Source organism: Delftia sp. 60 (genome assembly GCF_002754395.1).
Classification (GTDB): domain Bacteria; phylum Pseudomonadota; class Gammaproteobacteria; order Burkholderiales; family Burkholderiaceae_C; genus Comamonas; species Comamonas acidovorans.
In genome coordinates this window covers 2,107,343-2,220,864 of sequence record NZ_PEFD01000001.1, presented here as the reverse complement: position 1 = coordinate 2,220,864, position 113,522 = coordinate 2,107,343, and the positions used below count along the sequence as shown (strand labels likewise).

At 67.8% G+C, this 113,522-nt stretch carries 98 protein-coding genes, 1 tRNA gene and 3 pseudogenes (2 of these 102 running past the window's edge); 65 read left to right on the top strand and 37 right to left on the bottom strand.

What is annotated here, in order from left to right:
- Both CLV01_RS10050 and CLV01_RS10045 read right to left on the bottom strand, forming a co-directional pair.
- On the bottom strand, positions 1–484 hold the start of the coding sequence (locus CLV01_RS10050) for a sensor domain-containing diguanylate cyclase (protein WP_099734396.1). The gene continues 1,793 nt to the left of window position 1, outside the view; the window shows 484 of its 2,277 coding nt (coding positions 1–484); its start codon is at positions 482–484; its stop codon lies beyond the left edge, outside the window.
- Positions 485–604: 120 nt separating this feature from the next.
- A complete protein-coding gene (locus CLV01_RS10045; protein WP_013803698.1) occupies positions 605–1,240 on the bottom strand; it encodes a Crp/Fnr family transcriptional regulator in 636 nt (211 codons plus the stop codon).
- Between the two features lie 140 nt (positions 1,241–1,380).
- On the opposite strand from CLV01_RS10045, the gene CLV01_RS10040 reads away from it, so the two are divergent.
- Positions 1,381–3,264, top strand: a complete 1,884-nt coding sequence (locus tag CLV01_RS10040; RefSeq protein WP_099734397.1) for an EAL domain-containing protein — start codon at positions 1,381–1,383, stop codon at positions 3,262–3,264.
- Between the two features lie 96 nt (positions 3,265–3,360).
- Here the strand turns inward: CLV01_RS10040 and CLV01_RS10035 are convergent, their stop codons facing one another.
- Positions 3,361–4,710 (bottom strand): urate hydroxylase PuuD, encoded by a 1,350-nt coding sequence (locus tag CLV01_RS10035; protein ID WP_099734398.1) that lies wholly within the window; start codon positions 4,708–4,710, stop codon positions 3,361–3,363.
- Between the two features lie 186 nt (positions 4,711–4,896).
- Positions 4,897–5,781, bottom strand: a complete 885-nt coding sequence (gene xdhC, locus CLV01_RS10030) for a xanthine dehydrogenase accessory protein XdhC (protein ID WP_099734399.1) — start codon at positions 5,779–5,781, stop codon at positions 4,897–4,899.
- 130 nt (positions 5,782–5,911) lie between these two features.
- Between xdhC and CLV01_RS10025 the strand changes: the two genes are divergently transcribed.
- On the top strand, positions 5,912–6,400 hold the full coding sequence (locus CLV01_RS10025; protein ID WP_065346741.1) for a hypothetical protein: 489 nt from the start codon (positions 5,912–5,914) through the stop codon (positions 6,398–6,400).
- A 43-nt stretch (positions 6,401–6,443) separates the two neighbouring features.
- Here the strand turns inward: CLV01_RS10025 and CLV01_RS10020 are convergent, their stop codons facing one another.
- Entirely contained in the window at positions 6,444–6,833 is a 390-nt protein-coding gene (locus CLV01_RS10020) for a hypothetical protein (RefSeq protein ID WP_099734400.1), read from the bottom strand.
- Positions 6,834–6,926: 93 nt separating this feature from the next.
- On the opposite strand from CLV01_RS10020, the gene CLV01_RS10015 reads away from it, so the two are divergent.
- Positions 6,927–7,256, top strand: coding sequence for an Arc family DNA-binding protein (locus tag CLV01_RS10015; protein ID WP_065346743.1), 330 nt, complete (start codon positions 6,927–6,929; stop codon positions 7,254–7,256).
- A 65-nt stretch (positions 7,257–7,321) separates the two neighbouring features.
- On the opposite strand, the gene CLV01_RS10010 is transcribed toward CLV01_RS10015, so the two are convergent.
- Complete coding sequence (locus CLV01_RS10010; protein ID WP_013803704.1) at positions 7,322–7,906, bottom strand: BPSL1445 family SYLF domain-containing lipoprotein; 585 nt, start codon at positions 7,904–7,906, stop codon at positions 7,322–7,324.
- Between the two features lie 318 nt (positions 7,907–8,224).
- Between CLV01_RS10010 and CLV01_RS10005 the strand changes: the two genes are divergently transcribed.
- On the top strand, positions 8,225–8,614 hold the full coding sequence (locus CLV01_RS10005; RefSeq protein ID WP_034391114.1) for a DoxX family protein: 390 nt from the start codon (positions 8,225–8,227) through the stop codon (positions 8,612–8,614).
- Between the two features lie 111 nt (positions 8,615–8,725).
- On the opposite strand, the gene uraH is transcribed toward CLV01_RS10005, so the two are convergent.
- Positions 8,726–9,076, bottom strand: coding sequence for a hydroxyisourate hydrolase (gene uraH, locus CLV01_RS10000; RefSeq protein WP_012204044.1), 351 nt, complete (start codon positions 9,074–9,076; stop codon positions 8,726–8,728).
- Between the two features lie 347 nt (positions 9,077–9,423).
- Between uraH and ggt the strand changes: the two genes are divergently transcribed.
- Positions 9,424–11,244: a gamma-glutamyltransferase gene (ggt, locus tag CLV01_RS09995; protein WP_099734401.1), complete on the top strand. Its 1,821-nt coding sequence runs from the start codon at positions 9,424–9,426 to the stop codon at positions 11,242–11,244.
- 96 nt (positions 11,245–11,340) lie between these two features.
- Here the strand turns inward: ggt and glxR are convergent, their stop codons facing one another.
- From glxR to gcl, 3 genes are all read right to left on the bottom strand, one after another.
- Entirely contained in the window at positions 11,341–12,255 is a 915-nt protein-coding gene (gene glxR / locus CLV01_RS09990) for a 2-hydroxy-3-oxopropionate reductase (protein ID WP_012204042.1), read from the bottom strand.
- 51 nt (positions 12,256–12,306) lie between these two features.
- A complete protein-coding gene (hyi, locus tag CLV01_RS09985; RefSeq protein ID WP_012204041.1) occupies positions 12,307–13,107 on the bottom strand; it encodes a hydroxypyruvate isomerase in 801 nt (266 codons plus the stop codon).
- Between the two features lie 241 nt (positions 13,108–13,348).
- Entirely contained in the window at positions 13,349–15,139 is a 1,791-nt protein-coding gene (gene gcl, locus CLV01_RS09980) for a glyoxylate carboligase (RefSeq protein WP_099734402.1), read from the bottom strand.
- Between the two features lie 121 nt (positions 15,140–15,260).
- On the opposite strand from gcl, the gene CLV01_RS09975 reads away from it, so the two are divergent.
- Positions 15,261–16,178, top strand: a complete 918-nt coding sequence (locus tag CLV01_RS09975; protein WP_099734403.1) for a LysR family transcriptional regulator — start codon at positions 15,261–15,263, stop codon at positions 16,176–16,178.
- A gap of 83 nt (positions 16,179–16,261) precedes the next feature.
- On the opposite strand, the pseudogene CLV01_RS09970 reads toward CLV01_RS09975, so the two are convergent.
- From CLV01_RS09970 to CLV01_RS09960, 3 genes and pseudogenes are all read right to left on the bottom strand, one after another.
- Positions 16,262–17,583: pseudogene (locus CLV01_RS09970) on the bottom strand (glycerate kinase type-2 family protein).
- 104 nt (positions 17,584–17,687) lie between these two features.
- Positions 17,688–18,668, bottom strand: coding sequence for a tripartite tricarboxylate transporter substrate binding protein (locus CLV01_RS09965; protein ID WP_063326936.1), 981 nt, complete (start codon positions 18,666–18,668; stop codon positions 17,688–17,690).
- Between the two features lie 52 nt (positions 18,669–18,720).
- Entirely contained in the window at positions 18,721–19,827 is a 1,107-nt protein-coding gene (locus CLV01_RS09960; RefSeq protein WP_034391100.1) for a tartrate dehydrogenase, read from the bottom strand.
- A 124-nt stretch (positions 19,828–19,951) separates the two neighbouring features.
- On the opposite strand from CLV01_RS09960, the gene CLV01_RS09955 reads away from it, so the two are divergent.
- The 8 genes and pseudogenes from CLV01_RS09955 (at position 19,952) to CLV01_RS09920 (ending at position 30,203) form a co-directional block, all read left to right on the top strand.
- Positions 19,952–20,875, top strand: a complete 924-nt coding sequence (locus CLV01_RS09955) for a LysR family transcriptional regulator (protein WP_012204035.1) — start codon at positions 19,952–19,954, stop codon at positions 20,873–20,875.
- 86 nt (positions 20,876–20,961) lie between these two features.
- Positions 20,962–21,639, top strand: a complete 678-nt coding sequence (locus CLV01_RS09950) for a GntR family transcriptional regulator (RefSeq protein ID WP_012204034.1) — start codon at positions 20,962–20,964, stop codon at positions 21,637–21,639.
- Positions 21,636–22,590: pseudogene (puuE, locus tag CLV01_RS09945) on the top strand (allantoinase PuuE). Before CLV01_RS09950 ends, puuE begins: the two are co-directional and overlap by 4 nt.
- A gap of 6 nt (positions 22,591–22,596) precedes the next feature.
- Positions 22,597–24,372, top strand: a complete 1,776-nt coding sequence (gene uraD, locus CLV01_RS09940; protein WP_099734406.1) for a 2-oxo-4-hydroxy-4-carboxy-5-ureidoimidazoline decarboxylase — start codon at positions 22,597–22,599, stop codon at positions 24,370–24,372.
- Positions 24,369–25,661: a M20 family metallopeptidase gene (locus CLV01_RS09935; RefSeq protein WP_012204031.1), complete on the top strand. Its 1,293-nt coding sequence runs from the start codon at positions 24,369–24,371 to the stop codon at positions 25,659–25,661. The genes uraD and CLV01_RS09935 overlap by 4 nt, the downstream gene beginning before the upstream one ends.
- 382 nt (positions 25,662–26,043) lie before the next feature.
- Entirely contained in the window at positions 26,044–27,531 is a 1,488-nt protein-coding gene (locus CLV01_RS09930; RefSeq protein ID WP_013803717.1) for a nucleobase:cation symporter-2 family protein, read from the top strand.
- A gap of 185 nt (positions 27,532–27,716) precedes the next feature.
- Positions 27,717–30,014, top strand: a complete 2,298-nt coding sequence (locus CLV01_RS09925; RefSeq protein ID WP_012204029.1) for an NADP-dependent malic enzyme — start codon at positions 27,717–27,719, stop codon at positions 30,012–30,014.
- A gap of 101 nt (positions 30,015–30,115) precedes the next feature.
- Positions 30,116–30,203, top strand: a tRNA-Ser gene (locus CLV01_RS09920).
- A gap of 128 nt (positions 30,204–30,331) precedes the next feature.
- Here the strand turns inward: CLV01_RS09920 and CLV01_RS09915 are convergent.
- The 5 genes from CLV01_RS09915 to CLV01_RS09895 form a co-directional block, all read right to left on the bottom strand.
- On the bottom strand, positions 30,332–31,297 hold the full coding sequence (locus CLV01_RS09915; RefSeq protein ID WP_099734407.1) for a VOC family protein: 966 nt from the start codon (positions 31,295–31,297) through the stop codon (positions 30,332–30,334).
- A 76-nt stretch (positions 31,298–31,373) separates the two neighbouring features.
- The gene (locus CLV01_RS09910; protein ID WP_043823948.1) at positions 31,374–32,210 is read right to left on the bottom strand and encodes a fumarylacetoacetate hydrolase family protein; all 837 of its coding nucleotides are present in this window, start codon (positions 32,208–32,210) and stop codon (positions 31,374–31,376) included.
- Positions 32,211–32,300: 90 nt separating this feature from the next.
- On the bottom strand, positions 32,301–33,425 hold the full coding sequence (locus CLV01_RS09905) for a porin (RefSeq protein WP_099734408.1): 1,125 nt from the start codon (positions 33,423–33,425) through the stop codon (positions 32,301–32,303).
- Between the two features lie 145 nt (positions 33,426–33,570).
- Complete coding sequence (locus CLV01_RS09900) at positions 33,571–35,241, bottom strand: FAD-dependent monooxygenase (RefSeq protein ID WP_099734409.1); 1,671 nt, start codon at positions 35,239–35,241, stop codon at positions 33,571–33,573.
- 16 nt (positions 35,242–35,257) lie between these two features.
- A complete protein-coding gene (locus CLV01_RS09895) occupies positions 35,258–36,226 on the bottom strand; it encodes a Bug family tripartite tricarboxylate transporter substrate binding protein (RefSeq protein ID WP_099734410.1) in 969 nt (322 codons plus the stop codon).
- Between the two features lie 227 nt (positions 36,227–36,453).
- Here CLV01_RS09895 and CLV01_RS09890 point away from each other — a divergent pair, with 227 nt between their 5' ends.
- The 3 genes from CLV01_RS09890 to CLV01_RS29495 all read left to right on the top strand — a co-directional run bounded on the left by CLV01_RS09890 (position 36,454) and on the right by CLV01_RS29495 (position 39,094).
- Positions 36,454–37,371: a LysR substrate-binding domain-containing protein gene (locus CLV01_RS09890; protein WP_016449796.1), complete on the top strand. Its 918-nt coding sequence runs from the start codon at positions 36,454–36,456 to the stop codon at positions 37,369–37,371.
- A gap of 251 nt (positions 37,372–37,622) precedes the next feature.
- A complete protein-coding gene (locus tag CLV01_RS29500; protein ID WP_257221254.1) occupies positions 37,623–38,501 on the top strand; it encodes a glycosyltransferase family 39 protein in 879 nt (292 codons plus the stop codon).
- Complete coding sequence (locus CLV01_RS29495; protein ID WP_257221253.1) at positions 38,447–39,094, top strand: hypothetical protein; 648 nt, start codon at positions 38,447–38,449, stop codon at positions 39,092–39,094. The genes CLV01_RS29500 and CLV01_RS29495 overlap by 55 nt, the downstream gene beginning before the upstream one ends.
- 24 nt (positions 39,095–39,118) lie before the next feature.
- Here the strand turns inward: CLV01_RS29495 and CLV01_RS09880 are convergent, their stop codons facing one another.
- Positions 39,119–39,646, bottom strand: a complete 528-nt coding sequence (locus CLV01_RS09880; RefSeq protein ID WP_099734412.1) for a hypothetical protein — start codon at positions 39,644–39,646, stop codon at positions 39,119–39,121.
- A gap of 21 nt (positions 39,647–39,667) precedes the next feature.
- Complete coding sequence (locus CLV01_RS09875) at positions 39,668–40,012, bottom strand: hypothetical protein (protein WP_099734413.1); 345 nt, start codon at positions 40,010–40,012, stop codon at positions 39,668–39,670.
- 158 nt (positions 40,013–40,170) lie between these two features.
- Between CLV01_RS09875 and CLV01_RS09870 the strand changes: the two genes are divergently transcribed.
- On the top strand, positions 40,171–40,719 hold the full coding sequence (locus CLV01_RS09870) for a hypothetical protein (RefSeq protein WP_099734414.1): 549 nt from the start codon (positions 40,171–40,173) through the stop codon (positions 40,717–40,719).
- A 31-nt stretch (positions 40,720–40,750) separates the two neighbouring features.
- On the opposite strand, the gene CLV01_RS09865 is transcribed toward CLV01_RS09870, so the two are convergent.
- Positions 40,751–41,410 carry a TetR/AcrR family transcriptional regulator gene (locus CLV01_RS09865; RefSeq protein ID WP_013803729.1) on the bottom strand — a complete coding sequence of 220 codons (660 nt, stop codon included), beginning with the start codon at positions 41,408–41,410 and terminating at the stop codon, positions 40,751–40,753.
- Between the two features lie 60 nt (positions 41,411–41,470).
- Here CLV01_RS09865 and CLV01_RS09860 point away from each other — a divergent pair, with 60 nt between their 5' ends.
- The 12 genes from CLV01_RS09860 (at position 41,471) to CLV01_RS09805 (ending at position 53,422) form a co-directional block, all read left to right on the top strand.
- Entirely contained in the window at positions 41,471–42,679 is a 1,209-nt protein-coding gene (locus tag CLV01_RS09860; RefSeq protein WP_099735192.1) for an arabinose transporter, read from the top strand.
- The gene (locus CLV01_RS09855; RefSeq protein ID WP_065346758.1) at positions 42,672–43,445 is read left to right on the top strand and encodes a siderophore-interacting protein; all 774 of its coding nucleotides are present in this window, start codon (positions 42,672–42,674) and stop codon (positions 43,443–43,445) included. Before CLV01_RS09860 ends, CLV01_RS09855 begins: the two co-directional genes overlap by 8 nt.
- A gap of 132 nt (positions 43,446–43,577) precedes the next feature.
- Entirely contained in the window at positions 43,578–45,011 is a 1,434-nt protein-coding gene (locus CLV01_RS09850) for an amidase (RefSeq protein WP_099734415.1), read from the top strand.
- A 1-nt stretch (position 45,012) separates the two neighbouring features.
- A complete protein-coding gene (locus CLV01_RS09845; RefSeq protein ID WP_013803733.1) occupies positions 45,013–45,888 on the top strand; it encodes a polysaccharide deacetylase family protein in 876 nt (291 codons plus the stop codon).
- Positions 45,889–45,916: 28 nt separating this feature from the next.
- Positions 45,917–47,362 (top strand): MFS transporter, encoded by a 1,446-nt coding sequence (locus tag CLV01_RS09840; RefSeq protein ID WP_043823934.1) that lies wholly within the window; start codon positions 45,917–45,919, stop codon positions 47,360–47,362.
- A 7-nt stretch (positions 47,363–47,369) separates the two neighbouring features.
- Positions 47,370–48,146: an SDR family NAD(P)-dependent oxidoreductase gene (locus tag CLV01_RS09835; RefSeq protein WP_096915530.1), complete on the top strand. Its 777-nt coding sequence runs from the start codon at positions 47,370–47,372 to the stop codon at positions 48,144–48,146.
- Positions 48,147–48,157: 11 nt separating this feature from the next.
- Positions 48,158–48,916, top strand: a complete 759-nt coding sequence (locus CLV01_RS09830) for an SDR family NAD(P)-dependent oxidoreductase (protein WP_099734416.1) — start codon at positions 48,158–48,160, stop codon at positions 48,914–48,916.
- 191 nt (positions 48,917–49,107) lie between these two features.
- Positions 49,108–49,440, top strand: coding sequence for a hypothetical protein (locus CLV01_RS09825; protein ID WP_228676805.1), 333 nt, complete (start codon positions 49,108–49,110; stop codon positions 49,438–49,440).
- On the top strand, positions 49,437–50,543 hold the full coding sequence (locus CLV01_RS09820) for a CobW family GTP-binding protein (protein ID WP_099734417.1): 1,107 nt from the start codon (positions 49,437–49,439) through the stop codon (positions 50,541–50,543). Before CLV01_RS09825 ends, CLV01_RS09820 begins: the two co-directional genes overlap by 4 nt.
- 23 nt (positions 50,544–50,566) lie before the next feature.
- Complete coding sequence (locus tag CLV01_RS09815) at positions 50,567–51,757, top strand: ABC transporter substrate-binding protein (RefSeq protein ID WP_013803739.1); 1,191 nt, start codon at positions 50,567–50,569, stop codon at positions 51,755–51,757.
- A gap of 70 nt (positions 51,758–51,827) precedes the next feature.
- A complete protein-coding gene (locus CLV01_RS09810) occupies positions 51,828–52,904 on the top strand; it encodes a GntR family transcriptional regulator (RefSeq protein ID WP_099734418.1) in 1,077 nt (358 codons plus the stop codon).
- Between the two features lie 128 nt (positions 52,905–53,032).
- Positions 53,033–53,422, top strand: coding sequence for a hypothetical protein (locus CLV01_RS09805; RefSeq protein WP_013803741.1), 390 nt, complete (start codon positions 53,033–53,035; stop codon positions 53,420–53,422).
- An 81-nt stretch (positions 53,423–53,503) separates the two neighbouring features.
- Here the strand turns inward: CLV01_RS09805 and CLV01_RS09800 are convergent, their stop codons facing one another.
- Together CLV01_RS09800 and CLV01_RS09795 are read right to left on the bottom strand one after the other, a co-directional pair.
- Positions 53,504–55,018 (bottom strand): L,D-transpeptidase family protein, encoded by a 1,515-nt coding sequence (locus CLV01_RS09800; protein WP_099734419.1) that lies wholly within the window; start codon positions 55,016–55,018, stop codon positions 53,504–53,506.
- Positions 55,018–56,292: a L,D-transpeptidase Cds6 family protein gene (locus CLV01_RS09795; protein ID WP_373681044.1), complete on the bottom strand. Its 1,275-nt coding sequence runs from the start codon at positions 56,290–56,292 to the stop codon at positions 55,018–55,020. The genes CLV01_RS09800 and CLV01_RS09795 overlap by 1 nt, the downstream gene beginning before the upstream one ends.
- 547 nt (positions 56,293–56,839) lie before the next feature.
- Here CLV01_RS09795 and CLV01_RS09790 point away from each other — a divergent pair.
- The 18 genes and pseudogenes from CLV01_RS09790 to CLV01_RS29490 all read left to right on the top strand — a co-directional run.
- Positions 56,840–61,045, top strand: coding sequence for a hypothetical protein (locus tag CLV01_RS09790; protein ID WP_257221252.1), 4,206 nt, complete (start codon positions 56,840–56,842; stop codon positions 61,043–61,045).
- A 114-nt stretch (positions 61,046–61,159) separates the two neighbouring features.
- The gene (locus CLV01_RS09785) at positions 61,160–61,684 is read left to right on the top strand and encodes an OmpA family protein (RefSeq protein ID WP_012204004.1); all 525 of its coding nucleotides are present in this window, start codon (positions 61,160–61,162) and stop codon (positions 61,682–61,684) included.
- 112 nt (positions 61,685–61,796) lie between these two features.
- The gene (locus CLV01_RS09780) at positions 61,797–65,006 is read left to right on the top strand and encodes a Mur ligase (RefSeq protein ID WP_257221251.1); all 3,210 of its coding nucleotides are present in this window, start codon (positions 61,797–61,799) and stop codon (positions 65,004–65,006) included.
- A 99-nt stretch (positions 65,007–65,105) separates the two neighbouring features.
- Complete coding sequence (locus CLV01_RS09775; protein WP_099734422.1) at positions 65,106–66,977, top strand: peptidase domain-containing ABC transporter; 1,872 nt, start codon at positions 65,106–65,108, stop codon at positions 66,975–66,977.
- Positions 66,974–68,350 (top strand): HlyD family type I secretion periplasmic adaptor subunit, encoded by a 1,377-nt coding sequence (locus tag CLV01_RS09770; protein ID WP_099734423.1) that lies wholly within the window; start codon positions 66,974–66,976, stop codon positions 68,348–68,350. Before CLV01_RS09775 ends, CLV01_RS09770 begins: the two co-directional genes overlap by 4 nt.
- Positions 68,350–70,098 carry a TolC family protein gene (locus tag CLV01_RS09765; protein ID WP_099734424.1) on the top strand — a complete coding sequence of 583 codons (1,749 nt, stop codon included), beginning with the start codon at positions 68,350–68,352 and terminating at the stop codon, positions 70,096–70,098. The genes CLV01_RS09770 and CLV01_RS09765 overlap by 1 nt, the downstream gene beginning before the upstream one ends.
- 105 nt (positions 70,099–70,203) lie before the next feature.
- Positions 70,204–70,380 carry a Flp family type IVb pilin gene (locus CLV01_RS09760; RefSeq protein ID WP_013803749.1) on the top strand — a complete coding sequence of 59 codons (177 nt, stop codon included), beginning with the start codon at positions 70,204–70,206 and terminating at the stop codon, positions 70,378–70,380.
- Between the two features lie 91 nt (positions 70,381–70,471).
- Positions 70,472–70,648: a Flp family type IVb pilin gene (locus CLV01_RS09755; RefSeq protein WP_012203998.1), complete on the top strand. Its 177-nt coding sequence runs from the start codon at positions 70,472–70,474 to the stop codon at positions 70,646–70,648.
- Positions 70,649–70,650: 2 nt separating this feature from the next.
- On the top strand, positions 70,651–71,220 hold the full coding sequence (locus CLV01_RS09750) for an A24 family peptidase (protein ID WP_099734425.1): 570 nt from the start codon (positions 70,651–70,653) through the stop codon (positions 71,218–71,220).
- A gap of 192 nt (positions 71,221–71,412) precedes the next feature.
- Complete coding sequence (gene cpaB, locus CLV01_RS09745; RefSeq protein WP_099734426.1) at positions 71,413–72,459, top strand: Flp pilus assembly protein CpaB; 1,047 nt, start codon at positions 71,413–71,415, stop codon at positions 72,457–72,459.
- Positions 72,460–72,484: 25 nt separating this feature from the next.
- A complete protein-coding gene (locus CLV01_RS09740) occupies positions 72,485–73,984 on the top strand; it encodes a type II and III secretion system protein family protein (protein WP_043823921.1) in 1,500 nt (499 codons plus the stop codon).
- Positions 73,985–73,988: 4 nt separating this feature from the next.
- Positions 73,989–75,473, top strand: a complete 1,485-nt coding sequence (locus CLV01_RS09735; protein WP_013803754.1) for an AAA family ATPase — start codon at positions 73,989–73,991, stop codon at positions 75,471–75,473.
- A gap of 7 nt (positions 75,474–75,480) precedes the next feature.
- A complete protein-coding gene (locus CLV01_RS09730) occupies positions 75,481–76,803 on the top strand; it encodes a CpaF family protein (protein WP_012203993.1) in 1,323 nt (440 codons plus the stop codon).
- On the top strand, positions 76,800–77,762 hold the full coding sequence (locus CLV01_RS09725; RefSeq protein WP_034391047.1) for a type II secretion system F family protein: 963 nt from the start codon (positions 76,800–76,802) through the stop codon (positions 77,760–77,762). Before CLV01_RS09730 ends, CLV01_RS09725 begins: the two co-directional genes overlap by 4 nt.
- 54 nt (positions 77,763–77,816) lie before the next feature.
- Complete coding sequence (locus tag CLV01_RS09720; protein ID WP_099735290.1) at positions 77,817–78,821, top strand: type II secretion system F family protein; 1,005 nt, start codon at positions 77,817–77,819, stop codon at positions 78,819–78,821.
- Between the two features lie 2 nt (positions 78,822–78,823).
- A complete protein-coding gene (locus tag CLV01_RS09715) occupies positions 78,824–79,873 on the top strand; it encodes a tetratricopeptide repeat protein (RefSeq protein WP_099734427.1) in 1,050 nt (349 codons plus the stop codon).
- 138 nt (positions 79,874–80,011) lie between these two features.
- Entirely contained in the window at positions 80,012–80,323 is a 312-nt protein-coding gene (locus CLV01_RS09710) for a DUF3613 domain-containing protein (protein ID WP_257221249.1), read from the top strand.
- 33 nt (positions 80,324–80,356) lie between these two features.
- Positions 80,357–80,533 (top strand): annotated as a pseudogene (locus tag CLV01_RS29490) (TadE/TadG family type IV pilus assembly protein); the annotation flags it as partial.
- A gap of 23 nt (positions 80,534–80,556) precedes the next feature.
- Here CLV01_RS29490 and CLV01_RS29485 read toward each other — a convergent pair.
- A complete protein-coding gene (locus tag CLV01_RS29485) occupies positions 80,557–80,742 on the bottom strand; it encodes a hypothetical protein (RefSeq protein ID WP_252980345.1) in 186 nt (61 codons plus the stop codon).
- Between the two features lie 125 nt (positions 80,743–80,867).
- Between CLV01_RS29485 and CLV01_RS09700 the strand changes: the two genes are divergently transcribed.
- Genes CLV01_RS09700 through CLV01_RS09685 form a run of 4 tightly spaced genes read left to right on the top strand, consistent with a single transcriptional unit; the run spans position 80,868 to position 86,457 of the window.
- Positions 80,868–81,410 (top strand): TadE/TadG family type IV pilus assembly protein, encoded by a 543-nt coding sequence (locus CLV01_RS09700; protein ID WP_013803760.1) that lies wholly within the window; start codon positions 80,868–80,870, stop codon positions 81,408–81,410.
- Positions 81,411–81,426: 16 nt separating this feature from the next.
- The gene (locus CLV01_RS09695) at positions 81,427–83,703 is read left to right on the top strand and encodes a TadG family pilus assembly protein (protein WP_099734429.1); all 2,277 of its coding nucleotides are present in this window, start codon (positions 81,427–81,429) and stop codon (positions 83,701–83,703) included.
- Positions 83,704–83,753: 50 nt separating this feature from the next.
- Entirely contained in the window at positions 83,754–85,148 is a 1,395-nt protein-coding gene (locus tag CLV01_RS09690; protein ID WP_013803762.1) for a sigma 54-interacting transcriptional regulator, read from the top strand.
- Positions 85,149–85,182: 34 nt separating this feature from the next.
- Entirely contained in the window at positions 85,183–86,457 is a 1,275-nt protein-coding gene (locus CLV01_RS09685; RefSeq protein WP_175403303.1) for a glycosyltransferase, read from the top strand.
- A gap of 86 nt (positions 86,458–86,543) precedes the next feature.
- Here the strand turns inward: CLV01_RS09685 and CLV01_RS09680 are convergent, their stop codons facing one another.
- Both CLV01_RS09680 and CLV01_RS09675 read right to left on the bottom strand, forming a co-directional pair.
- Positions 86,544–87,983 (bottom strand): EAL domain-containing protein, encoded by a 1,440-nt coding sequence (locus CLV01_RS09680; RefSeq protein ID WP_071957061.1) that lies wholly within the window; start codon positions 87,981–87,983, stop codon positions 86,544–86,546.
- Between the two features lie 15 nt (positions 87,984–87,998).
- A complete protein-coding gene (locus tag CLV01_RS09675; protein WP_099734430.1) occupies positions 87,999–88,556 on the bottom strand; it encodes a hypothetical protein in 558 nt (185 codons plus the stop codon).
- Positions 88,557–88,924: 368 nt separating this feature from the next.
- Between CLV01_RS09675 and CLV01_RS09670 the strand changes: the two genes are divergently transcribed.
- The 6 genes from CLV01_RS09670 to CLV01_RS09645 all read left to right on the top strand — a co-directional run bounded on the left by CLV01_RS09670 (position 88,925) and on the right by CLV01_RS09645 (position 95,237).
- Positions 88,925–90,280, top strand: a complete 1,356-nt coding sequence (locus CLV01_RS09670) for a sensor histidine kinase (RefSeq protein ID WP_099734431.1) — start codon at positions 88,925–88,927, stop codon at positions 90,278–90,280.
- Positions 90,265–91,611 carry a sigma-54-dependent transcriptional regulator gene (locus CLV01_RS09665; RefSeq protein WP_099734432.1) on the top strand — a complete coding sequence of 449 codons (1,347 nt, stop codon included), beginning with the start codon at positions 90,265–90,267 and terminating at the stop codon, positions 91,609–91,611. Before CLV01_RS09670 ends, CLV01_RS09665 begins: the two co-directional genes overlap by 16 nt.
- Before the next feature lie 191 nt (positions 91,612–91,802).
- Positions 91,803–92,471 (top strand): hypothetical protein, encoded by a 669-nt coding sequence (locus CLV01_RS09660; protein WP_099734433.1) that lies wholly within the window; start codon positions 91,803–91,805, stop codon positions 92,469–92,471.
- 89 nt (positions 92,472–92,560) lie between these two features.
- The gene (locus tag CLV01_RS09655; protein ID WP_012203978.1) at positions 92,561–92,908 is read left to right on the top strand and encodes a DMT family protein; all 348 of its coding nucleotides are present in this window, start codon (positions 92,561–92,563) and stop codon (positions 92,906–92,908) included.
- Between the two features lie 11 nt (positions 92,909–92,919).
- Positions 92,920–94,131 (top strand): MFS transporter, encoded by a 1,212-nt coding sequence (locus CLV01_RS09650; protein ID WP_099734434.1) that lies wholly within the window; start codon positions 92,920–92,922, stop codon positions 94,129–94,131.
- A 140-nt stretch (positions 94,132–94,271) separates the two neighbouring features.
- On the top strand, positions 94,272–95,237 hold the full coding sequence (locus tag CLV01_RS09645; protein WP_099734435.1) for a DNA/RNA non-specific endonuclease: 966 nt from the start codon (positions 94,272–94,274) through the stop codon (positions 95,235–95,237).
- Between the two features lie 384 nt (positions 95,238–95,621).
- On the opposite strand, the gene CLV01_RS09640 is transcribed toward CLV01_RS09645, so the two are convergent.
- From CLV01_RS09640 to CLV01_RS09605, 6 genes are all read right to left on the bottom strand, one after another.
- Entirely contained in the window at positions 95,622–96,227 is a 606-nt protein-coding gene (locus tag CLV01_RS09640) for an ATP-dependent Clp protease proteolytic subunit (protein ID WP_099734436.1), read from the bottom strand.
- Between the two features lie 81 nt (positions 96,228–96,308).
- A complete protein-coding gene (locus tag CLV01_RS09635; RefSeq protein WP_099734437.1) occupies positions 96,309–96,665 on the bottom strand; it encodes an SRPBCC family protein in 357 nt (118 codons plus the stop codon).
- The gene (locus CLV01_RS09630) at positions 96,662–96,976 is read right to left on the bottom strand and encodes an ArsR/SmtB family transcription factor (protein WP_099734438.1); all 315 of its coding nucleotides are present in this window, start codon (positions 96,974–96,976) and stop codon (positions 96,662–96,664) included. Before CLV01_RS09630 ends, CLV01_RS09635 begins: the two co-directional genes overlap by 4 nt.
- A 25-nt stretch (positions 96,977–97,001) precedes the next feature.
- On the bottom strand, positions 97,002–97,403 hold the full coding sequence (locus tag CLV01_RS09625; protein ID WP_099734439.1) for a hypothetical protein: 402 nt from the start codon (positions 97,401–97,403) through the stop codon (positions 97,002–97,004).
- Between the two features lie 633 nt (positions 97,404–98,036).
- Positions 98,037–98,750 (bottom strand): hypothetical protein, encoded by a 714-nt coding sequence (locus tag CLV01_RS09615; protein ID WP_099734440.1) that lies wholly within the window; start codon positions 98,748–98,750, stop codon positions 98,037–98,039.
- Between the two features lie 900 nt (positions 98,751–99,650).
- Positions 99,651–100,598, bottom strand: a complete 948-nt coding sequence (locus CLV01_RS09605) for a LysR family transcriptional regulator (protein WP_099734442.1) — start codon at positions 100,596–100,598, stop codon at positions 99,651–99,653.
- 66 nt (positions 100,599–100,664) lie between these two features.
- On the opposite strand from CLV01_RS09605, the gene CLV01_RS09600 reads away from it, so the two are divergent.
- The gene (locus tag CLV01_RS09600) at positions 100,665–101,447 is read left to right on the top strand and encodes an SDR family NAD(P)-dependent oxidoreductase (protein ID WP_099734443.1); all 783 of its coding nucleotides are present in this window, start codon (positions 100,665–100,667) and stop codon (positions 101,445–101,447) included.
- 63 nt (positions 101,448–101,510) lie between these two features.
- Here the strand turns inward: CLV01_RS09600 and CLV01_RS09595 are convergent, their stop codons facing one another.
- Both CLV01_RS09595 and CLV01_RS09590 read right to left on the bottom strand, forming a co-directional pair.
- Positions 101,511–102,548, bottom strand: a complete 1,038-nt coding sequence (locus CLV01_RS09595) for an LLM class oxidoreductase (protein WP_099734444.1) — start codon at positions 102,546–102,548, stop codon at positions 101,511–101,513.
- Between the two features lie 20 nt (positions 102,549–102,568).
- The gene (locus CLV01_RS09590) at positions 102,569–103,192 is read right to left on the bottom strand and encodes a glutathione S-transferase family protein (protein ID WP_099734445.1); all 624 of its coding nucleotides are present in this window, start codon (positions 103,190–103,192) and stop codon (positions 102,569–102,571) included.
- 117 nt (positions 103,193–103,309) lie between these two features.
- Here CLV01_RS09590 and CLV01_RS09585 point away from each other — a divergent pair, with 117 nt between their 5' ends.
- Genes CLV01_RS09585 through CLV01_RS09575 form a run of 3 tightly spaced genes read left to right on the top strand, consistent with a single transcriptional unit; the run spans position 103,310 to position 105,157 of the window.
- Entirely contained in the window at positions 103,310–104,212 is a 903-nt protein-coding gene (locus CLV01_RS09585) for a LysR substrate-binding domain-containing protein (protein WP_099734446.1), read from the top strand.
- 29 nt (positions 104,213–104,241) lie between these two features.
- Positions 104,242–104,709 carry a MerR family DNA-binding transcriptional regulator gene (locus CLV01_RS09580; RefSeq protein WP_099734447.1) on the top strand — a complete coding sequence of 156 codons (468 nt, stop codon included), beginning with the start codon at positions 104,242–104,244 and terminating at the stop codon, positions 104,707–104,709.
- Complete coding sequence (locus tag CLV01_RS09575) at positions 104,702–105,157, top strand: PaaI family thioesterase (protein ID WP_099734448.1); 456 nt, start codon at positions 104,702–104,704, stop codon at positions 105,155–105,157. The genes CLV01_RS09580 and CLV01_RS09575 overlap by 8 nt, the downstream gene beginning before the upstream one ends.
- Before the next feature lie 106 nt (positions 105,158–105,263).
- Here the strand turns inward: CLV01_RS09575 and CLV01_RS09570 are convergent, their stop codons facing one another.
- The 3 genes from CLV01_RS09570 to CLV01_RS09560 form a co-directional block, all read right to left on the bottom strand.
- The gene (locus tag CLV01_RS09570) at positions 105,264–106,565 is read right to left on the bottom strand and encodes a multidrug transporter MatE (RefSeq protein WP_099734449.1); all 1,302 of its coding nucleotides are present in this window, start codon (positions 106,563–106,565) and stop codon (positions 105,264–105,266) included.
- 454 nt (positions 106,566–107,019) lie between these two features.
- On the bottom strand, positions 107,020–108,135 hold the full coding sequence (locus tag CLV01_RS09565) for a 3-deoxy-7-phosphoheptulonate synthase (RefSeq protein WP_099734450.1): 1,116 nt from the start codon (positions 108,133–108,135) through the stop codon (positions 107,020–107,022).
- 72 nt (positions 108,136–108,207) lie between these two features.
- Positions 108,208–110,451: a hypothetical protein gene (locus CLV01_RS09560; RefSeq protein WP_099734451.1), complete on the bottom strand. Its 2,244-nt coding sequence runs from the start codon at positions 110,449–110,451 to the stop codon at positions 108,208–108,210.
- Positions 110,452–110,640: 189 nt separating this feature from the next.
- Here CLV01_RS09560 and CLV01_RS09555 point away from each other — a divergent pair, with 189 nt between their 5' ends.
- The 3 genes from CLV01_RS09555 to fahA form a co-directional block, all read left to right on the top strand.
- Positions 110,641–111,384 (top strand): GntR family transcriptional regulator, encoded by a 744-nt coding sequence (locus tag CLV01_RS09555; protein ID WP_099734452.1) that lies wholly within the window; start codon positions 110,641–110,643, stop codon positions 111,382–111,384.
- Positions 111,381–112,199, top strand: coding sequence for a 3-hydroxybutyrate dehydrogenase (locus CLV01_RS09550; protein ID WP_099734453.1), 819 nt, complete (start codon positions 111,381–111,383; stop codon positions 112,197–112,199). Before CLV01_RS09555 ends, CLV01_RS09550 begins: the two co-directional genes overlap by 4 nt.
- 76 nt (positions 112,200–112,275) lie before the next feature.
- On the top strand, positions 112,276–113,522 hold the 5' portion of the coding sequence (fahA, locus tag CLV01_RS09545) for a fumarylacetoacetase (RefSeq protein WP_099734454.1). The gene runs 70 nt beyond the window's last position; only the first 1,247 of its 1,317 coding nucleotides appear in the window; its start codon is at positions 112,276–112,278; the stop codon falls past the right edge of the window.

Here is a 113,522-nt window from a genome sequence, read left to right as displayed (position 1 = left end):
CGCCTTCGTCCAGATCGACCAGGGGCTCGGAACGGCCGCCGCGCAGGCTGAGCTGCAACTGGCCACGCGCGTCGGCCAGTTGCAGGGTGTCGAACAGCCGCACGGATGCGTCTCCGCGCAGCATCTCGCCCATCAGCCGGCTCGGGTCGCTGCCCTGGTCGGCAATGCCCTGGGCCAGCACCCACAGCAGGCGCTGCTGCTGCTCCAGCCGCGCGGCCAGCATGCGCGCCACGGTATCGACCTCGTCGGCCTGCCGGGCCATGGCGCGCTCCAGTGTCTGCTGGCGCATGTTGTGCGAGACCCACCAGGCACTGCCAAGGCCCGCCAGCAGCACGGCCGCAGCGGCCAGCGCCAGCACCGTACAGCGCATGGCGCCCCAGCCTGTGGCCACGCGCGGCCGCGAGGGTGAATCCGGCAGCTGCGGAGCATCCTGGGATGCCAGCAGTGCCTGGAAAAAGGGAGATCGGCGGGCGTCCAGTGACATGACGCCATCAATATATGCAGGCCCGAAAGCCGTCCCACTGGGTGGAACCCGCGAACCAGTGGATACCCCGCCCCACAAGGCCCGGCGCTTGCAGGCCGGCACCCGTCAGCGGCGTGGGAATCAGCCTACTGCGAGCACTTCGAGAGCCGCCGGCTTGGGCAGATCGATGACATTGCCCCGGCCCGCGATGAGCCCGTGCTCACGCAACTGGCGCAGCACGCGCGAGAAGGTCTCGGGCGCAATGCCGAGCTGGGCGGCGATCAGCCGCTTGCGCAGGTGCAGCGTCACGCGCAGGCCGCCAGCCTCGTGCGGCATGGCATGGCGCAGCAGCCACTGGGCGCAGCGCGCCTCGGCGTCCTTGGACAGGCGGCTCACCGCCAGCTCGGTCTGCGCGCAGTAGGCCTGGGCCATGTCCTGCAGCAGTTGCTGGGCGGGCGAAGGCAGCTGCGAGACGGCCTTCAGGAAGTCGGCCTGGGGCAGTTGCTGCACGCGGACATCGCTGTCGGCCAGCATGTCCAGGCTGCTGCCGCGCCGCTGCAGCACAAAGGCCGCATCCAGCCAGGCAGGCCCCTCCACGACACCGAGCTGGTGGCGCATCTGCCCACCCTGGCCTATGCCCAGGAGCACGCGACCGCGCTCCAGATACATCACCGTATCCGGCGACTGCCGACGCAGCCTGAGCCAGGTACCCGCGGCCAACACCTGGGCGGAACCCGGCGCGAAGGCGAAAGCTTGCAAGGAAGACAGGGCGAACATGCATGCAACTTTGCCGGCTTTGCTCCCGCCGCGTTTTGAGCCATGTCAATCCGCCGCCAGCACACCGGTCCGCAGGCGGCATACTTGTCACAAGAATGTCACCAGTGAAACGTAATGTATCCAACTGAAAAGTTGAGCCCATGATCGATCCCCAGATGCTCGCCAGCCTGCCCGCTGCCGCGGCCGTGCTCTCCGCCGCCGTGCGGTCCGGCGCAGGCCCCGTGGCGCAGCTCATGCGTGCGGGCGGCCTGTACTGCGTCTTCCAGCCGCTGGCCGATCTGCGCAGCGCCAGCATCTATGCGCATGAGGCGCTGATCCGCGGCCCCCATGGAACGCCGCTGCACATGCCCGATGCCCTGCTCAAGGGGGCGGCGGCCGAGGGCATTCTTCGGGAATTCGAGCTGCTGGCGGTCTGCGTGGCGCTGCAGGACTGGGGCCGGCAGAGTGCGCCGGGCCGGCTGTTCGTCAACCTCAGCGCCCAGGCGCTGGTGCAGGCCGTGGGGGTCTGCGGCCCGGGCATGGTCGGGGACACGGTGCGCAGCTTCGGCGTGCAGGCCCGCTCCCTGGTGGTGGAGATCACCGAACACGACCATGTGACCGACATGCCCGCCGTCTGCGCCGCCGTGAAGGCCGTGCATGCCACGGGCGCGCGCCTGGCGCTGGATGACTTTGGCGACGGCCGCTCCAGCCTGCGCCTGTGGTCCGAGGCCAAGCCCGACTTCGTCAAGATCGACAAATACTTCATCCACCAGATCGAGCAGCGCCCGGCCACGCTGCAGCTGCTGCAGGCCATCAAGGGCATTGCCGAGGTCTTCGGCACCACGCTGATCGCCGAAGGCATAGAGACCGAGGATGAGCTGCGCACCCTGCGCGACCTGGGCATTCCGTATGGCCAGGGCTGGCTGCTGGGCCGCCCTGCCGAAACCGCCCAGCCCCAGATCAGCACGCAGGCGCGCAGCGTGGCCCAGGACCCGCGCGTGGCCGTGATGCCCCACCAGGGACACAGCGCGCGCCCGGGGGTGCTGCGCAATCTGATGGTGATGCAGGCGCCCTGCGTGGTGCCTGCGGCCAGCAACGACGAGGTGGCCGAGCTGTTCCAGGCCGGCCAGCAGCTGCATGCCATTGCCGTCGTGGAGGCCGGCCGGCCGCTGGCGCTCATCAACCGCCAGCAATTCATGAACCACTACGCCACGCTGTACTTCCGCGAAGTGCACGGGCGCAAGCCCTGCCTGGCCTTTGCCAACGTGCAGCCGCGCATCGTGGAGCTCGATTGCGATGTGGACCAGCTCGTGGGCATCCTGACCTCGCAGGACCAGCGCTACCTGAGCGACGGCTTCATCGTCACCGACAACGGCCGCTATGTGGGCCTGGGCACGGGCGAGCAGCTGGTGCGCCGCGTGACCGAGGCCCGCATCGAGGCCGCGCGCCATGCCAACCCGCTGACCTTCCTGCCCGGCAACATCCCCATCAGCCTGCACATGCAGCGACTGCTGGACAGCGGCGCCGGCTTCGTGGCCTGCTACGCCGACCTCAACCACTTCAAGCCCTTCAACGACCACTACGGCTACTGGCGCGGCGACCAGATGATCCGCCTGGTGGCGCGGCTGGCCGTGGCGCACTGCGATGCGCGGCGCGACTTCGTGGGCCATGTGGGCGGGGACGACTTCATGCTGCTGCTGCAAAGCGAGGACTGGCAGCGGCGCTGCGAGGGCATCGTCGGCGCCTTCGCAGGCGAGGCGCGCCAGCTGTTCGACGACCAGGCGCGCGAGGCCGGAGGCATCTGGGCCGAGGACCGCCACGGCATCCGGCGATTCTTTGCCTGCACCACGCTGTCCATCGGCGTGGTGCGCGTCACGCCGGACAGCGTGCTGGCACCCGAGGACATCGCCAACCTCGCGGCCCTGGCCAAGCAGCAGGCCAAGGCGCAAAGCCTGCCGGGCCGCGGCGCCATCGCGCTGCACACGCCGCGCGATGAAGCGCGGCGCCCGGCCCTGCACGGCACCGCAGCAGCCTGGCCTGCCTGAAACAGAAAGCCCGCAGGCTCTTGCGAGGCTGCGGGCTGTGGCTGGCCGCCGAACGCTGACAGCAAACGCCGACAGCGTCTGGGCGCGGCCCAGCGATCAATTCACCGATGCACCAGACTCGTACCAGCGCTTGACCATGCTGCGCTCGTCATCGTTCAGGGCACCCGGATTGCCAAAGGGCATCTTGCGCAGTTGCACCACCTGCTGGTAGATCTGCTGGGCGTGGGCCTTGACCTGCTCGGGCGAGTCCAGGCGCACATTCTTTTGCTGCAGGGCGGCACCGTGGCATACCACGCAATGCTGCTGGAAGAAGGGCGCCATCTGGGCGTAGCCCACAGCGCCGTCGGCGGCGGGAGCAGCGGCCGCAACAGGTGCAGCGGCTGCAACAGATGCAGCAGCTTCGGCACCGGGCGCCGCCGTCGCAGCGGGCTCGGCACCAGCAGGCGCCTGCACGGCAGCGGGAGCCGCTGCAGGGGCTGCGGCAGGCGCAGGCACAGGGGCGGCGGCAGGCGCCGGTGCAGGCTTGAGCCAGACGGCCGTGCCGATCAGCACCAGCACGCCGACCAAGGCGTAGGGCCAGGGATGGACATTGCGGCCCAGCTTGAAGCCGTGGCGCATCACGAAGAACTGGCGGATGGCAGCGCCCGCGAACATCATCAGGATCAGCACCAGCCAGTTCAGCTCATGGCTGTACAGCCAACCGTAGTGGTTGGACAGCATGGCGAACAGCACCGGCAGCGTGAAGTACGTGTTGTGCACGCTGCGCTGCTTGCCGCGCTTGCCGTGGATGGGGTCCACGGGCTGGCCTTCCTTCAGGGCCTTCACCACCGTGCGCTGGCCGGGGATGATCCAGAAGAACACGTTGGCGCTCATCGAGGTCGCCAGCATGGCGCCCATCAGCAGGAAGGCGGCCTGGCCCGGGAAGATGTGGCAGGCCAGGAAGGCCGCGATGCACACCAGCACCAGCACCATGGCGCCCACCGTGGCGTCGCCGTTCTTCTTCTGGCCGAAGACGCGGCAGATGCCGTCGTACAGCAGCCAGAACACGACCAGGAAGGCCAGGGCCGAGGCAATGGCCGCAGCCGAGCCCATGGCGTTGGGATCGGCCGGATTGACGAGGTAGATTTTGGCGTTCCACAGATACGACACCGTCAGCAGCGCAAAGCCGCTGAGCCAGGTGGTGTAGCTTTCCCAGTAGAACCAGTGCAGGTGGTCCGGCAGCTTGGGCGGGGAGACATTGAACTTGACGGGGTGGTAGAACCCACCGCCGTGCACGGCCCAGAGTTCGCCGCTGACGCCCTGCTTCTTCAGGTCGTCATCGACAGGCGGCGTCAGGCTGCTGTCGAGGAAGACGAAATAGAAGGAGGAACCGACCCAGGCGATGGCCGTAATGACGTGGAGCCACCGCAACAGCAGGTTGGCCCAGTCGAGAATGTAGCTTTCCATAGCTCTCAACCTTGGCAGCGTGGGGGCCGCCGGTGTTCAACCTGCTCACCACTGCGGGCGCTCTGAGCAGAAGAAAAAGGCCGCGCACCCGGTAGATATACCGCCGGTGCACCGCTGCGACCATTTCGTAGACACAAAGTGTATGCAATTTTTCGACAGCCAGCCGGCTTGCGCGACATCAATTCACTAGAGATTTCCCTGATTCTGCGCGGGCGCGGCGCTGCGCCGCTGCAGCAGCTGCGCCGCCACGGCCACCGCGATCACCTCAGGCTCCTTGCCCTTGATGCCGGGCACGCCGATGGGGCAGGTCACATGGTCCAGCTCCGCATCGCTGAAGCCGCGCTCGCGCAGCCTGCGCCGGAAGGTGGCCCATTTGGTGGCGCTGCCGATCAGGCCCACATAGGGCAGGTCGCCGTGCTGGCGCTGGCGGCTCAGGCATTGGGCGACCACCTCCAGGTCCTCGGCATGGCTGAAGCTCATGATCAGCACCTGGGAGCCGGTGGGCAGGTCGGCCACGGCGGACTGCACGGGATCGGAGTATTCACACTGCACGAGCTCGTGCTCCTCCTCGGGGAAGACCGAATCGCGGCTGTCCACCCACATCACGCGGTAGGGAAGATTGCACAGCAGGCGCACCAGCGCATGGCCGACATGGCCTGCGCCGAACAGCGCCACGCACTCGCGTGGCGGCTGCAGCCGCTCGCGCAGCATGTCCATGCGGCCCTGGGGCACCAGCACGAACCTCAGCATCACCACGCCGCCGCAGCACTGGCCCAGGCTGGGGCCCAGCGGATAGCGGTGCTGGTGCTCGGCGAGGGCGGGACCGGCCTGCCCAGGCTGTCCGGGCGATCCGGCCTGAAGCGCCGCGTCGCGCAGCAGGCTGCGCGCGCGGTCGATGGCGTCGAACTCCAGGTGCCCGCCGCCAATGGTGCCGGCCACGCGGTCGGCAAACACGGCCATCCAGGCGCCGCGCTCGCGCGGCACCGAGCCGCGCGACTCCATCACCTCGACCCAGCACAGCGGCCCCTGCGCAAGGCCCTGCTCGACTTTCTTGAACGTGTCACTCCACATGGGCGCACCTGACAGCCCGTCGTGGCGCCTGCGGGCTTCGTTGGAATTTGTTGCGGGATTTTCCGCTGCGGCACTTGAGTTTTGCGCTCCGACTGCCGGTGCCGCAGCGTTTCAGGATACGCTCGCAATCATGCCCGATTCCCCCGATTCCTCTCAGCACAGTTCCGTGCAAAAGCCACGTTCCGGCCGTCCCTGGCTGTGGGCGGGACTGATGGCCGCCATTGCCTCCCTGGTCACGGCCTGCAAGTCGCCACCCGGCCCCGGCCCGCGCCCCGACGAGGCCACCTCCAGCGCACAGCTGCAGTACCGCAAGGTGGCGGCCAACCATCTGTATGCGCGCAATGCCGAGCGCATCTACAAGGGCCAGCTGCCGCCCATGCTCTACGCGATCGGCGTGCTGCAGGTGCAGATCGACCGCAACGGCCAGGTCCAGCGCCTGCACTGGATGCGCGCGCCCAGCCATGCCCCCGAAGTGGTGAGCGAGATCGAGCGCCTGGTGCGCGCCGCCGCGCCCTTCCCCGCCCCGGCCGGCGCCGCCCGCATCACCTATACCGATACCTGGCTCTGGGACAAGTCCGGCCGCTTCCAGCTCGACACGCTGACCGAAGGCCAGCTCTGAGCCTCAGGCCGCCAAGGGCTGGTTCATGCCGGCTCATGCCGGTTCAGGCAGATTCACGCGGCTGGCCGTCGGCAAAGCTCCTGGCACTTCTGAGCAGGCAGGTCACGGCATAGAGCACCAGGTCGTCCGGTGCGTCATCGTTCACGCGGTCGATGACCTCGATGGCATAGCCCAGGTCCTGCGACATCTGCGGCAGCACGCCTGCCGCGCGGTGGCCGGCCTGCAGGCTGGCCACCGCCTGGTCAGCGCTGGCGTGGTAGCCGCGCAGCAAATCACGCGCGGCACACACCATGGCCGAGCCGGCGCGCTCTGCATGCAGCTCCAGCACGCCCAGGGCCGCACCCATGTGGCACAGCGCATCGACCGCCAGCACCTCCTGGTGCTGTGGTGAGTATCTTCGGTGACTGCGGCCCGGTGGGTTGACTGTCTTCATGGCTCCCCTTGCGCGGGACCGTGCTGGTCCCGAAGCAACAATACCTTTCAGGTCCCTTGCAGTCAATACCTTTCCGGTCCATGATTGCCGGCGATGAAACAGACCGATCCTCAGTACAAGCTGCGCCTGCCGCAGGAACTCAAGGACCTCGTCGAGGAGGCAGCCAAGCGCACCGGCCGTTCCATGAACGCCGAAGTCGTGGCCCGGCTGCAGACCACGTTCGAGGCCCCTCTGCTCGGCCGCCTGTCGGCCGCGACGGACCCTTCGCTGGAATGCGAGGAGCCCGTGAGCATCTACGACATCAAGATGAGCGCCGAAGCCGTGGAGCGCATCGAAAAGCGCCTCGAACGCATAGAGCAGGCCGTGCTCCCGCCCGCTGCGCCGGGCAGCGCCAATGAAGACGGCGCCGCTGGCGCCGACTGAGACGACCGCACAAAGAAAAACCGGCCCGCAGGCCGGTTTCGTTCAAAGGCCCCTCAGGGCCGGGATCACTCGACCACCTTGGTGATCTTCGAGCCCTGCAGCGACACGCCGGCTTCCAGGCCCGCATTGGTCAGCACATAGCTGGTCACGGGGCCCTGGGCGGTCGTGGTGTCCACGCTGCCATTGGCGCCCACCTTGCCTGCGGCCACCGTGGCATCGGCGCCCACGGACCAGCCCTCGCTGGCCAGGAACTTGTCCAGCGCTTCCTGGGTGTTGAACACATAGATCACAGCCTTGGACTGGCCACCGGCCTGCCAGCCCACCGAGGCGCCGGTCGTGCTGTAGTAGCCCTTGTTCTGGCCGCCGACGCGCAGTACGCCGCGGCCATGCTCGACACCGATGACGAAGCTGCCGCCGATCACCGAGGGGAAGATCAGCACGCCCTTGGAGCGGGCCACCATTTCCTTGGAGCCTGGCGCCGTCTGGTACAGCCGCTCCAGCGCGGCGTTGGCGCGCGCATTGACGGTGGTCGCATCAGCGCGCGGCGCGGACTGGGTTTCCGGCTTGGTGGTCGTGCAGCCGACCATGGCAATGCTGCCGGCCGCCAGTGCAGTGGCCATCACGACGGTACGCAAAGAAAACTGACGCATGGGAAAACCTGCCTTTCTTGATTGGACGTTTTGGGGAGACCCCATCGGTTCATTGGATTGATCACCTTGCCTCCCGGTCCCGGGCACCCCTTCCAGTGCTCGCAAACCGTTTCTGAGACAGGCTGGGGATGATGCTAGGCCGCTTTGCGGTACTTGTGATGAGACATGTCACAAGTTGCGCCATAGGACTACAGGCCCGCAGGAAATGTCTGAAAATCCCGTGCCGGGCTGCCACAGCCGACACCGAAAGCGCGCTGATGCCAGAATGCACCCACAGCAACACCCGGCCCACCGGGCCTATCCACACCGAGGGAGTTCATGAAGTTCTGGAGCCACTTTCACCATCCCCAGGCAGCCATGGTGCTGCTGCGCGTCACGCTCGCGGTCCTGTTGCTTTTTCACGGCTGGGCCAAGCTGCGCTACGGCATAGGCAGCATCGAGCGCATGGTGGAGTCCACGGGCGCGCCGGGCTGGCTGGCCTATGCGGTCTATCTGGGTGAGGTGGTGGCGCCGCTGCTGCTGCTGGTCGGCCTGTGGGTGGTGCCTGCGGCGCTGGTGATTGCGATCAACATGGTCGTGGCCTTTGCGCTGGTGCACACGGGCCAGGTGATGCAGCTGCACAGCTCGGGAGGCTGGGCGCTGGAGCTGCAGGCCTTCTTCTTCATCACGGCCCTGGTCGTGGCCATGGGGCACGCCAAGGGCAAGTAGCCCGCCTTCTTTCAGCGACAGGAACAGAAACGGCCCGCAATGCGGGCCGTTCGTCATTTCAGGTTTCACTCCAGGCCATCCCCCCGACAGCCTGCGCCTGCAGTCCAGGGCTCAGGAGCCCCGGTACGTGGAATAGCTCCAGGGGCTGACCAGCAGGGGCACGTGGTAGTGCTGGTCGGCATGGGCCACGCCGAAGTCCAGGCTCACCTTGTTGAGGAAGTTGGGCTCGGGCAGTTGCACGCCACGGGCCTTGAAGTAGGCCGCCACGTCGAAGGTCAGGCGGTAGGTGCCGGTCCTGAGGCTGTTGTTGTCGAACAGCGGCGCATCGGTACGGCCGTCGTGGTTGAGCACCAGGCTCTTGATCAGCGTGGCCTGGTCGCCATCGGTGGAATACAGCGCGACAGCCATGCCGGCTGCGGGGCAGCCATTCATGGTGTCGAGGACGTGGGTGCTCAGGCCCATGGAAATCTCCTGTGCGGCGGGAGCTGGCCCGCCCGGTTGTCATTGGTTGGTCAATGCACGGAGCGCGGCGCGCGACAGCACTCGCGGCCCTGCCCTGCATTCTCAAAGTGTATACAGTTTTTGTACGCCCTTGAAGGGCGTTGCACGGCCGACGCCTAGGCAGATACCCGCACTTTCGGCGCCCGGGCCGGCGCGCGGGGAGGCTGCCGACGCCATGCTTCTACACTGTGGTCCGCCGCCGCCCTGGCCGCAGGCCCCTCCGGCCGGCGCACACAGGGCGGCACAGGACGCGCGCTCTTTTTCCACTGTTCCACTGTTCCACTGTTTCATCTGCCAAGGAGATACCGATGCAACTTCGCTCCCCCTTGCTTGCAACCAGCCTGGCGCTGGCCATTGCCAGCCTGGCCGCCTGCAGCAGCACGCAGCCGCCCGCGGCTTCGGCGGCGCCAGCACCCGTGGCCGCAGCGCCTGCCCCGGCAGCGGCGCCCATCACGCAGAGCAGCGCGGCCCAGGCCGCCAGCGCCGCCTATGACTTCGACATGGATGTGTTCCATCCCGTCGTGGGCAGGAGCGGCATGGTGGCCAGCGAGCAGGAGCTGGCCTCGCGCATCGGCCTGCAGATCCTGAAGTCCGGCGGCAATGCGGTGGACGCCGCCGTGGCCATGGGCTTTGCGCTGGCCGTGGCCCTGCCCAACGCAGGCAACATCGGCGGCGGCGGCTTCATGGTGGTGCATGACGCCAAGAGCGGCAAGAACATTGCGCTGGACTTCCGCGAGGTTGCGCCCTCCAAGGCCACGCGCGACATGTACGTGGGTGCGGATGGCAAGGTCATCGACGGCAAATCGCTCTACACCCACTACGCCGTGGGCGTGCCCGGCACCGTGGCCGGCATGGAGCATGCGCTGAAGAAATGGGGATCGCTGCCTTTGTCCACGGTGATTGCACCGGCCGCAAAGCTGGCAGACAAGGGCTTTGCGGTCAGCGAGACCCTGGCCAAGATCCTGGAGCAGGAAAAGAAGAACATGGGCCAGTGGCCCGCCACCCAGGCCATCTTCTGGCGCAACGGCGAGCCCCTCAAGCGCGGCGACCGTCTGGTGCAAAAGGACCTGGCGCAGTCGCTGCGCCTGATCGGCCAGCAGGGCTCCAAGGTGTTCTACGAAGGCTCCATCGCCCGCAAGATCGCGGCCGAGATGGCGCCGCATGCAGGCGCCCTCTCGCTGCAGGACCTCAAGAGCTACAAGGTCGCCGAGCGCGAGCCGCTGCGCGGCACCTACCGCGGCTACGAGATCGTGACCATGCCGCCTCCGTCCTCCGGCGGCGCCCACCTGATCCAGATCCTCAACATGATGGAACGCTGGCCCATGAACCAGTGGGGCGTCAACAGCGCGCAGAGCATCCACTACATGGCGGAAAGCATGAAGCTGGCCTATGCCGACCGTGCCGAATACCTGGGTGATCCCGACTTCGTGACCGTGCCGCTCAAGGGCCTGACCTCCAAGCGCTATGCCGAGGCACTGGCCGCCGGCATCGACCCCTACCAGGCGCGCGCCGGCAAGGACATCCGGCCCGGCAAGCCCCAGCCCCACGAGAGCGACCAGACCACGCACTACTCGGTGGTGGACAAGGCGGGCAACGCCGTGGCCGTGACCTATACGCTGAACACCAACTTCGGCAGCGGCATCGTGGCCAAGGGCACGGGCATCCTGCTCAACAACGAGATGGACGATTTCTCGGCCAAGCCCGGCGTGGCCAACGCGTATGGACTGGTCGGCGGCGATGCCAATGCGGTGGCCGCAGGCAAGCGCCCGCTGTCGTCGATGACGCCGACCATGGTGCTCAAGGGCGGCAAGCCCGTGCTGGTCACCGGAAGCCCCGGCGGCGCACGCATCATCACCACCGTGCTGCAGACCGTGGTCAACACCATCGACTTCGGCATGAACCCGGCCGAGGCCGCCGCCACGCCGCGCTTTCACCACCAGTGGACGCCCGATGAGCTGCGCGTGGAAAAGGGCATCAGCCCCGACACCGTGGCCCTGCTCAAGTCGCGCGGCCACAACGTTGCCGTGAAGGCGTCGATGGGCCGCACCCAGACCATCGAGCTGCGCGACGGCATGCTCTACGGCGCCTCCGACCCGCGCAACCCCGACGGGCAGACGCTGGGCTATTGAAGCAAGAAAAAGCCGCGCCCGTTGCCGAGCGCGGCTTTTCACAACAGGGCGGCGCAAGGCCGCCCTCCCACCAATCGTTGTCTCAAAGGCCGGCCATCAGGCCTGGACCTTCTGGCCCACTTCGAAGTTGGCCTGGATCTCCAGCGCACGCACCATGCCCGAGTGATCCCAGTTCGCGCCGCCGTGGGCCACGCAGCTGTTGAACAGCTCCTGGGCCTGGGCGGTGTTGGGCAGGGACACACCGAGCTGGCGCGCGCTGCTCAGGGCCAGGTTCAGGTCCTTCTGGTGCAGCGAGATGCGGAAGCCCGGATCGAACGTGCGCTTGATCATGCGCTCGGCATGCACTTCCAGGATCTTGGACGAGGCAAAGCCGCCCAGCAGCGCCTCGCGCACGCGGGCCGGGTCGGCACCAGCGCGCGACGCGAACAGCAGGGCCTCGGCCACGGCCTCGATGTTCAGCGCCACGATGATCTGGTTGGCCACCTTGGCGGTCTGGCCGTCGCCATTGCCGCCCACCAGGGTGATGTTCTTGCCCATGCGCTCGAACAGCGGCTTGACGCGCGCGAACACGTCCTCGGGGCCGCCGACCATGATGGACAGGGTGGCGTTCTTGGCGCCCACCTCGCCGCCGGAGACCGGCGCATCCAGGTACTGGGCGCCGATGGCCTCGATGCGGCGAGCGAAGTCCTTGGTGGCCACGGGCGAGATGGAGCTCATGTCCACCACCACCTTGCCGCTGCTGCCCTTGAGGCCGGCGGCCACGCCGTCCTCGCCGAACAGCACCTTCTCGACATCGGGCGTGTCGGGCAGCATCAGGAAGATGATGTCGGCCCGCTCGGCCACGCCGCGCGCGGTGGTGCACTGGGTGGCGCTGCTTTCGGCGATCTGCGCGGGGATCTTGCCCAGGGTGTTCACGAACAGCTGGTGGCCTGCCGTCAGAAGGTGGCCCGCCATGGGCGCGCCCATGATGCCCAGGCCCACGAAACCAAGCTTGAGAGAGGATGCATTCATGCTGTGTACTCCTTGTCGTTTTTGAAAAGCTGAAAAAAACTTTGGCGGCGCTCAGGCGGCGACTGCCGCGCGCACGCTGGTGTGGGCGTCCAGCCAGCCCAGGCCCGATTCGGTATCGCGCGCGGGCTTGTACTCGCAGCCCACCCAGCCCTGGTAGCCGATGCGGTCCAGGTGCGCGAACAGGAAGGGGTAGTTGATCTCGCCCGTGCCCGGCTCGTTGCGGCCCGGGTTGTCGGCCAGCTGCACGTGGCCGATGCGCGCCAGGTGCTTTTGCAGCGTGGCCGCCAGTTCGCCCTCGGTGCGCTGGGCGTGGTAGATGTCGTACTGCACGAAGGCGTTGGGCGCGCCCACCTCGTCGAGGATGGACAGGGCCTCGTCCGTGCGGTTCAGGTAGAAGCCGGGAATGTCGAAGGGGTTGATGGGCTCGATCAGCAGGCGCAGATTGGCCGCGCTCAGCGCCGATGCGGCAAAGCGCAGGTTGTCCACGAAGGTGCGGCGCAGCAGCGCGGCATCGGCACCGGCAGGCGCCTTGCCGGCCAGGCAGTTGAGCTGGGGCACGCCCAGCGCATGGCCATAGGTCACGGCCTTGGCCACGCCGGCGCGGAACTCGTCCACGCGGTCGGGATGGCAGGCAATGCCGCGCTCGCCCGCATCCCAGTCGCCGGCCGGCAGGTTGTGCAGCACGATCTGCAGGCCGTGGGCGTCCACGCGCTCCTTGATCTCTTCGACCGTGTGGGCGTAGGGAAACAGGAATTCCACGGCCTCGAAGCCGGCGCGCGCCGCGCGCTCGAAGCGGTCGAGGAAGGGCACCTCGGTGAACAGCATGCTGAGGTTGGCAGCAAAACGGGGCATGTCAGAAGTCTCCGGTAGTCGTTTGGTGGGTTGGGAGCGGCAGGGCACGCAAGGCGCCCCGCCGGTAAAAATGCCCAAGGGGCAATGGAAATCGGAACCCCCGAGTGCCTGCACCGTCCGCAATGCAGGCATTGGCGCAGCGCCAGCCAGGGATGCCAGGCAAGGGCCGCCCCGCAGCGATGGCGTCGTCCCCCTCCGAAGAGAGGGGGAAGCGGCGCAGCCGCTCAGGGGGTGCCTTGCTTCAGTCCAGCAGGGCCAGGGCGCTGGGCACGTCGGCAGGCGCTGCGGCCAGGTCCTCGAACTCGATCACGTTGTCGATCTCGGCACCCATGGAGATGTTGGTCACGCGCTCCAGGATGACCTCGACGACGACCGGCGTGCGGTGCTCTGCCATCCAGGCCTCGGCCTGCTGCATGGCGGGCGCGAAGTCCTCGGGACGGTGCACGCGGATGGCCTTGCAGCCCAGGCCCTCGACCACCTTGACGTGGTCCACGCCGTAGCCCTTGGACTCTTCCTTGTCGTCGACATTGATGTTGTCGAAGGCCAGTTGCACGCAGTAGTCGATGGAGAAGGCGCGCTGCGCCTGGCGGATCAGGCCCAGGTAGCTGTTGTTGACCAGCACATGGATGTAGGGCAGCTTGAACTGCGCACCCACGGCCAGTTCCTCGATCATGAACTGGAAGTCATAGTCGCCCGACAGCGCCACGATCTTGCGGGCCGGGTCGGCCACGCGCACGCCCAGGGCGGCCGGCACGGTCCAGCCCAGCGGGCCGGCCTGGCCGCAGTTGATCCAGTTGCGCGGCTTGTAGACATGCAGGAACTGCGCACCGGCAATCTGCGACAGGCCGATGGTGGAGACATAGCAGGTGTCCTTGTCCAGGCTGCGGTTCATGCACTGGTAGACGCGCTGCGGCTTCATGGGCACGTTGTCGAAATTGGTCTTGCGCAGGTACTCCACATTGTTCTTGCGGGCCTGGCATTCGGCCACCCAGCCGCTGCGGTCCTTCAGGCGGCCGGCCGCCTTCCACTCGCGCGCCACCTCCACGAAAAGCTTGAGCGCCGCGCCGGCATCCGAGACGATGCCGTAGTCGGGCGCGAACACGCGGCCGATCTGCGTGGGCTCGATGTCCACGTGCACGAACTTGCGGCCCTTGGTGTAGACCTCGACCGAGCCCGTGTGGCGGTTGGCCCAGCGGTTGCCGATGCCCAGCACGAAGTCGGAGGCCAGCATGTTGGCATTGCCGTAGCGGTGGCTGGTCTGCAGGCCGCACATGCCGGCCATCAAGCGGTGGTCGTCAGGGATGGTGCCCCAGCCCATCAGGGTGGGAATCACGGGCACGTCCAGCAGCTCGGCGAACTCCACCAGCAGCTCGGACGCATCGGCATTGATCACGCCGCCGCCCGAGACCAGCAGCGGACGCTCGGACTCGTTGAGCATGGCGATGGCCTTTTCCACCTGCTTGCGCGTGGCGGCAGGCTTGTAGACAGGCAGGGGCTCGTAGGTGTCGATGTCGAACTCGATCTCGGCCAGCTGCACGTCGATGGGCAGGTCGATCAGCACGGGGCCGGGGCGGCCCGAGCGCATCAGGTGGAAGGCCTGCTGGAAGGCGCGCGGCACCTGGGCCGGCTCCAGCACCGTGGTGGCCCACTTGGTCACGGTCTTGGCGATGGAGGCAATGTCCACGGCCTGGAAATCTTCCTTGTGCAAACGCGAGCGCGGCGCCTGGCCCGTGATGCAGAGAATCGGAATCGAATCCGCGCTGGCCGAGTACAGGCCCGTGATCATGTCCGTGCCGGCCGGGCCGCTGGTGCCGATGCACACGCCGATGTTGCCGGCCACGGCGCGGGTGTAGCCCTCGGCCATGTGGCTTGCGCCTTCGACGTGGCGCGCCAGGATGTGGCCGATGCCGCCATGGTCCTTGAGCGCTGCGTACAGCGGGTTGATGGCGGCACCGGGAACGCCGAATGCGACGGTCACGCCTTCTTTTTCCAGCACGCGGACTGCGGCTTCGATTGCTTTCATTTTTGCCATGGGAGGTCTCCTTCAAATTGGAGTCAACTCTAGGCAGACAGGCCGATTGGCGGAACGCCTGCGCAGACCATAAAATTTATTCCGCACAGGAATAACTACCAATGAAAAAGGAGACAGCGCCATGGACAGACTCGATGCCATGCACATGTTCGTGCGCGTGGTGGAGACCAGCAGCTTCACCAAGGTCGCGCACGAATTCGCCACCACCCAGCCCACGGTCACCAAGCAGATCGCAGCCATGGAAGCGCGCCTGAAGGTGCGCCTGCTCAACCGCAACACGCGCGGCGTGAGCCTGACCGAAGCGGGCGCGCTGTACTACGAGAAATGCAAGGCCATCGTCAACGACGTGGCCGAGGCCGACAAGGTGGTCCAGGTGCGACAGACGCAGGTGCAGGGCCAGCTGCGCATTGGCAGCTCGGTGGCCTTTGGCAGGCGCGTGCTGATACCGCTGGCGCTGGAGTTCATGGCGCACAACCCCCAGGTGCAGGTCGACCTGAGCTTCGAGGACCGCTACACCGACCTGGTGGCCAACGGCATCGACGTGGCCCTGCGCCTGGGCAAGCTGGCCGACTCCAGCCTGGGCGCACGCACGCTGGGCGTGAACCCCTGGGTGCTGGTGGCCTCGCCCACCTACCTGCGCAAGCGCGGCACGCCGCGCCGCCCCTCCGACCTCAAGGAACATGCCACGCTGATCTACAGCAGCGTGCAAGGCAACGACATCTGGCGCCTGCGCAACGCCAGCGGAGAACCGGTCTCGGTGGCGGTCACGGGCCGGCTGCGCTCCAACAACCTCTCGGCCCTGCTGGCGGCCTCACGCTCGCACATGGGCATCGCCGCCCTGCCCCGCTACGTGGCCCATGACTCCCTGGAAGCCGGCCGCGTGGTCGAAGTCCTCAAGACCTGCCGCCTGCCCGAGCAGGAAATCCACGCCGTCTACCCCTCGCCGCGCCTGGTGTCACAGAAGGTGCAGTCCTTCATCGCCTTCCTGCAGGGGCGGTTCGATGCCGAATGGTGGGAGACGCTGCCGCGCGGGGCGTGAGCGCCTGAAACAGGCGAGCCTGAAACAAGTGGCCGGGCGCACGTCCCGGCCTCGAAAAACAACCACCCGGCAGGAGCAAAAACCTAGAGAACCAGAATCGCCCGAAAGTCGTTCACGTTGGTATGCGTGGGCCCGGTCACCACCAGATCCCCCAGCGCATCAAAGAACCCATACGCATCATTGCGGTCCAGGTACTCGGCAATCCGCATGCCCTGGTCCTGGGCCCGCGCCAACGTATCCGGTGACACGCGCGCCCCCGCGTTGTCCTCCACGCCATCGATGCCATCGGTATCGGCCGCCAGCGCCCAGACCTTGTCCTGCCCTGCAGGGCCTGGGCCAGGCCCATGCAGAACTCGCCCGCGCGGCCGCCGCGTCCCTTGGGCGTGCCGGCCGGGCGCTGCCGGATCGTGACCGTGGTCTCGCCGCCGGACAGGATCACGCAGGGCTTTGCAAACGGCTGGCCGTGGCGGGCCACGGCGCGCGCCAGGGCGGCGTGGACCTTGGCGACTTCGCGCGATTCGCCCTCGATCTCGTCGGACAGCACATGGGTGCGCAGGCCTGCGGCCTCGGCCACGCGTGCGGCCGCCTCCAGCGAGTGCTGGGGCGTGGCGATCATGTGGACCTCGTGGCCGTCGAAGCGCGCGTCGCCGGGCTTGGGTGTTTCCAGCTCGCCCGCCTCCAGCGCGCGGCGCACGGATTCAGGCACGTCGATGCGGTAGCGCGTGAGGATGGCCAGCGCGTCGGCGCAGCTGCTGGCATCGGGCACGGTGGGGCCGCTGGCGATGATGGAGGGGTCGTCGCCCGGCACGTCGCTGATGGTCAGCGTGACCACGCGCGCGGGTGCGCAGGCCGCGCCCAGGCGCCCGCCCTTGATGCGCGACAGGTGCTTGCGCACGCAGTTCATCTCGCCGATGGCGGCTCCACTTTCCAGCAGGGCGCGGTTGATGCGTTGCTTTTCCTCCAGGTCGATGCCTTCGGCCGGCAGGGTCAGCAGGGCCGAGCCGCCGCCCGAGATCAGGCACAGCACGAGGTCGTCCTCGGTCAGCCCTTCGGTCAGCGCGAGGATGCGTTCGGCGGCGGCCAGGCCTGCCGCATCGGGCACGGGGTGGGCGGCCTCGACCACCTCGATGCGCTGCGCCAGGCCTTCGGGGCGCGGCGGGATGTGGTGGTAGCGCGTGACCACGAGGCCGGACAGCGGCGCGTCCGCTGGCCACAGCGCCTCCAGCGCCTGGGCCATGGAGCCGCCGGCCTTGCCCGCGCCCAGCACCAGGGTGCGGCCCTTGGGAGGCTTTGGCAGGCATTGGGCCATGCTGTACAGGGGCTGCGCATCCTTGACCGCAGCGCGGTAGAGGTCGAGCAGAAAGGCTTGGGGATCGGTGAGGTGCAGGTCCGTGGTGCTGGTCATGGTGTGTTGTCTCCGCCGGGCATTATGGAATTTCCTGCACCGGCGGTGGCATGCGGTCAAGTCACAACTGATTCGCCCGGCCTCGTTCCTCGCGCCAACTCAACTCAATCCAGGGCCACCTTGGCATCCTTCACCAGCCTGGCGAAGCGGTCGGTGTCGTCGCGGATCTGGCGCGCCATCTGCTCGGGCGATCCGCCGATGGGCTCGGCGCCTATCTCTTCCATCTTCCTGCGGAACTGCGGCGACTCGATGATGCGGTTCATGTCCGCTCCCAGCCGCGCCAGTACCTCGCGGGGCGTGGCGGCCGGTGCCAGCACGCCGAACCAGGTGCCCATGTCGAAGCCCTTGAGGCCGGCCTCGTCCAGCGTGGGCACATCGGGCAGGGCCACCGAGCGCCGGGCCGTGGTCACGGCCAGCGCGCGCAGCTTGCCGGCCTTGATGTGGGGCAGCACAGGCGTGACGGTATCGAAGGACATGGCAATCTGCCCGCCCAGCAGGTCCGTGGTCAGCGGCCCGCTGCCCTTGTAGGGCACGTGCAGCAACTCCACGCCGCCCATGGACTCGAACTGCGCGCCGATCAGGTGCTGGCCCGTGCCCGCGCCGTTGGAGCCATAGGCCAGCTTGCCGGGCTGGGCCCGGGCCTGGGCCAGCAGCTCCTGCACGGTTTTGGCGGGCACCTGCGGATTGACCACCAGCACATTGGGGACCACGGCCACCACGGTGATGGGCGCCAGGTCCTTCTGGAAGTCATAGCCCAGCCTGCGGTAGACGCTGGTGGCAATGGTGTGGTGCACGGCGCCCATGAGCAGGGTGTAGCCGTCAGGTTTCGCCTTGGCCACATGGTCGGCGCCCAGGGTGGCGCCCGCGCCGGGGCGGTTTTCCACGACCACGGGCTGGCCCAGACTCTTGGACAGCTCCTGGCCCAGCGCACGTGCCAGCACGTCGGTGGTGCCGCCTGCGGGAAACGGCACGATGAGGTTGACGGGGCGCGCCGGCCAGGCCTGGGCCCAGGCCGAAGACATGGCAGCTGGAATGGCGGCGGCGGCCAGCGCGCACGCTGCGGCAACCCTGGTGATGCGGTTCATGGTTTGTCTCCTGTCTGTTCTTTTGTGGGTTATCGGACCATGCAGCGCGCGCTCAGGCAGGCACGGGCTCGGCCTGGGCCTCGGCGGTCTGCGCGCGCAGCCGTGCGCAGACCGCGTCGGTGACCTGGCGCGTGGTGGCCTTGCCGCCCAGGTCGCGCGTGTGCAGCGCGGCATCGGCCGTCACCTGCTCCACGGCCTGCATCAGGCGCTGCGCGGCGCGATGCTCGCCCAGGTGCTCCAGCAGCATCACGCAGCTCCAGAACGTGCCCACGGGGTTGGCCAGGCCCTGGCCCATGATGTCGAAGGCCGATCCGTGGATGGGCTCGAACATGCTGGGATAGCGGCGCTCCGGGTCGATGTTGCCCGTGGGCGCAATGCCCAGGCTGCCGGCCAGCGCGGCCGCCAGGTCGCTGAGGATGTCGGCATGCAGGTTGGTGGCGACCAGGGTGTCCAGCGAGGCCGGGCGGTTGACCATGCGCGCCGTGGCCGCATCCACCAATTCCTTGTCCCAGCGCACGTCGGGGAACTCGGCGGCCACCTGCACCGCGATCTCGTCCCACATCACCATGGCATGGCGCTGGGCGTTGGACTTGGTGATCACCGTCAGCAGCTTGCGCGGCCGCGACTGCGCCAGGCGGAAGGCGAAGCGCATGATGCGCTCCACGCCCGCGCGGGTCATCATGCTCACGTCGGTGGCCACCTCGATGGGATGGCCCTGGTGGGCGCGGCCGCCCACGCCCGCGTATTCGCCTTCGGAGTTCTCGCGCACGATGACCCAGTCCAGATCCTCTCGCGCGCAGCGCTTGAGCGGCGCATCGATGCCGGGCAGGATGCGCGTGGGCCGCACATTGGCGTACTGATCGAACCCCTGGCAGATCTTCAGGCGCAGGCCCCACAGCGTGACATGGTCGGGAATGTGCGGGTCGCCGGCCGAGCCGAACAGGATGGCGTCCTGGCCGCGCAGCGCGTCCAGCCCGTCGGCCGGCATCATCTCGCCGTGCGCGCGGTACCAGTCGCCGCCCCAGCCGAAACTGGTGAAGGCAAAGCCCAGGCCGGGCTGGGTTTCGGCCAGCGCCTGCAGCACCTCCTGCCCTGCGGGCACCACTTCCTTGCCGATGCCATCGCCGGGAATGCAGGCGATGCGGTATGTCTTTGTCATGAGGGCTCCTTGGATTGCGGTGGATGAAGCGCCATGCGGATCCATGGCCTTGTCCGTGAATCTATCGATGGAACAACGCCGCGCGCGCCTCTAGAGTGATGGCATCGTTCACTTTGATTCAACAATGAGCACACCCGTCTCAGCGCCATCGGAGATGGCCTTCTTCTGCCTGCTGGCCCGCAGCGCCAGCCTGTCGGCCACGGCCCGCGAGCTGGGCATCACCACGCCGGCGGCCAGCAAGCGCCTGTCCCAGATGGAGGCGCGGCTGGGCGTGCAACTGGTCAGCCGCACGACGCGGCGCCTGGGCCTGACCGATGAGGGCCAGACCTACCTGGCCCATGCGCGGCGCATCCTGGACGACATTGCCGCCATGGAGCAGGCCGTGGCCGGCATGCCCGGGCAGCCGCAGGGCCTGCTGCGCATCAATGCCACGCTGGGATTCGGGCGCAGCCATATCGCGCCGCTGATCGCCAGCTTCGTGCGCAGGCACCCGCAGATCCAGGTACAGCTGCAGCTGTCGGCCTCGCCGCCGCCCCTGGTCGATGACAGCTTCGACCTGTGCATACGCTTTGGCGAGCCGCCGGACGCGCGCGTCATCGCGCGGCGCCTGGCGCCCAACCGGCGGCTGCTGTGCGCGTCTGCCGCCTACCTGGCACGGCGCGGCACGCCGGCCACCCCGCGCGAGCTGATGCAGCACGACTGCATCGACATCCGCCAGGGCGACGACACCCACGGCGTCTGGCGCTTCACCCACAACGGCCCCGGCCGCAAGACCGAGGCCATCCGCCTGCGCGACAGCCTGAGCACCAACGATGGCGAGATCGCCGTGGGCTGGGCCCTGGCCGGCCTGGGCATCGTCATGCGCGCCGAATGGGATGTCGCCCGCTACCTGCGCAGCGGCCGCCTGGTGCAGGTGCTGGCCGACCATGCCACGGCGCCGGCCGACATCCATGTGGTCTATCCGCAGCGGCATGCGGCAACCCAGCGCGTGCAGCGCTTTGTGGAGCACCTGGCACGGCACTTCGATACGGCCGCGCCCGGTTTCTGAAAAGGGATGCCGTATGCGGGGAAACGCCAATAAGCAGTAGACAGAAACTGTATACAACTCTTGTGACCAGCCGCTATGATGGCTGAATGGAGACTTCCACCACCAGTTTCATTGTCGAGAGCCTGACCCGGGCCATCGTCGAACACCGTCTTCTGCCCGGCACCAAGCTGGCCGAGCAGAAATTGGCAGACCATTTCGGCGTCTCGCGCACCCTGGTGCGCCAGGCGCTGTTCCAGCTGTCGCAAAACCGCCTGATCCGGCTCGAACCCGCGCGCGGGGCCTTCGTGGCCACGCCCTCGGTGGACGAGGCGCGCCAGGTCTTCGCCGTGCGCCGCATGCTCGAAGCCGAGATGGTGCGCGCCTTCATCGCCCAGAGCACGCCGGCCAAGATCCGCGCGCTGCGGCAGCACGTGGCGGCCGAGAAAAAGGCCATGGACGGCAACGACGTCGGCCAGCGTACCGAGCTGCTGGGCGACTTCCACGTGCGCATGGCCGAGCTCATGGGCAACGAGGTGCTGGCCCAGCTGCTGGGCGAGCTGATCTCGCGCTGCGCGCTGATCACGCTGATGTACCAGTCCAGCACGGCTGCCGAGCATTCCCATGACGAGCATGCCGAAATCGTCACGGCCCTGGCCGGCGGCGACGCCGACCACGCCGTGCAGCTCATGCAGCAGCACCTGGACCACGTGGAAGCCGGCCTGACCTTCGACCGCGACATGCCGACCAGCGATCTTTCGATGGCCCTTTCCTCCGTATCCGCATGACCTACGACGCCACTGCCCCCTATCCCCGCGACCTGATCGGCTACGGTCGCACGCCCCCCACGCCCGCTGGCCAGGCCAGGCCCGCGTGGCCGTGCAGTTCGTCCTCAACTATGAAGAGGGCGGAGAGAACTGTGTGCTGCACGGCGACGCCGCCAGCGAGCAGTTCCTGTCCGAAATGTTCAACCCGGCCGCCTACCCCGAGCGCCACATGAGCATGGAAGGCATCTATGAATACGGCTCGCGCGCAGGCGTCTGGCGCATCCTGCGCGAGTTCGAGAAGCGCGGCCTGCCGCTGACCGTGTTCGGCGTGGCCACGGCCCTGCAAAAGCACCGCGAGCTGGCCCAGGCCTTCGACGAGCTGGGCCATGAAGTGGCCTGCCACGGCCTCAAGTGGATCCACTACCAGGGCGTTCCCGCCGAGGTGGAGCGCGAGCACATGCAGCAGTGCATGGAGATCTTCGGCGAGCTGTACGGCCACGATGGCGACCACGGCCTGGGCTGGTACACGGGCCGCGACAGCCCCAACACCCACCGCCTGGTGGCCGACGACGGCCGCTTCGCCTACGACAGCGACTACTACGGCGACGACCTGCCCTTCTGGATGAAGGTCGGCAAGAGCGACGGCAGCACCCGCAGCCAGCTCATCGTGCCCTACACGCTGGACTGCAACGACATGCGCTTCGCCCTGCCCCAGGGCTACTCGCACGCCGACCCGTTCTTCCAATACCTGAAGGACACGTTCGACGCCCTTTACGCCGAGGGCGATCCGGCCGGCGATGACTCCCCAAGATGATGAGCATTGGCATGCACTGCCGCCTGCTGGGCCGCCCCGGCCGCATCACGGCACTGCAGCGCTTTCTGGACCACATTCAGCGGCACGACAAGGTCTGGGTCTGCCGCCGCATCGACCTCGCGCGCCACTGGGCGCACCACCATCCCGACAAGGAATAACGCAGCATGGCTCTGACGCTGGAACAACTCAACGCCGCCGACCTGGCCACCGCCGCCAGTCTGCTCGACGGCCTCTACGAACACTCGCCCTGGATTGCCGAGGCCGCGCTGGCCCAGCGCCCCTTCCGCTCGCTGGCACAGATCAAGTACGCCATGGCCCAGGTGCTGGACAAGGCGCCGGTGCAAGCCAAGCTCGACCTGATCCGCGCCCACCCGGAGCTGGCCGGCAAGGCCATGGAGACCAACACGCTCACGGCCGAATCCACCAACGAGCAGAACAAGGCCGGCCTGACCCGCTGCACGCCCGAGGAGCTGGAGCACATCCGCAAGCTCAACGCCGAGTACGGCAAGCGCTTCGGCTTTCCCTTCATCCTGGCCGTGCGCGGTCCGCGCGGCGCGGGCCTGGCCAAGGCCGAGATCATCGAGACCTTCGAGCGCCGCCTGCACAACCACCCCGACTTCGAGCTGGGCGAGGCGCTGCGCAACATCCACCGCATTGCCGAGATCCGCCTGAACGACAAGTTCGGCTATACGCCCGAGCTGGGCAACGATGTCTGGGACTGGCAGGAAAAGCTGGCCCAGCACAGCGACCCCGGCTATGCCGAAAAGGGCCAGCTCACCGTCACCTACCTGACCGATGCCCACCGCGCCTGTGCCCAGCGCATCAGCCACTGGATGCGCGACTGCGGCTTCGACGAGGTCGAGATCGACGCCGTGGGCAACGTCGTGGGCCGCTACAAGGCGGCCACCGAGGACGCCAAGACCCTGCTGACCGGCAGCCACTACGACACCGTGCGCAACGGCGGCAAGTACGACGGCCGCCTGGGCATCTTCGTGCCCATGGCCTGCGTGCGCGAGCTGCACCGCCAGGGCAAGCGCCTGCCGTTCCACATCGAGGTCGTGGGTTTTGCGGAAGAGGAAGGCCAGCGCTACAAGGCCACCTTCCTGGGCTCGGGCGCGCTGATCGGCGACTTCAAGCAGGAATGGCTGGAGCAAAAGGACGCCGACGGCATCACCCTGCGCGAGGCCATGCAGCATGCCGGCCTGTGCATTGACGACATCCCCAAGCTGCAGCGCGATCCGGCCCGCTACCTGGGCTTCATCGAAGTGCACATCGAACAGGGCCCGGTGCTCAACGAGCTGGACATCCCGCTGGGCATCGTCACCTCCATCAACGGCAGCGCGCGCTACATCTGCGAGATGATCGGCATGGCCAGCCACGCCGGCACCACGCCCATGGACCGCCGCCGCGATGCCGCCTGCGGCGTGGCCGAGCTGGCGCTGTACATCGAAAAGCGCGCCGCGCGCGACGGCACCTCGGTGGCCACCATGGGCCAGCTCAATGTGCCCAGCGGCTCGGTGAACGTGGTTCCCGGCCGCTGCCAGTTCAGCCTGGACCTGCGCGCGCCCACCAACGAGCAGCGCGACGCCATGGTGGCCGACATCCTGGCCGAGATCGAGGCCATCGCCCAGCGCCGTGGCCTGCGCTACAGCACCGAGCTGGCCATGAAGGCCGCCGCCGCCCCCAGCGCCCCCGAATGGCAGCAGCGCTGGGAAGCCGCCGTGGACGCCCTGGGCGTGCCCCTGTACCGCATGCCCAGCGGCGCCGGCCACGACGCCATGAAGCTGCACGAAATCATGCCCCAGGCCATGCTGTTCGTGCGCGGCCTGAACGCCGGCATCAGCCACAACCCGCTGGAAAGCTCCACCGCCGACGACATGCAACTGTCCGTCGATGCCTTCTCCCACGTACTGAACCAGCTGGCCCAAGAGCAGCAATGACCGACATGAACCAAGACAAGCAAGCCACCTACGCCGCCCTGGACGCCTGGATCGACCAGCATTTCGATGAAGAGGTGCAATTCCTGCAGGCCCTGGTCCAGGTTCCGACCGACACCCCGCCCGGCAACAACGCACCCCACGCCGAGCGCACGGCCGAGCTGCTCAAGACCCTGGGCTACGAGGCCGAGAAGCACACCGTGCCCGAGGCCGACGTCAAGGCCTACGGCATGGAGTCCATCACCAACCTGATCGTGCGCCGCCCCTACGGCAGCGCAGGTGACGCCGGCGGCGGCCTGACCATTGCGCTGAATGCCCACGGCGACGTGGTGCCGCCCGGTGAAGGCTGGACCCAGGACCCCTATGGCGCCGCCATCGAGGACGGCAAGCTCTACGGCCGCGCCGCCGCCGTGAGCAAGAGCGACTTCGCCACCTTCACCTACGCCGTGCGTGCGCTCGAAGCCGTGGCCCGGCCCTCCAAGGGCGCGGTGGAACTGCACTTCACCTATGACGAGGAATTCGGCGGCATCCTGGGCCCCGGCTGGCTGCTGGCCAACAACCTCACCCAACCCGACCTCATGGTCGCGGCCGGCTTCAGCTACGAAGTCGTCACCGCCCACAACGGCTGCCTGCAGATGGAAGTGACCGTGCAGGGCAAGATGGCCCACGCCGCCGTGCCCCACACGGGCGTGGACGCGCTGCAGGCCGCCGTGGTGCTGATGAATGCGCTGTACGCCGAGAACACCAAGTACCAGCAGGTGACCTCCAAGGTGCCGGGCATCAAGCACCCCTACCTGAACATCGGCCGCATCGAAGGCGGCACCAACACCAACGTGGTGCCCGGCAAGGTCGTGCTCAAGATCGACCGCCGCATGATCCCCGAGGAGAACCCGGCCGAGGTCGAGGCCAGCATCCGCGCCGTCATCGCCCAGGCCATTGCCGACTTCAACGCCAAGGGCGGCTACACGGGCGAGGATGCCGTGCGCGTGGACATCAAGCGCCTGCTGCTGGCCAATGCCATGACGCCGCTGGCGGGCAACAAGCCCCTGGTGGACGCCATCCAGGCCCATGGCGAAGCCGTGTTCGGCGAAAAGCCCCCGGCCGTGGGCACGCCGCTGTACACCGACGTGCGCCTGTACGTGGAGCGCGGCATTCCCGGCGTGATCTACGGCGCCGGCCCGCGCACCGTGCTGGAGTCCCATGCCAAGCGCGCCGACGAGCGCCTGGTGCTGGAGGACCTGCGCCGCGCCACCAAGGTCATTGCGCGCATGCTGTGCGACCTGACGGCCTGACCATCTGACGGCCCGCATCAAGGCCTGACACCCAAGCCCGGCGCCGCCGGGCTTTTTTGCGCCCAGGCACCGCATCGGGGCACATGCACCGCCGCAGCCCATGCCGTGCGCCCGAACCACGCCCAAGCCGCGCGGTAGCTGCCGCCAGGCACCAGCACGGTGCCTGGCGCTTGCCAGGCGGCTGGCATCCATCTTGCAATGCACCATGGCACTCCCGCCCTGGCAGGCGATGCGCACCAAAACGGGTTGGCGCGACTGCCGCAACAGGGTTTACCGGGAGCAGAAATTTCCCATGATCTGTATACACTTTTTGTATGGATGTTGGCGCCGAACCCTGCCACGCCGGCGTCCGTTCCCATAAATCCCGAGGAGACAAATCCCCATGCAATCTTCCGTTCATCCCGTCGATGAGATGCTGCCCGCAGGCAAGCTCACGGCGCTGGGCCTGCAGCACGTTCTCGTGATGTATGCGGGCGCCGTGGCCGTGCCCCTGATCGTCGGCCGCGCACTCAACCTGCCGCCCGAGCAGGTGGCCCACCTGATCTCGGCCGACCTGTTTTGCTGCGGCCTGATCACGCTGATCCAGGCCATGGGCGCCACCCAGTGGTTCGGCATCAAGCTGCCCGTGATGATGGGCGTGACCTTCGCCAGCGTGGCGCCCATGGTGTCCATGGCGCAGAGCACGGGCGGCTCGGCGGGGGCGGGGCTGATCTTCGGCTCGGTGATCGGGGCGGGGATCGTGTCCATCCTCATCGCCCCGCTGATCAGCCGCATGCTGCGCTTTTTCCCGCCCGTGGTGACCGGCACCATCATTGCCGTCATCGGCATCAGCCTGATGCGCGTGGGCGTGAACTGGATCTTCGGCAACCCCGTCGGCCCCACCGCTCCCAGCGTGCCCAACCCCGAGCACCTGAAATGGCTGGCCGACGCCCAGGCCACGGCCGGCGCGCCGGGCTCCTCGCTGCCGCCCGTGCCCAAGGGCTTCGCGGTCGTGCCCACCATTCCCAACCCCAAGTACGGCGACCTGACCGGCGTGGGCATCTCGGCCATCGTGCTGCTGTCCATCCTGCTGATCGCGCGCTTTGCCAAGGGCTTCCTGGCCAACGTCTCGGTGCTCATGGGCATCCTGATCGGCGGCGTGCTGTCCGTGGCCATGGGCCTGATGGACTTCAGCAAGGTCGCCAAGGCCGAATGGTTCACGATGGTGCTGCCCTTCGAGATCGCCACGCCGGTGTTCGACCCCATCCTCATCCTCACCATGAGCCTGGTGATGGTGGTGGTGATGATCGAGTCCACCGGCATGTTCCTGGCCCTGGGCGACATGACCGATCGCAAGATCAGCCAGGACGAGCTGACGCGCGGCCTGCGCACCGACGGCCTGGGCACGCTGATCGGCGGCATCTTCAACACCTTCCCCTACACCAGCTTCTCGCAGAACGTGGGCCTGGTCGCCGTCACCGGCGTCAAGAGCCGCTGGGTCTGCGTGGCCGGCGGCGTGATCCTGATCGTGCTGGGCGTGCTGCCCAAGATGGGCGCCCTGGTCGAGTCCCTGCCCACCGTGGTGCTGGGCGGCGCGGGCCTGGTGATGTTCGGCATGGTGGCCTCCACCGGCATCCGCATCCTGAGCAACGTGGATTTCCAGACCAATCGCAACAACGCCATGATCGTCGCCGTGTCCATCGGCGTGGGCATGATTCCGCTGGTGGCGCCGAATTTCCGCCAATGGATGCCCCACGGCATTCATCCGTTGATCGAATCCGGTATCCTGCTGGCCTCGATTACCGCGGTGGCATTGAACATTTTCTTCAACGGAGCCAGCAGCGATACCTCTGCTGCCGTCCGGGCCGCACGCCAGGCAGACGCCCACTGATGAAACAGTGCCCGCCCTGGCGGGCACGCCCAACAATCGCCCGGCCTACCCGCCGGGCTGTGTGCCCCCTGCCGTCCATAGGCGCCAGGGGGCTTGTTGTCGAAATCCCTGAGGCAAAACTGTCCTGACCCTCATAGGCTGTAGCTATCCGGTAAGCTCCGAGAGCATTTGCAGAGAATTCCTGTATGACCCAAAACCTGTCCAACGCCGAACAAGCCCTGCGCGACGCAGCCCGCGAATACCATCGCAGCCCCAACAAGGGCAAGATCTCCGTCACGCCCACCAAGCCCTTGTCCAACCAGCGCGACCTGTCGCTGGCCTATTCGCCCGGCGTGGCCTACCCCTGCCTGGACATCCAGGCCGACCCCTCGCTGGCCGCCGAATACACGGCGCGCGGCAACCTGGTCGGCGTCATCACCAACGGCACGGCCGTGCTGGGCCTGGGTGACATCGGCCCGCTGGCCGGCAAGCCAGTGATGGAAGGCAAGGGCTGCCTGTTCAAGAAGTTCGCCGGCGTCGACGTGTTCGACATCGAACTGGCCGAGCGCGATCCGGACAAGCTGATCGAGATCATCGCCTCGCTCGAACCCACGCTGGGCGGCATCAACCTTGAGGACATCAAGGCGCCCGAGTGCTTCTACATCGAGCAGGAGCTGTCCAAGCGCATGAACATCCCCGTGTTCCATGACGACCAGCACGGCACGGCCATCATCTCCAGCGCCGCCCTGCTCAACGGGCTGGAGTTGGTGGACAAGCAGATCGGCAACGTCAAGATCGCCGTCTCCGGCGCCGGCGCCGCTGCCATCGCCTGCGTGAACGTGATGGTGGGCCTGGGCGTCAAGCGCGAAAACGTCTTCATGTGCGACTCCAAGGGCGTGATCTACGAAGGCCGCCCCGGTGGCCTGGACGCCTCCAAGGCCCAGTACGCGCAAAAGACGGACGCCCGCACCCTGGCCGATGCCGTCAAGGACGCCGACGTCTTCCTGGGCTGCTCGGCTCCCGGCGTGCTCACTGCCGACATGGTCAAGACCATGGCCGACAAGCCCATCATCCTGGCCCTGGCCAACCCCGAACCCGAGATCCGCCCCGAGCTGGCCAAGGCCGTGCGCCCGGACTGCATCATGGCCACGGGCCGCTCGGACTACCCCAACCAGGTCAACAACGTCCTGTGCTTCCCCTACATCTTCCGTGGCGCGCTGGACTGCGGCGCCACCAAGATCACCGAAGCCATGAAGCTGGCCTGCGTGCGCGAAATCGCCGCACTGGCCAAGCAGGACGTCAGCGATGAAGTCGCCGCCGCCTACCAGGGCAAGGAGCTGAAGTTCGGCCCCGACTACCTGATCCCCACGCCCTTCGACACCCGCCTGATCCTGCGCATCGCGCCGGCCGTGGCCAAGGCTGCCGAAGAGTCCGGCGTCGCCACCCGCCCCATCGCCGACTACGACGCCTACCGCGAGAGCCTGACCCGCTTCGTCTACCAGACCAGCATGTTCATGCGTCCGGTGTTCGCCGCTGCCAAGGCCAACCAGCAGCGCGTGGCCTACGCCGAAGGCGAAGACGAGCGCGTGCTGCGCGCCGCCCAGGTCGCCGTCGATGACGGCCTGGCCAAGCCCATCCTGATCGGCCGCCCCGCCGTGATCGAGGCCCGCATCGCCAAGGCCGGCCTGCGCCTGGTGCTGGGCAAGGACGTGGAGATCTGCAACCCCGAGGACGATCCGCGCTTCCGCCAGTACTGGGAAACCTACCACCGCCTGATGGGCCGCAACGGCGTCACGCCCGAGACCGCCAAGGCCGCCGTGCGCCGCTCCAACACGCTGATCGCCGCGCTCATGGTCCACCTGGGCGATGCCGACGCCATGCTCTGCGGCCTCGTCGGCAAGTTCGACAGCCACCTGGCCCATGTGCGCGACGTGCTCGGCCTCAAGCAAGGCGCTGGCGAATTCGCCACCGTCAACGCCGTGATGCTGGACAGCGGCACGCTGTTCATCGCCGACACCTACATCAACGAGGCGCCCAACGCCACCGAGCTGGCCGACATCGCCCGCCTGGCGGCCGAGGAAGTGGCCCGCTTCGGCCTGCCGCCCAAGGTGGCCTTCCTGTCGCACAGCAACTACGGTTCGTCCAGCCGCCCCTCGGCGCTGAAGATGCGCGCCGCGCGCGACCTGTTCGCCGCCGCCAACCCCGACGTGGAATGCGATGGCGAAATGCACGGCGACTCCGCCCTGTCCGAAGCCATCCGCGACCGCGCCCTGCTCGAGTCCTCGCTGCACGGCGAGGCCAACGTGCTCATCTGCCCCAACCTCGACGCCGCGAACATCCTGTTCAACGTGCTCAAGACCACGGGCGGCCACGGCACGACCATCGGCCCCATCCTGCTGGGCGGCGCTGCCGCAGCCCACGTGCTGACCCCCTCCGCCACCGTGCGCCGCGTGGTCAACATGACGGCCCTGGCCGCAGCCCAGGCCATCGCTGCCCGCGGCTGATCCGCGCCGCACCCAAAAAAGGCGCCCCTTCACAGGGGCGCCTTTTTTACGCCCCCTGCCCCGGCAGGAGCGGCCTAAGCCCGGCTAGAATACGCAGCTTCGGAGGTTTGGGTGAGTGGTTTAAACCAGCAGTCTTGAAAACTGCCGACGGGCAACCGTCCGTGAGTTCGAATCTCACAGCCTCCGCCAGATAGCCATATAAATCAATAGGTTACGAGGCACAAAAGAGCAATACCCACAAAAGTGCCCACATAAAAAAGCGCCCCGATGCCGCAAGGCAGCGGGGCGTTCCTGCGTCTGGGGCATTGACGGGCACCTCAGCGTGGCGGCTCGTGGTTGGTGACGAAGTCGGCGGGCACGTCCGGCCCCCAGACGTAGAGCGAATCCTCGGGAGGATGGTCGGCCGCAGGCCACACCGCGCCCGCCTCGACAAAGTCGATGTCGCAGGAGTACTCGGCGAAGCTGCCCCACGGATCGCGCACATAGCGAAAGAAGTTGGAGCCCAGCACATGCCTGCCCACGCCCCAGCCCTGCGTATAGCCCGCCTCAGCCATCTGCCGGGCGCCGATGCCCACGGCATCGACAGAAGGCACGCACCAGCTGCTGTGGTGCAGGCCGGGTCCATGCGATGCGGCCAGTGCCAGCAGGTGATGGTCGCTGCCGTGCGGGCTGTGCAGGAAGGCGATGACCGAGCCCGAGCGGTCCGAGAGCCTGAGTCCCAGCACATCGGTGTAGAACGCCAGCGCGGCATCCACGTCGGCGCAGAACAAAAGCACATGCGACAGGTGCAGCGGCCGGATCTGCGGCATGAGGCTGCGAGCCGGCGCGCGGCCGGCATTGCAGCAGGCCGGCGGCAGCTCGTGCGGTGCGGGCGCCGACGGAGAGCTCTTGGCGGCTGCACGCAGCTGGATGGGCACCCCGTCGGGGCTGGCGATCCAGATACCGTCGGTCTGCGCACCGGCCGGCGCAGGAATGCGTGCGATCCCCGCGCCGTCGATCCGGCGCGAGAAGGCATCGAGATCGGCCGCATGGATGCCCAGGCTCAGCCACTGCAGCCGCTTGTGCGTTGCGGCCTCCAGCACCCGCGCCCAGCGGTGGGGATGCCTGTAGGTGTGCAGCGCCAGCGCGCCGTCGATGTCGCGCACCTCGAGCCCGAAACTGGCGTAGAAATGCCGCGCCGCTTCGAGATCGGGCACGCTGAAGACGAACTCATCGATCGAATGCACGGCCGGCTGCCCGGCCGTGCCGGATGCCGTTCCAGATGGCGTGGGAAGGCCGCTCATGGTGTCCCCTCCTTTGCATGTTCACTGTGCGAAGACCGGCGGGCAGCGCCACGCGGCCGGTGGGCGGGCGAGGCCATCACCGCACCCGCTGGAGCTGCCGCCCAAGAACCCCGCCGTCCAGCGTCATGACATCGCCGGACTTCAGGAAGCGGGGCGGCTTCATGCCCAGGCCGACACCTGCAGGCGTGCCGGTGATGACAAGGTCGCCGGGCAGCAGCGTCATGAACTGGCTCAGATAGGACACGAGACAGGCCACCGGAAAAATCATGTCTGCCGTGCTGCTGCGCTGCATGACCTCGCCGTTGACGGACAGCGTCAGTTCGATGGCCTGAGGGTCGGGCAGCTCGTCGGCCGTGACCAGCCACGGCCCGACCGGGCCGAAGCCATCGAAGCTCTTGCCCTTGCCCCATTGGCCGTTGCGCTTGATCTGCCAGTCACGCTCGGAGATGTCGTTGGCCAGCAGGTAGCCGGCCACATGCGCGAGCGCGCCTTCCACGGGGATGCGGCTTGCGCGCGTGCCGATCACAAAGCCCAGTTCGATCTCCCAGTCGGTGGCAACCGACGCTTCGGGCAGGCGCACCTCGTCGTCCGGCCCGGCCAGCGATGAAAGCGCCTTGTGAAAGACCACGGGCTCCTTCGGAATGTCGAGACCCGACTCCTCGGCATGCCGCCGGTAGTTGAGCCCGATGGCAACGAACTGGCGCGTGCCGGCGACAGGGGCGCCCAGGCGGCTGCCTTGCGCCACCAGCGGCAACCGCTGCAGATCGACGGCGGCCAGAGCGGCCAGCCTGCCGGGCGCCATCCACTCGGGCGTGAAATCGGGCACCAGGTCCGACAGGTCGCGCGCCTGGCCTTGGGAATCGATGGCGCCGGGCTTCTCGCAGCCGCTGGCGCCGTGGCGTATCAGTTTCATGGTCTGTCTCCTGGAACGGGAAGTGGGAAGTGGAAAGTGGGAAGGAAATGGATCGGGACGCGGACGCGGGCCCTGCATGCGGGTTGAGCCTCAGAAGCTATGCCGCACGCCGGCAGCGAAGCCGTTCTGCGAACGCCCGGGGGCGGGCGCGGCGCCTGGCGCCGCATTGCTGACCGACAGCGCAAGTGCTCCCTCGTTGGACAGATGCCCTGCGGTCGCATACAGCGTGGTGCGCTTGGACAGCGAGTACTGGGCCCGCAGGGCAAAGAGCCGCGCCCCGTCGTCGCTTCGCCTGAAACGCAGATCCAAAGCCTGCGCGTCGAGGGTCAGGGCCGGTGTGGCGGCGAAACTGGCGCCCAGGTACCAGAGATCGCTGCGTGGCGCGTCGGGACGGCCGTCGTTGTGGCGGGCAATGACCCCGGCGCCGAGCTTCCATGCTCCCCAGCGCACCCATCCCGCGGCGGTGGAGCGACGGTCCTTGCGCGCGCTGCTGGTCAGGCCTGCGAAGGCGCCGGGGCCTCCACGGATTTCATCGACGGCCAGCGCGATGCCCCAGGCCTTGGCCTCGTACTTGAGCATTGCCGACCATTGCCGGCAGGCGCTGGAGTCGCCCGGCTGCTCGCCGGGGCAGTTGGTTCCCGCGGGACCGGGGCCCGCATTGACGGCATCACGCCCCAGGCTGTAGGTCGCGCCGACGGTGAAGCCGCCAAGGCCGGCGCGCCACGCAAGCGCGTTGTCCGCGCGCGCATTGGGCAGGTAGCTGTCCAGCGATGCCGCACCGTAGGCATTCGGGCCGAGGATGTCCGCATCGAGCTGGGACCAGTACAGCATGGTGTACTGGCGCCCCAGTGTGAGGCTGCCCCAGTCGCCGGACAGGCCGACGAAGGCCTGGCGCCCCCAGGCGCGCCCGCCCTGGTTCAGCACGCCCGCGTCGAGCGCCAGGCCCTGCTCCATCGTGAACAGGGCACGCAGGCCGCCGCCCAGGTCCTCCGAGCCGCGCAGGCCGATGCGCGACGGCACGCTGCCGGTGAGGCCCGGCATGCGGTTCAGCGAAGCGCCTCCCTGGCCCACATCGGTCAGGTGCTCGACGGATGCATCGAGCAGGCCATAGAGCGTGACGCCCTGGGCCAGGGCGGGTGCCGAGGGCACGACAGCGGCACCGGCCAGGCATAGCGCGGATAGCGCGGCGCGAACAGGAAAGGAGGGGTGTGGCATGTTGTCTCCTGAAAGTGATGGATGTCGGCAAGGACGGCGAAGGCTCAGACCCAGGCGCAGGCCGGCGTCCCCCGGCCGGACTGGCCAGGGTCACGAAAGCGCAAGGCCGGACGGCCCGGGGAGCAGGCGGCCGGATGGGCCGGGGCTAGCCAGGCTCCACCGGCGGGGTGCGATGGCCCAGCGCCAGCGCCATGACCTCGGTCGGCTGCGCCGCACCGTCGCCGCGCCAGGCGATGTGGTGGTCCGGGCGGATCAGGACGCGGTCGGCGCCATACAGCGCACGCGTCTGCCCGTCTTCGCTCCTCACCACATCCAGCCGGATGCCGTATTGCGCAGCAGCCTGCCTCCAGGGTTCCAGCCCGTCCGGGCCGTCCGGGCTGAATGCGAGCAGTGTGAAATCGCGTCCGAAGTCATCGAGCAGGGACCGGTCCGGCCCCGTTGCCACATGCGGAGCGCGCGTGCCGGGATAGCCGCCAGGCAGGTAGCGGTTGGGCTCGTCCGGCGGGGGCTCGGCCAGCTCCCGGGCGACGACGGGGCTGTCGGCATAGCGCAGGCCCAGTTGCAGCCCCGGGATGTTGAACTCGCGTGCCACATGCTCCGAAAGTGCCTGCCCGAGCGCATGGCGGGCGCCGTCGCCCTCGGGCCCCTCCTGCTCCACTGCGGCCGTGACCGGCAGGCATCCGATGCTGTCGGCCATGCTGCGTGCAAAACTGGTGTTGCGCTGGGCGATCGGCCGCCGCTCGGCCTCATAGCTGTCCAGCAGCGCCGGGCCGGCCGCCCCCTGGACGGCCGCCGCCAGCTTCCAGCCCAGGTTCACGACGTCGTCCACGCTGGTGTTGTAGCCCATGCCGCCCGTGGGCGTGAACAGGTGCGCCGCATCGCCGGCGATGAACATCCTGCCGTGCCGCAGGCGCTCGGCCACCAGGGCATAGCCCGCGTTCCAGGGGGTCAGCGCGATCAGCTCGTGCGCAAAAGGCCGGCCGACGACGGCCTGCAGCACCTGCTGCGGATGGAAATCGGCAGGCTGGGTGCCTTGGGGCAGCTGCACGATCAGCACGAACCGGTCCACACCGTCGATGGCGCACAGCAGGCCGCGCTGCCCGGGACCGACGGCCCAGTACTGCCAGGCCCTGGGCTTGCCGATCAGCCCATACAGACCGGGAGCGCGGAAGTAGATGGACATCATCTGGCCGCCCAGGAAATCGCGCCGCTCGTGGCCATGGCCTGCGTAGACGACGCCCATGGCCTGGCGGACCAGGCTGCGCGGCCCGTCGCAGCCGACCACATAGGCGGCCTGCAGCAACTCGGTACGGCCCGTGTCCGGCTCGCGGCATTCGATCTGCACTGCGCAACCGGTCTCCTGCACCGCCTCGGCCCTCAGGCCAAAACGCAGCACGGCGCTGGCATGGCGTTCGGCCTGCGCCCTGAGCACGGGCTCGATGAACATCTGCTGCGCCCGATGCGGCAGCTCGGGCGTCGGCCAGGCCTGTTCCCCGTAGTCGCCATAGGCCGTGCCCGAGGCGGCCTCCTCGGCCGAGGGAATGCGAAAGCGCGCCAGCTCGGGCCCCGTGAGCCGCGTGCAATAGACGACGTCCTGGGGGTGCGAGGGCGGCAACCCCAGCCTGCGCACCTGGTCGGCAAAGCCCCGGCGGCGGTAATGCTCCATGGTCCGGGACGAGGTGGCATTGGCCTTGGGCAGCGTCGGCGGCCCGCTGCGCTCCTCGATCAGCACGCACGGTATGCCCCTGCAGCCCAGCTCGATGGCCAGCATCAGCCCTGCGGGCCCTCCTCCGATGATCGCGACTTCGGTCTTCATGGCGTCTCCCCGGGGCTCAATCGACGGTCACCTTGACGCGGCGCAGCACTTCGGCATAGCGCTCGCGGTCGGCCTGCATGAGGTCGGCGACCTGCCTTGCGGGGCCGATGCTGGTGAAGAAGCCGAAACCGGCCAGGCGATCCCTGACGTCAGGCGCGGACAGGGCCCGGTTCACCGCCTCGTTGATGCGCTCGGCGACGGCCGGCGGCGTGCCCTTGGGCGCCATGAGCGCAACCCAGGTCAGCGCATCGATGCCGGCCGGGCCACCGGCCTCCTGCACGGTCGGCACATCGGGCAGCGCCGGGGAACGCTGGCTGTCCGCCACGGCAAGAAAGCGCAGCTTGCCAGCCTGCTGCAGGGGGCCGGACGTCGCAATGCTGCCGTAAGCCCAGTCCACCTCGCCCGTCGACACGGAGGCGTACAGCTGCGAAGTCTCCTTGTAGGGGACATGCATCATTTCGACACCCATGGCGGTCGCGGCCCGGGCCGCGCCCAGATGCAGCGGCCCGCCCACCGCATTGGAGCCATAGGTCATGCCGGGCTTGCGCCGCGCCGCCGCCATCAGTTCGGCCAGGCTGTGGAAGGGGCTTTGCGCGCCGACCACCACGAAGAAGGCGGTCTTGTAGAGCAGCGCCACCGGCGTCAGCTCGCTTTGCGGGTCATAGGCCAGCTTGCGCAAGACCAGCGGATTGATGGACAAGTGGCCTACGTCCACCACCACCAGGTCGTTGCCCGTGGGCGGCGCGTTCTTCATCGCGTTGATGGCCACCACGCCGGCCCCACCCGGCCGGGGATCGACGACGACCGGCTGCCTCCATTGCGCCGAGAGCTTGTCGGCGACCAGCCGGGCCACCACGTCGGGGCCGCTGCCCGCGGGAAAGGCGCTGGTGATGCGCACCGTGCCGCCGACGGCCGTCTGCGCGGCGACGGAGCCCGCCGCCAGGGTTGCCAGCGCACAGGCGCCGGCCCATTTCCTCATGCTCATGCTGCTTGTCTCCTATGGGGTCGCCGGGCTGTGCCGACGTTATGGAGGGCATGCTAGGTCTGGCAGGCCGACTGCGGCAGAGGGCAGAAACGCCTCAGCGATGCATGGCTGTTATCACTGGAGCGTTCCGCGGCGGCTCAGGCGCGGCGGAGCCCGCGTGCACGGCCCCTGCGGGAAATCCCCTGGCCTTGGCGTGCTCGGAAACGGGCATAAACACGCTCCGACCGATGCCCAAACTTCATCACCTTCGCAATTTCGTCGCCGTTGCCCGGGCACGCAGCCTGCGCAGCGCCGCCCGCAGCCTGGGCCTGACCCAGCCGGCACTGACGCGCAGCGTGCGCGAGCTGGAAGCCGAGCTCGGCGTGGCGCTGTTCCAGCGCCATGCGCGCGGGGTATCGCTGACCGTGGCGGGCGAGCGATTCCTGCTGCGCGCGCAGGCCGCGCTCGAGGAGCTGCGTCGCGGCAGCGAGGAGGCCGCCCAGGCGCGCGGCGAAATGCAGGGCCATGTCGCCGTCGCTCTGTCCAGCGCGCCCGTGCTGTCGCTGCTGGCCCGCGCCTATGCCCAGTTCCGGCGCGACTGGCCGGATGTGCACCTGCGTTTCGTCGAAGGCCTGTTTCCGGCCGTCGAGCCGGCGCTGCGCGACGGTCGGCTGGACTTCTATCTGGGCCCCCGGCCCGAGAGGCAATTGAGCGCCAGCTACCAGGTGGCCCTGGTTCACCGCAACGAGCGTGTCGTGCTGGCCCGCCGCGGCCATCCGCTGCGCACCGCCGGCAGCCTGCAGGCGCTGCTGGAGGCCGACTGGATCGTCACCGGCCTGCGCGAGCGCCGCGAGGAAGAGTTCGAGGAGCAGTTCTCCGCGCTCGGCCTGCGCAGCCCGCGCGTGGTGACGGTCGCCGAATCGTTGATGGCCCTGCTGGCGCTGCTGGCCAGCAGCGACGCCCTCGCCTTCTTGCCGCGCCAGTGGGCCGATACGCCCCTCTTCAACGGTGTACTGGAGCCCATTGCCGTGCGCGAGAGCCTGATGGCGCCCGACATCGTGCAGGTCACGCGTGCTGCGCTGCCTCTGACGCCCGCCGCGGAACGCCTGTCGATGCTGCTGCTGCGCGCGGCAGTCCACGACTTCGGCGAGCCGGCCGGCGCCTGAGCCGCAGTCGCCGTCTCCACAGTATCTTCATACAATCTTTACATTGTATTGACCAGGCAGACATATTCTGCCGGACTCATAGCGCCTCGCGTAAGCCAAGAGTCCGTAGCCAACGCTGAAGCTCCCGTTCGACCGCCTTCCTGGGAATTTCCCCTGTGCCAGCGCACTTGTCATCGCCGCTGGCATTTCCTATGACCCATCCCGTCCCCTCACAAGCAGCGAGCGCGATCACGCGAAGCGCTCCGCTGGCCATGCCCGCACCGTCGCTTTCCCTGGACATCAAGGTCCTCATCGGCCTCTTTCTCTTTTCGGTGGTCTGGCTGCTGCAGATCGACAGCTCCAGCCTCACGGCACCCAAGGACAACCTCGAACAACTGACCTGGGTGCGCAGCCTGGAGTGGGGCTACTACAAGCACCCGCCCCTGCCGACCTGGCTGCTTTCGGTGCCGGTCCATTTGTTCGGCCTGTCTGCGCGCACCAGCTACGCCACCGGCGCGCTTTTCACGCTGGCGGGCCTGTTCCTTTTCTGGAAGCTGCTGAATGACTTGCGCGGCAGCCGCTACGCCACGCTGGCCCTGTTGGCGGCCATGTGCATCACCTACTACAACGAGCGGATGCACTTCTTCAACCATGAAGTCGTGCTGATGCCCTTCTTCGCGGCCAGCGCCCTGCTGGTGTGGCGTGCGGTGGGCAGCAGGCAGCTGCGCTGGTGGGCCGCCCTGGGCTGCTGCCTGGGGCTGGGCGCACTGGCCAAGTACCAGATGATCCTGGCCGCTGTGGCGGTATTCCTGTTCTGGCTGGCGTCAGGCGCCTGGCGCGAGCGGGTCCACATGATCGGCCTGGTGCTGGCGGCAGCCATCTCGCTGGCCATCATCTCGCCGCACCTGTACTGGCTTTTCCTGAACGACTTCGGCCCCATCCGCTATGCCACCGAATCCTCGCTGGGCGCCAGCCTGGGCGGTGGTGCAAGACTGCTCAATACGCTGCACTGGCTGGCCGACCAGCTGCTCAACCGTGCATTGCTCGCCTGGGTGCTGCTGGGATTGGTGATGGCCCTGCACCGCCGCAGCCCCTTGTGCCGCAGGACACACCGCAGCGTCCCGGGACAGCCGATGCATCGCGCGCGCTGATCCTGTGCTTTGGCCTCACGCCCATCGTGCTGACCTGCGCCATCGGCATCTTTGCGGGCTCGTCGCTGCAGCTGCACTGGGGCACGCCCTTTCTGCTGCTGGCCGTTCCCGTCGCCATGGAGCTGGCCGGTGCCAGGCTGCACGCGTCGCACATATCGATCACCACCGCCATCAAGTGCTTCGTGGCACTTCAACTGGCCTTGCTGCTCGTGGCCCAGATGACCTCGGCGCGCAGTGAACTGCGGCTTAACAGCCGGCACTGGAGAAACTTCGATTCAAAGGCCTTGAGCCAGGCGCTTGCCGAGCCCGCGCGCGAAGCGCTGGGCGGCGATATCCGCGTGATCGCAGGCCCCACGGCCGAGGCCAAGGCCCTGGCCCTGAAGCTGCGCGAAAAGCCCCTGGTGCTGATCGATGGCCGCATGGACATCAGCCCCTGGATTTCCCAGCACATGGTGGATGCCTGCGGCGTGCTGCACCTGCAGCTGGCGGCATCGCAGCCGCCCGGCCATCAGCCGGTGGGCGAAGGATTTCCCTCCCTTTTCTGGCGTGTCACCCCGCCGGAGGAAGATGCGGGCAGCTGCGTCCCAAGCTGAACAGGGTGATGGCCGGGCCGGGCACTAGCGAACCAGCACGTGCCGCACATCGATGGCAAAGCCGCTCAAACCCTTGCCCGGGGTTTCGCCGTCTTCGACGTCCACATCGAACAACTGCCAGTGCGCTTGCCTGCCTTGCGGCAAAGGCAGACAGGAGATCTGCGGCCCCATGTCGATCATGGCTGCGATGTCATTGACAGCATGCACCTGTGCCGCTCGCACCAGGGGCATCAGCAAGTCGTCGGCAATGCCCAACGCGCGCAGGCGGCCCAGCGCCTGCTGCGCATCGCTGAGCAACGGGCCTTCGTTGACGTTCAGATCTCCTTGGTGCAACTGCTCCAGCCAGCGGCTGTCGCCAGCGGCCGCCACCTCGCTGCACAACCCGTGAACCAGTGCCGCCATTGCCACGGTGGGCTCTCCGCGGCTTTCGCTCAGAGCCCATAGCACGGGCTCGGCCAAACCCAGGGATTCGTAGTACGGAAAAAGCGCGTGCAGCTCGGGATGCTGTTCGAGCAGGTATTCGCTGTAAGTCTTCTTGGGCTTCTTGGACATGGGCGCGCTATGTGTTTCAAATCAAGGCTTGTCAATTTTCTGCTGTCCTGGCTGAATCACGGTCACATATCCAATGACCATTCCACCGATCAAGGCCATGGGCCAACCCAAAAGAAACACCACCACATAGGCCATGGATGCACCGCCGCCTGCATAGGGCGCGCATTCTTGTGCATTGGCCCACAGACTGAAAATCAGCACCGTTGCCGCAGAAACCAGGCAAGGCCAGGAACTGGGCCAGGCCAGCATGCCCAGCGGCACCAGCATCACGAGTGCATTGGCAAGCCAGAAACGGGTCAGACTTGCATGGCACCAGATCTGTGTGAACAGGGATTGAATGGGAAAGCTGGCAAGCAGGGCCAGCATGCCAAGCCGTCTGACCGCGTAATGGCGACGCAAAAATCCAGGCCTCATGTCACATTGCCTTGCTCGAGAAATGATGGGCAGAAAGAATACGCTGCCTGCGGGCCGCGCCTGTCGGCATTGCGTGATTGCACCCATTGTTGAGAACCACCACCGTGCCCATGAAATCCCCTTGCGAAGAACTCATCGACATGCTGGGCCAGCCCTATGACGCCGGCAAAGTGGCCCGACTGCTTGGCCCATTGGGTGTCAAGCGAATGCCCAGGCCGTCGAGCCATTTTGACGACGACATCATCTGGTCCGCCAAGTCCTCGCTGCGCATCGATGTCTATCGTCCCCGGGCACTTTCCAGGCGGACGGGGAGAGACTGGGAGGATGGCGATGTCTGGCTCATTGGCTCCGTGCATTTTCTTGCGCCGGGGGCAGACAGCAGAATCCGGGCCGTATTTGCGGGCAGCCTGCCTTCGGGGCTGAGCATGCGATCCGCACCTGAAGCGCTGGTGGCGGTTTTTGGGCCGCCGCAAATGGATGATGGGATCGAGCGACCGGGACATGGCGGACGTCTGCTGGCCTGGCGCAAGCCGCAGGTCAACATCGTGGCCAAGTATGAGGACGCGGGCGAAGCTGGCTCCATCACCAGCTTTGTGGTGTGCCTCATCGGCTGCATAGGCGCATGGCGCCACGGCGATCCGGAGGTCTTCGCGCCCTGAGGACCTGGCGGCCAAATCGCGCCTTGCATCCTCAACCCAGGGCAGGCGCTCGCAGATACCCCATCAGCACCTGCACGATGCCATCCTCCAGGGCCTGGGGGGTGAACATGGCCGGCGGATCGATGACGGCGGCATGCACCAGGGACTCCATGGTCTGCAGCAGCATCCAGGTGGCCAGGTCCAGATCGCGGTGGGCGAGCTGACTGCGGTGCAGCTCCAGGAGCTGGCGCACCTGGCGGAAGATGCCGCCGTCCGCCGCGCTTTGCTCGCGCGGCGCGTCGAAGAAGGGGAACTCCTTTTCCAGCACCCGGTGCAGATCGGGCTCGACCCGGTGCGCCGCCAGCAGCGCGCGGACCATGGCCTGCACATGGCCTTGCAGGCCCTGCGGCCGCTCTGCCGCAAGCACGGCGGCAATGGCCGCGTACATCTGCGCCGCGTGGCGCTCGTGCAAGGCCGTGATCAGCGAGTCCTTGTTGGGAAAGTACTGGTAGAGCGAACCCACGCTCACACCTGCGCGCTCGGCCACCAGATTGGTGTTGGTGGCGGCGTAGCCTCGTTCTGCAAGAACGCGAGCCGCAGCCTCCAGAATGGCCTCGACCGTGGCAAGGGAACGCGCCTGCCGTGGCTGCTTGCGGGGCTGGGGCGGCTGCCGCTGCGCCGCCTGCGAATGCGAGTTTTCAATGCGAGCCATGGCTCATATTCTCCTGGACATGTGATCTGAGTTTTTACTCGTATTTGAAAGGGAATGCACATGTCTTCCGGAATTTCGCCATCCGCGGCCGCGTCGCCGCCGGTGAACGCATTCGCGCGGCTGCTGCCGCTGACGCTGGCGGTCTTCGTCAGCTTTCTCTGCCTGGGCATGCCCATGCCCGTGCTGCCCCTGCACCTGAGCCAGACCCTGGGACTGGGCACGCTGGGCGTGGGCACGGTGATGGGCTGCCAGTTCGCGGCGGCCCTGCTGTCGCGGGCCTGGGCCGGCTCTCTGGCCGACACGCGCGGCGCCAGGCGTGCCGTGGTGCTGGGTATGTTGCTGGCCGCCGCTTCGGGCGTGGCCTACCTGATGTCCCGCGCCTTCGAGGGCGGACAGGCCGCAGTCTGGGTGCTGGCCGCCGGCCGCGTGATGCTGGGCTGCGCCGAGAGCCTGATCATCACCGGCGCCCTGAGCTGGGGCATGGCAATGATCGGCCCGCAACATGCCGGCAAGGTGATGGCATGGGTGGGCATTGCCATGTACGGCGCCTATGCGGCGGGCGCGCCGGCCGGCGTGGCAGTGCAGGCCGTCTGGGGCTTCTCGGGCATTGCCGTGGCCACCATCGTGCTGCCGCTGGCCGCCCTGGCCATGGTCTGGGGCCTGCGCGCCACGCCGGCTGCGGCCCAGCGCCGCACGCCGTTCTACAAGGTGCTGGGCACGGTGTGGCTGCCCGGCCTGGGGCTGGCCCTGTCCAGCGCGGGCTTTGGCGTGATCACCACTTTTGCGGCGCTGCTGTTCGCGTCGCGCGGGTGGGGCGCGGCCTCGCTGGCCTTCACGGCCTTCGGTCTGGCCTTCATCGGGGCGCGTTTGTTCTTCGGCCATCTGCCTGACAAGCTGGGCGGCGTGCGGGTGGCGCTGGCCAGCATTCCGCTGGAGGCGGCGGGCCTGCTGCTGATCTGGGGCGGCGGCGATGCGGCCTGGGCCTATGCGGGAGCCGCACTCACCGGCTTCGGCTATTCGCTGGCCTTCCCGGCCTTCGGCGTGGAGGCAGTCCGCCGTGCGCCACCCCAGGCGCGCGGTGCGGCCATGGGCGCCTATGTGGCCTTCTTCGACCTGTCCATGGGATTGACGGCTCCCGCCGCCGGGCTGCTGGCCAGTGTCACGGGCGTCGGAGACGTGTATTTCGCCGCCGCCGTGAGCGTGGCCCTGTCCATTGCCGTGGCCCTGCTGCTGCGCGTGAACGCAGCCCGGAGAGCCTCCCATGGCTGAGCCGCTTCACACCCCCGCCGGCACGCAGCGCGCCCTGGGCACCGTGGTGAACGTGCAGTCCATCACCCCGCGCATGCGCCGCATCACGCTGGGCGGCGAGCAGATTGCCGCCTTCTCCCGAGCGCCCGCAGCGGATGCGCCCGCCGCCTGGGTCAAGCTGTTCCTGCCGTCCGGCGAAGGCCGGGCCTATACGCTGCGCAGCGTGGACCGCCAGGCCGGCACGCTGGACATTGACCTGGTGCTGCATGGCGATGCATTCAATGCCAAGCATGAGAACAACACCTCCGCTGGCGGCGACGGCCCCGCCTCCCGCTGGGCCGCCCAGGCCCGCGTGGGCGAGCAGGTGGCCATTGCCGGCCCGCGCAGTGGCGGCTTCGCTCCACCGGCCGACACCGATTGGATGATGCTGGCAGGCGATGCCTCGGCCCTGCCGGCCATGCAGTCCATCGCCGCGAGTCTGCCGGGCTCCGCCCGGGTCAAGGCCTATGTGGAAATCGTCGACGACGGCGAATGCCAACCCATGGACAGCGCCGCCAACTGGCGCACCGAGTGGATCACCGCTGCGCCAGGCCAGCCCGGACAGAGGCTGTGCCAGCGGCTCATGTACCGGCCGCTGCCGCTGGGTACCGGCTATCTGTGGATGGCCGGCGAGTCCGGCGCCATGCGCACGTTGAAGATGCACTTCCTGGACCGTGGCATCGCCCGCACCCAGCTGAGCACCAAGGGCTACTGGAAATCCGGCGAGGCGGACCACAAGGATCGCTAGAGCCGCTAGGGCTGCGCACGCAGCTTTCTCCCCCCATCAACAGCGCCACATCCCCCGGGTAACCACCCGGACGCGGGATGCAGGCGCTCACTAGAATCAAAAAATGAACTTTGACATCAACATTCAAATTCAATGAAAACCAATGGCTGCCAGACGGCGCCTCCCTCGGCCTCCGAACTGCATGCGGCCTATGCAGCCGGCACGCTGACGCCCATGCAAGCCACCGAGCACTGCCTGCGGGTGGCCTGCGCAAGCCAGTCCGTGTTCACGCGCATCACGGCGGACCGCGCGCTCGAGGAGGCCCGGCAATCCACGGAGCGCTGGCGCGCGGGCCGGCCGCTGGGGCCGCTGGACGGCGTCCCCATCAGCTGGAAGGACTTGTTCGACGTGCGCGGCACGCCGACCACGGCGGCCTCGGCCCTGCTGCAGTCGGCCGCGCCAGCCCGGGCCGACGCCACCGTGGTGGCGCGTGCCGCAGCGGCCGGCATGGTCTGCCTGGGCAAGACCAATCTCAGTGAGTTCGCCTACTCGGGCCTGGGGCTCAATCCCTGCTTCGGCACGCCGGTGTTTGCACATGAGGGAGGCCACGACCGGGCGCCCGGGGGCTCGTCCAGCGGCGCTGCGCTGGCCGTGGCCCTGGGGTGCGGGCCGCTGGCCATGGGCACGGACACGGCGGGGTCCGTGCGCATTCCCGCCGCCTTCAACGGGCTGGTGGGCTATCGCGCCAGCAGGGGACGCTATTGCCTGCAGGGCGTGTTTGCGCTGGCGCCGTCCCTGGACACGCTGGGGCCGCTGGCCCTGAGCGTGGCCGACTGCATGGCGCTGGACCGCGTGCTGCGCGGGCTGACCGACGACGGCCATGCCAACGCATCCCCCGCCGCGGACCTGCGCAATCAGGTGTTCTGCACGGACCTCAGCCTGCTGGATGACGACCGCGTGCAAGCTCCCGTGCGCAACAACCTCCTGTCCTCCCTGGCCTTGCTGGAGACCCAGGGTGCCCGCGTGGAGCGCCGCACGCTGCGCAGCCTGCGCGCCGTACGGACGCTGACCCGGCGCCATGGCTGGCTGGGCGCCCATGAAGCCTTTGCCACCCACCGCGCACGCCTGGACGATGCCGATCAGGCCGCACGCATGGACCCGCGCGTGCGCCAGCGCCTGGAGGCGGCCAGGCATCTGAGTCCTGACAGCTACCGGACATTGATCGCCCAGCGCGCACCACTGATGGCCTTGTTCGCACAGGAGCTGGGCGATGCTACCCTGGTGCTGCCCACCACGGGCCACAGCGCCCCCCTGCTGCTGCCGCTGCTGGACGACGACAGGCTGTTTGCCGAAACCAACCTCGCCACGCTGCGGCTGACCATGCCCGGCAGCTACCTGGACACGCCGGCCGTGGCCCTGCCCAGCGGCGTGCAGCGCATTCCCGGCCTGGACGGCAGGCCTGCGTTTCTGCCCACGGGCCTGCAGCTCATGCGCCCCCGGGGCGATGACGACCAGCTGCTGCGCATTGCGCTGAGCGTCGAACAGGTTCTTTCCCCCTCCACCGTTCCCATTGATAGGAGTGCATGACATGAGCAAGGAAATCCAGATCACGTTTGGCGTGGACGTCGATGCCGTCGGCGGCTGGCTCGGTTCGTATGGCGGGGAAGACTCGCCCGACGACATCTCGCGCGGCATGTTCGCGGGCGAGGTCGGTTCGCTGCGGCTGCTCAAGCTGTTCCACAAATACGGCCTGAAGACGACCTGGTTCATTCCGGGCCACTCCGCCGAGACCTTTCCCGAGCAGATGAAGGCCGTGGTGGACGCGGGCCACGAAATCGGCATCCACGGCTACAGCCATGAGAACCCGATTGCCATGACGCCCGAGCAGGAAGAGGCCGTGCTGGACCGCAGCATCGAAGTCATCACGCGGCTGGCCGGCCGCGCGCCCACGGGCTACGTCGCTCCGTGGTGGGAATTCAGCCCGGTCACCAACGAGCTGCTGCTCAAGAAAGGCATCAAGTACGACCACAGCCTGATGCACAACGACTTCCACCCGTACTACGTGCGCGTGGGCGACCAGTGGACCCGCATCGACTACAGCAAGCATCCGGACACCTGGATGAAGCCCCTTGTGCGCGGCAAGGAGACACGGCTGGTCGAGATCCCCGCCAACTGGTATCTGGACGACCTGCCGCCCATGATGTTCATCAAGAAGTCGCCCAACAGCCACGGCTTCGTCAACCCGCGCGACATAGAGCAGATGTGGCGCGACCAGTTCGACTGGGTCTACCGCGAGCACGACTACGCGGTCTTCCCCATCACCATCCACCCCGATGTCTCCGGCCGCCCCCAGGTGCTGCTGATGCTGGAGCGCCTGATCGAGCATTTCCAGTCGCATGAGGGCGTGCGCTTCATGACGTGCGACCAGATCGCCGACGACTTCCTGCGCCGCCAGCCGCGTTGATGCCGCATCCCACCTCAGCGAGGACACCATGAATACCTCCGCCATTGCCTCCGACGCCCCAGGCGCCGGCCATCCGGCCCCGGCCGGCATCGATGCCCCCTGGACCGCGCCCACCGTGACGCGCAGGCAGGTCAGCTACGCCACCTGGGTCTGCTTTTTCGCCTGGGTCTTTGCCGTCTACGACTTCATCCTCTTCGGCACCCTGCTGCCGCAACTGGGCGAGCACTTCCAGTGGAGCGCCGAGCAGCAGGCGCGGCTGAACACCTGGGTGACGCTGGGCACGGTGATCGTGGCCTTCGGCATCGGCCCCATTGCGGACCGGTTGGGGCGGCGCAAGGGCATCATCATCGCCGTGGCAGGCGCCGCGCTGTGCTCGGGCCTGACGGCGCTGGCCGGCTGGGTGATCGGGCTGTCGGCGGGCCTGGGCTTCGTGCTGCTGATCGTGGTGCGCTCGCTGGCGGGCCTGGGCTATGCCGAGCAAAGCATCAACGCCACCTACCTGAGCGAGCTGTTCTCCCTGGTCTACACGGACCCGGCCTCGCTGCGGCGGCGTGGCTTCATCTACTCGCTGGTGCAGGGCGGCTGGCCCGTTGGCGCCGTGCTCACGGCCGTGCTGGTGGCCCTGCTGTATCCGCTGGGAGAGCGCTGGTTCGGCCAGGGCGGCGGCTGGGCGCTGTCCTTCGTGTTCGCCATGTTCCCGGCCCTGGTGATCGCCGTGCTGGGCCGACGGCTGGTGGAAACGCCCCAGTTCCTGACCGCGCGGCGCGTGGCCGATCTGCGCCGCGCCGGGCGCGAGGCAGAGGCCATGCGCCTGGCGCAGGAGCATGGCGCCAGCCCACAGCAGGAGCAGCACACCGGCCTGTCGGCCATGTTCCGCGGTGCCTCGCTGCGGCCCACGCTGTCGCTGGCCCTGGGCTTTTTCCTGAACTGGTTCGCCATCGTGATCTTCGCGGTGCTGGGCACCTCGGTGCTGGGCGGCGCGGGCGGCACGCCGGGCAAGGGCGTGGATTTCTCCAGCGCGCTGCAGGTGCTCATCATCTCCAATCTCGCGGGCTTCCTGGGCTATGTCTTCCATGGCTGGCTCGGTGACCGCATAGGCCGGCGCAACGCCGTGGCCATCGGCTGGATGCTGGGTGGCCTGGCCTTCGCGCTCATGCTGAACGCGCCCTCGGGCGACTTCTGGCGCATCGTGCCGCTGTACTCGCTGGGGCTGTTCTTCCTGATCGGCCCCTATGCAGCCGCCCTGTTCCTGATCGGCGAGAGCTTTCCCAGCCACATCCGTGCCACGGCCAGCTCCTTCGTCAACGCCATGGGCCAGGTGGGCGCCATCGCGGCAGGCTTCGGCGTGACCTGGACGCTGTCGCAAGGCTCGGACTGGGTGCAGGCGGCGCTGTACTGGGGCGCCATTCCCTGCGCGGCCTCGGGCCTGCTGATGTTTCTGGCGCCCCATGTCGATCCCGAGACCGTGAAGTGAGGCCGCCATGAACCCGGACACCCCCAGCAACAAGGTGGCCCTCGTCACGGGCGCCGCCAGCGGCATAGGCCAGGCGCTGGCCGTGGCCTATGCACAGGCAGGCATTGCCGTGGCCGGCAGCTACTACCCCCGGGATCCGCACGACCCCGGCCAGACCCTGGAACTCGTCGAACGCGCGGGCGGGCGGTGCGTCATGGAGGCGGTCGATGTGGGCGATGCCGAACAGGTCGAGCACCTGGCCCGGGTCGCCGTGGACCGCTTCGGCCGGCTGGACTTCGCCGTCGCCAATGCGGGTTTGCTGCGCCAGGCGGCCCTGGTCGAGATGAGCGATGCGCAGTGGCTGGAGGTCATCAACATCGACCTGGGCGGAGTGATGCGCACCTTCCGGGCCAGTGCGCGCCACATGGCTGCAGGCGGGGCCATGGTGGCCGTCTCCTCCATTGCAGGCGGCGTCTACGGCTGGGAGCAGCATGCCCACTATGCAGCCGCCAAGGCAGGCGTGCCCGGGCTGTGCCGCGCCGTGGCCATGGAGCTGGCACCGCGCGGCATACGCTGCAATGCCGTGATCCCCGGCCTGATCGAGACGCCGCAATCGCTGGACCCGGTCAACTCGCTGGGGCCTGAGGGCCTGGCGCAGGCGGCCAGGGGCATCCCGCTGGGACGCGTGGGGCAGGCCCGCGAAATCGCCGCCCTGATCCGCTTCCTGACCAGCGACGAGGCTTCCTACATCACCGGCCAATCCATCATTGCCGACGGCGGCCTGACCGTGCGCTGGCCCAGTTGAGGACATCCGACATGAACACCTCCAAGCCCCTGGACGGCCGCCGCGCCGTCGTGACAGGCGCGGGCAGCGGCATCGGCGAAGCCATCGCCCTGGCCTATGCGCAGGCCGGCGCGCAGCTGTTGCTGGCCGACATCGATGCCGCCCGCGCCGACAGCGTGGCACAGCGCTGCCGCGCGCTGGGCGCGCAGGCCGAGACCGTCATCGGCGACGTGGGCGACGAGTCCACGGCCCACCGCATCATCGACAGCTGCGTGCAGGCCTTCGGCGGCATCGACATCCTGGTGAACAACGCCGGCATGCTCACCCAGTCGCGCTGCGCCGACATGTCCACCGCGATGTGGGACGAGATGCTGCGCGTGGACCTGCGCAGCGTCTTCCTGTGCGCGCGGCGCGCGGTGCCGCACATGCAGGCGCAGCGCTGGGGCCGCATCATCAACATCGCCTCGCAGCTGGGCATCAAGGGCGGCGTGGAGCTGAGCCACTATGCAGCGGCCAAGGCCGGCGTGATCGGCTTCACCAAGTCGCTGGCGCTGGAAGTGGCACCCGACAACGTCCTGGTCAACGCCATTGCCCCCGGCCCCATCGCCACGCCGCTGGTCGATGGCATCAGCGCGGACTGGAAGCGCGCCAAGGAGGCCAGCCTGCCGCTGGGCCGCTTCGGCCGCGCCGACGAGGTGGCGCCCACCGCGGTGCTGCTGGCCTCCGATCCCGGTGGCAATCTGTATGTGGGACAGACGCTGGGCCCCAACTCCGGCGATGTCATGCCGTGAAAAGAAGCACCCCCTGAGTCGCTTCGCGCCTTCCCCCTCTCTTCGGAGGGGGGCGTACGGGCAGCCGGCGACATCCTCGGTGCGGGGCGGCGCGGCCGGCATAGGCCCTTCCTCGGTGTCTCTGCTCTTTGGCTGCGCCAGTTTCGCAGGCGGCTCCATTCGCAACCGAAAGGGTTTCTGTCATGTGTGGAATGTGCGGTTTGCTGCAGGCCTCCGGCCACTGGAGCCAGGCGCCGGCCGGATCGGCCGGGCGACGCCAGCGGCTGATTCAGATTGCGCGCGCCAACCGGCTGCTGGCACTGTGGCGGCTGCGGCTCAGCGACTTCCATGGCCAGTCCTATGTGCTGGCCGGCCCCACGGGGGCCAGCGTGCTGATTGCCGATTTCGGCGCGCTGTGGCCCGCCGCCGAGCAGATGCTGGGCCGAGCCCTGGATCCGCTGGCCATGCCGTGGCAGCCGGCGCAGGCACAAGTGCGGTCACAAGGGCGTGCACCAGCGCAGGAACACAGGGAGCAGGCGCCATGAGCGGCCTGACGGACCGCCACGGCGAGCGGCTGCCCGTGGGCGTGCTCACGGGCTTTCTGGGCAGCGGCAAGACCACGCTGCTCAGGCAGTGGCTGCAGGACTCGCCCGCGGGCGAGACTGCGGTGCTCATCAACGAATTCGGCGCCGTGGGGCTGGACCATCTGCTGGTGGGCCGTATAGACGCCGACACGGTGCTGCTGGACAACGGCTGCGTCTGCTGCGCCATACGCGGCGAACTCAAGGACGCTTTGTGGCGCCTGCACCAGCGCCGCCTGCGCGGCGAGCTGCCGCCTTTTCAAAGGGTGCTGATGGAGACCACGGGGCTGGCCGCGCCCGGCCCCGTGATCGCCACCCTGATCGGCGATGCGCAGCTGCGCCAGATCTTCAGGCCGGCCTTCATCTCCACCGTGGTCGATGCGCTGCATGCCCCGTGGCAACAGTCCCAGCGCCCCGAATGGCTGGCCCAGGTCGCGGCGGCCGACCGGCTGTACCTGAGCAAGACCGACCTGGCCACGCCACAGCAGGCCGAGGCACAGCGCGCGCAACTGGCGCAGATCAATCCCCTGGCCAGCATCGTCACCTGCGGTCCTGGCGCAGCGGTACCGCCTGCCTGGCAGATGCAGGAATCCCATGCTCTGCAAACCGATTGGCTGGCACGCGCCATTGTCGGCACGCCGCGCGGCCGCGCGGGCCAGGGCCAGGGCCAGCGCCAGGGCCAGGGTCTGCACGCAGGCGCCCAGGCGTTCTGCCTGGAACTCGACAGCCCGGTGGACTGGTGCGTGCTCACCCTGTGGCTGACCATGCTGCTGCACCGCCATGGCGACCGGCTGCTGCGCCTGAAGGGACTGGTGGCCGTGGCCGCGGATGGCTGGCCGCAGGGGCAGCCCACGGCGCTGCACGGCATGGGCCATCTCATGCACGCCCCCGAGCACTTGCCCGAGTGGCCGGGCGAGGACAGGCGCTCTCGCCTGGTCTTCATCACGGCCGGGCTCGATGAGCAGCAGATCAGGGCCTCCTGGCAATCGTTCCAATCGTTCTACCGCCTCCACTCGCAGGACAATGGCAGCCAGACCCCGGCAAGTCCCTCACCCCACACTGCGTGAACCTCCACGGCAAGGACCGCAACATGCGCAAGAACGATCCCGAACTGCGTGTCCTCGGCACCTCGGTGACGCTGACCGAAGCCCTGCGCCAGCGTGCGCAGCAGGACCTGGGCATACGCATCCATTTCGAGGTGCTGGACGGCTTCGACGCCCAGCGCCAGGCCGTGATGCGCCAGGACAGCTTCGACCTGTACGACCAGTGGTTCCACAGCGTGGATTTCCTGTGGCCCACCGGCACCCTGCAGCCCATCGACACGGCACGCCTGACCTGTTGGGACGAGGTCAACGCCCTGCCCCGCACCGGCCGCATCACGCCGCAGGCGGCCTTTGGCGCGGGCTGCAATCCTGTCACGCGCCTGTATGTGCAGGCCGATGGCAGCGTCAGCGATGTGCCCAGCGCGCATATTTCCATGCTGCCGCTCACGCACAACGTCGACAGCTTTGTCTACCTGCCCGCCGCCCTGCCCGCGCTGTTCGACCAGGCCGAGGAAAGCTGGTCCTGGCTGGTCTCCCCCGCCTGCCGAGGGCGCGCTGCGCTGCAGGCCGATGCCGCCATCGGCGCGCTGGACGCGGCCCTTGCCCTGCAGGCCAGCGGCGACATGCGTTTCGGCGACATCAGCAACCTGGGGCTGGAGGAAATCGACCGGATGATGGCCGTGCTGCTGCAGCGGCAGGAGTCCGAGCAGTTCAGGGGCTTCTGGGGCAACTACGCCGATGCGGCACGGCTGATGATCGATGCAGGCGTTGCCATCCAGAGCCACTGGTCGCCGGCCATGGGCCACTACCGCGCGGCGGGGCTGGACTACCGGCTGGCCTGTCCGCGCGAAGGCTACCGCGCCTGGTACGGCGGCCTGGGCATCTCCAGCCAGGCCAGGGGCGACACGCTGGACGCCGCCTACCGCTACCTGAACTGGTGGCAATCCGGCTGGCCCGGTGCCGCGATGGCGCGGCAGGGCTACTACATCTCCAACCCGCTGCGCACGCGCGAGCACCTGAGCGCCAGCGAATGGGACTACTGGTACGCCGGCCTGCCCGCCGCCGAAGACCTGCAGGGCACCGACGGCCAGCTCGTGGTCCCGCGCGGCAGCGTGCGCGACGGCGGCTCCTACGAGCAGCGCCTGGGCCGCATCGCCGTCTGGAACACCGTCATGGACGAGCACAACTACCTGGTGCGCCAGTGGGCCACGCTGCTGCGCCGTGCGCGCGCCTTATAGTCCTGCCCGATGACGGCCCCCGCTGGCGGCGGCACACGCACACGCACACGCACACGCAGATGAAGCAGGAATGAGAAGAGCCATACAAGCATCCACGCAGACTGCGCGGGACGAAGAGACCGGCGAGAGCGGCGAATCTGGCGATTCCGAGCGCCGGCTGCGCTATGAACTGATACGCCAGCGCCTGCGCCAGGCCATCGTCGAGCAGCGGGTGGCGCCCGGCCTGGTGCTGCTGGAGGGGCCGGTGGCCAAGGTCTTCGGCACCAGCCGCATTCCCGTGCGCAAGGCCTTCGAGCTGCTGCATGCCGAAGGGCTGCTGAGCACCTTCGACGGACGCGGCTACCTGGTCGCCCGGCCCGGGCAGGCCGTGCAGCCCCAGCGCCTGACGCTGGACGCGCAGGCCCTGGGCCTGGAGGCGGGCCAGGCCACGATCCACATTCCATCGGAGAGCGAGCGCATCCACGACGAGCTGGAGCAGTCCATCTCCATCGCCATGATCTTCGGGCGCTTTCAGATCGATGAGAGCGCCGCCATGGACCACTTCAACGTCAACCGCGTGGCCCTGCGCGAGGTGCTGAGCCGGCTGGTAGATAGAGGGCTGGTGGAGAAAAGCACCTACGCCGCCTGGCGTGTGGCCGCGCTGACGGCACGCGCGGTGAATCAGGACTTCGAGCTGCTCGCCTTGCTGGCGCCCGCAGCGCTGCGCGAAAGCGGGCCGCGCCTGGACAGGGACATGCTCGCCAGTCTGCGCCACGGCCTGCAAGGCGCGACGGCGCCAGGTGTTCTGGACACGCAGGAACCATTGCGCCTGGAACAGCGCCTGGAACAACGAGTCGAGCAGCACCTGCATGGCGACTTCCTGGCCCGGCACCCCAACGACAAGCTGGTGGGCATGCTGCAGCAGTGCCAGATGCCCTGGCTGATCCACAGCACCTTCTGCCGCATGTTTCCGCAATCGCCCAACCCGCCGCTGACCGAGAACTGCCGGCAGATCGTCGATGCCTTGTGGGAGGGGGAGTATGAGCGGGCCGCACAGGCGCTGCAGGACTATCTGGCCCAGGCGCGCAAGCGCGCCCAGCTGCAGCTCAAGGTGCTGGCCGTGCTGCCTGAGACGCAGCTGCCCGCCTACCTGGTGCGGCAGACCTGATCTTGTGATTCCTGCAGTCGGCTGCCGCTGCCCGGCGCGGCTGGTTGCATGTGGAACCGCTGGTTTGCCTGCCGTTCACCGGGCGTTTACGCAAGCACGGCATATTGGGCGCCCAAAGGACCGCACCGATGAACGCCCTGCGCATCAGCACCACCGTCTTCACCGAAGCCAGATTCTGGAGCCTGGTGGTTTTCTCGGTCGTTCTTCCCTGCGCCATCTACGCGGCCCTGCTGGCCAAGCGCAGCATCTCGCGCACCACGGTACTGCTGTTCGGGCTGGCCCTGGTGGCCATGGCGGGGGTGGATGTCTACCTGCTGCAAAGCCTGGCATCGGCGGCCCGGCAGACGCCGTCGCTGTCGGACAACGCCATCTTCGTCTCGGAGCTGTCCACGGCGCTGTACCTGCTGCCGGCCATGATTGGCGGGATCGGCGTGAACATGACCTCGCATGTGCTGATACAGCATCTGTTCGATGCGGAGCGGCGGTTCGACAGCAACCGCAAGAACGAGACCACCTGAGCCGGCCGGGCCCCGCCTGGCGCTATCGGGCGCTATCGGACGCTATCGGGCGCTATCGGGAGCAACCGGACTCGGCCCGGTTCAGCCCATCACGTCTTCGGAAAAGAGCTGCCAGCGCCCGCCCGTCTTGCGCCAGTACTGGCGCAGCGGCAGGCCTTCGGCGAAGGCCTTGCTGCTGGCGCGCAGGTTGACCACGCGGATCTCTCCCTTGGCATCTTTCCAGGAATAGATGGACAGGTCCTGCAGCGTCACGCCGGGGCGGTTCAGGTAGGCGGCCAGCCGTTCCTGCGATGCGCGCGAGGCGGGCGACTGCAGCAGGTCCGGCGCGTAGAGCGCGGCCAGCTTGCGCGGGTCGGCCCCGTCCCAGGCGCTCTTCCATTCCTCGACGACACGCACAAAGGCATCTGCCGCCTTCTGCTGGGCATGGGCCTTGGGGGCCACCCACTGCAGCTTCTCGCGGATCAGCACCGGCGTCTGCCGGTCCACGGTCTGCATGAGCAAGGTGAGGTCGGGGTTGGCCAGCACCAGGCAGCCATCGCTGGCCTCGGGCGCGCGCGAGAACTGGTCGGGCGGCGAGCCATGCAGCCAGATGCCGCTGCCCGAGCGGCCCACGGCCTTGTCCCAGTCGTTGGGAAAGTTGACCGTGAGCGCGCCCTTGCCATAGAACTCCGGCAGCCGGGGTCCAGGGATGTGGCGGCCCACGAAGTAGATGCCCAGCGGCGTGCGCTGGTCGCCTTCCTGCCATTTGTCCGTGCCCAGCTTGCCCACGGAGACATAGAAATCCCCCACCAGCCGCAGCCCGCCCGCCTCATGGGCGAACAGGTACAGCCGTGACTTGCTGGCGTCGATGGCAATCGCATGCCGTACCGACGCGCCCAGCATCAGGAACTCGCCGGGAACGGATCCTGCAGGCGGCGCGCCGCTGTCGGCCTGCAGGCGGCGCTTGAGTTCGTTTTGCAGATCCTGCAGCTGGGCCTGCGTGGGACTGGCCGGGCCTTCCAGCCGCGCGACACTGCCCACGGACAGGTTGTGCCGCACCAGCACGCCCTGGCCCGGATGGCCGGGAGCGGAGGAGGCGGCGACGGGCGTGCCCGCCAGCACCTCGCCGGCACGGCCGGTCTTGAAGCGCAGCAGGTCGGCATACACCAGCTGGGCTGCGCGGAAATTGGGAACCTCGGCGGTGAGATCACCGGCGGCCTTCAGCGCGCCGTCCAGATCCCGCTGCTCCACCTGGCGGATGATGGCCAGCAGGCGGGCCTCCGCCTGGCTTTGCTGTGCGGGGGCGGCGGCCTTGGCATGGGTGGCTGCTGCGGCAGCGGCACCGCCCGCCGTGGCCACCGCAGCGGCGGCCAGGGCGGGCTTGCCCGATGCCGCGCGCAGCCTGGCTGCGCCCGCCTTGCCGGAGGCAGGCTTGGAGGAGACAGGCTTGGCAGCTGCCGTTTTGGAGGCCTTGGCCTTGGCCTGCTTGGCATGGGCCACCGGGCTGAAGGACACCGCGGACAGCGCGACCAGCAGCACGGCCACCCCGGCGGCCCGCGCATGCAGGCGCAGCAGGCCGGTGGGTGGCAGTGCCAGGGGACGCGCTTTTTCAGGCATCAGGAGCCGGTTCCTTCATGGGTGATGCGCCATTGTCCCTTTTCGCGCTGCATGCGCAGGGTCTTGCGGGTAGTGGTCTTGAGCGCGCCCGATGCGTAGTACTGGCGGAACTGGGCCGTGGCCTTGTCGCCATCCACGGTCACCTTCAGGTCGCGCACATTGACGACGATGGCGGTGCGGCCAACGATGCGCTGGCGGCGCTGTTCCTTCCACTTGGCCAGGCTGCTGCCATCGGCCGGGGAGAAGTGGTCGCTGTAGGCGTCCAGGTAGCGGTCCATGTCCTGGCCGGCCCATGCGGTGGACCAGGCCTTGACGGCGGCTTCCACTTCCTGCGCGGCAGCCGATTGTGCGGCCTTCTTCTCATCGACGGCAGGCGCTGCCTTGGCAGGCTCGGCGGCGGCCACGGCGGTGGCGGCGGCTGCGGTGGCCGGAGCAGCGGCCTTGGCCGCTGCCTGCCTGGCTTCCTCGGCCGCGCGGGCCTTGTCCTGTGCGGCCTGAGCTGCCTGAGCTGTCTTTTCCTGGGCCAGCTTGGCCTCTGCCGCCTTGGCTTCCGCCGCCTTGGCCTGGGCCAGCTTGGCTTCTGCAGCCTTGGCCTCGGCAGCCTTCGCTTCTGCAGCCTTGGCTTCCGCCGCCTTGGCCTGGGCGGCCTTGGCGTCGGCGGCCTTCACTTCAGCGGCCTTGAATTCGGCAGCCTTGGCCTCTGCGGCCTTGGCTTCGGCGGCGCGGGTCTCGGCCAGCTTGGCGTCGGCTTCGCGTGCCTGGGCTGCCTTGGCATCGGCCACCTTGGTCGAGGCGGCCGTTGCCGTTGTCGTGGCCTGGGCCGTCTTGACCTGGGCGCCGCCCTGCTTGGGGAAGATCTGCGTGATCAGGGCCAGCTTGGGCTGGATGGCCTGGCGCGATCCGTCCAGCTGCAGGGCCTTGGCATAGGCATCGCTGGCCATGCGCGCATACAGGTCGCCCAGGTTCTCATGCGCCGTGGCGTAGCTGGGGTTGGTGCGAATGGCCTGCTCCAGCACTTCCGAGGCCTTGCGCTCCTGGCCCTCGGCGGCGTAGAGCACGGCCAGGTTGTTGTAGGGCTCGGGCAGGCTGGGGTAATCACGGGTCAGCGCCGTGAAGATCTTGATGGCCTGGGCGTTCTGCCGCTGCTCCGCCGCGATCACGCCCTGCAGAAAGCGCATCTGCACATCGGCCGGGTTCTGCTTGAGGTAGGCCTCGGCCTGCTTGGCGGCCTGGGGCGCCTTGCCCTGCTCCAGCAGCCGGGAGACCTCGTCCACCGCCTCCTGCGACGCATGGGCAAACGCCCCGCACAAAGCGGCCCCCAGGCTGAAGGCGGCAATGGCCACAGGTCGGGCTATCCGCAAATAGGTACGACCCGGCACTCGCGACGGAACTCTGGACGAAATCAGCATATGGGCGCTCTCTACGCAATGAAAGTTGGAAGACGGGCCTGTTCGCTTTTGGGCTTCTTGCACACGCCGATATGCGCCTGCAGCCAAAAGCCAGCGATTTTATAGGCGAAAGCCACCTTGCCCCGCTGCATGGGTCCTTGAGACAAGGGCCATGAAACACGGCGCAAAGCCAGCTCCGAGGTAACGGAGCGGACCGGGCGGCGTTACGTAACGTGTGCCGTAACAGACCGTTGCTGAGACATTGTGATCAATAACAAAAACCATACAAATCAATATCTTAGGAAGATTCCTAGGCCATCCAGACCTGCCACCGGCACATGGCATGCATGTTGCACAAAAGGGCTCGACAGATTTCACGGCTTCCAAGCCACCGTCTGACCTTGTCGTTTCAACCCTTGTCTGGAGAGAGCAAATGACCGCCCAATCGATGCAGCCCACTGGCAACACCACCGTCAGCCCCGTGCAGTTTGCTGACCAGCAGCCCTCCACCGTTGTGCTTGCACAGCTGGGCACATCGAACACGCAGCCCGGCGCGGCTGCGGTGCTCATGCCCCGGGGCGCCGGTCCCGCCACGATGTCCCAGGTCAGCCCGGGCGTGCAGATCGTGCGCAACGGAGAAACCCTGATGGCCCAGCCCGGCAGCGCGCTGCAGGTGGGCGACAAGATCATCGTGCCCGCCGACGGCAGCGCCAAGGCGCTGTTCCAGGGCAAGGACGGCCAGACCCTGGTCGGTACCTTCGAGGGCGGCACGCAGGCCACGCTGACCCAGCGCGACGGCGACGGCGCAGGGGCCATGGTGCTGGACCTGGCCTCTGGCAACGTCCAGGTGGCACCCGCCAATGACGGCGACGCCCTGGGCCTGATCGTCACCAAGGAAAGCGCCGCGGCCGCAGCCGGTGGCTCCGTGCTCAGCGACTTCCTGCTGGCCGGCCTGATCGGCGCGGGCGGCGTGGGCCTGATCGCAGCAGCCAACAGCAGCGACGACGATCCGGCGCCCCCGCTCCCGACCGACCCCACCAACCCGACGAATCCGACGGATCCCACGAATCCGACCAACCCCACCAATCCGACCAATCCGACGGACCCCACGAATCCGACCAATCCCACGAACCCGACAAATCCGACCAATCCTACGAATCCGACCAACCCCACGGATCCTACGAACCCGACCAACCCCACCAATCCAACAAATCCAACGAACCCGACCAATCCGACCAACCCCACGGATCCCACGAATCCGACCAACCCCACGAACCCAACCAATCCGACCAATCCCACGGAGCCCACCAACCCGACGAACCCGACCAACCCGACGAATCCGACCAACCCCACGGATCCCACGAACCCAACCAACCCTACGAACCCGACCAATCCGACCAACCCCACGGATCCCACGAACCCCACCAATCCTACGAACCCCACCAATCCGACCAACCCCACGGATCCCACGAACCCGACCAATCCCACGAACCCGACCAATCCGACCAATCCGACCAACCCCACGGATCCTACGAACCCGACCAACCCCACCAATCCCACGGATCCGACGAACCCGACGAACCCGACCAATCCCACGGACCCCACCAATCCGACGGATCCCACGGACGGCCATGGCCTGATCACCTCAGTGCAGGACGTGGTGGGCGCACTGTCGGGCGGCACGGTCGCCGGTCCGGTGGGCAACCTGATCGATACGCTGGTCAATCCCGGCAACGGCACGCTGTCCGGGGTGACAGGCCTGCTGGAGAGCCTGACCAGCACCAATGGCGGGCCGCTGGGCGTGCTGACCGAGCTGGTGGACGGCCTGGTCAATATCCAGAATCAGGGCCTGGAGCCCCTTATCAGCACGCTCAATGAGCTGCTCAAGGGCCTGGACGAAGCGGGTTCCGGCGGCTCCATCGGTACGGTAGTGGACAACGTGCTCGGCGGCCTGCTCGACGAAGACGGTGCGCTGGGCAGCCTGCTGGCCGGCGTGGGCGGACTGCTGGGCGGCCTGGTGGGCGGCGGAACGGGCAATCCTCCCGGCACGCCGGACAGCGGCGTGGTCACCTCCGTGCAGGACGTCGTGGACGGCCTGCTGGGCGGCACCGTGGCGGCCCCCGTGGGCCAGTTGCTCGATGCGCTGACCAATCCCACGGACGGACTGCTGTCCACCGTGACCGGCGCGCTGGAGAACCTGACCAATGTCGAGGGCGGCCCGCTGGGTGTGCTCACCGAGCTGGTCAACGGCCTGACCCAGGTGGACGGCGAAGGCCTGGCCCCGGTGATCGGCACGCTCAACGAGCTGATTGCAGGTCTGGGCAACGGCCTGGGCGAAGATGGGCTGGGCGGACTGGTCGGCAGCCTGCTGGGCGGCCTGGTGCCCGGTGGCGGCACGGGTGGCGGCACGGGCGAAGGCCTGGTCACCACGGTGCAGGATGTGGTGTACGGCCTGCTCGGCGGCACCGTCGCAGCCCCTGTGGGCCAGCTGCTGGACGCGCTGGCCAATCCCACCGATGGCACGGCCTCGGTCGTCACCGGCCTGCTGGAAGGCCTGACCAGCGTGGACGGCGGCCCCCTGGGCGTGCTGACCGAACTGGTCAATGGCCTGACCCAGGTCGATGGCCAGGCACTGCAGCCGGTGATCGGCACCCTCAACGGCCTGATTGCCGGCCTGGGCAGCGGACTGGGCGAGGGCGGCATCGGCGAGCTGGTGGACGGCCTGCTGGGCGGCCTGATCCCCGGCGGCACGGGCGGTGGTAGCGGCGACGGCCTGGTCACCACGGTCCAGGACGTGGTGGACGGCCTGCTCGGCGGCACCGTCGCAGCCCCTGTGGGCCAACTGCTGGATGCGCTGGCCAATCCCACCGATGGAACGGCCTCGGTCGTGACCGGCCTGCTGGAAGGCCTGACCAGCGTGGACGGCGGCCCCCTGGGCGTGCTGACCGAACTGGTCAACGGCCTGACCCAGGTGGACGGCCAGGCCCTGCAGCCGGTGATCGGCACCCTCAACGGCCTGATTGCCGGCCTGGGCAGCGGCCTGGGTGAAGGCGGCATTGGCGAGCTGGTCAGCGGTCTGCTGGGTGGCGATGGCGGCCTGCTGGGGGGCGTGCTTGGCGGCGACGGTGGCTTGCTGGGCGGCGTGCTTGGCGATGATGGCCTGGTTGGCGGCCTGCTGGGTGGCGACGGTGGCCTGCTGGGTGGCGTGCTTGGCGATGACGGCCTGGTTGGCGGTCTGCTGGGCGGCGACGGCGGCCTGCTGGGTGGCGTGCTTGGCGATGAAGGCCTCGTCGGCGGCCTGCTGGGCGGCGATGGTGGCCTGCTGGGTGGCGTGCTTGGCGAAGACGGCCTGGTCGGCGGCCTGCTGGGCGGCCTGGTTCCGGGCGGCGGCACAGGCAGCGGCGACGGCCTTGTCACCACGGTGCAAAACACCGTTGGCGACCTGCTCGGCGGCACGGCCGGCGCCCCTGTGGGCCAGGTACTGGATGCGCTGATCGACCCCGGCACCGGCGCACTGTCCGTGGTCACGGGCCTGGTGGAAAGCGTGACCCAGGTCAACGGTGGTCCGCTGGGTGTGGTGACGGACCTGGCCAACGGTCTGACGCAGGTCCCGGGCCAGGCACTGCAGCCGGTGATCGGCACCGTCAACGGCGTGCTGGCCGGCCTGACCGGCGGCGATGGCCTGCTGGGTGGTGTGGTCGGCGGCGACGGCGGCTTGCTGGGTGGCGTGCTCGGCGATGACGGCCTGGTCGGCGGTCTGCTGGGTGGCGACGGCGGCCTGCTGGGTGGCCTCACGGGCGGACTGACGGGCGGCTCCGGCCTGGTCGGCGGCCTGCTCGATACGGTAGTGGGCGACAACGGCATCGTTGGCGGACTGCTGGGCGGCGACGGCGGCCTGCTGGGCGGCCTCACTGGCGGTCTGACGGGCGGTCTGACGGGTGGCTCCGGCCTGGTCGGCGGCCTGCTCGACACGGTGGTGGGCGACAACGGCATCGTTGGCGGACTGCTGGGCGGTGACGGCGGCCTGCTGGGTGGCCTCACGGGCGGATCGGGCCTGGTCGGTGGCCTGCTGAACACCGTGACGGGCGACAACGGCGTCGTCGGCGGGGTGCTCAACACCGTGGCCGGTGACAACGGCATCGTCAGCGGCGTTCTGGACACGGTGGCAGGCAACAACGGCATCGTCAGCGGCGTGCTCGACACCGTGGCCGGTGGCAGCGGCATCGTCAGCGGCGTGGTCAATACCGTGGCGGGCGACAACGGTGTCGTCAGCGGGCTGGTGAACACCGTGGCCGGCGACAACGGAATCGTCAGCGGCGTGGTCAATACCGTGGCGGGCGACAACGGTGTCGTCAGCGGGCTGGTGAACACCGTGGCCGGCGACAACGGAATCGTCAGCGGCGTGGTCAACACGGTGGCCGGCAACAACGGCATCGTCAGCGGCCTGCTGGGTGGCGGCAGCAGCGGCGGCGGCCTGCTGGGCGGGCTGCTGGGGGATCGTCCGGCGGCGGGCTGCTCGGTGGCCTGCTGGGTGGCACATCGCACGCGGCAGCGGCCTCGGTCGCCGAGCTGGATCCGATTGCCACCTCCATCAGCAGCCATGCCAGCAGCACGGCCGATGCAGCAGCCAGCGTGCTGACGCAGCAACTGCACCACAACACCCTGCTCTGAGCGGCCGCGGCGCCTGCGGGCGCCGCATCCATCCCCTGCGCCGCCGCCCCACGGTGGCGGCGCACGTCCCAGGAGATCCTCCATGTCACACACTTTCAGGCTGTGCACCATCGTGCTGCTGGCCGCAGGGCTGGCCGCCTGCGGATCCACCGCCACCACCAGCACGCAGCGTTCCGAGCACCACTACGCCTTCGGCAAGGCCCCGGCACCAGCGCCGGCAAGCTCCGGCGTCGCGCCCGTGGTGGCCACCACGCAGGCCGACCAGCGCGGGCCCGCCAACGTCGCCCACATCGTCTACTTCGACTTCGACGCCTACACCATCCGCAACAGCGACCGGGCCATCGTGGAAAGCCATGCGCAGTGGCTGCGCAGCAATCCCGGCCGCTCGGTGATGCTGCGCGGCCATACCGACAGGCGCGGCGGCATCGAATACAACCTGGCGCTCGGCCAAAAGCGTGCCGACGCGGTGCGCAACAGCCTGCAGCTGCTGGGCGTGAACCCGGCCCGCGTGGAGTCCGTCAGCTACGGCAAGGAGCGGCTGGCCGACGAAGGCACGAGCGAAGAAGCCCACCAGCGCAACCGGCGCGTGGAATTCGACTACCGCTGAGCCGCCGCGCTCCGCATCCGCCTGCCGCCGGGCCGCCATGAAGGAACAGATCCGCACGCGGTCGGTGCACCGCGGCCCGGCGTCCCGTCCCCACGGGAAGAGCAGCCTCCCAATGACCCTGACCGAGGCCGAGAGCATGTTGTCGCAGCAATTGGCAAATGGCCTGGAGTACCTGGCACGGCACATGGTGCTGCTGCCCGAACCCTACCCCGGCTGCATTCTTTTCTTCACGGTGTCGGCCGAGAACAAGGTTGCCTCCGTCTTCCACGTGCGCGCCACCACGCTGGAGGCTGCCTGGCGCGAGGGTGCGACACGCGTGCGCCAATGGGCCTGGGCCCGCAAGCGTGACGAGGTCGATCTGCGCATCGACTGGGCGCAGGACATCACGCCCCTGAAGGCGGACAGTCCGCTGCCGGACTGCAGCGCCTGGACCCAGGCGCCCATGCGCTCCCTGGCCCTGGCTGATGCCAGCCTGGAGCGTGCGCAGCTGCTGCAGCCCCTGCTGCCAGATCCGCACCCGCTGGGCAGTGAAACAGGCAGCGCCCAACGGCCCCTGCACCCGCCCTGCCTGCTGCTGCACCTGCGCGGCATCTATATCAGCGGGGAGCAGCCCGCCCTGGCCGTGCCGCGCACCGACCCGCCCGAGCAGCGCCTTTGGCCCCACCTCGTACCCGTGCACGCTGCGCTGCAGCAACTTTTGGCGCAGCAGGGCAAGGACGGAAGCTGGCCCGGTTGCGGGGATGTCTGCGACCACCTGGGCGTGACCTACGCCCTGCTGCAGGCCCAGCGCCATGCGGGCAGCGCCGCGCTGGCGCAGGCCATTGCGCTGGCCGTGGACCATGTGGAGCAACGGCTGCAGCCACTGCCCGGCGACTGCCTGCCCAGCGCGCTGGCCATGCTGGTGCTGGCCCGCCACCTGCGCAACAGCTTTGTCCTGGGGCCGGGAGCCGACAGCCAGGCCCGCGCCCGCATTCCGGCGCTGATGGACCCGCTGGCGGAAAGCCTGCTGTCCATGGCTGCCGCTTCGGCCAGCACCACCAAGGCTGCCGCCGCTGCCGCCAATGCCGCTGAAGCCGGCACACCCCGCTCCGGCCAGCCCATGCTGACCTGGGCCGAGCTGGCCATGCATGTCTATGCAAGCTCGCGCCCCCCCACCAGCGACAGCCCCACGCTGCGCGCGGCGCGCAGCGCCCTGCCCGACACGGCGGCCCTGCCTGCCGCCTTCCTGCAGGCCGCGCTGCCGCAGCTGCTGGGCATGGGGGACGGCAATGGCGACGATGGCGACGATGGCGAAAGTGTCGAGAAGGCAGGCGCCCTTTGTGCACGCTGGATAGGCATTGCCCTGGTCGAGAGCCTGCAGCTCGACGCAGGCCTGGAGCCGCAGCCCACCGACCTGCTGCGCCAATGGCAGATCAGCCTGCAGCGCCATCTGCAAGGCATGGCCCAGCGCGCCATCTGGCCTGAGCAGGCGCTGTACCTGCCGCCCGCCCGGCGCCGCCATGCAGCCTTTACCGATGGCAGCCTGCGCCAGGTGCTGCAGTCCCCGCGCGAAATCGCCTGGCTGCTGGCATCCAGCCTGGCAGGCCTGGAACTGCTGGACGCCCTGACCCAGGCACTGCGCGCGGCCACCAGCCATGCCGCGGCCGAATCCGGGGAAGACGCGCTGCCTGCGCAGGCAGGCCACGGCCTGAGCGCGGGTGACAGCCCTGCCAAAGCTTCCCCGCCCTCGCCATCACTCTCCCTCGCGTCGCGGGCCGATGAGACTGCGGGCCAACCGGCTTTCCCGCCCCCCGCCGGCTCCATGTACCCGTCCATGTCCTGGGACAGAGCTTCCCTGGCCGAACTGATGAGCGGGCGCTGGCTGGATGCCACGACGGAGCCCGGCACAGAACCCAGCACCGATAGCGGCACAGATCGCGGCACCGGTTGCGCGGGATTGGACGCCAGCCGCCTGCACCACCAGCCCGGCGCCGCCGTGCTGGTGCGGCGTGCGGGCATGGCCCTGGGCGTGCAGGCTGCGGCCCTGCCCACGCTGCGCGCCTCGGCGCTGATCAGCAGCAGCCCGCAGGGCCTGCTGGAGCACGGCGTGCCAGTGCTGCATGTGCCTGATATGGAAGAGGGCCTGCGCAATCTGGCGCAGGCGGCCCGCCGCCGCATCCAGTCGCCCGTGGTCGCCGTCAGCGGCTGCGTGGGTAAGACCTCCACCCTGGGCATGATGCGCCAGTGCCTGCAGGACGGGGGAGACGCGCGTGGCGATGCCCTGCTGTCCCAGGGCACGGCGCTGCAGATGATCAATTGGAGCGAGGCCTCGCCCTGCGCCTTGCTGGAGCTGCCATTGCAGGCACTGCGTGGCGACCTGCCGCTGATTGACCCAGATATTCTGGTTATTACTAATCTTTCAATAAATAACACCCCCCATTCAGGGGAGTCCGAGCCCTTCGGACAGGCCGGTCTGTCCGGTGAAAGAAAATACGAAGCATTGCAGGAAGTGCTTGAAGCCATGCAGCTCATGCACAAAGGCAGTGCGCTGGTCACCGATCAGGACATAGGTGAAAACCCCAGTGTTATTGAGCATGCCAAACGCATGGGACTGCGCCTGATCACGTTTGGCCCCCATTGCAATGCACAGGTCCGTGAAATGGGGTTTCACAATGGAAATCTGCAAATAGGCATGGGCAGCCTGCGCCTGGGCATTTCCCTGCAATCCGACGGCCACCACATGGCACTCAATGCGCAGGCGGCCCTGGCGGCCCTGCATGCATTGGGCTATGCGCCCGCACAGGTGCAGGCCTCCCTGGCCCATTGGCAGCCCATGATCGGAGCCGGGCAGCCGCAGCTCCTGCCCAGTGGAATCTGCCTGCTGGACCACAGCCTGAGCAACCACTTACTGTCCATGACGGCTGCATTTTCCCAGCTGCAGTCGGTCGCTCCTCATGTGAGCAGAAGGCTGATCGTGCTGGCGGGCATACAGCCCGGCCAGGCCAGCATCGACGCTGCGCAGCTGGCCCTGGAGCCGCTGGTGCGGGATGCCCAGGCCCGGCGCGTGCTGCTGTACGGGGAGCCGCTCAGGCCGCTGGCGGCAGCCTTGGGCGATCTTTTGCACGTCAATTGGTATGACGATCTGAATCAGCTGATTTGCTCGCTGCTGAGAACAACCCATAAAGGCGATACGGTTTTGTTGGCCGGCCGCGCCACGACCAATCTTGCCCTGGCGGCCGATGCCATACGGGATAGTTTCAGTGGCCACGGGGGCCATTTAATAGCGTCTATTCAGGCTCCCTGCTTTGATCCACATCAAAAACAAATGAACATGCATTCTTGATTGAATAAAACTTATAGAGGGCTGTATATAACTCGCTACAGTGTTTGTGAAACGAGCACCTTTACATTTTGTAAAGATGCTTACTAAGCCCATCAGAACATGATCCGATACCTTCTTCCCCGTCAGTTGGCCAAGGCCACGGCGATGCCGTCGGGAACGGAGACGGTGGGGGCTTTTGCATCTGCCATCGCCGAGTCCTTCGACCGGGCTGCGCACCAGCTGCGCCGGGCTGGCTGGCTGTCGCTGCCCATCAGTCTGCTGGGCCTGCTGCCGTCCATCTTCCTGCTGCAGGTCTACAACCGCGTCATTGCGCGTGGCGGCACCGCCACCCTCACGGCCATGGTGGCGGGCGTGCTGTTCTTCCTGGGCGTGGAATGGTGGCTGCGGCGCAGGCGCGCCCGCGCCCTGCGCGAAGCCGGCGCCATGATCGACCGCGACGTGTCCCAGGCGCTGATGCACTCCATGCTGCGCCACCCGCTGGCCGCGCTGGAGCAGCGCTCCTCCAGCCAGTGGCTGCAGCTGTTCCGCGACGTGAGCGCCATGCGCTCGGGCATGTCCGGGGGCCTGGCGACCTCGCTGCTGGACCTGCCCATGGCCCTGCTGGCCCTGGTCGTCATCGGCATCATTGCCTGGCCCGTGCTGCCGGTGATTCTGGTGGCCATGCTCATCATGGGCGTGCTGGCCTGGTGGTGGGCCGACGAGGTGCGCAGCGGCCGCGTGGAGGAAATCGCCCAGGCCCGCATGCTGGACCGGGGCACGGCCGAGATCTGCAATGCCCGCGCCACGCTCAAGGTGCTGGGCTACGACGCCGCCGCACGCCAGAACTGGCAAAGCGGCTATGACCGCTGGCTGGCCGAGAGCTTTGGCAAGAACGGCGAGATGGAGAACGCACGCGAGGCCAGCACCGTGCTGCTGACGCTGTTCTCCATTGCCGTGATCACCGTGGGCGCCATTGCCATCAATGCGCAGTGGATGAGCATCGGCAGCCTGATGGCCGTGAACCTGCTGTCGGGCAAGGCGCTGGGCCCCATCTCGCAACTGGCCAGCAACTGGCGCTCGCTGGCCCATGCCAACGAGGCCGCACGCCGCCTGCAGGCCGTGCTGGAGGAACCCGTCGAGGCCATGACCGACACCGTGGACCTGCCCCGCCCCCAGGGCCGGCTGCGCCTGGACCAGGCAAGCTTTCACTACCCGGGCGGCCATGTGGCGCTGGAGCAGGCATCGCTGGAGATCGGCCCCGGCGGGCTGCACGCCATCGTGGGGCGCAACGGCGCCGGCAAGTCCACCCTGGCCAAGCTGCTGGCCGGCCTCTACCAGCCCACGCAGGGGCGAATCTTCATCGATGAATACGACATGGCCCAGTTCCCGCGCGCCGAGCTGGGCCGCTGGATAGGCTGCCTGGCCCAGCAGGTGTACTGGTTCAGCGGCCCCATCGTGGACGGGCTGCGCATGGTCAACCCCGATGCCGACGACCACAAGATCGTCACCGCCTGCCAGATCTCGGGCGCGCACGGCTTCATCAGCCGCCTGCCCCAGGGCTACCAGACCGTGCTGGGCGAAGGCGGCGCGGGCCTGTCGGCCGGCGAGCTGCGCAAGCTGGCCCTGGCCCAACTGTTCCTGCGTAACCCCTCGGTGCTGATCCTGGACGAGCCCAGCAACGACCTGGACTTCGAGAGCGAAACCGCGCTGCTGCAGACGCTGCGGCAGATTGCGCTCAAGCACACGGTCATCGTCGTCACGCACTCGCTGCGCGTGGCCTCCATGGCCCAGCATCTCTACCATGTGCGCGGCGACGGCGGCATCGAGCATGGCTCGCCCCAGTTGCTGCTGCCCCAGCTGTTCGGCTCGGCGCGCGAGCCTGCGGCTCCCGCAGCACCCACAGCACCCGCAGCGTCCGCAGCCCCCGCTACGCCGGCCGACCCGGCCCCGCATGCCGATCACCCCGCCGTGGCGCAGGAGCTTGCCTCATGAGGGCCGGGCGCTACGACGACCTCCCCCTGGTGCTGCGCCAGTCGAGCGAAGCGCAGGCGGCCGTGCACGGCCAGCCGCCTGCGGACGCGTCCGGCGCAACGCCCCCCAGCCCTGGCCGAACCGCCCTGGCGCGGGGCAAGTGGCTGCTCGTCATTCCCGTCGCCGCCCTGGTGGTCACCGGCCTGTTCTATCCGGTGGAGAACGTGGTGGTCGCCAGCGGCCAGGTCATCCCTTCCGACCGCGTGCAGACCGTGCAGCATCTGGAAGGCGGCATCGTCACCGCCGTCCATGTGCGCGAAGGCCAGGCCGTGACCCAGGGCCAGCCGCTGCTGGAAATCGACCTGGGCAGCAACAGCCTCAACCTCGAACAGCTCACCGCCCGCATGGCCACGGCCCAGGCCGTCAAGGCGCGTCTGGGCGCGGAAAGCCAGGGCCGGCCGCTGCAGCGCACCGCCTTCCCCGCCGACCTGGACGCGCAGGTGGTCCAGGCCGAACTGGGCGCCTTCTCGGCGCGCGCGCTGGAGCACCAGGGCAGCCTTGCTGCAGCCCAGGCCCAGCTGCAGCAGGCGCGCGGCGACGTGGCCCAGGTGCAGGCGCGCATCGAGGGGCTGGAGACCAATCTGCGCCTGCACCAGCAGGAAGCCTCCATTGCCGGCCAGCTCGCCTCCGAGCAGCTGATAGGCCAGCTGGAAGTGCTGGACAAGCAGCGGGCGCTGGAGCAGGTGCGGGCCGAGCTGGCCGCCTCGCGCCAGACGCTTTTCAGCAACCGCGCCAAGATCGAGCAGGCCCAGGCCAAGCTGCAGGAGACCCAGGGCGCCTTCCGCCGCCGCGCCTCCGACGAGCTGGCCCAGACCGAACGCGAGCTGGCCAGCCTCAACGAAGACCTGGTCCGCGCCCGCACCCAGCGCACGCGCACGGCCGTGCTGGCGCCCACCAGCGGCTTCGTCAAGGGCCTGCGCAGCTCGGGCGCCGGTTGGGTGGTCAAGCCCGGCGAGCCCATCCTCGAAATCGTTCCGGACAAGGACGAAGTCATCGTCGAGGCGCGCCTGAGCCCCGCCGACCGTGGCTATGTGCGCCCCGGCCAGGCCACCCGGGTGAAGATCTCGGCCTACGACTTCCTGCGCTACGGCTCGGTGCCCGGCCAGGTCACCCTGGTGGCGGCCGATGCCGACCGCGATCCCAACCTGGCCGACTCGCCCTCGTACTTCCGCATCCAGGCCAGCCTGGAGCAGCCCTGGGTGGGCCGCACCGACAACCGCATCACCACCGGCATGCAGGCCGAACTCGACCTGCTGCTGGGCCACGAACCCTTTATCTGGTATTTGCTGCGGCCCGTGCTGCGCATCCAGAGCGAAGCCTTCCGGGAGCCCTGATGCCAGGCCGCCCGACCTCCCCTTCCATGGGCTGGCACGCCCGCTGCCACGCCCGGCTGCGCCAGCTGCTGGCCGCTGCCTGCTGCCTGTCCGCACTGCAGGCGCTGCAGGCCGCTGCCGCGCCCGTGGCTGCGGTGGACAGGGACCTTGATACGGACATCGGCATGGTTGCAGCAGCCGCGCCCGCATCCGCAAACACGGCCGCAGCCGCACCGGACCCCGTGGTCCTGCGCCTGGCCCAGCACCTCACGCCCGGCACCCTGGCCAGCGACGGCGGGCAGCGCCGCCTGCTCGATGCCCTCTACGCCCTGATCGACGAATACCCCGACGTGCGCAAGGCGCGCGCCGCGCTGGAATCGGCCGGGCATGACGTGAACACCGCGCGCGGCGCGCGCTGGCCCACCTTCAAGGTGGGCACCAACACGGGCGATGCCAAGCTGCGCCGGGGCCGCGAGTCCTACACCGCCGTCAACGCCGAAGTGCGCATGGCCCTGCTGGACGGCGGCGCCATCGGCGCGGGCATACGCTCGGCCGAATCGCAGGAAGCGGCCCAGGGCAGCGTGCTCTACGGCACGCGCCAGAACGTGCTGCTGGAGGCGCTGACCGCCCTGCTGGAGCTGCACCGCTTCGAGGACAAGGCGCGCGTGGCGGCCGAGTCGGCGCGCATCATCGGCCAGCTCGCGCGCATCGAGGAGCGCCGCGCCGAACTGGGCGCCGTGGGCCGCAACGACCTGCGCCAGGCCGCCTCGCGCCAGGCCGGCGCCCTTGCCCAGCAGCACGCGCTGGAGTCGCAGCGCATGGATGCGCAGGCCCGCTTCACGCGCTACTTCGGCTTCACGCCCCAGCCCGGCTGGCTGCCCCAGCTCAACGTGCCCGTGCAATGGATGCCGGCCAACGAGGACTCGGCCCTGCAGGCCTCCGAAACCGTCAGCCCCGAGCTGCAGGAGATGGAGCAGCAGATCGAGAAGGCCCGCGCCGAAGTGGACCGCAGCAAGTCCCAGCGCTTTCCCACGCTGGCCGCCGTGGTGGCCCACACGCGCGACCCCAGCGGCGTGCTCTATGCCGAGGGCACGCGCTACGGCGTGGAGCTGAGCTGGAACTTCGGCAACGGCTTCGAGCTGCGCGACCGCATCCTCAAGGCCATCAACGAACTGCAGGCCCAGGAAGCGCAGCAGGAAACCGTGCGCCGCCAGGTGCGCGAAACCGCCTCCGCCGCCTGGGGACGCACCCAGTCCGGCCGCCAGCGCGAAAGCCAGCTGGCCGACGCCGTGCGCGAGGCGCGCGCCGCCTTCGAGGGGCGCCGCCGCCTGCTCGAAGTCGGGCGCGGCAGCCTGGCCCAGGTGCTGGACGCCCAGCTGGACATGCAGCGCCTGCTGCTGGACGAGGCCGACGCCATCTACGACCAGCGCATCAACGAACTGCGGCTGGCACGCACCACCGGCCGCCTGCTACCGCAGGACCCGCCCGACCATTGGCTGAACGCGCTGTTCACCCCGCAAAAACCGATTCCGGCAGGTGGTGGTGCGCCAGGCACTGCCCCCATGGACGAGCCCGGGAACGCGCCCGGCCCTGCCCCCGACATCCAACCCGGCCCTGCGCCCTCGCGCAGCCGCCCCGAACCCCAGGACGCTGCCGTGGCCACCCTGTCCGCCAGCGCCATGCCCCAACGAATACAGCTGCGCCTTGAGCAGCAGTTGCGCCCCGTTTCAGACGCTTTTCCAACCACCGCCTCGCGACAGCAGTGGTGAAGTGAGAAGCGGCAGGTGAGGTTTCCCGTGCAGCGGCCGGCTTCTGCCCATCGCCAGCCGCCGCCATCGACAACGATGGGCTTTTGCAACCGAAAGGACGATGCCATGACCGACATCATCAAGAACTTCTGGAAAGACGAAGAAGGCGCCACCGCCATCGAGTACGGCTTGATCGCCGGCCTCATCGCCGTGGGGATCGTGGTGGGCGCCACCGCGCTCGGCACCAATCTGAATGGGCTGTTCACCCGGATCGCCACCAAGCTCACCGGCTTCGTTCCCTGAGCGCCGGCTCCGGCGCGATCTGGCCGGGCTCGGGCGGGGCTTGCCTCCGCCCCCGGCGCCAAGGCATTTTGCAAACCGAAAGGACCATGCCATGACCGAAATGATCAAGAACTTCTGGAAAGACGAGGAAGGCGCCACCGCCATCGAATACGGGCTGATCGCCGGCCTGATTGCCGTGGGCATCGTCGTGGGCGCCACCGCGCTGGGTACCGATCTGAACGGACTGTTCAACCGGTTGGCCACCAAGCTCAACGGACTTGCCCCCTGAAGATGGAGTGGACCTCGCTATGGCTGTGCGTCTGCATCACATGGCTCGCAACGATTGCGGTCATGGATCTGCGCATCCGGCGCGTGCGCAACTGGATGGTGCTGCTCGGCCTGGCCACAGGCGCGGCGGCGCTGGCCAGTGGGGCGCAGCCGTTCCAGGTCTCGGCCTGGAACGCGCTGGCCGGACTGCTGGCGGGGTTTGCCGTGCTGCTTCCTTTCTATGCACTGCGCTGGATGGGAGCGGGCGACGTCAAGTTCGGCGCGGTCGCAGGGCTGTGGTTCGGGCTGAGCTTCGACCTGCTGCTGATCTGGACTGGCGGCAGCCTGCTGGCCGGCCTGCACGGCCTTCTGGTGCTGTCATTGCGCCACCTGAGCCACAGCCCCACCGGCCTGTGGCTGCAGGCCCGGCTGCCCGTGGCCTGGGCGGCCCGCCTGGCACCCCTGGGCGCTGCGTCTCAGCCCGCAGGCGCCACCGATGGACCGCGCCAGCCCCAGCGCTCCATTCCCTATGCCGGCTACATGGCCATTGCGGCCATCGCCCTGGCCTGGCGCCACAGCCAGCCGCTTGCCTGAACGGGAGATACCCATGCAGATCGCTTTCCCCTCGCCACGCACCACACGGCCCGGCCCCGCCGCAAGCCGCCGCTGTGCGCTATCCGGACGCTTTCCTGCCCTGGCGGACCCTCTGCGCCATGGCAGGAAAGCGCCAGGGCAGCCCCCATGCCTGAACACCGTCGCCACCCACTTGCACCAGGAGCCCCAGCCATGAACCTCACCAAGATTCTTGCCGGACTGCTGGTTGGGCTGGCCCTCGTGCTCGCAGGCCTTGCCTGGCTGCTGGGCAGCCAGCCCGCACGCCCCGTGGCCCAGCCCTCGCCGGCCGCCTCGGCGCAGCCGGCCCCAGAGCCCGTGCCGCAGCATGCCGTCGTGGTCGTGGCCCAGGCCATTGCCGCAGGCCAGCGCATCGGCAGCGAGGATGTGAAGCTGGCCCAGCTGCCCGCCCCCGTACCCGGCAGCTTTGCCGCGACCGACGACGTGCTGGGCCGCACCACGCTGATGGCGCTCACCCCGGGCACCCCGCTGTTCGAGCAGCAACTGCTCAGCGGCCTGGCCCTGCAGCTGGAGCCGGGACAGCGCGCCCTGGCGATTGCCATCCGGGAACAGATGGCCGCGGGCCACCATGTGCGCCCCGGCGACTTCGTGGATGTCTACTTCACGCTGGACGGCAAGTCCGACCAGGCACCCGTGGACGCGCAGACCCGGCTGCTGCTGGCGCGCAGCCGCGTGCTGGCCTATGGCTCCGGCAGCGTGGAACGCCCACCCATGTCGGCCGTCCAGCGCCAGGCGCAGCAGGACAAGGAATCGGCAGGCTCGTCGCTGCGCCGCGCCAGCGCTGCGGATCAGACCGGCCAGCGCCCTGAGAACGTGCAATCGGCCGTGCTGGCCGTGCCGCTGGACGATGTGGAGCGCCTCACGCTGGCCGAGAAATTCGGCCAGCTCACCCTGGCGCTGCGCAACCCGGACGACCTGTCCGTGCCCGATCCCAAGCTCTTCGCCGCCCTGCCCGGCGCACTGCAGCCGGTGGCGGGCCGCCTCCGGAAAGACCAGGCACTGGAGGGTGCGGACCGCGCCTTCGCCGGCCTGCGCATGCAGGACCTGGCCACCGGCGCCGACGCCAGGAACATCCGCAAGCCTGCCGCCCAGCCCATGACGGCCTTCGCACCCGCCGTGCGGCCGCCGCCGCAGCGGGCCCCGCGCGAACGCACCGTGGAGCTGCACAACGGAGCCGCGGTGCAGATGGTGAACTACTGAAAACACACAACAAGAGGGAGATGCCATGAAGTGCAAGAACATCTCGACGGCCGGAGCAACCCCGCTGCAGCGCGCGGTCTGGACGCTGTGCGGCAGCATGGCCTTGCTGGCATTGCCGCCAGCGGTGTCGGCGCCTGCGGACACCGCTGCCGTCCAAGGCATGCACAACCCCGGCGCCGGGGACATGCCCTCTGGCGATTCCCTGCAGCTGGTGGCCGGACGCCAGCACCTGATGCCGCTGGCCAGCACTCCGGGCCGCATCGCCGTGGGCGACCCCAATGTGCTGGACGTGAAACTGCTGCGCGCCACGCCGGGCTCCGGCGCCAGTGCCGGCTCCGGCTCCGGCGGCACCGAGCTGCTGCTCACGCCCAAGGCCCAGGGCAGCACCACGTTGGTGGTGTGGCCCCAGAAAGGTGGCGCACCCCAGCGCTGGGAGGTCCAGGTCCGCGGCCAGCACCTGCTGCTGGAAAAGCGCCTGACCTCGGTTCCAGAACATGCCCAGGCCGTGGCCGAACTGCGCCAGTACGCGCCCGCCCAGACGCTGCTGGTGGACAACTCGCAGATCGACGTCAAGAGCAACACCGTCCAGGTGGACGTGCAGGTGGTGGAGTTCAAGAAATCCGCGATGAAGCGCATCGGCGTCAACATCTACAGCGGCGGGCGCAACAACCAGGGCTTCAGCTTCGGCAGCTTCAGCCCCGGCGTGGTGGGCAGCATCAGCACCAATACCAACGGCACGGGGACAGGAACGGGAACGGGCAATACCGGCTCGGGCGGCACGGGAGGCACGGGCTCGGGCGGCGTGTCCAACAACACCTCGTCGGCCATTGCCAGCGCCATGAGCCTGGTGATGACCTTCGGCAAGGCCTTCAGCGGCGCCGGCATCGTCACGCAGCTGAGCATCCTCGAAGGCAATGGCATGGCGCGCGTGCTGGCCCGGCCCACCCTGCTGGCACAGACCGGCCAGAACGCCAGCTTCCTGGCCGGCGGCGAGCTGCCGATCCCGGTGCCCGCGCGCGACGGCAACATCGCCATCCAGTACAAGGAATTCGGCATCAAGCTGCAGCTGACGCCCACCATCCTGTCTGACGATCGCATCGCCCTGAAGGTCTCGCCCGAGGCCAGCGACCTGGACTTCAACAGCGGCGTGACCATCAGCGGCGTCACCGTGCCCGCCATCCGCACGCGCCGCGCCGACACCTCGGTGGAGCTGGCCGATGGCGAGAGCTTCGTCATCGGCGGGCTGGTCAGCCGTGCCACCACCTCCAACGTCAGCAAGGTGCCGGTGCTGGGCGATCTGCCCATCCTGGGCACCTTCTTCAAGAACCTCAACTACACGCAGGAAGAGTCCGAGCTGGTGATCATCGTCACCCCGCGCCTGGTCCACCCGCTTCCCGCCAGCACCAATCTCGAAGCCCTGCTGCCCGGTGCGCAATCCGAGCAGCGCAACGCCGGCAAGGTCTGGCTGCCCTACCTCGCCGGCGGAATGAGCACCCAGACCGCCGTACCCGGCTTCTCGTACTGACGACATGACAAGCAAGCCCACCGCAACCGATTCGCCTGTGGACGCCACAGGCTCGCCGGCCATCGGCTCACCCACCTCGCTGGAGACCCTGCTGGGGCTGCGTTCCTCGGCCTCGCTGGCCGGCAAGCCGCAGCCCGGCACCGATGCGCTCGCGCAGGACAAGTCACCGCTGGACAGGATGCCCGCGCCCGCCGCGCCCCGCCCGACGCCGCAGCCGCTCGACAACGACCTGCAGGTGGAGCTGCTCTTCATCCACGCAGGCACCCCCGAAAGCTCGCTGGCCCAGGCCTGGCTGCAGCACATGCTGGACGGCGCACGGCTGCATGTGGCGCGGTTCCAGGACAACGTCACCGAGCAGGTGCAGCGCTACATGCCGCATGCCGTGCTCGTGCATTTCGACCCGCTGTCCACCGACGAGGCGGCCCACCTGGCCTCCCAGCTGCACATCTCCCACCCCCACCTGCCCTGCCTGGCCGTGGGCCGCACCAAGTACCCGCAATGCATGCTGGCCGCGCTGCGCGCCGGGGTGCAGGACTTCCTCGACGTGGACGGCCCCGTGCAGGCCGCGCACCAGACGGTGATCGATCTGATCAAGCGCGTGCCCCCGTCGGCCTCGGGCATGCCCAACGCGCCGCTGACCGCCATCATGTCGGCCCGCGCCGGCCTGGGCAGCAGCCTCATGGCATCGCACCTGGCCTGGTACCTGCAAAAGCGCCTGCATGGCACGACGGCCGTGCCGGGCAAGGACGCCACGCCCCGCGAGATCAGCAACGAGACGCTGGACGGCCTGCTCATCGACCTGGGCTTTCCCAGCGGCGACTGCGGGCTGTACCTGGGCACGCTGGGCGACTTCGACTTCATCGAGGCCGTCAACAACCTGCGCCGCTTCGACCGGCGCCTGGCATCGACTGGGCTGGCCCGCCATGAAAGCGGCCTGCGCCTGCTCACGCTGCCGCGCCAGCCCGCCCGCCTGCGCGACGTCTCCTATGCCGATGCCGACGCGCTGCTGCTGCGCCTGCGCCAGTACTTCCGCCACATCGTGGCCGACCTGGGGGCCGTTGTGCCCACGCAGCTGGCCATGCGCGTGGCGCTGCGCGCCAGCCAGATCTGGGTGGTCTGCGACCAGAGCGTGGCCAGCGTGGTCTCCACCACCGAGCTGCTGCGCCAGCTCGACGAGCAAAAGGTCGATCGCGAGCGCGTGCAGCTCATCGTCAGCCGGCACGACAGCCAGCTGGAGCTGGAGGCCCCGCAGATCGCCAGGCAACTGCAGCTGCCGCTGCTGGCCACCATTCCCGAGCGCCGGCGCGAACTGGTCCAGGCCGTCAACCAGGGCCAGCTGCTGCCCAGCCGGCTGCAGCGCGAGCCCTATGTGCAGGCCGTGGACAAGCTCGCCACCTTGCTGATCACCACCCACCACCAGGCCCATGCGGGCGATCAGGCCGCGCCCGCCCGGGGCCTGAACCGTTTCTTCCACCGAACAAGAAGCTGAACGCACCATGACGACCACGGCTTATTCCCATCTGGCCGACGCCCAGGCCAGCGAGTTCGAGCGAAGCGCGCTGTTCCTCGACCTGAAGAACCGCACGCACGAGCACCTGCTCAGCCGCATCGAGGAGCTGGGTGCCGAGTTCGGCCGTTGGTCGCAGGCCGCCATCGCGCAGTTCGTGCTGATGGAGCTGGACAGCTTCATCCGCCTGCACTCCGTGCCCGTCAACGAGCAGGAGGCGCTGCAGGTGGCGCGCGCCCTCACGCGCGAGCTCACGGGACTGGGGCCGCTGCAGCCGCTGCTGGAAGACCCGCTGGTCGAGGACATCCTCATCAACGGCCACGGCAACATCTACGTCTCGCGCGGCGGCGTGCTGCAGCGCGAGACGCTGCACTTCAAGGATGACGAGCATGTGCTGCGCATCGTGCGCCGCATCCTGGCGCCGCTGGGCCGGCGCCTGGACGAGTCCAGCCCCATGGTCGATGCCCGCCTGCCCGATGGCGGGCGCATCAACGTCATCATCGAGCCGCTGTCCATCGACGGCCCCTCGGTCTCCATCCGCAAGTTCCGCAAGGACCCGCTGACACCGCCCGAACTGGTGCAGCTGGGCACCTTCAACCAGGACATCTGCCGCATCCTGGAGATGGCCGTGCAGGCGCGCTGCAACATCCTGGTCAGCGGCGGCACCAGCTCGGGCAAGACATCCCTGCTCAATGCGCTGGCCAGCTTCATCCCGGGAAGCGAGCGCATCGTCTCCATCGAGGACACGGCCGAGCTGGCCCTCAACCACAACCACGTGGTACGTCTGGAAAGCCGCCCCGGCGGCTTTGACGGCTCGGGCCACGTCAGCATCCGCGACCTGCTGCGCAACAGCCTGCGCATGCGGCCCGACCGCATCATCGTCGGCGAAGTGCGCGGCGGCGAGGTGCTGGAGCTGCTGCAGGCCATGAACACCGGCCACGACGGCTCCATGGGCACCATCCACGCCAGCTCGCCGCGCGAATGCCTGTACCGCGCCGAAATGCTGGCCGGCTTCGCGGGCTTTCAGGGCAGCGAGGTCAGCCTGCGCCGCCAGATCGCCAATGCCGTGGACTTCATCGTGCAGATCGGCCGCCTGTCCAACGGCCGCCGCCGCCTGCTGTCGCTGACCGAAGTCACGGGCATGACGGACAACATGATCTCCATGCAGGAGCTGTACCGCTACGAGCCCCAGGTGGGCCCTGACGGGCAGGAGATCGACCAGTGGGTGTCGCTGGGCATCTCGCCGCACTCGCCCAAGCTGCTGAGCTGGTGGCGCATGCAGCAGCAGACCGGCCACGGAGGCGTGCGATGACAGGCCTGGCACCCGCCGTCCTCATCCTCGGCGCGCTGGCCTGCCTGCTGCTGGCACTGGCGCTGTGGGTGATCATGCGCGGGCGCCGCAAGGAGCATGAGCAGTCGATCAACCTGCACATGAAGCGCAGCGTGGACGGCCACCGGGAGGTGATCTCGCCCTCGCCGCCCATGGCCGAGCCCGCCTTCCGCGCCCCCGCGGCGCAGCCCGCGCCCTCACCCGCTGCCGTGCAGTGGCTGGCCCAGCGGCTGGGCGTCCAGTCCTGGGGAATCTCGTCCAACACCCTGGCCCTGTTCGCCATCACCGGCCTGGTGCTGGCCTTGCTGGCAACCAGCCAGGCAGGTGCTGCCGCGGGGCTGGTGGTGGCCGTGTTGTATGCCGTGGTGCTGGCCTTCGGCATCTGGCGGCGGCAGGCCAAGCGCCGCGAAAGACTGCTGCAGCAACTGCCCGGCTTCCTGGACAACATGGTCCGCCTGATCTCCATCGGCAACTCGCCCCATGCGGCCTTCCAGATGGCGCTGAACAATGTCCCCGATCCGCTGGGCGACGCGCTGCAGCAGGCGGCGGCCATGCTCAGCGCATCGCCCGACCTGGGGCAGGCCATGGGCCAGCTGGAGCGCAACTGGCGCCTGCCCGAATTCGGCCTGCTGGCCGCCGTGTTCCGCATGAGCGTGCGCTATGGCGGCCGCGCCGACCTGGTGCTGGAGCGTGTCTCGGCCTACATCCGCGACCGCCAGTCCGCCGAGCGCGAGCTGCATGCGCTGTCCTCCGAGATCCGCATGTCGGCCTGGGTGCTGGCCCTGCTGCCCCTGGTGGTGGGGACGCTGATCATGGTGATCAACCGCGGCTACTTCATGCGCATGTGGAACGACGACAGCGGCCAGACCATGGTCCTGGTCGCCGCCGCCCTGGAGGCCCTGGGCGCCTTTCTTCTCTACCGGCTGGCCAAGCTGAGGTGAACCCATGACAGCACAGGCACAGGCCCACCCATCCGTCTGCGCAAGGAGCCACGCATGACCACGCAGCAACTGTGGATCGCCAGCATCAGCCTGGGCGCGCTGGGACTGGTGCTGTGGGCCTGCGCCCTGGTGTGGAAGCTGTGGCGCTCGGCCCGTGCCTCCAGCCAGGTCGCCAGGATATTGCAGGCGCGCGATACCGCATCGACCCCGAAGGCCGCCACGAAGAGCGCCATGCAGGCCAACGACGCGCAGCTGCTCAACCCGCTGTCCATCAACGTGCGCTCCTCCGATTCGCCACAGGCGGTGGCCGCCAACCTCCCGCCCCCGGCCTGGCTGCAATGGGGCGTGGCCAAGGCCTTGCTGGCCGATGAGGACCGCAAGCTGCTGGACCAGGCCGGCGTGGGCACGCGCAACGGCAGCATGGCCTATGTGGCCAGCCGCATGGTGCTGTGCGTGGTCCTGCCCCTGCTGACACTGGGTGTGCTGCGCCCCGGCGAAAACGCGGCGCTGATCTACGGCTTTCTCGGGGTGAGCCTGGGGCTCATGCTTCCCAAATGGTTTCTGCGCTCGCGGGCCAAGGGCCGGCGCGAGCAGGTGGTCGAGGAACTGCCGCTGTTCGTCGACCTGCTGCGGCTGCTGCAGGGCGTGGGCCTGAGCGTGGACCAGAGCCTGCAGATCCTGGCCTCGGAATTCAAAAGCGTGCTGCGCGTCATCAGCGGAGAACTGGCCCTGGCCAACCAGCTCTACAACACCGGGCGCACGCGCGAGCAATCCTTCCAGCGCATGGTCAACATGAGCGCCGACGACGACATGAGCGCCATCGTCAACCTGCTGGTGCAGGTGGACAAGCATGGCGGCGCCGTGCAGGAGCCGCTGCGGGAATTCAGCATCCGGCTGCGCGAAAAGCGCCAGGCCAGCTTCAAGGAAAAGATAGGTTCCATCACCGTCAAGATGACGGGCGTCATGGTCCTCACGCTGCTGCCCGCCCTGCTCGTCATCACGGCGGGCCCCGGCTTCCTGGCCGTGATCAGGGCATTGACCACCATGGGAGGACGCTAGGCATGCGACACCAGGAAAACACCCACGCAGGGCGGACGCCAGCGCCGGCACCCCTTGCAACCCTTGCACCCCTTGCAACTCTGGCAGCCCTGACGACCCTGGCCTTGGCCCTGGCCGGCTGCGCCAGCAAGGGGCCGCAGGGCTACGGCGCCCCTTCCGCGCAGCAGGAAACCGCCGCCCAGGCCCAGCAGCAATTGCAGAACGCCCAGCAGGCCACCCAGGTGGACAACGCCCAGACCTATCTGGACCTGATCACGCAGATGCAGCAGGCGGGCCAGTGGTATGCCTCGCTGGCGCACACCGAAGCCTTCGAGCAGCAGTACGGCGTGAACCCGGAGTCGCGCCTGATGCGGGCCGACGCGCTGCGCAACACCGGCCAGGTCGAGCAGGCCCGGCAGGCCTACCTGGCGCTGCTGCAGGGCGCCACCACGGCGCGGGCGCGGCGCGGCCTGGGCCTGCTGTACGCAAGCCAGGGCCAGTATGGCCAGGCCGTGGAGCAGCTGGACAAGGCGCGCCAGCTCAACCCCATCGACGCCAACGTGCTCAGTGACCTGGCCTACGCCCACATGCTCGACGGCCGGCTGGCCGCCGCGCAGATGCCCATCATGCAGGCCTCGCAACTCGCCCCGGCCAACGCACGGGTGCAGCTGAACATGGCGCTGTTCTGGCTGGCCAGCGGCAACCAGGCCCAGGCGTCGCAGCTGCTGCGCCAGTTGGCCCAGCCCCAGGCCAAGGGCGCCCTGCCCATGATCGACCAGACCTCGCTGCAGACCCTGCAGGCACAGCTGACCAGCGTGCGCGATGCCGTGCGCCTGCGCGACGAAAGCCTGCCCGCCGAGGCCGGTGCCGGTGCCGGTGCCGCTGTGTCCAGCGCCCCTGTGCTGCCTTCTGTGCTGCCCCCTGCACCGCCCCCTGTGCCGACCCTGGGCACCCGCCCCGAAGCACGCGCCACCGAGGCCCTGCCCGGGACCCTGCCGGCCGGCATCACCCGGCGCATTCTTCTTTCCGAGCCGCCCGGCGCCGCAGGCGCAGCACCGGCCTCGCCACTTTGAGGAGCACGACATGCCAGACACATACCGCATGGACCCACCGCGCCGCACTGCAGGCGCCAACGCTCTGGCCCCTGGCTGCTGGCCGCCGGCCTGGCCCTGCTTCCCACGGCCGCGCTGCATGCCCAGGCCTTTGGCGAAGTGCAGAGCCCGCCCGAGCAGGTGGATGCACGGCCCCATGTGTTCGCCGAGCCCTCCACCGACTCCATCCTGGTCGGCTACACGCTCTACACCAACCCCGATGGAACCGTGATGTACCTGCCCCGGCGCGAGATCGACATCGGCGGGGGCACCCTGCGGCTGCTGGAAATGCAGCACAGCCAGCCGGGCCAGCGTGCGCGCCCCATCGCGGGCGAGCAGGCGCGGCGCAGCTATGCACGCTACCTCAAGAGCTTCGAGACGGAAATCCCCGCCCTGTACAAGACCGGCGTCGAAGCCGGCGGCAAGAACTGAGGCCGGCCCCGGCCACGGCTTGCAGGAACGACCATGACCCGGCGCCAGCCCCGCGCTCACCGCTTCCACCGATCTGCCAGCCTGCGGCAGCGGGGGGTGTATGCGCTGGAGTGGGCCATCATCTTCCCGGTGTTCTTTGCCCTGCTGTATGCCTGCATCAGCTACGGGCTGGCGTTCCTGGTGCGCGAATCCATGCAGGCCGCCGCCGAAGACGCCGCGCGGGCCACGCTGCGCTACCAGACCAGCCGCAGCGCCCGCCTGGACGCGGCCCGCAGCCTGGTGCAGCAGCGGCTCGACTGGCTGCCCGCCGACCTGAGGCCCACGGCAGGCAGCATCGACGTGCGCATCTGCAGGCTGCAGAACAGCGAACTGTGCTCGGCCACGCTGACCTGCGGCGTGCTGGTTGCCGAACGCTGCATGGTGCGCGTGGGCTTCACCATCCCTTATGGAACCAGCCCGATAGCGCCCGCCCTGCCGGGCTTCGGCCTGGTCATGCCCACCACGTTGACGGCCAGCGCCAACATCATGGTGGACAGGGGGGGCTATGAAGCTCCCCCTGAGTCGCTTCGCGCCTTCCCCCTCTCTCGCTTCGCGGGAGGGAGGCATACGGGCCACCGGCGACACCCGCGGGGCAGGGCTGCACAGGCGGCAGCGCGGCGTGGCGGCGGTGGAGTTCGCGTTGATCGCCGGGGTGATGGTGATGCTGCTGATGGGCATGTTCGTGTACTGGCGCGTGCTGCAGGCACAGCAGTCGCTGGCGCGTGCCACGGGCGATGGTGCGCGCATGGTCCAGCATCTGGCCTTTGGCGGGATGGCGGGCTACAACCCGGCCAAGCCGGCCGAACGCGCCAACATCCTGCAGGCCACCAGCGATGTGGTGAACCAGAGCCTGGCGGCCAGCGGCATTCCAGCGGGCACGGCGCCCACCCAGATACAGATCAACTGGGGCACTTCCCAGGCCACGCTGAGCGTGGTGTACATGCTTCCCCCCGTGCTGGGCCAGGGCCTGCAGGTGGGCAGCCAGACCTTGGGCGAACCCACGCGCCTGGAGTCCCGCAGCCTGATCAGGCTTGCGCCCGGCAGCTAGACAGGAGGACCAGAGCATGCTCACCCACCTCCCCGCATCCGTACACCGCCCCCACACGCGCCGGCAACGGCGCCGACAAGGGCGCCGGCAAGGCGGCAGCCTGCTCGTCCAGTTCGCCCTGCTGGGCTCGGTGCTGTTCCTGTTGCTCGGCGTCGTGGACCTGGGCTACATGTACTACGCCAAGCGCGACCTGCAGCGCATTGCCGATCTGGCGGCCACCCAGGCGGCCCAGGCCATCAATGCCGAGCGCAGCAACCGCGCCGCCTGCGTGACGGCGGGCGAGGACAGCATCACGGCCAACTGGCCGGTTCCACTGACCCGCAACAGCACCCAGACCGTGGTCAGCTGCGGCAACTGGAACCCGGCGGACCCGGCGCGCCAATCGAGCGGCGGCCGCTTCTTCGACGCCAGCTCCGGCCCGCTGAACGCGGCGCGCGTGACGGTGGGAGGCACCTCGCCCACCATCTTCCCCGGTCCCTGGAGCCGTGCCGTGGTGGCCGAGGCCATTGCCATGCGCAACGACTCGGTGGCGTCCTTCCAGGTGGGCTCGCAGCTGCTGCGCTTCAACAAGGACACGCCGCTGGGCGGGCTGCTGGGCCTGGTGGGGCTGGACGTGGGCATGCTGACCCTGCTGGACTCCAAGGGCCTGGCCGATGCCAAGATCAGCCCGGCCGGCCTGCTCAAGGCCCTGGGCGTGAACCTGGGCATAGAGCAGCTGCGCGCGCTGTCGCCCGAGGGCCTGGCCAACATCGCCAGCGTCACCCTGCTGAACGTGATCGACGCCTCCATCAGCGCCATCACCGACAACGCGCTGGCCGTGCAGCTCAATGCGCTCAAGACCCAGATCATCAACGCGGGCCTGAGCACCATCAAGATCCCGCTGGGCAGCCTGGATGACCAGAAGGGCCTGTTCGCCTTCCTGGGCGCCGGCCGCACCGATCCGCTGAACTCGGCCATGGACGTGCAGCTGGGCATTGGCGACCTGCTGAAGACGGCCATTGCCATCGGTGCCAACGGCCACGCGCTGCAGGCCAACCAGCTGGATGTGGCCGGGCTCATCAAGGGCCAGCTGACCATCGTGCAGCCGCCCACCATTGCCGTGGGCCCCGTCGGCACGCAGGGCTACAGCGCGCAGATCCGCCTGAACCTGAACGTGGACACCGACCAGCTGCTGGGCGGCGCACTCAAATGGCTGGTCAAGGACATCCTGGGCACCCAGGTCAAGCTGCCCATTGCCGTGGACATCACCAACGCCACCGGCACGCTGACCGCACTGCAGTGCAGCGCCAGCCCGCAGACCATGGACCTGTCGGTCAAGTCCTCCATCCTCAACGCCTGCGTGGGCAAGATGGACCCCAACAACAAGCAAAGCTGCGAGAAGGGCCTGCAAAATGAGCAGCTCATCACCCTGCTGCACCTGCCCGTGCTGAACGGCAAGCTGTGGGTGCCGGCGCTGGAGTACACGGACTCCACCACGGGCCTGGGCATGGAGCCCGGCTACGAAGACCCGGCCGACCCCAACTGGTCCAAGACCAACCGCTCCACGCAGGTGAACCAGCTGGCACTGGGCGACACGGTCAACAACATCGTCACGGGACTGCTCAACCTGCTCAGCGGCCTGCTGCAGCCACCGAACAGCACGCCCACCGACATCACCACGCGCCTGCTGGGCTCCTACCTGGACGCCTCCATGGTGAACGGGCTCTACAACGTGACCAGCCTCACCAACCTGCTGCTCAACGGGCGCGGCGTGGCCGGCGACAAGGACTACATGCCGCCGCTGCTCACGTCCAACTTCACCTTCAACAACGCCATCGCCAAGTCCTGCCTGCTGGTGGCCTGCCCGTCCTCCACCTGGAACAGCGGCACGTTCTCGGCCGCCCTCAACTCCTACACCAGCGTGCCCGGCGGCCTGCTGGATGTGCTGGGCATCTCCACCTACGACAACGGCTACCAGAGCTGCGCGGGCCTGCTCAGCTCGCTGCTCAACTGGAATGGCTGCGTCAAGAACAACGTGACCAAGCTGCTGACCTCGCACCCGCAGTACCTGTACGCGATCAACCCGAACAGCCCCGAGATCCAGTCCCTGCTCAACCGCGACAACAACCTCAACTGCACCGGCGCCCTGTGCACCCTGCTCAAGCCGCTGGTCACCACCGTGCTCAAGCCCATCCTCAACGGCGTGGGCACGCTGCTGACCAGCGTGCTCAAGGACACGCTGGGGCTGGAGGTGGGCCGCACCGACATCAAGGCCCTGTCCATCGGCTGCGACACGGCGCAACTGGTTTTCTGAACGGCAGGCAAGGCCATCCAATCCATGAATCGACAACGAGGGAATGCAACGTGAATCTGGACGAGCTCGTCATCTATGTCTGGGAAGGCCAGGCCGACATCGCCGAGCGGGTGGAGCGCTGCGTGCTCAACCTGGGCGTGGACGTGGTGCGCGCCGACGGGCTGACCCTGCCCGCCGACACCAGCGAGCTGGGCAATGCGATTGCCGTGGTCAGCGTCTCGGTGCTGGAGGGCGCGCGCTTCACGCGCCAGGGCGTGGAGGGCACCTTCGGCATGCCCGTGCTGTGGGTCAGCGCCAAGCAGCGCGACGCCAACGCCGGCACCTATGCCATGGAGTACTCGCATGTGCTTCCCTTCGACTTCACGGGGGCCGAGCTGCGGGCCATGCTGGTGCGCATCCTGCGGCGCATGCAGAGCAACCAGCGCCAGGTGCAGCGCTCGGAGGACATCATCGCCGTGGCCGACTGCATGCAGCGCCTGCTGCGCGACGTGGACACCTTTGCCGACTGCGAGCACAGCGTGCTCATCATCGGCGAGACCGGCGTGGGCAAGGAGCGCATTGCCGAGCGGCTGCACGAGCGCAACAACCGCTACGGCCAGGGCCCCTTCGTGGTGGTCAACTGCGGCGCCATCCCGGACGGGCTGTTCGAGTCCCTGTTCTTCGGCCATGCCAAGGGCTCGTTCACGGGCGCGGTGAATGCCCACAAGGGCTATCTGGAGCAGGCCAACGGCGGCACGCTGTTCCTGGACGAGATCGCGGACCTGCCGCTGTACCAGCAGGTCAAGCTGCTGCGCGTGCTGGAAGAGCGCGCCATCACGCGGCTGGGCTCGGCCGCCGCCGTGCGGCTGGATTTCCGGCTGGTGGCGGCCACCAACAAGCCGCTGCGCGGGCTGGTGCGCGAGGGGCGCTTCCGGGCAGACCTGTTCTTCCGCCTGGCCGTGATCGAGCTGCAGATCCCCAGCCTGGAGGAGCGCGGCGAGGCCGACAAGCTGGCCATCTTCCACGCCATCCTGCGCAAGGTGGTGGGCGAGGCCACGATGAAGGAGCTGGGCGAGGCGCCCTTCTTCATCCTCGACGCCGTGGCCCAGATGTACTTCCCCGGCAATGTGCGCGAGCTGCGCAACCTGGCCGAGCGCATCGGCGTGGCTGCCCGCCAGACGCGCGACTGGAACGCCGATGGCGCCACGCAGCGCATCCTGCAGCACGCCCAGGCCCTGTCGGCCACCACCTTCCCGCCGGACGCGGGCGCCGCCGAGCCCCTGCTGGCCGACCGCAGCAACTGGGACATGGACGAGCGCAACCGCATCATCGCGGCGCTCAACACCAACGACTGGAAGCGCCAGAACACGGCCCAGCACCTGGGCATCAGCCGCAAGGTGCTCTGGGAAAAGATGCGCAAGTACCAGATCAGCGACGGCGAGCCCGAAGTGCCCGTGCCGGGCTGAGCACGCCCTCCGACACATCCCCATCCCCCACGCCATGGAGACCTCCACGAACATGCAGGACAAGCCGGTCATCATCTTCGTCAGCGCCGTCTACCCAAGCCAGTACAGCCTGCTGTGCAGCCACCTTCGCGCCAGCGGCGCGGCCGACAGCTGGTTCATGACCATGCCCGGCCATGCCGAGAACTACGCCAGCCAGTGCGACCACCTGCTGTCGTTCCGGCCCGATGGCGACATCGTCGGCCCGCAAAGCTACTACTACTCCAGCAAGGTGGAGCGCTCGGCACGCATAGGCCGCGGCCTGCTGCAGGGCCTGCAGGCCTTCGAGAAGGAAAAGGGCAAGCGCATCGACGTGGTGGTCGCCCACTCGCTGTGGGCCGCGCCCAACCTGCTGTACGGCGAGATCGATGCCGCCATCGTCAGCTACATCGAATTCCCCAGCTACCGCGTGCACGGCAACGAGCCCGACTACCCGCCCGACCTGTCCCAGCGCCTGGCCGACCGCAACATGGAAATGCTGCACTACCACCAGGTGCTGTGCAGCGACCTGACCATCACGCCCAGCGCCCATGCACGCTCGCTGTTCCCGCCGCTGCTGCAGGAGCGCGTGGCCGTGCAGTTCGAGGGCTTCGACATCCAGGCGCCCGACGAGCAGGCCGAGCCGCCGCCGCGCCAGGACACGCGCTTCACCGTGGCCTTCTCATCGCGCGACCTGTCCAGCTCCAAGGGCTTCGAGACCTTCATGCGCCTGGTCGATCGACTGGTGCGCGAGGGCGATGGCCAGCAGATGCGCTTCATCGCTCTGGGCGACCCCACGGCCGTGACCTACGGTTACGAACAGCAGTGGGTGGAGCGCCGCTACCAGGGCAAGGTGGCCAGTTTCCGCGACCATCTTCTGCAGATCCACCCGGCCGCCCAGGTGGTGGAGTTCCCGGGCAAGCTGCCGTATGACGAGTTCGCGCGCACGCTGGCCTCGGTGGACCTGTTCCTCTATCCGCTGCGCTACGGCGTGGCCAACTGGGGCCTGATGGAGATCCTGGCGCGCGGCGGCTGCGTGATCGGATCGAACTGGGGCTTTGTGCCGGAGCTGGTGCAAAACGATGTCAACGGCCTGCTGCTGCCCGACAGCGACGACGCCTGGATCGGCGCCATCCGCCAGCTGCGCGACGACCCGGCCCGGCGCCAGCGCTACGGCCGGGCCGCGCGCGAAACGGGCAAGCGCTTTCACATCTCCAACGTGGCCCCGCGCTTCATGGACCTGTTCCGCCTGGCCATGGCGCGGCGCAGGGCCGCCCCGCTGATGCTGGAGTGAGATGCCGGACGGGCCCGGGCCAGGCACGGGCCAGGCACGGGCCAGGGGCGACCCAGGCGCGGCCCAGGGCCGGATAGGTCCAGGCCTCAGGCCCGCGCCCGCAGGAAAAATCCCGTACCCATGCCGGCCTCGGCGGCCGACACCTCGGCTCCACCAGACACGGTGGAGGCCGCCACAAGGGCAGACATGCGCTCCATGCCGCTCCAGCTCAGGGCCATGTCCAGCTCGTCGCCGTCCTGCACCTCGGTCGCCTCCAGCACCTCCAGCACGTCTTCCACGCGCACCACCTGGTCCAGCAGGCCATGCAGCGAGGGCCGGGCGATGAAGAAGCCCTGCGCGCCATGGGCGCCCGCCAGCGCCACGGCCTCCAGGCCCTGGGCGGACTCGATGCCTTCCACGATCACGCAGGCGCCCCGGTCGGCGCACAGGCTGACCAGGCCCTGCATCATCCGGGCCGAAGGCCGGGCCTGCAGGCTCTGGTCCAGCACGGACTTGTCGATCTTGACGATGTTGGCGCGCAGCTTGCCCAGAATGTCCAGGCCGCCGCGCCGGGGCACGATGTCGTCCAGCGCCACGCGCACGCCCAGGATCTGCAGGTGCCGCACCAAGCCCAGAGCGGCCTTCTCGCAGGGGAAGGCGCCGGTCTCGGTGATCTCCAGCACCAGGCGCTGGGCGATCTCGGGCCGGTCCTCCAGGTAGTCGAACACGCCGTCCCACCAGGCGTCGTCGCAGAACGAGGCGGCCGACAGATTGCAGCCCAGGCTGTGGCCGGTCTTCATCTCCAGCGCACCTATCACCGACCACAGCACGCTGCGGTCCAGCCGCGCGGCCAGGCCCAGGCGCTCCAGCGCCTCGATGGCATGGGGCACGGCATAGTTGTCGTAGGCAGAGAACACGCTGCGGCGCAGCAGGCACTCGTGGTAGAGCGTGCGGCCCGCGCCGGCCCCACTGCCCCCGCCTGCCATGCCTGCGGGCTCCAGCAGCGTCACGGGCTGGAATGCCAGCGCCAGGTGGCCCAGCCGCAGATCGTCCAGCAGGCGGCCCGCCAACTGCATGTCGGCCTGGTAGGCCTTGATCAGCCTGGGGTGCATCCTGCGCACCGCCATGTCCTGGACACCCGCCGTGGCGTGGCCCTTGCCGCGTATCTCGTGCAGGCCCGTCAGGGAGACGCAGCCCAGCGCCTGCACCTCGGCGCGCAGATAGGCCTGGCGCGCGCCGTCCACCACCGGGTCGCGCACCAGGGCGGACTCCAGCGCATGCATCCAGCCATGCCGGGCCTGATTGCCGGGCAGCACTGTGTCGGCCATCGTGCGGGGATCGAACCCCCGAACCAGCACCGTGTCGCCCGCACGCTCCAACGATTCGGCATCGATGCCCAGACCCGTGAGCCGGTCCACGCAGGCCCGCATGGCCTCCTCGCAGAAGCCGTTGCCGTAGACGCTGCGCCAGGTCTGCAGGGGCGACAGCCAGATGGCCAGGTCCACGGGGGTGTCGCCGGGCGGAGCTTCGATGATGTCGTCGTGCATGGTGTGCTCCTTCATTCAACGGCCTGCAATGGGTTGTGAATAGCAGTGAAATCCGATCGCCCTGCGCCCCCGGCCGGACGGCCCGCCGCCGAGCACGCCGGCATCCACGGCCGACAGCGCCAGGTCCACATGGCCGGCCACCAGGTCAAAGACCACCGAGCAGGCATCCGCCTTGCGGCTGAAATACGCCAGCGTGGCGTCCGTGCCACCTGCGAAGCTGCCCAGCAGCGCCTGCCCGTCCTGCTCCTGAAACACGGCCTGCGCGCCGCCCTGCTGGGGCACGATGACGCGGTCACCCTGCTGCAGCACGGCGCCGGCCTGGGCCGCGATCACGTCATTGCGCCGCACGATGCGCACGCCCTCGCTCACGCGCGTCAGCATTGCCACCGGCGCCATCTGTGCATGCGCGCCTCCATCACCGGACTCGCGCGCAGAGGCAAAGCCAGAAGCGCGCGGCACCGCCGCAGACGCAAACGAGGCGGGCACGTTCAACGGCTTGATGCGCGCCCTGTCCGGGTGGGCGCGCAGTCGCGGCAGGGGCACGCCTGCAAACGACAACGAGACAGCGGCCATGGTTTCTCCTCCGAAAGACAGCGATCGATGGGGTGCGTGGCGCAGCACCCGGTTTTCCAGACACTGCGACAAGCTTTTTGCATCCTGTTGCAACAAGCGTGCCATGGGCCTGGACGTCTTCATCCAACGCAAAGCCATCTGTAACCTATTGATTTATTTGAACACCCACGCACAGCCGCCGCCATGTCACCTCGCGGCGTTACGGGCGATGTCACGTAACGCCGGCGCGCCACGGCGTTACTTTCACGGCGGCCGCGCGGGGCGACGCGGCCCTGGCTGCCAGGCGTAGCCCCCCTTTCGGTGTATGTTCCAGCGCATCACTTCAGGAGCCGGCCCTGTCCCCGCAAAAGTCCATCCAACGGGATCTGGTGATCCTCTGGCTCACCATCTCGGCCGTCGCCCTGGTGCTGGCGTGGCTGCTGCTGCTGCTGAGCCGGCAGGGCACCGACCAGCAGGTTTCCCGCGCCCGCGACGCCGCAGGCGTCAGCTGCAGCGCACTGCAGGCCGGGGCCGCGCGCATGGGGCTGGCGGGGCTGATGGCGGACACGCCCAGCGCACAGGCCCGGTCCGCCGCGCAGGCCGTGCTGGACCTGGCGCTGCGCGAGCGCCCCGGCATGGAAGGCGGCTTCTGGCGCGAGGGCCCCGGTGTCGTGGCCTATGCCTTTCCCACCTATGACGGCTCGGGCATCAAGCGTGATGCGCCCAGTGCGGAGATGGAGCGCATCGCCTCCACCGCCCAGCGCGCGCGGGACAGCGCAGGCCTGGTGACCGACCTGCGCCCCGGCCTGCGCGAGGCGGTGGTCTTTGCCGCCTGCCCGGCCCAGGCCGATGCGCCCGCCCTGGTGGCCTGGACGCTGATGCGCGTTCCCCTGATCAGCGCCGACGTGGTCAACCCCCTCATCCTTGCCGTCAGCCTGCTGCTGGGCATGGTCCTGGTCTCGGGCCTGTGGCTGGGCAGAATGCTCCGGCGCTGGCAGCGGCAGTCGGCACAGATGGAGCAGCAACTGCTCAGTGCCGAACGGCTGGCCACCCTGGGCCGGCTGTCCGCAGGCCTGGCACACGAGATCCGCAACCCGCTGGGCACCATGCGCATGAAGGCCGAGACCGCGCTGGCAGCGCCCGCGCCACTGCGTGAAGCGCGCAGCCAGGGCGCACTGGAGGCCGTACTGGCCCAGACCGCGCGCCTGGAAGACCTGGTATCGAGCCTGCTGGCCTTGACCCAGCCCTTCCGGGTGCAACCGGAGCCGGTGGACCTGCAGCAGCTGCTGGACGAAAGGCTGCAGGCACATGCCGAGCTGGCCCAGGCCAGGGGCGTGCAACTGGCAACGGCGGTTTCCGCCGGCCTTGCCCGGGACCTGCAGGATGGGCGCCGCCCGCTGCTGGACCCCGTGCAGATGGCCAGGGCGCTGGACAATCTGCTGCTCAACGCACTGGCGCACACGGCGGCCGGCGGCCGGGTGGAACTGGGCGCAGACCGCAGCGGCACCACCGTTTCCCACCGCAACAGCCCGCTGCAACTGTGGGTGGCCGATGACGGCACGGGCATTGCGCCCGAGCTGCGCGACACCCTGTTCGAGCCCTTCACCACCGCACGCCCCGGCGGCACCGGGCTGGGATTGGCGCTGGTGCGCGAAATCGTGCTGGCCCATGGAGGCCGCATCGCGCTGGGCAAGACAACACAAGGCACACGCATAGAAATGGAATTTCCATGGCCCGCATCCTGATCGTTGACGATGACACGGCCTTCCGCGAAAGCCTGGCCGAGATGCTGGGCGACCTGGGCCACGCGGTCAGCGCGGCGCCCACCGTGGCGGCGGGGCTGCAGGTACTGCAGGCCGGTTCGGTGGATGTGGCCATCGTCGATCTGCGCATGCCCGGCGAGGACGGGCTGGCCTTCCTGCGCAAGGCCCGCGGCCTCTCGCGGGCGCCCTGCATCATGCTCACGGCCTACGCCAGCGGCAGCAACACCATCGAGGCCATGCGCCTGGGCGCCTTCGACCACCTGACCAAGCCCATTGCCAGAACCTCGCTGGTCGAGGTGCTGGAGCGCGCCTTGCTCAGTGCCGGCCAGGCCGGCAGCCCCGAGAACGCGGCACAGCACCCGGCGCAGAACCCGGAGCAGGATGGCGATGACGCCGAGCTGGTCAGCGGCAGCGAGGCCATGCGGCAGGTCTTCAAGCGCATCGGCCTGGCGGCGGACAGCGACGCCACCGTGCTGGTGCTGGGCGAGACCGGCACGGGCAAGGAACTGGTGGCCCGAGCCCTGCACCGCAACAGCGCCCGGGCGGAGCGCCCCTTCGTGGCCGTCAACTGCGCGGCCATTCCGGCAGACCTGATGGAAAGCGAACTCTTCGGCCATGTGAAGGGCGCCTTCACGGGCGCCGTCAGCGACCGCGCCGGGCGCTTTCGCGAGGCGCAGGGCGGCACGCTGTTCCTCGATGAAGTGGGCGACATGCCGCTGCCCACGCAGGCCAAGATCCTCAGGGCGCTGCAGGAGCGCGAGATCACGCCCGTGGGCGCCAGCCGGGCGCTGCCCGTGAACGTGCGCATCATCGCGGCCACGCACCGCGACCTGCCGGCTGCCGTCAAGGAGGGGCGCTTTCGCGAGGATCTCTGGTACCGGCTCCAGGTCGTGCCCGTGCACCTGCCGCCGCTGCGCGAGCGCCTGGGCGACGTGCTGCTGCTGGCCGAGCATTTCCTGCGCCAAGGCGGCGGCACCTCGCCCAAGCGCCTGGGTGCCGACGCCGCGCGCCTGCTGCTGGCGCACGACTGGCCCGGCAATGTGCGCGAGCTGCGCAACGCCATGGAGCGCGCGGCCCTGCTGTGCCCCGGGCCGGTCATCGGGGCCGAGCACATCGGCCTGCAGCCTGCCGTGGCGCACGGGCCCGCCATCGACTGGAACGGCCCGCTGGCCGCCGCCGTCGCCCAGTTGGAGCGCGAAATGGTCACGCGTGCCCTGGCCGCCGCCACGGGCAACCGTGCCGAGGCCGCGCGCCGCCTGGGACTGTCGCGCCAGCAGCTGTACCGCAAGCTGGCGGAGTTCGGGCTGGGCTGAGGCCGCAATGGGCACACGGACGCGCGGACGCACGGACGGCGCCGCATGTGTCCGATACGGTGACACCGGCTGTCTCCGCATCGGACACCGGGCCCGCAGCATCCGATGCAAGCCCTTGATTTCATGAGGATTCCTGATGGCATGGCACTTGCATTGACGGATGCGTGTCCATCGCCAACCAAGGAGCCCTCATGTCCCGATTTGTTCTTACCTCCGCCGTTCTGTGGCTGGGTTCCAGCGCATTGAATGCGCATACCGTGCCGCCCGGCGCCTTCGCCCCTTCAGCCCCTGCAGGGCCTGGCGCGCCGCACGCACAGGCCGTGCTTGAAAGCGCCGTAGCCCGGCTGCTGACCAATCCGTATGGAGAGGTGGACGGCCTGCGCCTGACCGACGGCACGGTGGTCCGGTTCCCGCCGCATATGTCCGACGCGCTCACGGCAGCCGTGAAGGTGGGCGACACGGTGCGCATCATCGGCCGCAGCGAAGCCGGTGGTGCGGTCAAGGCGGATGCCATCGTGAACTCGGCCAGCGGCCAGACCGTGTACGACCAGCCGCCCGCCCGCGACGGCACGCGCCCCATGCCGCCGCACCTGCGCATGGCCGGCCTGCAGACGCAGCAGGCCCAGGGCCGCATTGACGTGGTCCTCACCGGCCCGCGCGGTGATGCCAACGGCGTCATCCTGTCCGACGGCGCCATCGTGCGCTTTGCCCCCCATGCGCTGCAGCAGCCGCTGCAGCCGGGGCAGCTGTTTGCCGCCTCGGGCCTGGGCACGCGCAACGCGCACGGCACCTCGCTGGAGGCCACCAGCATGGGTGCCAGCCTGTCGGACCTGCAGCCGCTGTACGACCGCGCGCGCTGACACCACCGCCCGGTCCCAGGGGCCGGGCGGGCTCCTGCGCCCTCCTGCTGTTCTGCTTTTCTGCTTTCCTGCCTTCACCGAACCCCGCCATGTCCCCCAAGATCGCCCCCGTCCTGCTGCTGCTGATCTCCAACGTCTTCATGACCTTCGCCTGGTACGGGCACCTGAAGTTCGAGAACCGGCCGCTGTACCTCGTCATCCTGGTGAGCTGGCTGATCGCGCTGGCCGAGTACTGCTTTGCCGTGCCCGCGAACCGGCTCGGCCATGAGGTCTACAGCGCGGCCGAGCTCAAGACCATCCAGGAGGTGATCACGCTGGTGGTGTTCGCCGTCTTCTCCGTGCTCTACCTGGGCGAGAAGCTCACGCTCAACCACCTGGTGGGCTTCGGCTTCATCTGCCTGGGCGCCTTCTTCGTGTTCAAGGGCCCCCTGCGCTGAAGGAAGCCGCCATGCACCGCACACACCACCATGCGCGGCGCTGGCTGCCGGGGCTCAACTTCTTCCTGGCCGATGTGCGCGACGGCCTGGGACCGTTCCTGGGCGTGTTCCTGCTCGCCCAGGGCTGGCGGCTGGACGACATCGGCTACGTCATGGCCCTGGGCGGCATCGCGGGCATGCTGGCCATCACGCCACTGGGCGCGCTGGTCGATGCCTCGCGCCGCAAGCGCCGGCTGCTGGCCGCGGCCATCGCCCTGCTGCTGGCGGGCAACCTGGCCATCTGGATCGCACCGTCGCTGGCCGTCACGGCGGCATCGCAGGTCATCACCGGCGTGGTCGCGGCCTTGATCGCCCCCTGCCTGCTGGGCATCACGCTGCAGATCACCGGCCATGCGGACCTGCCCCGGCAACTGGGCATCAACGAAGCCTGGAACCACGCTGGCAACGTGGCCACGGCCGCGCTGGCGGGGGCCATGGGCCTGCGCTGGGGACTGCCTTCCGTCTTCGTGCTCATGGCCCTGATGGGCTGCGCCTCGCTGGCCTGCCTGGCGCTGATGCGGCTGGATGAAACCCCGCAAGGCACGCCGCCCCCAGAGCAGGCCGGGCCTTGCGCACCCGGCCTGCTGCACGTGCTCACGGGCACGCCGGCGCTGCGGGTGCTGGCCGTGGCCATGCTGCTGTTCCACCTGGGCAATGCCGCCATGCTGCCCCTGCTGGGCCAGGCCGCCGTGGCGCGCGGCCATGCCAATCCCAGCGGCTTCACGGCGCTGACCATCATCGTGGCGCAACTGGTCATGATCCCCATGGCCCTGCTCGCCGGGCGCCACGCCCAGCGCAGCGGCTACTGGCTGCTGGTCAAGGCGGCCCTGCTGTCGCTGCCGCTGCGCGGCCTGGTCGCCGCCACCTGGGATTCGGACTGGGCGCTGATTCCCGTGCAGGTGCTCGACGGCGTGGGCGCGGGGCTGCTGGGCGTTGCCCTGCCGGGCCTGGTCGCGCAGACGCTGCGCGGCACCGGCCACGTCAACGCGGGCCTGGGCGCCGTGATGACGCTGCAAGGCCTGGGCGCGGCCGCCAGCCCGGCACTGGCGGGCTGGATTGCGCAGCGCTTCGGCTTTGATGCGGCCTTTCTTTCGCTGGGCGGCATCGCGGTGCTGGCCCTGGCGCTGTGCTGGTTCGGCGCGCCGTCCGAACACCGGGCAGCCCGTCTCCAGCCCAAGGCCTGAAGACCGGCAGCGCACGGCTCGCTTTCGGAGCACCTGGACACATTTGGGGGCCTGGAAACATAGGAGAATTCCTAGGACCCGAATCAGAACCCGCGCCATCGCGGACTTGCCTCCCAGCGGCCAGCGCCTGCCGCCCCCGAATGACTGTCAAGAACAAGAAGCCTTCCGCGCGCAAGCGCAGTTCCTCCCCCGCCTCCAAGAAGAAAGCCTCCAGCCGCAGCGGACTGTGGCGCTCCATGCTCGCCGCCCTTGTGGCGGCAGCGGGCACCTTCCAGATCGCCAGTTGCAGCCTGGACCCGAACTGGCACCCCAAGCTTCCCGAGCCCCCGTTCCTGTCCACCCTGCCCATCCCCGGGCTGGAGCACCTGCGCAAGCAGCCGGAGACAGGTTCGGGCACGGCCTCCGGTGGCGGCAGCCCGCCAGCCGGCAGCATGGCCACGGGCTTTTCGCACTGCCGCGACTTCTTCCCCGGTGGCGAGCCCCCGGCCCTGCAGATCCAGCCCCAGCAGCGCGAGCTGTGCTTCAGCGCCTTTGCCGTGCTGCACAGCGGCCAGACCAAGACGCCCGTCTTCGTGGTGGAGCGCCTGAACCGCAAACTGCTGGACCAGGGCCAGGGCCTCAAGCGCAGCGACAAGTTCTATGCCGATGCCCGCCTGCCCCGCGCCGAGCGCGCCGAACTGGACGACTACCGCCGCTCCGGCTACTCGCGCGGACACATGGCGCCGGCCGGCGACATGTACTCGCCCGAGGCCATGGCCCAGAGCTTCAGCCTGGCCAACATGGTTCCGCAGGACCAGACCCACAACGGCGGCGTCTGGAGCAAGGTCGAGCAGGACACGCGCCGCTACGCCCAGCGCGCCCAGGGCGATGTCTACGTCTTCACCGGCCCGGTGTTCGACGGCCAGCCCCTGACCATCGGGCCGGGCAAGGTCCATGTGCCCAGCCACATTTTCAAGCTGGTCTATGACGCCAGCACGGGGCGTGCCTGGGCGCACTGGCAGGCCAACAGTGCGGATACGCGGATGAGTGCGCCTATCAGTTATGAGGAGTTCACTCGGAGGACGGGGATGCCGTTGTTGGCGGGGGTGATGAGGGGGCGGGGTTAGCGTTTCGCGCTGGTTGCTGGCGTGGGGTGGGGGTCCTGTTTTTGACCCTGCCGGGGGGTTGTTTTTCGAGGCCGGGTCTCGGCCCGGCGGCCGACCTACTTTCCTTTGTTTCGCCAAAGGAAAGTAGGCAAAGCAAAGGCGACCCGAATGTCCGCGACCCCTTCGCTTCGCTGCGGGGCAACCTGCGTCGTGGCGGTTGCGGGGTTCGCCGTGAAACTCACTTCGCGCTGCGCGCTACGTTCAGACATCACGGCGAGTCAGATCACGAAGCAAGCCTGTCCTTCGGCAGGCTTGCAACCCCGCAACCGCCACGCCGCAGGCGCGGACATACGGGAGTGGGGAGAAGGGGGCGCGCGGTGCGCTGCGCCCTGCTGGCGCTGCGGCTCAGGGGGTTACTGTGCGCCGGTCCAGAACCTTGTCTATCAGGCCCCATTCGCGGGCTTCTTCTGCGGTCATGAAGCGGTCGCGGTCCAGGTCGCGTTCCACCTCTTCGTAGCTGCGGCCGCAGTGCTGGGCGTACAGGCGTGTCACGCGGTCCTTGGTGCGCAGCATTTCCTCGGCATGGATGCGGATGTCCGAGGCCTGGCCCTGCACGCCGCCCAGCGGCTGGTGCACGTGCAGGCTGGCGTTGGGCAGGGCCATGCGGTGGCCGGGCTCGCCGGCCATGAGCAGGAAGGAGCCCATGGACCGCGCCGTGCCCATGCACAGCGTGTGCACGGGTGACTTGATGAACTGCATGGTGTCGTACATGGCCAAGCCGCTGGTGATCACCCCGCCGGGCGAGTTGATGTAGAGGTGAATGGCCTTGTCCGGGTTCTCCGCCTCCAGGAACAGAAGCTGCGCGCAGACCAGGGCAGAGACCGCGTCGTTGACCTCGCCGTTGAGAAAGATCACGCGGTCGCGCAGCAGGCGCGAGTAGATGTCGAAGGACCGCTCTCCGCGCGCCGACTGTTCGACAACCATGGGGACGAGCATCATCGATTCGCGCATGGGCGAACTCCTGTGTGTGGTGGTGAAAAAAAAGAAAGGGCTGCGGCCCTGCGCCGCATGCCCCGTTGCCGGGGCAGGGCTTCAGGTCGCGTACATCAGGAAGCCGCCGTCGTTGGCCGCTTCCCTGGCCGGCTGCACCCGCGCATCGGTCAGCACATGGACGATGCGCAGCAGCGTGCCGCCATCGGCGCCGGGGCTGATCTGCAGGTCCACCGTGCTTTCAAGAAAGGGCGGCTCCGCCTCGCGCAGCCGCAGGCGCAGTTCCTGCTGCGGCACCTGCTGCAAAGGCTCGGCATGCTCGGTGCCCGGCAGCCACTGCGCGCGCAGCTCGGGAATGCTCAGCGCGCGCCAGACCTTCTCGGGCGGAGCGTCCAGCGCGTACTCCTGCACCAGCTCGGGGGCCGCATCGCCGGTGTCCATATTGCTCATCTTGTTCATTGGTCCATGTCCTTGAGCAGGTCCTTGAGGGCATCCACGCGCTGCGGCCAGTAGGCGCGGTACTTCGCCAGCCAGCCCGCAATCAGCGCCAGCCCGTCGGGATCGACCTCGTAATGCATGAAGCGCCCCTGCCGCTGCTCGCTCACCAGCCCCGCGTTGCGCAGCACGGCCAGATGCTGGGACATGGCCGACTGGCTGATCTCCATCCCCTCGCGCAGCGCGCTGGCATGCATGCTGCCAGCGGCCAGCTTCTCGAAGATGGAGCGGCGCGTAGGGTCGGCCAGGGCCTTGAAGATGTCGTTCTCGGGCATGGCGATACTTTAGCAACCACTTATTTCAAACGCAAGCCCCGCACGCCAATCCCGCCGCCACGCCCTCATCCGCAAACCGCTTGGCCGCCTTGAGCAGATAGCTCACGGCATAGAGGATGGGGTCGTCGGCCTCATCCTCATTCAGATGGTCCACCACCTCGATGGCATAGCCCAGATTCACCGCCGTGTCGTGCAGCAGGCCCAGCAATTCCTTGTCCTGCGGCTCCAGCGACTGCGCCTGATCGGCCTTCACGTAGTAGATGCGCAGCAGGTCCCGGCAGACGCAGTTGATGGCCGTGATGTTGTGGCGAGCGTGCAGGTCCAGCACATCCAGCGCGGCGCCCATGTGCAGGACGGCGTCGATGGCGAGGTCGTCGAGCCGAGGCTTGGCAGAAGCAGCCGATGAAGGATCGGGATGATGAGGCATCCTGCGATGCTCGTTGAGTCGGCGAGGGGCGTCTCTACGGAATTCGTAGAACGGAAGCCGAGCCAGGATGGTTGTCTTCGGCTTGGATACGAAGATGGCGGCCACCCGTGGAAATGCCTCACCGGATTGCGCAAATCTTCGGAGTGCCAACTGCCTACCTTTACTGCGAGGACGATGATCTTGCTGAAGTGATCCTGGCGTGGAGCAAGCTTGCTCGCGGCGGTCGGGCGCAGGCGAAAAAAGCTGTGTTGGGGTTGGTGGCTGGGCGGCAGGGGTGAACGCCTAGGCAGCCGCTATGACGGGATGTCGGCAGGATTGCGCGGCAAGAGATTGCTGGCTGCGTATCAATATCGTCAGAGAGGCAGCATTCTCAGACGGCGGCAGACCACCACAAGCGGACTTTTGAGCGCTTTGTCCCACGCCGGCTGCTAAAGGCTGATCGGAGTCATTCATGGTCCAGAGCCTGAGCGGCAGCAACCGCTGCTTTGCAGACCTGACGAAAGCAGACTCAAATAGGCGCCTGCATAAACGCGCGGCGCGCGTATCCGATTTGAGAGTCGACATAGGCGAGGTCTGCTTGCTAGGTTCGTCACCCACAGCCCAACTCATCATGGTAGGCCGTGCCTGTGCTGCCTACCTCGCCGCGTGAAAGACGGTATACGTGTAGTCGGAAGAATGCTTCCCAAAATTGTTCACATTGCTGACCGTCCAGACGTAAAGGTACGGTGAGTCAACTACATGCCTTGCTGACGGATGAAGCCAAGCCGTCTTGCCGGACGGAAGTGCAAGTGAAATCGGGCCGATCGCGTTGTGCAGAAGAAGCTTCGACAGGCTTTTCCCCACTCTCGTCAGGTCGTCCTTCAGTCCGACAAGAACGAAGTAGCATTTCGCGGAATAGGCTGTCTCGCATTCGAGCAACTTCTCCAAGTCTTGCAGAATGTCACTCTCAGAGAGCCTCTCTTTGAAGAAGACAGACTTAATCTCGATGATGGCCGCGAATTCATGCGCACCAAGACGCTCGCCCGGGTAACACTCCAAGCGGCGAATCGTCAGATCCGACTTCTGGCTAGAGTTCGCAAGCTTCTTTAAGACTGGCTCATGATCGACGACTGCACCCTTTGGCAGCAGCGCAATGAGAACCTCCTCCAAAGGCTCATAGAGGCCTCGCTCTTGAATGTAGAACTCCTCCACGCTGCCGCGCTTGGCGGCCAATAGCCCAATTTTGTGCCGCAACTCCAAGATCACTTTGGGCAGGTGGAGCACTGTTTTGACACCGATGACATGCGTACTTCCAGCCGGCAGCGACGTGAAATCCGCAAGCTTGATGAGCTCGCTTACATGCGCCACTTGCTCAAGTCCTCAGCGATGTGAAAGAACCCTTCAGGAACCTCAGCCGCAAACGCCTCCGGCATCGCGTAGCTCCATGAAGGCGCGCCCGCATTCCGCACTGAGACCAACGCTAGGGAGCCTTCGTCAGCTATTCCCGCACTAGGCGGGTAGTACTCAAACCATCGACACCGCTCCAGAAGCTTCCTTCGAGCGCTCAGATAGCGAGATCGACTCACCTCCTGATCGCTCCTCGTAAGCCTCCTCAATAAGGGAAATTTCTCGATGACCTCAACTACCGACTTGCCACTCGTAAGCCTCTCTTTCAGCAAAGTATCGACTAAGCTGTCAATGATGCCCTCGAGGCCGTTCGTGACTGAAGTGCTGTGGTAATCCTTAAGTTGAGCGCACAACACAGAGACGTTAGAGTCAAATAAATTGACGCGAAGAAAACAGTGACCCGGTCGCCCGAACCCCGGGAACTGGAAGGGAAAGTAGTCCTTCGCAAAGTCCCGCATAACAACTTCATCTGACATGGCTGGCATGTGTACCTAAGTGTGTGTCGAAGTAATCATCTTATCCGCCCCCACCCAGAATCGCCCTCGAGCGGTGGAAGAAGTAACTACAGCGGGGGCAGTCGAGCCGACATCAAGCGCTTTCAGAGAAACCCTTGACTTGCTTCCGCGGACGGTAGACATGTCTGCAATGCAACGGCTACGCCCTTCGAGCGCGCGGCAAATGGCGGCTCTCGCCGCATAGCCGATACCCGAAGACTCATGACGAACGTCCGCAACGGGTCGTTTCGCGCCAGCCGCGGCCCATTCATGTTTCGTTGGGATCAACGACCAATGATGCTCCTGGCTGCTCACCGGGTCCGTCGGCCGCGCCCCCGCCTTGAAAGGTCTGGAAAGACCGGGCCTGTCATGACTGCGCGGCAGGGTTGGCCGCTTTGGCTTTTTCTGCGGGCGGCTGCAGCCCATCGGCCAGCGCCGCACCCAGCGCGTCAATGACCGCCCGCACGCCCGGCACGTTGCGGCGGTCGCGGTGATAGGCCAGGTACACCGGGCAGGACGGCAGTGGCGCGTCCACCTCCAGCCATGCCAGGCCGGGCACGGCATGGGCCATGGCGTCGGGCAGCAGGCAGATGCCCTGACCTTGCTCCGTGGCCTCCTGGCGGGCCAGGTCGGAGCCGGATCGAAAGACGAACCGGGTGGCGCCCCGGCTAGCCAGCCACAGGTTGGAGGCGTCCTGCCGGCCGGTGGCCAGGTCCTGCCCCACGAAGTCGTGGCTGGCAAAGTCCTGCACGCGCAGGTGGCGATCCGGCAGGCGCTGCTCGACATAGCCGTGCGAGGCGTACAGGCCAAACGTCAGTTGCCCCGCCCATTTCTCCACCACCACGGCCGAGCTGGAGCGCCCGACCCTGAGCGCGACGTCCACTTCGCGCCGCCCGACATCCGTGAAGCGCGACTCCACGGCCACTTCGATATGCAGCCCGGGATGCGCGCTTCTCAACTGCGAGAGCACGGCGGTCACGGGCTTCACGAAGCCCTCGCCCATGCTGACGCGGATGGTGCCGGTCAGCGCATGGGCCTTCTCATCGGGCCGGTCGTCGCGCTTGATGCCGCCCAGTCCCAGCTCGAACTGCTCGGCCAGCTCCACCAGTTCCATTGCATCGGGCTCGACCGTCGTCCCTGCGCTGCTGCGGTGTACCAGGGCGCGGCCCAGGGATTGCTCCAGCGCCTCGATGCGCCGCGCGACGGTGGAGGTGGACAGGCCCAGGGCAGCGCCTGCGGCAAGCAGGCTTTGGTGGCGGTGAAGCGCCAGGAGCACGCGCAGGTCATCCCAGGTGGTGGGCGATTGGTTTTTCATGAATGCAAATCAGCTTACCAGCGCTGCCCATTCCCAGCCGGGCACCCCGTCGCAATACTCGAGTGCATGAAAACCCCTTTTGATTTCTCCCAGAAAACCGTCCTGGTGACCGGCGCCTCCATGGGCATCGGCGAAGTATTCGCCAGGGAGCTTGCCCGCCGTGGCGCCAAAGTCGTGCTGATCGCGCGCAGCCGCGACAGGCTCGAAAAGCTCGCCCACGAATTGCCCGGCGCCGAATTCCTGGTCGAGGACCTGGCGACACCCGGGGCGGCCCGGCGGGTCTTCGAGGCCGTCAGCGCCAGGGGCCTGCTGCCGGATCTGCTGGTGAACAACGCGGGCTTCGGCTCCCATGGCAGGTTTGATGAACTGGCGCTGGCCATGCAGCGGGAGGCCATCGACCTGAATGTGGGTGCCCTGGTGGAGCTGACGCACCTGTTGCTCCCCTCACTGGAGCAGCGCCAGGGCGGCGTCATCAACATCGCCTCCACGGCAGCGTTTCAGCCGGTCCCGTACATGGCGGTCTACGCCGCGACCAAGGCCTTTGTCCTTTCGTTCAGCGAAGCGCTCTGGGCCGAGTACCGGCCGCGCGGCGTGCGCGTGCTGGCGTTGTGCCCGGGCGCTACCGACACGGCGTTCTTCGCCCGTGCCGGCGAGGCCGCATCCTTCGGGAAAAAAGCGTCCAGCGAAGACGTGGTTCGCCTGGGGCTGAAAGCCTTCGACGACAACCGCGCCTCGGTGGTGCACGGTTGCGCCAACTACCTGACGGCCCTGGGCGGGCGCATTGTCACGCGCGAGTTCATGGCCCGGTTCACGGCGCGCGTGATGAGGCCTGCAGCGCAGCCGGCTTGAATGCCCCCGGTCTCAGGGATGCAAGCTCGCCGCGGCCCGGCCATTCCTGGCCAGGGCCTGCGTTCACCAGTCAGCCGCCACTGCCGGCAGCCCTTCGTGAGAGGGAAAGTGAGGCAGCACCTCCTGGGCCAGTTCCTCCAGCACCTCGGCGGGCGGGCGCTGTGACCACTGGATGCCCAGCGCCGCGTGGTTCACTCCCGCCGCCTGCCAGTGTTCGAGCAATGCCACCAGTCCCTTGCGCCCGGTGCGCAGGACATAGCCCCCATGCAACGGGGTTGGGGGATGGCCGGGGTCATCGACCAGGTCGATCCACTCGTTCGTCATGTGCGGGCGGAACGCGCCTCCAGGGATCAGGTCACGCCAGGCGCGGATTTTTTCCGCCAGGTGCTGGGGCCCCCGGGGGGTATGGGTGGCACCGGGGTAGGTCAGCCAGCCATCTGCATGCTCGGCAATCCACGCCAGCGACTGGCCTGACGATCCCGTCACCATCAGCGGAATGCTCCCCGCAACGGGCTGGGGGAGAAACTCGGCTCCTTCCAGGCGTCCCAGCGGGGAATCGATGTCCAGGTGCCCGGGCTGCATGAGCTGGCGCATATAGGCCACAGCCTGGGAAAAGCGCTGTGCCCGGGCCGCGTGTTCCAGTCCGTAGGCGGGAAACTCCATCGGCCTGTCGCCAGAGGCCAAGCCCATCACCAGCCGGCCGCCGGAGAGCTGGTCAATGCTTGTGGCGGCCTTGGCCAGGTCGATCGGATGGCGCAGGGAGACGATGGCGCTGCCGGTGGCCAAGGCGATCTTGCGGGTACGGGCAGCCAGGAAGGACAGGTAGGTGAAGGGGTCGAACACCTGCCCAGCGTCCCCGAACGAGGGATCGAACAAGGGGACATCGCGCACCCACACGGCGGCAAAGCCATGCTGGTCGATGCGGTTGACCAGATCGGCCTGCCCGCGCAGCACCGACATGTCGCCCTTGTAGCTGCGCAGCGGCAGGAAGATGCCCACGGTCAGCCGGTCTGGTGCAAACATGCGCCGGTAGCCAGGGTGTGCGTAGAACGAGGCATAGGAAGCCCCACCCGTGCGCGGGGAGAGAGGAGTTGCGTTCATTGTCTGGACCTGACTCGTGTTCATGCGCCGGTTGCCGGTGCCGGCAGCGTGATGCCCTTGCGCACCGCAGGCCGCGCCGCGACCCGCTCATGCCATGCGCTCAGATGGCGGTGCCGGCTGAAGTCGAAGTGGATGATTCGCGCGATGTGCATCCAGCCGAAATGGGCAATGTCTGCAATGGAGTAGCAGTCGCCAGCCAAGTAGGAACGGCCCTCCAGCGCGTGGTCCAGCACCGTGAACGCCTCCTCCGTCAGGCGCCGGTAGCGTTCGATGGCCGCAGGGACAAGGCTGTCCGCGAACAGCTCGAAGTGCACGCGCTGGCCCAGCAGCGGCCCGACACTGGACGCATGGAATTGCAGCCATTTGATCGCCTCCCAGCGGGCCTGCAGGCCCTCTGGCAGCAGCTGCCCGCTCCTGTCGGCCAGGTACAGAAGAATGGCCGCTGACTCAAACAACACCACACCCGTCTCGCTGTCCGTGAGCACGGGAATGCGGCCATGGGGATTCAACGCCAGAAAGGCCGGCTGCCGGTGCTCGCCTTCATCGATGCGCACATGGTGCAGTTGGTAAGGCAGCGAAAGCTCTTCAAGCGCAATGGTCGCCTTGAAGCCATTGGGGGAGCTGTCTGAATAGAGATGGAGCATTTGAATTTTAGATAAACTTAATTCATAGAATCGCTGGAAAGACTTATTCTCAACAGATATACGTCTAATTTGAAGCGATGATTTCTGCTCCATGAATTTAGTAAATCTAAAAACAAGATGACCTACCCATTGCAGGCGCTGCGCACTTTCGTGGAAGTGGGGCAGCGCAAAAGCGTCAAGGCCGCGGCACAGGCCCTGCACGTCACGCCCGGCGCCGTCAGCCAGCAGATCCGCGTGCTGGAAGACCGCCTGGGAGTGGTGTTGCTGGAGCGTGAGCGCCTTGGCATGCGGCTGACCGAGGCAGGCGCCAGCGTGTTCCCCAGGCTGCGCGAAGCGTTTCTTCAAATCGACCAGGCCATGCACGACCTGGAAAGCACCAAGGCAAGACGGAGCCTGACCGTCAGCACGGTCGCCACGTTCGCGGCATCGTGGCTGGTGCCCCGGCTGGGGCGTTTCAAGCAATTGCACCCGGACATCGAAATCCGCGTGGAGGCCACGTCGGAACTGGTGGACCTGCGGCGCGACCGGGTGGACGTGGCCTTGCGCCATGGGCTGGGAGACTATCCGGGGCTGGAGGTTCTCCCCCTCATGGCGCCGGTTCTGACGCCCGTCGCCTCGCCGGGATTCCTGAAGGTGCACGGGGCCGTGATCCATGAGGCAGGCGATTGCCTGGGCTACCCTCTGCTGCATGACGGCGACCGCGCAGACTGGCCGCTCTGGCTGAAAGCGCATGGCGTGGCGGACGACCTGCGTGCCGAGCGCGGCAGTGCCTTTGACGATGACTTCCTGCTGATCCGTGCGGCAGAGGCTGGCCAGGGCCTGGCGCTGGTGCCGCAGGCCTATGCCCAGGAAGAAATCGCGGCGGGCCGGCTCATCCAGGTGCTGGACAAGCCATGGCCCGCAAGGTTTGCCTACTACGCGGTGACGCGGCCCGGGGCGGCCGACCGCCCCGAAGTGCGCGCGTTCCTGGAATGGATTCGCGAAGAGGCGGGAAAAAACCTGTCCCCTCCCCAACCCTAGCCCAGCACGAGCCTTGCTAGCCTTGGCACATGCTGATCTCCGAACTCGCCCAGCTCACGGGCGTCTCCATCCACGCGCTGCGGCACTACGAGCGCGCGGGCCTGCTCAAGCCCCGGCGCCTGCCCAATGGCTACCGCGACTATCCGCGCTCGGCCCGGCGCGAGGTGGTGTTCATCGCCATGTCCCGCGCGCTGGGGTTCGGGCTGCCGCGCATTGCGGAGAACCTGCGCGCCTGGCGTGCGGGGCGCATAGGTCCCGGTGACCTGGCCGATGCCGTGCAGCAGCGCGTGCAGGAGATAGACGAACAGATCGCTGCGCTGCAGGCCCAGCGCGCCCAGGCCCTGGACCATGTGCAGTGGCTGCGCGCCCGCCAGGCCGAGCGGGACTTGGCGCAGACGGCACCGGCCCCAGCCAGCATCCCCGACAAACCCGCCGCGCCCTGGCCGCGCGTGCGCCGCGCCGCTTCACCCACCACGAAGGAGACAAGCCATGACTGAGCCGACCACCCACCCCACCCCATCCACCCAGGCGCTGCAGAACGCTGTGCTGGCCATGCCCATGGCGCGCACCCTGGGCCTGCGCTTTGTGCGGGCCGAGCCCGGCGCCACCGAGCTGGAGATGCCCATTGCCGATGCCCTGTGCTTTCAGCCGGGCCAGTTGCAGGCCACGGCGATTTTTGCGCTGGGCGACTTTGCGGCGGTGTCGGCCGCAGGCTCTGTGCTACCGCCAGGCTGGGCCAATGCCACGGTGGACGGCAGCGTGAAGCTCTTCGCCCCCGCACGCGGCACCCACCTGCGGGCGCGCGGCCGCGTGGTGGATGCCGGCCGCGTGCTCAGCATCTGCGCAGCCGACCTGTACGCGGTGGCCGAGGATGGTCATGAAACGCATTGCGCGACCTGGCTGGGGACGGCGCGCAATCTGGAGCCGAGGCCGGCGCGGGTCTAAGGGCGCTTCCGCCGCCTCCCCACCTCGTATGTCAGCGCCTGCGTCGTGGCGGTTGCGGGGCTGCGAGGTTGTCGAAGGGCAGACGACCTCGCCAAGGCCACCACGGCTACAAGCTTTCCTTCAAGCCAATCTTCTCTTCAGATAGAAACTCTCGCCTATTGTGAATAAGCAATACCAACATCACACAGGACACGAGAGAAGAAAACGAGAAAATATAGTTGATCATGGAATAACTGGAGCCATGAAATCCCAACGACATCGGGGCAAAAAACACCAATGCGTAAACAATCCAAAAAATGATTCTTGACGACCAATAAAGACCTAGCCCACCAGAAATTGCTGCCGCATAGAAGAACACCACATCCGTAGTTCCTTTGCACACCAAGGAAAGGAATCCCTCACCGACAATTTGAGAACCATTCGCTTCTGATGTTTCATAGAACAGCATGAATACAGACAATGCAACAACTGGAACAATGGCACAAAAAATCATCAATGACGATGAATCTTTGATGAACTGAAATTGCACTGCCCATTTCCCACGATTTTTGGATATCTCCATTGCCAGAAGAGCACAGACTCCCATGGCAGGCAGTTCTGCCAGCAGCAATATGGCAGAAGCTTGAGATTGAATTGCAGAATACATTGCACCCAGCCCTGCAACAGACATTGACAATATATAAAGCAGATATTTCCCAAAGAACGCATTGGCATAGCCAGGGATCAAGACGGAAAATATTCTTCTGCCAGGCAATCCACGAAAATTGAATGAAAAACTGAATTGACAGTATTTCTGCATCAAAGCATATGCGGCAACGGAAAAAATGATGTCACTGAACAGATAGGCCAGAGCGACCGAATCATCACTCATCCACTCATTCTTCCCAAGCAGCGCCAGCACAACAATGACGCAGGCTGCATGGAAAAAAACCTGCCACATTCTGAATTTTGCAACGATGGCAGTATGTGATCTTGACTCAAGAACGCAGCCGCATACATTGATGATTCCGAAGAATGGAATACACAGAATTATCAATCTTGCCTGGAATATGGCTCCATCCAACAGTTCCTCTGGCAAACCGGATATCAGGGTTTTCGAGATAATAGGAAGCCAATACACCAGAATAAAACAAAACCCGGTGTACAGAAATAACAGCCAAAACAGCAAACTGATGAGCGAGTCCGATTGCTCCTTCTCTTTGCTGGCAACCATTTCCGGAAAAAAGATGGAACCAATACTCGCGGGCAACACAAAGAAAAGTGATGCAAAGGAAAGGGCTATGCTGAATTGGGCAACGAGAGTCGAGCTATAGAAACTAATGGCAAAAATGGTGACCATGGAGGCAAGCGGTGGGGCAGATCGCCCAACTGCAAGATCAAATACCCGCTTTGCATCGCCAGGCCTCATACCTACCCCTCCTCCGCAGAATCAAAACCCATGATATATGACTCGAATTCTTTGAAATGAAGATCCTGCTCTTCTTTGATAGAGCCATTCATTTCCCTTGTCCTTCGCCCCTCTCATCCCGGAATATGGACCACCATAACAATGGCGGCCAAATATATTGGTGCAATCCTCGAAATACATCTGGATGCAGCAATAGAAGAATCTTTTAATACGATATGAATAAATCAATCATTCATTGCAAAAATGCATGATGCAATCGGACTGATCTGAAAGTCTTGATGCACAGCCTGTGCTGCACCAGCGCCTGAATTGAATTCGCAGTCTGCCAACCCTGCTTTTACATCAGCGGCTCAAATGCATGCCACTGCGCTGTGGCGATTGCATTGCAGTCCTGCCGAAGGACAGGACTGCCCCATTGCCTGACGCGGGTCCAAAACAGACCCGGCCAGTCAACTCACCCCCGCAGCTTCGCCCGCCGCGCCTTCACCGCCACAGCCAGCTGCTCCAGCACAGGCACGGTCTGCTCCAGGCTGATGCAGGCATCGGTCACGGACACGCCATGCGCCAGCGGCTGGCCGTCCACGATGTCCTGCCGCCCTTCCTGCAGGTGGCTTTCGATCATCAGCCCCGTGATGCGGGCATCGCCACCGGCGATCTGCTGGGCCACGTCGGCCGCCACGTCGATCTGGCGACGGTGCTGCTTGCTGCTGTTGGCGTGGGAGACATCGATCATGACCTGCGGGCGCAGGCCTGCGCCTTCCAGCAGGGCGCAGGCGGCCTGCACATGCTCGGCGCCATAGTTGGGCTGCTTGCCGCCGCGCAGGATGACGTGGCAGTCGCCATTGCCGCGGGTCTCGAAGATGGCGGACTGGCCCATCTTGGTCATGCCCATGAAGGCGTGGGGCGCGCTGGCGGCCTGGATGGCGTCGCTGGCCACCTTGACGCCGCCGTCAGTGCCGTTCTTGAAGCCCACGGGGCAGGACAGGCCGCTGGCCAGCTGGCGGTGGCTCTGGCTTTCCGTGGTGCGCGCGCCGATGGCGCCCCAACTGACCAGGTCGCTGATGAATTGCGGCGACAGCAGGTCCAGGAATTCCGTGCCCACGGGCAGGCCCAGGGCCAGCACGTCCAGCAGCAGGGCGCGGGCCATTTCCAGGCCTTCGTTGATGGCGAAGCTGCCGTCCAGGTGCGGGTCGTTGATGTAGCCCTTCCAGCCCACGGTGGTGCGGGGCTTCTCGAAGTAGACGCGCATGACCACGAGCAGCTCGCCGGCCAGGGCGTCGGCCTGGGCCTTGAGCTGGCGCGCATAGTCCATGGCCTGGTCGTGGTCGTGGATGGAGCAAGGTCCGACGACGACGATGAGCCGGTCGTCCCGGCCCTGCAGCACGTCCGAGATGGCGGCGCGGCTGGTTTCCACCAGTTGCTGCGCGGCTTCGGGCGCGGGCAGCCATTCCTGCAGCAGGGCCGGGGTGATCAGGGGGCGCACGGCTTTGATGCGCAGGTCGTCGATGCGGGTGGTGTCGTGCGTGCTCAGGGGCACGGCACTGCGTTGTACGTGGGTGGGGGTGGTCATGGCGCTATTGTCGCGCCTTGAGGTTTCCCGACCGGGGCGGGGCAAGTGGCTTGCCCGCCCCTTGGCATCGACTTACTGAGCCGCCGCTGCAGGTGCCGGTGCCGGTGCCGCTGCAGGCGCGGACTCTGGCGCAGCCGGCACAGCGGCCGGTGCCGCGCCGTACTGCCAGCCGGCGGGCAGCAGGCCATCGACCCAGTGCAGGCGCCAGGCCATCAGCGCCAGCAAGGCCACCACGGCCAGCGCCACCAGGGTGTTGCGCAGGCCGTTGCCTTCCGCATAGGGGTCGCCCGCCGTGCGCCGTGCACCCACCGGCACCTTGGCGGTCTGCGACAGGCTGCGGCCCAGCGGCAGGTTGATGCGCATGCGGCCGTTGATGGCCCAGCCGCTGGCGTCCAGGATGGGCCCCAGGCTGCGCTGGCGCAGCTTGAGCCAGGCAATCATCATGCTGGGCCCGGAGATGGCCGCGATGAGGCCGACCAGGGCCACGGGAATCCAGGGCCCCAGGTCGATGAACTTGCCGAAGATGCCAACCAGCACGGCGCTGATGGAGCCCAGGGCCACGCCCAGGGCGGCCACGGTGCCCACATCGGTCTTGCGCGATGCGGCCGCAGCCGTGGCGGCTGTGGCGTTGGCCGCAGCGGTGCCGGGCGCCGTGACCAGCTGGCCGGCCTGCGTGCCCAGGCTGGCGGTCACGCCCTCTTCCTTGGCCGAGGCGCGCTTGGCAACCTGCTCTTCCACCATGCGCAGGAATTTCTTGTAGGGCAGGAAGAAGGCCTGGCCGATGCTGGTGGGGTTCTCGATGAGCTTGACGATGGTGGCGTCCCAGTCGTTGCCCGCACGGTCATAGAACACGCCGTTGCGGCCCACGAAGAGAAAATCCACATCGCCCGCCGTGAAGGCCGCGACGATGGCTTTCTTCTTGCCCTCGCGCCGCAGCTCGCAGTAGGCCAGGCAGGTCTTGGCACGGCCGGCCAGCGTGGCGTGGGCGGCCGTGTCGCTCACTTCCACGGTCAGGTCGCAGCTGCGCGCATCCAGGTAGAGCGTGCCGGCCTGGAAGGCCGCGCCCTCGCGCCGGTAAAAGAGGCTGAACGAGACGAAGTTGTTGAGCAGCACCAGCAGGTCGCGCTGCAGGCGGATGAGCTTTTCCAGCGCCACGGCCTGCAGGCTGTGTTCCTTCTCGGACTCGTCCTGGGCGATGAGGTCCAGCAGCGCGGCTTCCTGCCCGCCGTCCAGCAGCGCCTGCACCTCCTGTTGCGACAGGGCATCAAGCGGCGTGGCGGGCCGGGCCGCCAGCCATTGGCGGCAGGGCTGCAGGGCGGCCTTGACCTGCTCCCACTGCGCGGCGGTGATCTCCTGCAGGTCTTCGCCCAGCACGGGCTGCACGGCCTGCTCGCGCAGCGCCTGCAGCGCGCCGGCCCAGGCGGGGTTCACGCCCTGGGCCAGCGGCAGCGCGCGGTCGGCCGCCACGGCGGCCAGGGGCAGGGCAGCAATGGCCTGGGCGCCGCTGTCCAGCACTTCGCGGCCCAGGGCGGCATAGCCTTCGATGGAGGGGTTGAGCGGGTCCTGCGCGCGCGTGTCGAAGGCGGCCAGCCGCGTGCGTGCGAAGAAGTCGTCCACCTTGGCCTGCACCGCGTCCACGGCGCGGGCCGCGGCCAGGGCCTGGTCGCGCTCGGCAATGCCGCAGCCCAGGGCCTCGGCGCCTGCATGCCAGTCGCGCAGGGAACGCAGGTCGGCATAGAAGGACTCGGCCTGCTTGCGTGCGATGCCGGCCACGCCATCGGCGCCCGCCGCCGTGCCATAGGCCTTGCCGATGCGCTCGACCAGCGCGGCCAGCGCCTTGTCGTCCCCGGCGGTGGCGGGGCTGACGATGCCGTCGCCATTGAAGCGCATCGCCGCCAGGGAGGCCAGGCGCTCGCGCACCTGGGCCAGGCTCAGCGCGGCGCCGCCGGCCTGGCCGGACAGGGCCAGCATGCGCTCGGCCTCGGCATGCAGCAGGGCGCCCTGCTCGCTGTCGCGCTCCAGGCTGGACAGTTGCAGCACGTCGCCGCCATCGGCCAGCACCTGGGGGTCACGCACGCGCGCCACGGCCCATTGGCAGGCGGCGATCAGCTCGGGCGGGCGAATGCGGCCGTCCTTGTCCTCGTCGATCAGGTCCAGCGTGTCGCTGTCGAACTCGATGCCGCGCGTGGGGCAGGCCAGGGCCACCCACAGCTTCTGGTCCAGCTCGCCGATGTGCGCAATGTCCTGCCCGGTGCGGATGACCACCTGGTCCACTCCACCGGCGCGAAAAAACTCCCAAGCATGTTGCTGCTGCATGAAATACCCAACGGCCGCTCTGGCCAACATTCAAAAAACGAAAACGAAAAACCGAAAAAGGGCCGCAGTTTAAAAGTCATTCGGCCTGCTCAATTGAAGACATTTGTCAACGATGGGCGTCAGCACAGGCTGTCAGGGCTGGCGCTTTGTGTGAAAATAAAAGCACTGAATAGATACTTTATTGCCTCCATGCCCTCCAACTCCACCGCGTCGGCCCCTCAACAAGGCCGGGACAAGCTGCACCTGCAGCTGGCGCGGCTGTTCCGCAGCAAGGTGTCCACGGGCGCCTGGCCCGTAGGCAGCGCCATTCCCACGGTGCAGGAGCTGGAGGCGCTGCATGGCGTGTCGCGCACCACGGTGCGCATGGCGCTGGGCGCCCTGGTGGCAGAGGGCCTGCTGCTCACGCGCAAGCGCGGCGGCACGCGGGTGATTGCGGCGCCCTACAAGCCGCCGTCCTTCCTGCTGCCCACCAGCTGGAAGGAGCTGGTGGCCTTTGGCGCCCACATCGGCCAGATCACCCTGCACACCGGGCGCGACTGCCTGCCGCCGATTCCCGAAGGCTTCCCCGACGTGGGCCGCATGGCCCCCGCCTACGTGCACCTGCTGCGCGTGTACGACCATGACGCGGCGCGGTTCTGCCTGTCGCAGCTGTACCTGGAGCAGGAACTGTTCCCCGAGATCGAGGCCCAGCTGGAGCGCAGCTCCCTGGCCGTGGCCCTGAGCAGCGACCCCTCGCGCATTGCCGTGGCGCGCCAGCACCTGAGCGTGGCGCCGGCCGACGAGCTGGCCGCCGAGCACCTGGGAGTGGCCCTGGGCACGCCGCTGATGCAGGCGCTGCGCTGGGCCTGCAATACCGACGGGCTGCTGATCTACTGGGCGCGGGTCCGCTTTCTCAGCGAGTACGTGCATATGGAAATGGATCTCCTGAAATGAACCCGACTTCCTCATTCCCCGCTTCACGCCCGCATGCGGGCCGCGTGGCCTGGATCACCGGCTCGACCAGCGGCATCGGCCTGGCCGTGGCGCGCCATCTGGCCAGCGAGGGCGCAGCCATCGCGCTGCATGGCCAGGCCGCCGCATCGGCCGAGACCGATGCACTGGTGCGCGAGATCGCCCAAACGCATGGCGTGCCGGTGCGCCACTACGGGCTGGACCTGCGCGACGGCAGCGCCATCGCACCGCTGGCCCGGCGCATTGCGGCCGAGCTGGGGCCCATCGACATCCTGGTCAACAACGCAGGCATGCAGCATGTGAGCCCGCTGCTCGAATTCCCTGCCGGCAAGTGGGACGAGCTGCTGGCCGTCAACCTGTCGGCGCCCTTCCACGCCATCCAGGCCTGTGCGCCGCAGATGCTGGAGCGCGGCTGGGGCCGCATCATCAATATCGCCTCGGTCAGCGGGCTGGTGGGCGTGGCGCGCAAGCCGGCCTATGTGGCCAGCAAGCACGGGCTGATCGGCCTGACCAAGTCGGTGGCGCTGGAGTTCGCCACCACGCCCGTGACCTGCAACGCCATCTGCCCCGGCTGGGTGCTGACGCCACTGGTGCAACGACAGATCGATGCGCTGGCAGCGCGCGAAGGGCTGGATGCCGAAGCGGCGGCGCGCCAGCTGCTGGGCGCCAAGCAGCCCTCCCAGGCCTTCGTGACCGTGGAGCAGGTGGCGGCGCTGGCCGGTTTCCTGGCCAGCGAGCAGGCCGCCCAGGTGCGCGGCGCACACTGGAACATCGACGGCGGCTTTGCCGCCGCCTGACCCCGCCACGCCTCGCCCTGCCCCGCCAAATCCCTTTTTCATACCAACGACAGACAAACCCAACCAGGAGAGACAGATGTCCTTGAACGAAACCCATGACGCAGGCTTGCGCAGCTGGGTGGCCTCGGCCAACACCGGCGCCAGCGACTTCCCCATCCAGAACCTGCCGTTTGCGGTGTTCCGCCGCGCAGGCAGCCAGGAGGCCTGGCGCGGCGGCGTGGCCATTGGCGACCAGGTGCTGGACCTGGCGCGCGCCAGCGCCCTCAAGGCCCTGGGCGATGCCGTGCAGCCGCAGCTGGAAGCCGCTTCGCAACAGCACCTGAACGGCTTCATGGCCATGGGACCGGCCGCCTGGTCGGCCCTGCGCCTGGCGCTGTCGCGCGCGCTGCGCGAGGGCGCTGCCGCGCAGGTGGCCCTGCAGGATTGCCTGGTGGCCCAGTCCGACGTGGAGTACACAGTGCCGGCCCAGGTTGGCGACTACACGGACTTCTATACCTCGGTGCACCACGCCACCAACGTCGGCAAGCTGTTCCGCCCGGACAACCCGCTGATGGAAAACTACAAGTGGGTGCCGATTGGCTACCACGGCCGTGCGTCCAGCCTGCGCGTGTCGGGCGTGGACTTCCGCCGCCCCATGGGCCAGCTGAAGGCACCCGACGCCGCCGCGCCCGCGCTCAAGCCCTGCGCACGCCTGGACTATGAGCTGGAGATGGGCATCTACACCGGCGCCGGCAACGCCTGGGGCGAGGCGATTTCCATGGACGAGGCAGAGAACCACATCTTCGGCCTGTGCCTGCTCAACGACTGGTCGGCGCGCGACATCCAGGCCTGGGAATACCAGCCGCTGGGCCCCTTCCTGTCGAAGAACTTCGCCACCACGGTCTCGCCCTGGGTCGTGACGCTGGAGGCGCTGGAGCCCTACCGCACGGCCTTCACGCGGCCCGCCGCAGATCCCCAGCCCCTGCCCTACCTGAGCTCGGCCGCCAATTCCGAGCGCGGCGCGTTCGACGTGCAGTTGAGCGTGGCGCTGGAGACCGGCCGCATGCGCGCCGAAGGCCAGGCTGCGCAGCAGATCACCCACACCAGCTACCGCCACGCCTACTGGACCATGGCCCAGCTGGTGGCCCACCACAGCGTCAACGGCTGCGACCTGCAGCCCGGCGACCTGCTGGGCACGGGCACGCTGTCCGGCCCCACCTCCAGCGAGGCCGGGGCGCTGCTGGAGCTGACCGAAGGCGGCAAGAAGCCCGTGGCGCTGGCCAATGGCGAGAGCCGCACCTTCCTGCAGGATGGCGATGCCGTGATCCTGCGCGGCTGGTGCGA

Coding starts and splice junctions, on each gene's coding strand:
- CLV01_RS09975 (WP_099734403.1), top strand. CDS start 15,261: ATGGACAGACTCGATGCCATGCACATGTTCGTGCGCGTGGTGGAGACC.
- CLV01_RS09835 (WP_096915530.1), top strand. CDS start 47,370: ATGAACCCGGACACCCCCAGCAACAAGGTGGCCCTCGTCACGGGCGCC.
- CLV01_RS09740 (WP_043823921.1), top strand. CDS start 72,485: ATGAAGTGCAAGAACATCTCGACGGCCGGAGCAACCCCGCTGCAGCGC.
- CLV01_RS09870 (WP_099734414.1), top strand. CDS start 40,171: ATGAAATCCCCTTGCGAAGAACTCATCGACATGCTGGGCCAGCCCTAT.
- CLV01_RS09695 (WP_099734429.1), top strand. CDS start 81,427: ATGCTCACCCACCTCCCCGCATCCGTACACCGCCCCCACACGCGCCGG.
- CLV01_RS10025 (WP_065346741.1), top strand. CDS start 5,912: ATGCCCGATTCCCCCGATTCCTCTCAGCACAGTTCCGTGCAAAAGCCA.
- CLV01_RS09625 (WP_099734439.1), bottom strand. CDS start 97,403: ATGCCTCATCATCCCGATCCTTCATCGGCTGCTTCTGCCAAGCCTCGG.
- CLV01_RS09565 (WP_099734450.1), bottom strand. CDS start 108,135: ATGACCACCCCCACCCACGTACAACGCAGTGCCGTGCCCCTGAGCACG.
- CLV01_RS09735 (WP_013803754.1), top strand. CDS start 73,989: ATGACAAGCAAGCCCACCGCAACCGATTCGCCTGTGGACGCCACAGGC.
- CLV01_RS09865 (WP_013803729.1), bottom strand. CDS start 41,410: ATGGCTCGCATTGAAAACTCGCATTCGCAGGCGGCGCAGCGGCAGCCG.
- CLV01_RS09910 (WP_043823948.1), bottom strand. CDS start 32,210: ATGAAACTGATACGCCACGGCGCCAGCGGCTGCGAGAAGCCCGGCGCC.
- CLV01_RS29500 (WP_257221254.1), top strand. CDS start 37,623: ATGCCCGCACCGTCGCTTTCCCTGGACATCAAGGTCCTCATCGGCCTC.
- CLV01_RS09600 (WP_099734443.1), top strand. CDS start 100,665: ATGAAAACCCCTTTTGATTTCTCCCAGAAAACCGTCCTGGTGACCGGC.
- CLV01_RS09815 (WP_013803739.1), top strand. CDS start 50,567: ATGCGCAAGAACGATCCCGAACTGCGTGTCCTCGGCACCTCGGTGACG.
- CLV01_RS09935 (WP_012204031.1), top strand. CDS start 24,369: ATGACCGACATGAACCAAGACAAGCAAGCCACCTACGCCGCCCTGGAC.
- CLV01_RS09660 (WP_099734433.1), top strand. CDS start 91,803: ATGTCCCGATTTGTTCTTACCTCCGCCGTTCTGTGGCTGGGTTCCAGC.
- CLV01_RS09685 (WP_175403303.1), top strand. CDS start 85,183: ATGGAGACCTCCACGAACATGCAGGACAAGCCGGTCATCATCTTCGTC.
- CLV01_RS09960 (WP_034391100.1), bottom strand. CDS start 19,827: ATGACAAAGACATACCGCATCGCCTGCATTCCCGGCGATGGCATCGGC.
- CLV01_RS09925 (WP_012204029.1), top strand. CDS start 27,717: ATGACCCAAAACCTGTCCAACGCCGAACAAGCCCTGCGCGACGCAGCC.
- CLV01_RS09850 (WP_099734415.1), top strand. CDS start 43,578: ATGAAAACCAATGGCTGCCAGACGGCGCCTCCCTCGGCCTCCGAACTG.
- CLV01_RS09955 (WP_012204035.1), top strand. CDS start 19,952: ATGAGCACACCCGTCTCAGCGCCATCGGAGATGGCCTTCTTCTGCCTG.
- CLV01_RS09790 (WP_257221252.1), top strand. CDS start 56,840: ATGACCGCCCAATCGATGCAGCCCACTGGCAACACCACCGTCAGCCCC.
- CLV01_RS09765 (WP_099734424.1), top strand. CDS start 68,350: ATGCCAGGCCGCCCGACCTCCCCTTCCATGGGCTGGCACGCCCGCTGC.
- CLV01_RS29485 (WP_252980345.1), bottom strand. CDS start 80,742: ATGCAGCGTTCGGCAACCAGCACGCCGCAGGTCAGCGTGGCCGAGCAC.
- CLV01_RS09630 (WP_099734438.1), bottom strand. CDS start 96,976: ATGCCCGAGAACGACATCTTCAAGGCCCTGGCCGACCCTACGCGCCGC.
- gcl (WP_099734402.1), bottom strand. CDS start 15,139: ATGGCAAAAATGAAAGCAATCGAAGCCGCAGTCCGCGTGCTGGAAAAA.
- CLV01_RS09560 (WP_099734451.1), bottom strand. CDS start 110,451: ATGCAGCAGCAACATGCTTGGGAGTTTTTTCGCGCCGGTGGAGTGGAC.
- CLV01_RS09900 (WP_099734409.1), bottom strand. CDS start 35,241: ATGAAGACCGAAGTCGCGATCATCGGAGGAGGGCCCGCAGGGCTGATG.
- CLV01_RS10045 (WP_013803698.1), bottom strand. CDS start 1,240: ATGTTCGCCCTGTCTTCCTTGCAAGCTTTCGCCTTCGCGCCGGGTTCC.
- CLV01_RS09820 (WP_099734417.1), top strand. CDS start 49,437: ATGAGCGGCCTGACGGACCGCCACGGCGAGCGGCTGCCCGTGGGCGTG.
- CLV01_RS09665 (WP_099734432.1), top strand. CDS start 90,265: ATGGCCCGCATCCTGATCGTTGACGATGACACGGCCTTCCGCGAAAGC.
- CLV01_RS09775 (WP_099734422.1), top strand. CDS start 65,106: ATGATCCGATACCTTCTTCCCCGTCAGTTGGCCAAGGCCACGGCGATG.
- CLV01_RS09785 (WP_012204004.1), top strand. CDS start 61,160: ATGTCACACACTTTCAGGCTGTGCACCATCGTGCTGCTGGCCGCAGGG.
- CLV01_RS10040 (WP_099734397.1), top strand. CDS start 1,381: ATGATCGATCCCCAGATGCTCGCCAGCCTGCCCGCTGCCGCGGCCGTG.
- CLV01_RS09825 (WP_228676805.1), top strand. CDS start 49,108: ATGTGCGGTTTGCTGCAGGCCTCCGGCCACTGGAGCCAGGCGCCGGCC.
- hyi (WP_012204041.1), bottom strand. CDS start 13,107: ATGCCCCGTTTTGCTGCCAACCTCAGCATGCTGTTCACCGAGGTGCCC.
- CLV01_RS09845 (WP_013803733.1), top strand. CDS start 45,013: ATGAGCAAGGAAATCCAGATCACGTTTGGCGTGGACGTCGATGCCGTC.
- CLV01_RS09855 (WP_065346758.1), top strand. CDS start 42,672: ATGGCTGAGCCGCTTCACACCCCCGCCGGCACGCAGCGCGCCCTGGGC.
- CLV01_RS09715 (WP_099734427.1), top strand. CDS start 78,824: ATGCGACACCAGGAAAACACCCACGCAGGGCGGACGCCAGCGCCGGCA.
- CLV01_RS09675 (WP_099734430.1), bottom strand. CDS start 88,556: ATGGCCGCTGTCTCGTTGTCGTTTGCAGGCGTGCCCCTGCCGCGACTG.
- CLV01_RS10005 (WP_034391114.1), top strand. CDS start 8,225: ATGAAGTTCTGGAGCCACTTTCACCATCCCCAGGCAGCCATGGTGCTG.
- CLV01_RS09640 (WP_099734436.1), bottom strand. CDS start 96,227: ATGCGCGAATCGATGATGCTCGTCCCCATGGTTGTCGAACAGTCGGCG.
- CLV01_RS09650 (WP_099734434.1), top strand. CDS start 92,920: ATGCACCGCACACACCACCATGCGCGGCGCTGGCTGCCGGGGCTCAAC.
- CLV01_RS09550 (WP_099734453.1), top strand. CDS start 111,381: ATGAACCCGACTTCCTCATTCCCCGCTTCACGCCCGCATGCGGGCCGC.
- CLV01_RS09720 (WP_099735290.1), top strand. CDS start 77,817: ATGACCACGCAGCAACTGTGGATCGCCAGCATCAGCCTGGGCGCGCTG.
- CLV01_RS09875 (WP_099734413.1), bottom strand. CDS start 40,012: ATGCTGGCCCTGCTTGCCAGCTTTCCCATTCAATCCCTGTTCACACAG.
- CLV01_RS09760 (WP_013803749.1), top strand. CDS start 70,204: ATGACCGACATCATCAAGAACTTCTGGAAAGACGAAGAAGGCGCCACC.
- CLV01_RS09725 (WP_034391047.1), top strand. CDS start 76,800: ATGACAGGCCTGGCACCCGCCGTCCTCATCCTCGGCGCGCTGGCCTGC.
- CLV01_RS09805 (WP_013803741.1), top strand. CDS start 53,033: ATGAACGCCCTGCGCATCAGCACCACCGTCTTCACCGAAGCCAGATTC.
- CLV01_RS09575 (WP_099734448.1), top strand. CDS start 104,702: ATGACTGAGCCGACCACCCACCCCACCCCATCCACCCAGGCGCTGCAG.
- CLV01_RS09915 (WP_099734407.1), bottom strand. CDS start 31,297: ATGAGCGGCCTTCCCACGCCATCTGGAACGGCATCCGGCACGGCCGGG.
- CLV01_RS10010 (WP_013803704.1), bottom strand. CDS start 7,906: ATGCGTCAGTTTTCTTTGCGTACCGTCGTGATGGCCACTGCACTGGCG.
- CLV01_RS09895 (WP_099734410.1), bottom strand. CDS start 36,226: ATGAGCATGAGGAAATGGGCCGGCGCCTGTGCGCTGGCAACCCTGGCG.
- CLV01_RS09780 (WP_257221251.1), top strand. CDS start 61,797: ATGACCCTGACCGAGGCCGAGAGCATGTTGTCGCAGCAATTGGCAAAT.
- CLV01_RS09800 (WP_099734419.1), bottom strand. CDS start 55,018: ATGCCTGAAAAAGCGCGTCCCCTGGCACTGCCACCCACCGGCCTGCTG.
- CLV01_RS10015 (WP_065346743.1), top strand. CDS start 6,927: ATGAAACAGACCGATCCTCAGTACAAGCTGCGCCTGCCGCAGGAACTC.
- CLV01_RS09645 (WP_099734435.1), top strand. CDS start 94,272: ATGACTGTCAAGAACAAGAAGCCTTCCGCGCGCAAGCGCAGTTCCTCC.
- CLV01_RS09965 (WP_063326936.1), bottom strand. CDS start 18,668: ATGAACCGCATCACCAGGGTTGCCGCAGCGTGCGCGCTGGCCGCCGCC.
- CLV01_RS09755 (WP_012203998.1), top strand. CDS start 70,472: ATGACCGAAATGATCAAGAACTTCTGGAAAGACGAGGAAGGCGCCACC.
- uraH (WP_012204044.1), bottom strand. CDS start 9,076: ATGGGCCTGAGCACCCACGTCCTCGACACCATGAATGGCTGCCCCGCA.
- CLV01_RS09680 (WP_071957061.1), bottom strand. CDS start 87,983: ATGCACGACGACATCATCGAAGCTCCGCCCGGCGACACCCCCGTGGAC.
- CLV01_RS09590 (WP_099734445.1), bottom strand. CDS start 103,192: ATGCTCCATCTCTATTCAGACAGCTCCCCCAATGGCTTCAAGGCGACC.
- CLV01_RS09730 (WP_012203993.1), top strand. CDS start 75,481: ATGACGACCACGGCTTATTCCCATCTGGCCGACGCCCAGGCCAGCGAG.
- xdhC (WP_099734399.1), bottom strand. CDS start 5,781: ATGTGGAGTGACACGTTCAAGAAAGTCGAGCAGGGCCTTGCGCAGGGG.
- CLV01_RS09890 (WP_016449796.1), top strand. CDS start 36,454: ATGCCCAAACTTCATCACCTTCGCAATTTCGTCGCCGTTGCCCGGGCA.
- CLV01_RS09580 (WP_099734447.1), top strand. CDS start 104,242: ATGCTGATCTCCGAACTCGCCCAGCTCACGGGCGTCTCCATCCACGCG.
- CLV01_RS09860 (WP_099735192.1), top strand. CDS start 41,471: ATGTCTTCCGGAATTTCGCCATCCGCGGCCGCGTCGCCGCCGGTGAAC.
- CLV01_RS09750 (WP_099734425.1), top strand. CDS start 70,651: ATGGAGTGGACCTCGCTATGGCTGTGCGTCTGCATCACATGGCTCGCA.
- CLV01_RS09700 (WP_013803760.1), top strand. CDS start 80,868: ATGAAGCTCCCCCTGAGTCGCTTCGCGCCTTCCCCCTCTCTCGCTTCG.
- CLV01_RS09585 (WP_099734446.1), top strand. CDS start 103,310: ATGACCTACCCATTGCAGGCGCTGCGCACTTTCGTGGAAGTGGGGCAG.
- cpaB (WP_099734426.1), top strand. CDS start 71,413: ATGAACCTCACCAAGATTCTTGCCGGACTGCTGGTTGGGCTGGCCCTC.
- CLV01_RS09840 (WP_043823934.1), top strand. CDS start 45,917: ATGAATACCTCCGCCATTGCCTCCGACGCCCCAGGCGCCGGCCATCCG.
- CLV01_RS09905 (WP_099734408.1), bottom strand. CDS start 33,425: ATGCCACACCCCTCCTTTCCTGTTCGCGCCGCGCTATCCGCGCTATGC.
- CLV01_RS09605 (WP_099734442.1), bottom strand. CDS start 100,598: ATGAAAAACCAATCGCCCACCACCTGGGATGACCTGCGCGTGCTCCTG.
- glxR (WP_012204042.1), bottom strand. CDS start 12,255: ATGAATGCATCCTCTCTCAAGCTTGGTTTCGTGGGCCTGGGCATCATG.
- CLV01_RS10020 (WP_099734400.1), bottom strand. CDS start 6,833: ATGAAGACAGTCAACCCACCGGGCCGCAGTCACCGAAGATACTCACCA.
- CLV01_RS09570 (WP_099734449.1), bottom strand. CDS start 106,565: ATGAGGCCTGGCGATGCAAAGCGGGTATTTGATCTTGCAGTTGGGCGA.
- CLV01_RS10035 (WP_099734398.1), bottom strand. CDS start 4,710: ATGGAAAGCTACATTCTCGACTGGGCCAACCTGCTGTTGCGGTGGCTC.
- CLV01_RS09555 (WP_099734452.1), top strand. CDS start 110,641: ATGCCCTCCAACTCCACCGCGTCGGCCCCTCAACAAGGCCGGGACAAG.
- CLV01_RS09810 (WP_099734418.1), top strand. CDS start 51,828: ATGAGAAGAGCCATACAAGCATCCACGCAGACTGCGCGGGACGAAGAG.
- CLV01_RS09930 (WP_013803717.1), top strand. CDS start 26,044: ATGCAATCTTCCGTTCATCCCGTCGATGAGATGCTGCCCGCAGGCAAG.
- uraD (WP_099734406.1), top strand. CDS start 22,597: ATGGCTCTGACGCTGGAACAACTCAACGCCGCCGACCTGGCCACCGCC.
- CLV01_RS09595 (WP_099734444.1), bottom strand. CDS start 102,548: ATGAACGCAACTCCTCTCTCCCCGCGCACGGGTGGGGCTTCCTATGCC.
- ggt (WP_099734401.1), top strand. CDS start 9,424: ATGCAACTTCGCTCCCCCTTGCTTGCAACCAGCCTGGCGCTGGCCATT.
- CLV01_RS09770 (WP_099734423.1), top strand. CDS start 66,974: ATGAGGGCCGGGCGCTACGACGACCTCCCCCTGGTGCTGCGCCAGTCG.
- CLV01_RS09880 (WP_099734412.1), bottom strand. CDS start 39,646: ATGTCCAAGAAGCCCAAGAAGACTTACAGCGAATACCTGCTCGAACAG.
- CLV01_RS09635 (WP_099734437.1), bottom strand. CDS start 96,665: ATGAACAAGATGAGCAATATGGACACCGGCGATGCGGCCCCCGAGCTG.
- CLV01_RS09950 (WP_012204034.1), top strand. CDS start 20,962: ATGGAGACTTCCACCACCAGTTTCATTGTCGAGAGCCTGACCCGGGCC.
- CLV01_RS09830 (WP_099734416.1), top strand. CDS start 48,158: ATGAACACCTCCAAGCCCCTGGACGGCCGCCGCGCCGTCGTGACAGGC.
- CLV01_RS09655 (WP_012203978.1), top strand. CDS start 92,561: ATGTCCCCCAAGATCGCCCCCGTCCTGCTGCTGCTGATCTCCAACGTC.